101 protein-coding genes, 6 tRNA genes and 3 pseudogenes (1 of these 110 only partly in view) are annotated in these 115,343 nt (G+C 68.8%); 30 read left to right on the top strand and 80 right to left on the bottom strand.

What is annotated here, in order from left to right:
• Positions 1 to 98, top strand: partial view of a Fur family transcriptional regulator gene (locus FQ137_RS13300; RefSeq protein ID WP_149293085.1) — the 3' end only. 367 nt of this gene lie to the left of the window's left edge; only the last 98 of its 465 coding nucleotides appear in the window; the start codon falls outside the window, past its left edge; its stop codon occupies positions 96 to 98.
• Positions 99 to 127: 29 nt separating this feature from the next.
• Here FQ137_RS13300 and FQ137_RS13295 read toward each other — a convergent pair whose 3' ends face one another.
• The 16 genes and pseudogenes from FQ137_RS13295 to FQ137_RS13220 all read right to left on the bottom strand — a co-directional run bounded on the left by FQ137_RS13295 (position 128) and on the right by FQ137_RS13220 (position 17,934).
• Positions 128 to 937: an isoprenyl transferase gene (locus tag FQ137_RS13295; protein ID WP_149293084.1), complete on the bottom strand. Its 810-nt coding sequence runs from the start codon at positions 935 to 937 to the stop codon at positions 128 to 130.
• Complete coding sequence (gene recO / locus FQ137_RS13290) at positions 912 to 1,766, bottom strand: DNA repair protein RecO (protein WP_370452400.1); 855 nt, start codon at positions 1,764 to 1,766, stop codon at positions 912 to 914. The genes FQ137_RS13295 and recO overlap by 26 nt, the downstream gene beginning before the upstream one ends.
• 15 nt (positions 1,767 to 1,781) lie before the next feature.
• Positions 1,782 to 2,690 (bottom strand): GTPase Era, encoded by a 909-nt coding sequence (gene era, locus FQ137_RS13285; RefSeq protein ID WP_149293083.1) that lies wholly within the window; start codon positions 2,688 to 2,690, stop codon positions 1,782 to 1,784.
• Positions 2,687 to 4,003 (bottom strand): hemolysin family protein, encoded by a 1,317-nt coding sequence (locus FQ137_RS13280; protein ID WP_149293082.1) that lies wholly within the window; start codon positions 4,001 to 4,003, stop codon positions 2,687 to 2,689. Before FQ137_RS13280 ends, era begins: the two co-directional genes overlap by 4 nt.
• 3 nt (positions 4,004 to 4,006) lie before the next feature.
• A complete protein-coding gene (ybeY, locus tag FQ137_RS13275; protein WP_149293081.1) occupies positions 4,007 to 4,489 on the bottom strand; it encodes an rRNA maturation RNase YbeY in 483 nt (160 codons plus the stop codon).
• Positions 4,486 to 5,574, bottom strand: a complete 1,089-nt coding sequence (locus FQ137_RS13270) for a PhoH family protein (RefSeq protein ID WP_149293080.1) — start codon at positions 5,572 to 5,574, stop codon at positions 4,486 to 4,488. Before FQ137_RS13270 ends, ybeY begins: the two co-directional genes overlap by 4 nt.
• A complete protein-coding gene (locus FQ137_RS13265; RefSeq protein ID WP_149293079.1) occupies positions 5,571 to 6,368 on the bottom strand; it encodes a 16S rRNA (uracil(1498)-N(3))-methyltransferase in 798 nt (265 codons plus the stop codon). The genes FQ137_RS13270 and FQ137_RS13265 overlap by 4 nt, the downstream gene beginning before the upstream one ends.
• A 7-nt stretch (positions 6,369 to 6,375) precedes the next feature.
• A complete protein-coding gene (gene dnaJ, locus FQ137_RS13260; protein WP_149293078.1) occupies positions 6,376 to 7,533 on the bottom strand; it encodes a molecular chaperone DnaJ in 1,158 nt (385 codons plus the stop codon).
• Positions 7,534 to 7,586: 53 nt separating this feature from the next.
• Positions 7,587 to 8,627 (bottom strand): heat-inducible transcriptional repressor HrcA, encoded by a 1,041-nt coding sequence (gene hrcA / locus FQ137_RS13255; protein WP_149293077.1) that lies wholly within the window; start codon positions 8,625 to 8,627, stop codon positions 7,587 to 7,589.
• 63 nt (positions 8,628 to 8,690) lie between these two features.
• The gene (hemW, locus tag FQ137_RS13250; RefSeq protein WP_149293076.1) at positions 8,691 to 9,908 is read right to left on the bottom strand and encodes a radical SAM family heme chaperone HemW; all 1,218 of its coding nucleotides are present in this window, start codon (positions 9,906 to 9,908) and stop codon (positions 8,691 to 8,693) included.
• A gap of 566 nt (positions 9,909 to 10,474) precedes the next feature.
• A pseudogene (locus FQ137_RS13245) lies at positions 10,475 to 11,863 on the bottom strand (wax ester/triacylglycerol synthase family O-acyltransferase); the annotation flags it as partial.
• Between the two features lie 147 nt (positions 11,864 to 12,010).
• Positions 12,011 to 12,220, bottom strand: a complete 210-nt coding sequence (locus tag FQ137_RS13240; protein ID WP_149293074.1) for a hypothetical protein — start codon at positions 12,218 to 12,220, stop codon at positions 12,011 to 12,013.
• 9 nt (positions 12,221 to 12,229) lie between these two features.
• Complete coding sequence (locus FQ137_RS13235) at positions 12,230 to 14,338, bottom strand: M3 family metallopeptidase (RefSeq protein ID WP_149293073.1); 2,109 nt, start codon at positions 14,336 to 14,338, stop codon at positions 12,230 to 12,232.
• Between the two features lie 79 nt (positions 14,339 to 14,417).
• Entirely contained in the window at positions 14,418 to 15,239 is an 822-nt protein-coding gene (locus tag FQ137_RS13230) for a TSUP family transporter (protein WP_149293072.1), read from the bottom strand.
• A gap of 50 nt (positions 15,240 to 15,289) precedes the next feature.
• Positions 15,290 to 17,149, bottom strand: a complete 1,860-nt coding sequence (gene lepA / locus FQ137_RS13225; protein WP_149293071.1) for a translation elongation factor 4 — start codon at positions 17,147 to 17,149, stop codon at positions 15,290 to 15,292.
• A gap of 59 nt (positions 17,150 to 17,208) precedes the next feature.
• A complete protein-coding gene (locus FQ137_RS13220; RefSeq protein ID WP_149293070.1) occupies positions 17,209 to 17,934 on the bottom strand; it encodes an EthD domain-containing protein in 726 nt (241 codons plus the stop codon).
• A gap of 33 nt (positions 17,935 to 17,967) precedes the next feature.
• Here FQ137_RS13220 and FQ137_RS13215 point away from each other — a divergent pair, with 33 nt between their 5' ends.
• Positions 17,968 to 18,516: a type II toxin-antitoxin system PemK/MazF family toxin gene (locus tag FQ137_RS13215; RefSeq protein WP_149293069.1), complete on the top strand. Its 549-nt coding sequence runs from the start codon at positions 17,968 to 17,970 to the stop codon at positions 18,514 to 18,516.
• A 153-nt stretch (positions 18,517 to 18,669) separates the two neighbouring features.
• Entirely contained in the window at positions 18,670 to 18,930 is a 261-nt protein-coding gene (gene rpsT, locus FQ137_RS13210) for a 30S ribosomal protein S20 (protein ID WP_096905757.1), read from the top strand.
• Positions 18,931 to 19,091: 161 nt separating this feature from the next.
• Here rpsT and holA read toward each other — a convergent pair whose 3' ends face one another.
• The 12 genes from holA to FQ137_RS13150 form a co-directional block, all read right to left on the bottom strand.
• Positions 19,092 to 20,069 (bottom strand): DNA polymerase III subunit delta, encoded by a 978-nt coding sequence (gene holA, locus FQ137_RS13205; RefSeq protein ID WP_149293068.1) that lies wholly within the window; start codon positions 20,067 to 20,069, stop codon positions 19,092 to 19,094.
• 228 nt (positions 20,070 to 20,297) lie between these two features.
• Complete coding sequence (locus FQ137_RS13200) at positions 20,298 to 21,662, bottom strand: ComEC/Rec2 family competence protein (RefSeq protein ID WP_255584328.1); 1,365 nt, start codon at positions 21,660 to 21,662, stop codon at positions 20,298 to 20,300.
• A gap of 59 nt (positions 21,663 to 21,721) precedes the next feature.
• On the bottom strand, positions 21,722 to 22,747 hold the full coding sequence (locus FQ137_RS13195) for a helix-hairpin-helix domain-containing protein (protein ID WP_149293067.1): 1,026 nt from the start codon (positions 22,745 to 22,747) through the stop codon (positions 21,722 to 21,724).
• A gap of 50 nt (positions 22,748 to 22,797) precedes the next feature.
• Positions 22,798 to 23,628, bottom strand: coding sequence for a DegV family protein (locus FQ137_RS13190; RefSeq protein ID WP_149293066.1), 831 nt, complete (start codon positions 23,626 to 23,628; stop codon positions 22,798 to 22,800).
• Entirely contained in the window at positions 23,625 to 24,323 is a 699-nt protein-coding gene (locus FQ137_RS13185; RefSeq protein WP_149293065.1) for a histidine phosphatase family protein, read from the bottom strand. Before FQ137_RS13185 ends, FQ137_RS13190 begins: the two co-directional genes overlap by 4 nt.
• An 8-nt stretch (positions 24,324 to 24,331) precedes the next feature.
• The gene (gene rsfS, locus FQ137_RS13180; RefSeq protein ID WP_149293064.1) at positions 24,332 to 24,775 is read right to left on the bottom strand and encodes a ribosome silencing factor; all 444 of its coding nucleotides are present in this window, start codon (positions 24,773 to 24,775) and stop codon (positions 24,332 to 24,334) included.
• Positions 24,772 to 25,488 carry a nicotinate-nucleotide adenylyltransferase gene (nadD, locus tag FQ137_RS13175; RefSeq protein ID WP_149293063.1) on the bottom strand — a complete coding sequence of 239 codons (717 nt, stop codon included), beginning with the start codon at positions 25,486 to 25,488 and terminating at the stop codon, positions 24,772 to 24,774. The genes rsfS and nadD overlap by 4 nt, the downstream gene beginning before the upstream one ends.
• 65 nt (positions 25,489 to 25,553) lie before the next feature.
• Positions 25,554 to 26,984, bottom strand: coding sequence for a VWA domain-containing protein (locus FQ137_RS13170; protein WP_149293062.1), 1,431 nt, complete (start codon positions 26,982 to 26,984; stop codon positions 25,554 to 25,556).
• Between the two features lie 27 nt (positions 26,985 to 27,011).
• Positions 27,012 to 27,893: a MoxR family ATPase gene (locus FQ137_RS13165; protein ID WP_149293061.1), complete on the bottom strand. Its 882-nt coding sequence runs from the start codon at positions 27,891 to 27,893 to the stop codon at positions 27,012 to 27,014.
• Between the two features lie 66 nt (positions 27,894 to 27,959).
• Entirely contained in the window at positions 27,960 to 29,264 is a 1,305-nt protein-coding gene (locus tag FQ137_RS13160) for a glutamate-5-semialdehyde dehydrogenase (RefSeq protein ID WP_149293060.1), read from the bottom strand.
• 44 nt (positions 29,265 to 29,308) lie between these two features.
• The gene (locus FQ137_RS13155) at positions 29,309 to 29,917 is read right to left on the bottom strand and encodes a class I SAM-dependent methyltransferase (protein WP_149293059.1); all 609 of its coding nucleotides are present in this window, start codon (positions 29,915 to 29,917) and stop codon (positions 29,309 to 29,311) included.
• 80 nt (positions 29,918 to 29,997) lie between these two features.
• Positions 29,998 to 31,020 carry a serine hydrolase gene (locus tag FQ137_RS13150; protein WP_188065030.1) on the bottom strand — a complete coding sequence of 341 codons (1,023 nt, stop codon included), beginning with the start codon at positions 31,018 to 31,020 and terminating at the stop codon, positions 29,998 to 30,000.
• 70 nt (positions 31,021 to 31,090) lie between these two features.
• Here FQ137_RS13150 and FQ137_RS13145 point away from each other — a divergent pair, with 70 nt between their 5' ends.
• The gene (locus FQ137_RS13145) at positions 31,091 to 33,232 is read left to right on the top strand and encodes an ATP-dependent DNA helicase RecQ (RefSeq protein WP_149293057.1); all 2,142 of its coding nucleotides are present in this window, start codon (positions 31,091 to 31,093) and stop codon (positions 33,230 to 33,232) included.
• Positions 33,233 to 33,351: 119 nt separating this feature from the next.
• The gene (locus tag FQ137_RS13140; protein ID WP_149293056.1) at positions 33,352 to 34,572 is read left to right on the top strand and encodes a calcium/sodium antiporter; all 1,221 of its coding nucleotides are present in this window, start codon (positions 33,352 to 33,354) and stop codon (positions 34,570 to 34,572) included.
• Here the strand turns inward: FQ137_RS13140 and FQ137_RS15410 are convergent.
• The 4 genes from FQ137_RS15410 to FQ137_RS13125 are packed head-to-tail and all read right to left on the bottom strand — an operon-like array spanning position 34,546 to position 37,549.
• Positions 34,546 to 34,701: a hypothetical protein gene (locus FQ137_RS15410; RefSeq protein WP_188065028.1), complete on the bottom strand. Its 156-nt coding sequence runs from the start codon at positions 34,699 to 34,701 to the stop codon at positions 34,546 to 34,548. The genes FQ137_RS13140 and FQ137_RS15410 overlap by 27 nt on opposite strands.
• Before the next feature lie 21 nt (positions 34,702 to 34,722).
• Positions 34,723 to 34,914, bottom strand: coding sequence for a hypothetical protein (locus FQ137_RS13135; RefSeq protein ID WP_149293055.1), 192 nt, complete (start codon positions 34,912 to 34,914; stop codon positions 34,723 to 34,725).
• A gap of 38 nt (positions 34,915 to 34,952) precedes the next feature.
• Positions 34,953 to 36,773 (bottom strand): FAD-binding dehydrogenase, encoded by a 1,821-nt coding sequence (locus tag FQ137_RS13130; RefSeq protein ID WP_149293054.1) that lies wholly within the window; start codon positions 36,771 to 36,773, stop codon positions 34,953 to 34,955.
• Between the two features lie 17 nt (positions 36,774 to 36,790).
• Positions 36,791 to 37,549: an AAA family ATPase gene (locus FQ137_RS13125; RefSeq protein WP_149293053.1), complete on the bottom strand. Its 759-nt coding sequence runs from the start codon at positions 37,547 to 37,549 to the stop codon at positions 36,791 to 36,793.
• 37 nt (positions 37,550 to 37,586) lie between these two features.
• Here FQ137_RS13125 and FQ137_RS13120 point away from each other — a divergent pair, with 37 nt between their 5' ends.
• From FQ137_RS13120 to FQ137_RS13110, 3 genes are read left to right on the top strand one after another with little or no spacing between them, the layout of a single operon-like run.
• Positions 37,587 to 38,354, top strand: coding sequence for an MBL fold metallo-hydrolase (locus tag FQ137_RS13120; protein WP_149293052.1), 768 nt, complete (start codon positions 37,587 to 37,589; stop codon positions 38,352 to 38,354).
• Complete coding sequence (locus FQ137_RS13115; RefSeq protein WP_149293302.1) at positions 38,354 to 39,241, top strand: Sir2 family NAD-dependent protein deacetylase; 888 nt, start codon at positions 38,354 to 38,356, stop codon at positions 39,239 to 39,241. The genes FQ137_RS13120 and FQ137_RS13115 overlap by 1 nt, the downstream gene beginning before the upstream one ends.
• 42 nt (positions 39,242 to 39,283) lie before the next feature.
• Entirely contained in the window at positions 39,284 to 39,907 is a 624-nt protein-coding gene (locus FQ137_RS13110) for a carbonic anhydrase (RefSeq protein ID WP_149293051.1), read from the top strand.
• Positions 39,908 to 39,948: 41 nt separating this feature from the next.
• Here the strand turns inward: FQ137_RS13110 and proB are convergent, their stop codons facing one another.
• The 15 genes from proB to FQ137_RS13035 form a co-directional block, all read right to left on the bottom strand.
• Positions 39,949 to 41,064: a glutamate 5-kinase gene (gene proB, locus FQ137_RS13105; RefSeq protein ID WP_149293050.1), complete on the bottom strand. Its 1,116-nt coding sequence runs from the start codon at positions 41,062 to 41,064 to the stop codon at positions 39,949 to 39,951.
• Complete coding sequence (gene obgE / locus FQ137_RS13100) at positions 41,061 to 42,521, bottom strand: GTPase ObgE (protein ID WP_149293049.1); 1,461 nt, start codon at positions 42,519 to 42,521, stop codon at positions 41,061 to 41,063. Before obgE ends, proB begins: the two co-directional genes overlap by 4 nt.
• A gap of 130 nt (positions 42,522 to 42,651) precedes the next feature.
• Positions 42,652 to 42,915, bottom strand: coding sequence for a 50S ribosomal protein L27 (gene rpmA / locus FQ137_RS13095; RefSeq protein ID WP_108846984.1), 264 nt, complete (start codon positions 42,913 to 42,915; stop codon positions 42,652 to 42,654).
• Positions 42,916 to 42,984: 69 nt separating this feature from the next.
• Positions 42,985 to 43,290 carry a 50S ribosomal protein L21 gene (rplU, locus tag FQ137_RS13090; RefSeq protein WP_067719729.1) on the bottom strand — a complete coding sequence of 102 codons (306 nt, stop codon included), beginning with the start codon at positions 43,288 to 43,290 and terminating at the stop codon, positions 42,985 to 42,987.
• Positions 43,291 to 43,532: 242 nt separating this feature from the next.
• Positions 43,533 to 47,069 (bottom strand): Rne/Rng family ribonuclease, encoded by a 3,537-nt coding sequence (locus FQ137_RS13085; protein ID WP_149293048.1) that lies wholly within the window; start codon positions 47,067 to 47,069, stop codon positions 43,533 to 43,535.
• Between the two features lie 328 nt (positions 47,070 to 47,397).
• Positions 47,398 to 47,808 (bottom strand): nucleoside-diphosphate kinase, encoded by a 411-nt coding sequence (gene ndk / locus FQ137_RS13080; RefSeq protein WP_149293047.1) that lies wholly within the window; start codon positions 47,806 to 47,808, stop codon positions 47,398 to 47,400.
• 47 nt (positions 47,809 to 47,855) lie between these two features.
• Positions 47,856 to 48,269: a DUF4233 domain-containing protein gene (locus FQ137_RS13075; protein WP_149293046.1), complete on the bottom strand. Its 414-nt coding sequence runs from the start codon at positions 48,267 to 48,269 to the stop codon at positions 47,856 to 47,858.
• Complete coding sequence (locus FQ137_RS13070; protein WP_188065025.1) at positions 48,266 to 49,864, bottom strand: folylpolyglutamate synthase/dihydrofolate synthase family protein; 1,599 nt, start codon at positions 49,862 to 49,864, stop codon at positions 48,266 to 48,268. The genes FQ137_RS13075 and FQ137_RS13070 overlap by 4 nt, the downstream gene beginning before the upstream one ends.
• Positions 49,861 to 52,572 carry a valine--tRNA ligase gene (locus tag FQ137_RS13065; protein ID WP_149293045.1) on the bottom strand — a complete coding sequence of 904 codons (2,712 nt, stop codon included), beginning with the start codon at positions 52,570 to 52,572 and terminating at the stop codon, positions 49,861 to 49,863. The genes FQ137_RS13070 and FQ137_RS13065 overlap by 4 nt, the downstream gene beginning before the upstream one ends.
• A gap of 63 nt (positions 52,573 to 52,635) precedes the next feature.
• On the bottom strand, positions 52,636 to 53,628 hold the full coding sequence (locus FQ137_RS13060; protein ID WP_149293044.1) for a malate dehydrogenase: 993 nt from the start codon (positions 53,626 to 53,628) through the stop codon (positions 52,636 to 52,638).
• Positions 53,629 to 53,877: 249 nt separating this feature from the next.
• Positions 53,878 to 55,146: an ATP-dependent Clp protease ATP-binding subunit ClpX gene (gene clpX / locus FQ137_RS13055; protein ID WP_149293043.1), complete on the bottom strand. Its 1,269-nt coding sequence runs from the start codon at positions 55,144 to 55,146 to the stop codon at positions 53,878 to 53,880.
• Between the two features lie 147 nt (positions 55,147 to 55,293).
• Positions 55,294 to 55,917: an ATP-dependent Clp protease proteolytic subunit gene (locus tag FQ137_RS13050; RefSeq protein WP_149293042.1), complete on the bottom strand. Its 624-nt coding sequence runs from the start codon at positions 55,915 to 55,917 to the stop codon at positions 55,294 to 55,296.
• 68 nt (positions 55,918 to 55,985) lie between these two features.
• Entirely contained in the window at positions 55,986 to 56,627 is a 642-nt protein-coding gene (locus tag FQ137_RS13045; protein WP_255584313.1) for an ATP-dependent Clp protease proteolytic subunit, read from the bottom strand.
• Between the two features lie 229 nt (positions 56,628 to 56,856).
• The gene (gene tig / locus FQ137_RS13040; protein ID WP_149293041.1) at positions 56,857 to 58,263 is read right to left on the bottom strand and encodes a trigger factor; all 1,407 of its coding nucleotides are present in this window, start codon (positions 58,261 to 58,263) and stop codon (positions 56,857 to 56,859) included.
• A 50-nt stretch (positions 58,264 to 58,313) separates the two neighbouring features.
• A tRNA-Pro gene (locus FQ137_RS13035) sits at positions 58,314 to 58,390 on the bottom strand.
• Positions 58,391 to 58,591: 201 nt separating this feature from the next.
• Between FQ137_RS13035 and FQ137_RS13030 the strand changes: the two genes are divergently transcribed.
• A tRNA-Gly gene (locus tag FQ137_RS13030) sits at positions 58,592 to 58,665 on the top strand.
• A gap of 52 nt (positions 58,666 to 58,717) precedes the next feature.
• Here the strand turns inward: FQ137_RS13030 and FQ137_RS13025 are convergent.
• The 4 genes from FQ137_RS13025 to FQ137_RS13010 all read right to left on the bottom strand — a co-directional run bounded on the left by FQ137_RS13025 (position 58,718) and on the right by FQ137_RS13010 (position 62,048).
• Positions 58,718 to 59,551, bottom strand: coding sequence for an Fpg/Nei family DNA glycosylase (locus tag FQ137_RS13025; protein ID WP_149293040.1), 834 nt, complete (start codon positions 59,549 to 59,551; stop codon positions 58,718 to 58,720).
• A gap of 22 nt (positions 59,552 to 59,573) precedes the next feature.
• Complete coding sequence (locus tag FQ137_RS13020) at positions 59,574 to 60,047, bottom strand: ribose-5-phosphate isomerase (RefSeq protein ID WP_149293039.1); 474 nt, start codon at positions 60,045 to 60,047, stop codon at positions 59,574 to 59,576.
• Between the two features lie 70 nt (positions 60,048 to 60,117).
• Positions 60,118 to 61,386 (bottom strand): L-2-hydroxyglutarate oxidase, encoded by a 1,269-nt coding sequence (gene lhgO, locus FQ137_RS13015; RefSeq protein WP_255584312.1) that lies wholly within the window; start codon positions 61,384 to 61,386, stop codon positions 60,118 to 60,120.
• A 35-nt stretch (positions 61,387 to 61,421) separates the two neighbouring features.
• Positions 61,422 to 62,048, bottom strand: coding sequence for a DsbA family protein (locus FQ137_RS13010; protein WP_149293038.1), 627 nt, complete (start codon positions 62,046 to 62,048; stop codon positions 61,422 to 61,424).
• A 110-nt stretch (positions 62,049 to 62,158) separates the two neighbouring features.
• On the opposite strand from FQ137_RS13010, the gene pepN reads away from it, so the two are divergent.
• Positions 62,159 to 64,762 carry an aminopeptidase N gene (pepN, locus tag FQ137_RS13005; RefSeq protein WP_149293037.1) on the top strand — a complete coding sequence of 868 codons (2,604 nt, stop codon included), beginning with the start codon at positions 62,159 to 62,161 and terminating at the stop codon, positions 64,760 to 64,762.
• 29 nt (positions 64,763 to 64,791) lie between these two features.
• Here the strand turns inward: pepN and FQ137_RS13000 are convergent, their stop codons facing one another.
• Complete coding sequence (locus FQ137_RS13000; RefSeq protein ID WP_149293036.1) at positions 64,792 to 65,403, bottom strand: HNH endonuclease; 612 nt, start codon at positions 65,401 to 65,403, stop codon at positions 64,792 to 64,794.
• Between the two features lie 277 nt (positions 65,404 to 65,680).
• On the opposite strand from FQ137_RS13000, the gene FQ137_RS12995 reads away from it, so the two are divergent.
• Genes FQ137_RS12995 through FQ137_RS12985 form a run of 3 tightly spaced genes read left to right on the top strand, consistent with a single transcriptional unit; the run spans position 65,681 to position 68,430 of the window.
• A complete protein-coding gene (locus tag FQ137_RS12995) occupies positions 65,681 to 66,076 on the top strand; it encodes a globin (RefSeq protein ID WP_149293035.1) in 396 nt (131 codons plus the stop codon).
• A 35-nt stretch (positions 66,077 to 66,111) separates the two neighbouring features.
• Complete coding sequence (locus FQ137_RS12990) at positions 66,112 to 67,674, top strand: glycoside hydrolase family 13 protein (RefSeq protein ID WP_149293034.1); 1,563 nt, start codon at positions 66,112 to 66,114, stop codon at positions 67,672 to 67,674.
• A gap of 12 nt (positions 67,675 to 67,686) precedes the next feature.
• Complete coding sequence (locus FQ137_RS12985; RefSeq protein ID WP_149293033.1) at positions 67,687 to 68,430, top strand: SDR family NAD(P)-dependent oxidoreductase; 744 nt, start codon at positions 67,687 to 67,689, stop codon at positions 68,428 to 68,430.
• Here FQ137_RS12985 and FQ137_RS12980 read toward each other — a convergent pair.
• The 8 genes from FQ137_RS12980 to FQ137_RS12945 form a co-directional block, all read right to left on the bottom strand.
• A complete protein-coding gene (locus tag FQ137_RS12980; RefSeq protein ID WP_149293032.1) occupies positions 68,417 to 69,607 on the bottom strand; it encodes a site-specific DNA-methyltransferase in 1,191 nt (396 codons plus the stop codon). The genes FQ137_RS12985 and FQ137_RS12980 overlap by 14 nt on opposite strands.
• Positions 69,604 to 70,287 carry a hypothetical protein gene (locus FQ137_RS12975; RefSeq protein WP_255584302.1) on the bottom strand — a complete coding sequence of 228 codons (684 nt, stop codon included), beginning with the start codon at positions 70,285 to 70,287 and terminating at the stop codon, positions 69,604 to 69,606. The genes FQ137_RS12980 and FQ137_RS12975 overlap by 4 nt, the downstream gene beginning before the upstream one ends.
• Entirely contained in the window at positions 70,284 to 70,769 is a 486-nt protein-coding gene (locus tag FQ137_RS12970; RefSeq protein WP_149293031.1) for a thioesterase family protein, read from the bottom strand. The genes FQ137_RS12975 and FQ137_RS12970 overlap by 4 nt, the downstream gene beginning before the upstream one ends.
• Positions 70,766 to 71,224, bottom strand: coding sequence for a thioesterase family protein (locus FQ137_RS12965; protein WP_149293030.1), 459 nt, complete (start codon positions 71,222 to 71,224; stop codon positions 70,766 to 70,768). Before FQ137_RS12965 ends, FQ137_RS12970 begins: the two co-directional genes overlap by 4 nt.
• Positions 71,221 to 71,691, bottom strand: coding sequence for a thioesterase family protein (locus tag FQ137_RS12960; protein WP_149293029.1), 471 nt, complete (start codon positions 71,689 to 71,691; stop codon positions 71,221 to 71,223). The genes FQ137_RS12965 and FQ137_RS12960 overlap by 4 nt, the downstream gene beginning before the upstream one ends.
• 6 nt (positions 71,692 to 71,697) lie before the next feature.
• The gene (gene ettA / locus FQ137_RS12955; RefSeq protein ID WP_149293028.1) at positions 71,698 to 73,371 is read right to left on the bottom strand and encodes an energy-dependent translational throttle protein EttA; all 1,674 of its coding nucleotides are present in this window, start codon (positions 73,369 to 73,371) and stop codon (positions 71,698 to 71,700) included.
• 125 nt (positions 73,372 to 73,496) lie between these two features.
• A complete protein-coding gene (locus FQ137_RS12950; protein WP_149293027.1) occupies positions 73,497 to 74,006 on the bottom strand; it encodes a single-stranded DNA-binding protein in 510 nt (169 codons plus the stop codon).
• A gap of 166 nt (positions 74,007 to 74,172) precedes the next feature.
• The gene (locus tag FQ137_RS12945; RefSeq protein WP_149293026.1) at positions 74,173 to 76,203 is read right to left on the bottom strand and encodes a cytochrome c oxidase assembly protein; all 2,031 of its coding nucleotides are present in this window, start codon (positions 76,201 to 76,203) and stop codon (positions 74,173 to 74,175) included.
• 108 nt (positions 76,204 to 76,311) lie between these two features.
• On the opposite strand from FQ137_RS12945, the gene FQ137_RS12940 reads away from it, so the two are divergent.
• Positions 76,312 to 76,384: transfer RNA gene (locus tag FQ137_RS12940), tRNA-Arg, on the top strand.
• Between the two features lie 138 nt (positions 76,385 to 76,522).
• Here the strand turns inward: FQ137_RS12940 and FQ137_RS15450 are convergent.
• Positions 76,523 to 76,645: pseudogene (locus FQ137_RS15450) on the bottom strand (LLM class F420-dependent oxidoreductase); the annotation flags it as partial.
• 149 nt (positions 76,646 to 76,794) lie between these two features.
• Here FQ137_RS15450 and cmrA point away from each other — a divergent pair.
• The gene (cmrA, locus tag FQ137_RS12930) at positions 76,795 to 77,613 is read left to right on the top strand and encodes a mycolate reductase (RefSeq protein WP_149293025.1); all 819 of its coding nucleotides are present in this window, start codon (positions 76,795 to 76,797) and stop codon (positions 77,611 to 77,613) included.
• 13 nt (positions 77,614 to 77,626) lie between these two features.
• On the opposite strand, the gene FQ137_RS12925 is transcribed toward cmrA, so the two are convergent.
• Complete coding sequence (locus FQ137_RS12925; protein ID WP_149293024.1) at positions 77,627 to 79,222, bottom strand: helicase HerA-like domain-containing protein; 1,596 nt, start codon at positions 79,220 to 79,222, stop codon at positions 77,627 to 77,629.
• Between the two features lie 54 nt (positions 79,223 to 79,276).
• On the opposite strand from FQ137_RS12925, the gene orn reads away from it, so the two are divergent.
• Positions 79,277 to 79,933: an oligoribonuclease gene (orn, locus tag FQ137_RS12920; protein WP_255584297.1), complete on the top strand. Its 657-nt coding sequence runs from the start codon at positions 79,277 to 79,279 to the stop codon at positions 79,931 to 79,933.
• Positions 79,934 to 80,006: 73 nt separating this feature from the next.
• Positions 80,007 to 80,079: transfer RNA gene (locus tag FQ137_RS12915), tRNA-His, on the top strand.
• A gap of 450 nt (positions 80,080 to 80,529) precedes the next feature.
• Here the strand turns inward: FQ137_RS12915 and FQ137_RS12910 are convergent.
• Both FQ137_RS12910 and FQ137_RS12905 read right to left on the bottom strand, forming a co-directional pair.
• Positions 80,530 to 80,724 carry a hypothetical protein gene (locus FQ137_RS12910; protein ID WP_149293022.1) on the bottom strand — a complete coding sequence of 65 codons (195 nt, stop codon included), beginning with the start codon at positions 80,722 to 80,724 and terminating at the stop codon, positions 80,530 to 80,532.
• A gap of 9 nt (positions 80,725 to 80,733) precedes the next feature.
• On the bottom strand, positions 80,734 to 81,966 hold the full coding sequence (locus FQ137_RS12905; protein ID WP_188065023.1) for an Ig-like domain-containing protein: 1,233 nt from the start codon (positions 81,964 to 81,966) through the stop codon (positions 80,734 to 80,736).
• A 201-nt stretch (positions 81,967 to 82,167) separates the two neighbouring features.
• On the opposite strand from FQ137_RS12905, the gene FQ137_RS12900 reads away from it, so the two are divergent.
• Positions 82,168 to 82,240 (top strand) — tRNA-Lys (locus FQ137_RS12900).
• A gap of 211 nt (positions 82,241 to 82,451) precedes the next feature.
• On the opposite strand, the gene FQ137_RS12895 is transcribed toward FQ137_RS12900, so the two are convergent.
• Complete coding sequence (locus FQ137_RS12895; protein ID WP_149293021.1) at positions 82,452 to 82,727, bottom strand: DUF3618 domain-containing protein; 276 nt, start codon at positions 82,725 to 82,727, stop codon at positions 82,452 to 82,454.
• 150 nt (positions 82,728 to 82,877) lie between these two features.
• Between FQ137_RS12895 and FQ137_RS12890 the strand changes: the two genes are divergently transcribed.
• Together FQ137_RS12890 and FQ137_RS12885 are read left to right on the top strand one after the other, a co-directional pair.
• On the top strand, positions 82,878 to 83,384 hold the full coding sequence (locus FQ137_RS12890; RefSeq protein WP_149293020.1) for a peroxiredoxin: 507 nt from the start codon (positions 82,878 to 82,880) through the stop codon (positions 83,382 to 83,384).
• Between the two features lie 8 nt (positions 83,385 to 83,392).
• Positions 83,393 to 84,163: a TetR/AcrR family transcriptional regulator gene (locus FQ137_RS12885; RefSeq protein WP_149293019.1), complete on the top strand. Its 771-nt coding sequence runs from the start codon at positions 83,393 to 83,395 to the stop codon at positions 84,161 to 84,163.
• A gap of 73 nt (positions 84,164 to 84,236) precedes the next feature.
• Here the strand turns inward: FQ137_RS12885 and FQ137_RS12880 are convergent, their stop codons facing one another.
• The 3 genes from FQ137_RS12880 to FQ137_RS12870 all read right to left on the bottom strand — a co-directional run bounded on the left by FQ137_RS12880 (position 84,237) and on the right by FQ137_RS12870 (position 95,035).
• The gene (locus FQ137_RS12880; protein WP_149293018.1) at positions 84,237 to 84,734 is read right to left on the bottom strand and encodes a holo-ACP synthase; all 498 of its coding nucleotides are present in this window, start codon (positions 84,732 to 84,734) and stop codon (positions 84,237 to 84,239) included.
• Positions 84,731 to 94,165, bottom strand: coding sequence for a type I polyketide synthase (locus FQ137_RS12875; protein ID WP_149293017.1), 9,435 nt, complete (start codon positions 94,163 to 94,165; stop codon positions 84,731 to 84,733). Before FQ137_RS12875 ends, FQ137_RS12880 begins: the two co-directional genes overlap by 4 nt.
• Before the next feature lie 297 nt (positions 94,166 to 94,462).
• A complete protein-coding gene (locus FQ137_RS12870) occupies positions 94,463 to 95,035 on the bottom strand; it encodes a hypothetical protein (RefSeq protein WP_149293016.1) in 573 nt (190 codons plus the stop codon).
• A 134-nt stretch (positions 95,036 to 95,169) separates the two neighbouring features.
• Between FQ137_RS12870 and FQ137_RS12865 the strand changes: the two genes are divergently transcribed.
• From FQ137_RS12865 to FQ137_RS12840, 6 genes are all read left to right on the top strand, one after another.
• On the top strand, positions 95,170 to 96,801 hold the full coding sequence (locus tag FQ137_RS12865) for a sodium-dependent transporter (protein ID WP_149293015.1): 1,632 nt from the start codon (positions 95,170 to 95,172) through the stop codon (positions 96,799 to 96,801).
• 3 nt (positions 96,802 to 96,804) lie between these two features.
• On the top strand, positions 96,805 to 96,957 hold the full coding sequence (locus tag FQ137_RS12860; protein WP_149293014.1) for a methionine/alanine import family NSS transporter small subunit: 153 nt from the start codon (positions 96,805 to 96,807) through the stop codon (positions 96,955 to 96,957).
• 113 nt (positions 96,958 to 97,070) lie between these two features.
• Positions 97,071 to 97,946 (top strand): maleylpyruvate isomerase family mycothiol-dependent enzyme, encoded by an 876-nt coding sequence (locus tag FQ137_RS12855; RefSeq protein WP_149293013.1) that lies wholly within the window; start codon positions 97,071 to 97,073, stop codon positions 97,944 to 97,946.
• Positions 97,947 to 97,960: 14 nt separating this feature from the next.
• Entirely contained in the window at positions 97,961 to 98,524 is a 564-nt protein-coding gene (locus tag FQ137_RS12850) for a gluconokinase (protein ID WP_149293012.1), read from the top strand.
• Positions 98,505 to 101,006 (top strand): excinuclease ABC subunit UvrA, encoded by a 2,502-nt coding sequence (locus FQ137_RS12845; RefSeq protein WP_149293011.1) that lies wholly within the window; start codon positions 98,505 to 98,507, stop codon positions 101,004 to 101,006. Before FQ137_RS12850 ends, FQ137_RS12845 begins: the two co-directional genes overlap by 20 nt.
• 56 nt (positions 101,007 to 101,062) lie before the next feature.
• Positions 101,063 to 101,434, top strand: coding sequence for a RidA family protein (locus FQ137_RS12840; protein ID WP_149293010.1), 372 nt, complete (start codon positions 101,063 to 101,065; stop codon positions 101,432 to 101,434).
• 115 nt (positions 101,435 to 101,549) lie between these two features.
• On the opposite strand, the pseudogene FQ137_RS15405 reads toward FQ137_RS12840, so the two are convergent.
• Positions 101,550 to 101,720, bottom strand: a pseudogene (locus FQ137_RS15405) (MFS transporter); the annotation flags it as partial.
• Positions 101,721 to 101,767: 47 nt separating this feature from the next.
• A tRNA-Leu gene (locus tag FQ137_RS12830) sits at positions 101,768 to 101,849 on the bottom strand.
• A gap of 59 nt (positions 101,850 to 101,908) precedes the next feature.
• On the opposite strand from FQ137_RS12830, the gene FQ137_RS12825 reads away from it, so the two are divergent.
• Both FQ137_RS12825 and FQ137_RS12820 read left to right on the top strand, forming a co-directional pair.
• Complete coding sequence (locus tag FQ137_RS12825; protein ID WP_149293009.1) at positions 101,909 to 102,457, top strand: hypothetical protein; 549 nt, start codon at positions 101,909 to 101,911, stop codon at positions 102,455 to 102,457.
• Entirely contained in the window at positions 102,454 to 102,828 is a 375-nt protein-coding gene (locus FQ137_RS12820) for a DUF3817 domain-containing protein (protein ID WP_149293008.1), read from the top strand. The genes FQ137_RS12825 and FQ137_RS12820 overlap by 4 nt, the downstream gene beginning before the upstream one ends.
• 92 nt (positions 102,829 to 102,920) lie before the next feature.
• On the opposite strand, the gene FQ137_RS12815 is transcribed toward FQ137_RS12820, so the two are convergent.
• The 7 genes from FQ137_RS12815 to clpS form a co-directional block, all read right to left on the bottom strand.
• The gene (locus tag FQ137_RS12815; RefSeq protein ID WP_149293296.1) at positions 102,921 to 103,541 is read right to left on the bottom strand and encodes a non-canonical purine NTP pyrophosphatase; all 621 of its coding nucleotides are present in this window, start codon (positions 103,539 to 103,541) and stop codon (positions 102,921 to 102,923) included.
• Positions 103,542 to 103,543: 2 nt separating this feature from the next.
• The gene (gene rph, locus FQ137_RS12810) at positions 103,544 to 104,329 is read right to left on the bottom strand and encodes a ribonuclease PH (protein ID WP_149293007.1); all 786 of its coding nucleotides are present in this window, start codon (positions 104,327 to 104,329) and stop codon (positions 103,544 to 103,546) included.
• Between the two features lie 25 nt (positions 104,330 to 104,354).
• Positions 104,355 to 105,134: an MBL fold metallo-hydrolase gene (locus tag FQ137_RS12805; RefSeq protein ID WP_149293006.1), complete on the bottom strand. Its 780-nt coding sequence runs from the start codon at positions 105,132 to 105,134 to the stop codon at positions 104,355 to 104,357.
• Between the two features lie 73 nt (positions 105,135 to 105,207).
• Positions 105,208 to 106,047 (bottom strand): glutamate racemase, encoded by an 840-nt coding sequence (gene murI / locus FQ137_RS12800; protein WP_149293005.1) that lies wholly within the window; start codon positions 106,045 to 106,047, stop codon positions 105,208 to 105,210.
• On the bottom strand, positions 106,044 to 106,727 hold the full coding sequence (locus FQ137_RS12795; protein ID WP_149293004.1) for a rhomboid family intramembrane serine protease: 684 nt from the start codon (positions 106,725 to 106,727) through the stop codon (positions 106,044 to 106,046). Before FQ137_RS12795 ends, murI begins: the two co-directional genes overlap by 4 nt.
• A gap of 10 nt (positions 106,728 to 106,737) precedes the next feature.
• Positions 106,738 to 107,358, bottom strand: coding sequence for a DUF2017 domain-containing protein (locus FQ137_RS12790; protein WP_149293003.1), 621 nt, complete (start codon positions 107,356 to 107,358; stop codon positions 106,738 to 106,740).
• A gap of 4 nt (positions 107,359 to 107,362) precedes the next feature.
• Entirely contained in the window at positions 107,363 to 107,707 is a 345-nt protein-coding gene (gene clpS / locus FQ137_RS12785; protein WP_149293002.1) for an ATP-dependent Clp protease adapter ClpS, read from the bottom strand.
• Between the two features lie 52 nt (positions 107,708 to 107,759).
• On the opposite strand from clpS, the gene FQ137_RS12780 reads away from it, so the two are divergent.
• On the top strand, positions 107,760 to 109,109 hold the full coding sequence (locus FQ137_RS12780) for a nicotinate phosphoribosyltransferase (protein ID WP_149293001.1): 1,350 nt from the start codon (positions 107,760 to 107,762) through the stop codon (positions 109,107 to 109,109).
• A 59-nt stretch (positions 109,110 to 109,168) separates the two neighbouring features.
• Entirely contained in the window at positions 109,169 to 111,277 is a 2,109-nt protein-coding gene (locus FQ137_RS12775; RefSeq protein ID WP_149293000.1) for an ATP-dependent DNA helicase, read from the top strand.
• Between the two features lie 16 nt (positions 111,278 to 111,293).
• Here the strand turns inward: FQ137_RS12775 and FQ137_RS12770 are convergent, their stop codons facing one another.
• The 3 genes from FQ137_RS12770 to ctaD all read right to left on the bottom strand — a co-directional run bounded on the left by FQ137_RS12770 (position 111,294) and on the right by ctaD (position 115,181).
• Positions 111,294 to 111,938, bottom strand: a complete 645-nt coding sequence (locus tag FQ137_RS12770) for an aminoacyl-tRNA hydrolase (protein ID WP_255584287.1) — start codon at positions 111,936 to 111,938, stop codon at positions 111,294 to 111,296.
• Positions 111,939 to 112,057: 119 nt separating this feature from the next.
• The gene (gene serB / locus FQ137_RS12765) at positions 112,058 to 113,287 is read right to left on the bottom strand and encodes a phosphoserine phosphatase SerB (protein WP_149292998.1); all 1,230 of its coding nucleotides are present in this window, start codon (positions 113,285 to 113,287) and stop codon (positions 112,058 to 112,060) included.
• 133 nt (positions 113,288 to 113,420) lie between these two features.
• Positions 113,421 to 115,181 (bottom strand): cytochrome c oxidase subunit I, encoded by a 1,761-nt coding sequence (gene ctaD / locus FQ137_RS12760; protein ID WP_149292997.1) that lies wholly within the window; start codon positions 115,179 to 115,181, stop codon positions 113,421 to 113,423.
• Between the last annotated feature and the right edge of the window lie 162 nt (positions 115,182 to 115,343).

The following is a 115,343-nucleotide window of genomic DNA, read 5'->3' as shown; positions in this document are numbered from 1 at the left end:
TCGAACTGTTCGGGCTGTGCGCAGAGTGCGCGGCGGGCACCGAGGACCGACTGCGGGCCCCGGGTGGCGCCGCGTCCGCTGCTGCCGACTCGGACTGACCGCAAGCCCGTACCCGGCGCGACGGCGGTCAGGAGCTGGTGACGCCTCCGAAGCGCCGGTCGCGCTCCGCGTACTCCAGGCACGCCGCCCACAGGTCCCGGCGGTCGAAGTCCGGGAAGAGCGTGTCCTGGAAGACGAACTCGGCGTAGGCGCTCTGCCACAACATGAAGTTCGACGTGCGCAGCTCCCCGGACGGCCGCAGAAAGAGGTCGACGTCCGGCATGTCCGGCTCGTCGAGGTAGCTGTGAAAGTTGTTCTCCGTAAGGTCGTCGGGCGAGAGCTCGCCGGCGGCCACGCGGTGGGCGAAGGCGCGGGCGGCGTCGACGATCTCGGCCCGTCCCCCATAGTTCACGCACATCGCGAGGGTCATCACCGTGTTGTCGCGCGTGAGTTCCTCCGCCTCCTCCAACTCCGAGATGACCGACCTCCACAGCCGGGGCCGCTGACCCGCCCACCGGACCCGCACGCCCAGCGCGTGCATCTCGTCACGACGCCGGCGCAGGACGTCCCGGTTGAAGCCCATGAGGAAGCGGACCTCTTCGGGGCTGCGCTTCCAGTTCTCGGTGGAGAAGGCGTACGCGGACAAGTAGGGGATGCCCATCTCGATGCAGCCCTCGACGACGTCCATGAGCACGGCTTCGCCACGCTTGTGACCTTCGGTCCGGGGCAGCCCTCGCTCCTGCGCCCAGCGGCCGTTGCCGTCCATGACCAGGGCGACATGGCGGGGGACGAACTCTGCCGGGATGGCCGGCGGGCGAGCTCCCGACGGGTGCGGCGAGGGCGGGCGGACCGTCGTCTGCCGGGCTGGACGTTTACGAAATCTGGGTAGTCCGGGCACGGGACTCCTCTCCTGGATCGACGGGGCCGACCGCGCCGCGGTCGACCAGGGGAAGACTGCGCAGGTCGCGCTCGAGATGCCACTGCAAGTGCTCCGCGGCAATACCGGAGGCCTGCCGCACGACGGCGGGCGAGGACAGGGCGACGGCGTCCCACTCCCCCGCCAGCAGCGCGGACAGGTGCTCGGCGACGCCGGGCGAGAGCATGGCGCAGCCCTGCGGTCGGCAGTGCACGCACACGGTCCCCCCGGACGCGACGTGGAACGCACGGTGCGGTCCCACCACGCCACACCGCACGCAGCAGTCCAGCACGGGCTCCCAGCCAGAGGCGGCCATGGCGCGCAGGAGGAATGCGTCAGCGACCAGGCCCGGCTCGCGGCGGTGTTCTGCCAGTGACCGCAGCGCGTTCACGGCGAGACCGAGGAGCCGCGGGGTGGGTGCGCCCTCCTCGCCGGCGAGACGCTCGGCGGTCTCCAGCACCACGCACCCGGAGGTGTACGCGGGGTAGTCCGCGACCAGTGGACGTGCCAGCGACTCACGGCTGCTGGCCTGACGGACCGTCCCGAGACCGCTGCGGCCCCGGCCCGGGGCGATCTGCACCTCCACCACCGCGAACGGCTCGAGGCTCGCCCCCATCCGCGACCGGGTGCGGCGAACGGCCCGGGCGACTGCGCGGATGAGCCCGTGCTGGTGGGTCAGCAGCGTGACGATCCGGTCGGCTTCACCCAGGTCATAGGTGCGCACGACGAGGCCCGTATCGGTGAAGGGGTGCATCCGGGCCTCCCTGGCGGGGCGGGCGCGCACGCGGATGCGTGTGCGCGGGGTGTCCATTGTCCCACCGGAAGGCTAGAAACCCAGACGTCCCAGCATCTTGGGGTCGCGCTGCCACTCCTTGAGGACCTTGACATGCAGGTCGAGGTATACCTTGGTGCCGAGCAGTTTCTCGATGCCCGCGCGGGCGGTGGTTCCGACCTCGCGCATGCGCGAGCCACCCTTGCCCAGGACAATCGACTTCTGGCTCTGACGTTCCACATACACGGTCGCGTGGACGTCAACCATGTCGGCGCGACCCTCATGCGGCAGGACCTCCTCGATCGTCACGGCGATCGAGTGGGGCAACTCGTCGCGGACGCCCTCCAGGGCGGCCTCGCGGATGAGTTCGGCCATGCGGGACTCGTCGGATTCCTCGGTGATGACGTCATCGGGGTAGAACTGCGGCCCCTCGGGCAGCAGGGTCGCGATGAGGTCGGCCACGACATCGACCTGCTCGCCCGATACGGCCGACACCGGGACCACTTCTGAGTCCGGCCCGAGGAGTTTCGACACCGCCACGAGCTGTTCCATGACCTTCTGCTTGGAGACGGTGTCGATCTTGGTCACCAGCCCCAGCACCGGAGTATCGGGGCAGAGTGAGCGGACCTGGTCGAGGATCCAGCGGTCACCGGGGCCGATGCGTTCCCCGGCGGGGATGCACAGGCCAATGAGGTCGACATCCGAGTAGGTGTCCTCCACCAAAGCGTTGAGCCGCTCGCCGAGCAACGTGCGGGGCCGGTGGAGGCCGGGGGTGTCGACCAGGATGATCTGGGCGTCTGGCCGGTGCACGATTCCGCGGATCGCGTGCCGGGTGGTCTGTGGACGCGAGGAGGTGATGGCGATCTTCTCCCCCACGAGCGCGTTGGTCAGGGTGGACTTACCCGTGTTGGGTCGGCCGACGAAGCTGACGAACCCGCTCCGGAAGCCCTCGGGGGTACTCATCTGTTCTCCTCGTCGTCGTGGGTGTCGTGCTCACTCGTCTCAACTCGGGCCGCCACCACGGTGACAACCTTGACCCGTCCGCGCCGGTCGTGCCCGCCCTCGGCTCGAAGGTCGAGCCCGGTGGACACGACGTGAGCGCCGGGCAGCGGGACGCGCCCGAGCTCCAGCGCGAGGAGTCCACCGAGAGTCTCGACCTCCTCGGTCACGTCGTCGGCGAACTCGAGGTCGAACAACTCGGCCACCTCGTCGAGCCCGAGTCGGGCGGACAGTCGATAGCATCCGTCGCCGAGGTCCTCGACGGGCGGGACCTCGGTGGTGTCGTATTCGTCCACGATCTCGCCGACGATTTCTTCGAGGATGTCCTCGATGGAGACCAGCCCGGCGGTTCCGCCGTATTCGTCGACGAGGATCGCGAGGTGATTGTGGTCGCGCTGCATCTCGCCCAGCAGGTCGTCGATCCGCTTGGCGTCAGGCACGAAGACTGCGGGGCGCATCACGTCGGCCACCGGGGCGGCGCGCCCGTCGGGATCCTCCAGGCGGGCGACGATATCGCGGAGATAGACCACGCCCACCACGTTGTCTGAGTTGTCCCCGTCGACCACCGGGATCCGCGAGTAGCCGGATTTGACGGTGAGCCGCGCGGCCTGGCCGACGGTCTTGTCGGACTCGATCCACACCATCTCGGTGCGCGGGGTCATGACCTCGCGCGCGGTGGTGTCGCCGAGTTCGAACACCGACTGGATCATGCGGGACTCGTCGTCGGCCACGACGCCCCGTTCCCGAGCCATGTCCACGATCTCGAGCAACTCGATCTCGGAGGAGAACGGACCGTTGCGGAAGCCGCCACCGGGGGTGACGGCATTGCCGACGCCGACCAGCAGAGACGCGACCGGTCCCAGGACGAACCCGGTCACGGTCAGCGGGGTCGACGCGCCCAGCGCGAGGGTGTAGGCATGCTGGCGGCCGAGGGTGCGGGGCCCGACGCCAGCCACGATGTAGGCGGCGACGGTGGTCACCACGACTGTGGTGACCACCGCCCAGGCCGTGGAGTCGATGAGGTCGTTGAACACGACGGTGAACAGCACCGCCGCAGCCACCAGGCTCAGCATGTGGAGCAGCACGGTGACGTTGATGTAGCGCGGCCGGGTGGTGAGCATTGTGGACAGCCGCGTGGCGCCGTACCTGTTCTCCTTGGTCATCTCCTCGACGCGGGCCACCGAGACGGTGCTCAAGGCGGCGTCGAGGGCAGCGAACAGTCCGGCGACGGGGATGAGCGACACGGCCGCAACGGCCGTCAGGATGGTCGTGTCCACCTGTCAGGCGTCCGCTCTCGGGGCCTCGTCGCGGTGGTCGTACCACTCGCCAAGCAGTTCGTTCTGAAGGCCGAACATCTCGCGCTCCTCGGCGGGCTCGGCATGGTCGTACCCGAGCAGGTGCAGGCAGCCGTGGACGGTCAGCAGCGCGAGTTCGTGCGCCAGGGGATGTCCGGAGCTGGCGGCCTGGTCGGCGGCGAACGCCGGGCACAGCACGATGTCGCCCAGCATGGCCGGGCCAGGCTCGGGTAGATCGGGCCGACCACCGGGTGTGAGCTCGTCCATGGGAAAGCTCATGACGTCGGTGGGCCCGGGCAAGTTCATCCACGTCACGTGCAGATCGGCCATCGTGTCCTTGTCGACGAGGGTGATCGACAGCTCTGCGGCCGGGTGGACGTCCATCCGGGCGATCACGAACGCGGCCACGTCGATGAGTTCTGCCTCGTCGACCTCCACGCCCGACTCGTTGGCGACCTCAATACTCATCGTCGGCGCTGCTCCCTGTTTCTGTGTGCGGTGGGTCGTTCACCCTGGTCGAGGCGAGCCTCGTGCTTGGCATAAGCGTCGACGATCCGGCCGACAAGGGCGTGCCGGATGACATCCTTGGACGTCAGTTCGGAAAAGTTGATGTCGTCCACCCCGGTGAGGATGTCGCGCACGACCTTCAGGCCCGAGCGCTGGCCACCGGGTAGGTCGATTTGGGTGATGTCACCGGTCACGACGATCTTGGAACCGAAGCCGAGCCGGGTGAGGAACATCTTCATCTGCTCGGGCGTGGTGTTCTGCGCCTCGTCGAGGATGATGAACGAATCGTTGAGGGTCCGCCCGCGCATGTACGCCAGCGGAGCCACCTCGATGACCCCGGCTGCCATGAGCTTGGGGATCGCTTCGGGGTCCATCATGTCGTGCAACGAATCGTAGAGCGGCCGCAGGTACGGGTCGATCTTCTCGTGCAGGGTGCCGGGCAGGTAGCCGAGGCGCTCACCGGCCTCGACCGCCGGCCGGGTGAGGATGATTCGACTGACCTCTTTCGCGCGCAACGCGGCGACCGCCTTGGCCATGGCGAGGTAGGTCTTGCCGGTGCCGGCGGGGCCCAAACCGAACACAATCGTGTGGTCGTCGATCGCATCGACGTAGCGTTTCTGACCGAGGGTCTTGGGCCGGATCATCCCACCGCGGCGGGAAAGGACGTCGGTGCCGAGCACCTCCTCGGGGGTGAGCGGTCCCGAGCCGGCGAGGATCTCCACCGAACGTCGTACCGAAGTGGGGGTGATCTCCACTCCCCTTCGCGCCTGCCGCAGCAGGTCGGAAACGACGCGGGTGGCGCGGTCCACGTCGGGACGATCACCGGAGATGGTAATGGTGCCACCCCGGACGTGCAGGTCGGCTCGGAGGAGGTCCTCGAGCGCCCGCAAATTGGTATCTGCGGCGCCGAGCACCGCCATCGCCAGATCTGGGTCCAACTGCACAGCAGTTCGGGTGGGCGCGTCGCCGGAGTCTCGTGGGTCGCCACCGCTACCTGTGGTCAGGTCGGCGGCTGTGTCGCTGTCTGGGGTGCTTACGTGAATCACTTCCCGTGTCGTGGTGAGGTTGGGTCGAGTGTAGACCCCGCGTCCGACCATCTCGGTGTGAGAACGCCGAGCGCGGCGAGCGCCACGGTGGCGGCGGTCGAGGTGCGGAGCACTTCCGGCCCCAGGACGACGGGCCTGGCGCCGGCCGCAGTGAGGAGGTCGATCTCGGCGTCAGAAACCCCTCCTTCGGGGCCGACGACAACGAGGATCCGCGGCGCCGGCAGGCCCGCGGTCACCGCATCCGCGAAACCGGCCGCGCCATCCTCGTGCAGGATGAGTGCGCAGGCCCCGGCTTCGACCTCGGAGGCGACGAGGGCGGCGAGGGCGGTGGAGTCGACGAGCTCCCCGATCTCCGGCTCCCACGCCCGCCGGGACTGCTTGGCGGCGGCCCGGGCGGCGTTGGCCCACTTGGCCCGGCCCTTGTCGACCTTGGGGCCGGTCCACCGACTCACGCAGCGATCGGCCAGCCACGGCACGATCCGGTCCGCGCCGGCCTCCGTGGCCAGCTCGACGGCCAGTTCGGACCGCTCGGACTTCGGCAGGGCCTGAACTACGGTGACCTCCGGACTCGGGCGCGGCATGTCGACCCGAGAGACGACCTCGGCCTCGACCCTGCCTGGGCTCGTCGTCGTCACCACACAGTCGGCCACCGCTCCACGGCCATCCCCGACTCGGATACCCTCCCCAGCCCTGATCCGCAGCGCGGACCCGGCGTGCCGGCCCTCGGGCCCGTCGAGCACGATCGACGCACCGACACCGGGGACGGTGTCGGTGCGGAACAACGACGGGGTCATGCGGCGGTCAGTGCCCCGCGACGGCGTCGCGGAGGCGGGAGAACAGGCCGCCGCGGCGAGCGGTGTCCTCGTTGACGACCTCGGCCGAGTCGCCGTCGAGGCGACGCAACTGCTCGACCAGGTCGCGGCGCTTGCGGTCGAGCTTCTCCGGGATCACGACCTCCATGTGGACAGTGAGGTCGCCGGCGCCTCCGCCCCGCACGCGGGGCATACCGCGCCCGTTGAGGGTGACGGTGTGTCCGGGCTGGGTACCTACCGGGATCTCGATCGTCAAGGGGTCGCCCACGACCGTCTCGAGTTCGACCTCGCCACCGAGCATGGCGTCGACGACAGGGACGCGGACTGTGCAGTGCAGGTCCTCGCCGTCGCGGACGAAGACGGGGTGGTTACGCTCGTTGACCTCGATATACAGGTCACCGGCAGGACCACCGCCGGGGCCGACCTCACCCTGCCCGGACAGGCGGATCCGCATGCCCCCGCCGACGCCGGCGGGAATCTTTGCCGAGACGGTGCGGCGCTTGCGGACACGGCCCTGCCCGGTGCACTCACCGCACGGGTCAGTGATGATCTCGCCCGTCCCCGCGCAGGTGGGGCACGGACGACTGGTCATGATGTTGCCCAGCAGCGACCGCTGGACGGACTGGATCTCGCCCTGGCCCTGACACATCCCGCAGGTGGTCGGCGGCTTGTCTGTGGCCGAGCCCTTGCCGTGACACTTCTCGCACAGCACGGCGGTGTCGACCTGGATTTCCTTGGTGACACCGGTGGCGCACTCCTCCAACCCCAGGGTCACGCGGATGAGCGCGTCCTGGCCGGGCTGAACGCGGCTGCGGGGACCGCGACCACTGCCGCCTCCCCCGCCGCCGAAGAATGCCTCGAACACGTCGCCGAGACCGCCGCTGCCGAAGCCCCCACCGAAGCCGCCGCCATACCCAGCGCCCGGCGAGGAGTCCAGCGGGTCCCCGCCCATGTCGACGACGCGGCGCTTCTCGGGGTCGGTCAGCACCTCGTAGATCGCAGTGATCTCGCTGAACTTCTCACGCGCCTCGTCCGACGGGTTCACGTCGGGGTGAAGCTCACGGGCGAGCTTGCGGTAGGCGCGCTTGATCTCGGATTCCGAGGCGCCCCTATCGACCCCGAGGGTCCCGTAGTAGTCGCGTGACACGTCTGGCCTTTCGTCGAGAAGAAGATCTGGCTCCTGGAAGGAGCGTACGGACGTCAGCGCCCGGTGAGCAGCTCGCCCACGTAGTGGGCAACAGCGGCAACCGAGGCGATTGTTCCCGGATAGTCCATCCTTGTGGGCCCGAGCACCCCCATCCCGCCGAATGCCTGGCCCTCCGCACCGTATTGGGAGGACACCACGGAGGCGCCGCGGATCTCCGCAGCCTGGGTCTCTTCCCCGATCTGGACGGTGACGCCCCCCGGCCCTCCCCTACCCATGGACTGTGCCGCGGTGAGCAGGCGCAGGATGACGACCTGCTCCTCGAGCGCCTCGAGCACAGACCGCAGTGAGCCGTCGAAGTCGGCGGCGCTGCGGGTGAGGTTGGCGGTTCCGCCCAGAACGATCCGGTCGTCGGGGTGTTCGACAAGCGTGTCGACGAGGACGGTGACGCAGCGTTCGACCGCGTCGCGATACTCGGGTCGGGCTCGCTCCCCCGTAGCAGCAAGGGCATCGGAGGCGTCGGGGAGTCGCTTGTCCGCGACGGCCTCGGACAGCAGGAGGCGCAGCTCCCCGAGGTGGTCGTCGGGCAGCGCCGCAGCCAACTCAACCGTCCGCTGGTCTACGCGGCCGGTATCGGTGATGACGACCAGGAGCAGTCGGGTGGGGCTCAGACTCACCACCTCCAGGTGGCGCACCGTGGAGCGACCCAGGACCGGGTACTGGACGACGGCGACCTGACGGGTGAGCTGGGACAGCAGTCGAGCAGCCCGCCGGAGGACGTCGTCCAGGTCAACGGCACCCTCGAGGAAGGCTTGGATCGCCCTACGCTGCGCGCGGGTCAGCGGGGTGATCTCCTCGATCGAATCGACGAAATGCCGGTACCCCTTTTCCGTGGGGACGCGACCGGAGCTCGTGTGGGGTTGCACGATGAATCCCTCGGCCTCGAGCACGGCCATGTCGTTGCGGATCGTCGCGCTGGACACTCCCAGCGAGTAGCGGTCCACCAGGGCCTTCGAGCCCACCGGCTCGTGGGAGGCGATGTAGTCGGAGACGATCGCGCGCAGGACCTCGGTCCTACGATCGGTCGTACTCGACATATCGTGCTCCTCCCGTTCACGTCATCAGATATTCGATTCTATGCGAGTTCCCGGGCCGGCGGCTCAGACGAGGACGTCGCGGACGACGCCATCCGCCAACAGCCGGCCGGCGTCCGTGAGCGCGTACCCCGGGCCCCGGTGGTCGCCCGCCGCCCGGCGTCGCAGGAGCCCGGCCGATACCTGGGTGTCGGCGCGGGTTCGCTCCTCCGCGGTGAACGCATCGTCGCCGAGCCCCTCCGCCAGGCGAAGTCCGGTCATGATGCGCTCGGTGTGGCGATCGTCGTCTGTGAGGATTTCACCGCCGTCGACGGGAAGCTGGCCCGAGTCGCACGCGGAGGCGTATCGGGCCGGATGACGGATGTTCCACCAACGGGCCCCGGCCACGTGCGAGTGGGCTCCCGGTCCTATGCCCCACCAGTCCCCGCCGCGCCAGTAACCCATGTTGTGGCGGCAATAGGCGGACTCGTCGGTGGCGAAGTTGGACACCTCGTACCAGTGGAACCCGGCCCGGGCGAGGCGCTCGGCCACCTGCTCGTAGCGGTCGGCCAGCACGTCGTCGACTGTCCCCGGCATCTCGCCGCGGCGGATCCGGCGCGCCAACGCTGTGCCGTCCTCCACGATCAGCGAGTACGCGGATACGTGGTCGACCCCGGCAGCGACGACCGCATCAAGCGTCCGCGCCAGATCGTCGTCGGTCTCGCCGGGCGTGCCGTAGATGACGTCGAGGTTCACGTGTTCGAACCCGGCCTGCAGGGCCTCGGCGACCGCCTCCTGCGGGCGACCGGGGGTGTGTGTCCGGTCGAGAATGCGCAGGACGTGCGCTGCGGTCGACTGCATCCCCAGGGAGATACGAGTGAACCCGCCCTCGCGCAGCCGGGCGAAGAACTCTGGCGAGGTGGATTCTGGGTTGCTCTCCGTGGTGACCTCCGCGCCGGGCGTAAGCCCGAACGCGGCGTTGATGCGGTCAAGAAGTCCCACCAGGACGTCCGCTCCGACCAGCGACGGGGTGCCTCCGCCGATGAACACCGTGTCGACTTCAGGTGGTGAGCCCGACGCAGCGAGTGCCTGTGCGGCCCGGTCGATCTCGATCGCTGCAGCCCGCTCCCAGTCGACCGGGGAGGTCGCCGAGCCGAGTTCCCCGGCGGTGTAGGTGTTGAAATCGCAGTAACCGCACCGCGTTGAGCAGAACGGTACGTGGAGGTAGACGCCGAAGGGTGCCTTCGGGTCGCGGACCGGGGGCGCACTCGCCACAGTGGCGGGATCGTCGGGCAGGGTGGTCATACCTGACCGGTCTCGGTGTCCGATGCGGTCTCATCTCCAGTCTGGTTCGGAGTGGGAAGCCTGTCGATCGACGGAGGCGGCGTCGCCGCGATCTCGTCATCGCCACGAACTGTAGCCGTCGTCGCGCTCTACGTCGGCGTCTGGGCGGCGTCGTCGGGGGTACCCGGGTCCGCGGACCCGAGCGGTCGCGCCGCCGACCGGGCGGCAGGGCCGGCCGGTTTGGACCCCGTGGGCTTGGTGGGTCGATTCTGCGCCGGGGCCTTTTCAGCCGCCGGCTTCTGGGCCGGTTCTTTTGTGGCGGGGTGCTTCTCGGCGGGTGTCTTCCTCGCCGCGGGCTTCTTCGCTGGAGCCTTCTTGGCTTGAGCCCTTTTCGCGGGAGCTTTCTCCGCGGCCGGTTCCAGTGTGTCGCGTTCCTTCTCGGCGACCGACCCTCCCGTCGAACCCACCGTCGCCCCCGACCTGGCGAGTTCCCTCGCGGCCTGACGCGTCGACGCGCGCTGCTCCTTACGCTGCTCCGCCAGTTCGGCGGCGGATTTGCGTACGGCGGTGGGCGCCCCGCTCTTCTCCCGCTCTTCCGCCGCGACCACGTACTCCGCGAGGGCGTCCTCGACCGCATGCGCCAGCGGCCACGGGTCCGGCACGAGGTCCTTGCAGCCGATGAACCCGATGTGCAGCTTGCCGTCCAGCGACATCACGGTGCAGTTGAGGCCGGCGCCGTGGAATACCGGGCCCAGGGGCAGCATCTTCTCGATCTTCGCGCCGAGGAAATAGAGCGGGAAATTGGGGCCGGGCACGTTGGAAATGACGAGGTTGTGCACGACCGGGTGGTGCTCGGACAGTCGCAGGCGCGAGTACATGCGCACCGCGGAACCGAACACCGACGGCGCCGCGAACTGCGCCCAGTCGGTGAGCAGGTTGGCGTCCAGTGCGTCGGTGTGGTCCTTTGCGACGGTGTTAGCGTCACGGATCGACTCGAGTCGGGCGACCGGGTCGTCGATATCGGTGGCCAACGACATGAACATGCCGGACACCCGGTTCGTGCCGGGCCGCGAATCTGCAGCGTGCACCGACATCGGGACCATGGCGATCAGTGGCTTGCGCGGCAGCGCGTCCAAGTCGTCGAGGTACTTACGCAACGCGGTCGAGCAGACCGCGAGCACCACGTCATTGACCGTGGTCCCGAACGCGTTCTTGACGCGTTTGATGTCCGCCAGGTCGACGCTGGCGAAGGAGATCGACCGGTGCCCGGTGATCGTGCGATTAAACGGCGTGCGCGGGGCGGTGAACGGCGCGGGCATCGCGAGTCCCTTGCGGGCCCTGTTGATCCACGACGGCAGAACCTTGAAGGTGCCCGGCAGCAGTGAGGCGAGCCGCCATGGAGTGGCCAGCCTCGATAACGCACCGCCGACCGCCAGTTCCAGGGCGCCCGAGCCTCCGGCAGTTTCCTCCAGCAGGTCGGGATCGAGATCCGGATCGTCCGGGGTGAGGGTGCACAGCTGGGACATCATGTTTGCCCCTGTTACGCCGTCGACGGTCGAATGGTGCATCTTGGCGAAGACCGCGACCTGATCGTCCGGCAAACCTTCTATGACATACATCTGCCACAACGGCATCGACCTGTCGATCGGCTGGCTGGCGAGGTGCGAACACAGCTCGGCGAGCTCGCGGTCCCCGCCCGGCGCGGGGATCCCGACACGATGCAGATGATGGTCGATGTCGAAGTCCTCTGCCTCGACCCAGACGGGGTGATCCACGTTGAGCATCGAGTCGTGCAGCTTACGACGGAACGTCGGCATGGCCTTGATCCGGCGCGAGAGCTCGGCCCGCAAAGCATCGTAGGAATAGCCGTCCTTCATAACGGACACGTCAAGGACGATCAACCCGCACACGTGGAGGAGTTGAGCCCTGGTCTCGAAATACAGGAAGCTGGCGTCGAGCCCACTCAATCGCTGCATGTCGAGGAGTGTACGTCCGGCCAGCGCTCCACGGTGGTCGTTGGAAGACGACAGCAGAAAAAGATTAGAGAACCTCTATGAGGACCCATGCGACCACGACGAGCGCGATCAGAAGGGCCAGGGCGAGTGTCACACGCGACCGGGGCATCAGCGGACCTCCTTCCCGGTCTCGATGGTCCGCGGGGTAGTGAGCTTTCGGAACCGGCGGACGAGAATATCCGCAGCCCTCTCGACAACCACCGCAATGAGGATGAACAGCGGGATCCCCATCGCGAGCAGGATGGCCACCTGTAACGGGAACGGCAGCGTCGCGAGCCAGAGCTCGATCTTGTCCCAAAACTGCAAGAACGCCGGCACGTGGGGATCCTACGACCGTCCGGCAGTAGCGGCTCTGTCGCCTCCCACCACCGAGGAGTCGAGCCCGCGACGACGCAGCAGTGCGGCGGGACTCGGCTCGGCCCCCCGCAGACGGCGGTAGGCGTCGAGAAAGTCGATGGCCCCACCTCGGGAGAGCACCTCACTCCGCATTTTCTCGCCCGAGGACCGCTTCAGTCCCCCGCGCTCGACGAACCACTCGGCGGCGTCGGCGTCGAGCACCTCCGCCCAGAAATAGGAGTAGTAGGCGGCGGAGTACCCGCCGGCGAAGATGTGCTGGAAGTAGCGGGACCGGTAGCGCGGTTCGATGCCGGGCACATCGAGACCGGCGTCGGCGAGGACGCGGGCCTCGAAAGCGTCGACGTCGGTGACGGCCTCGGCCTCGGACAGCGACAGCGAGTGCCAGGCCAGGTCCAGCAGAGCTGCCGCAAGGTACTCGACGGTGGCCTGCCCCTCACCGAACCGCTCGGCCTCCCGCATCCGATCGACGAGGTCCTCGGTGATCGGCTCTCCTGTCTCCACGTGCCGGGCGTAGTGCGCGAGCATCTCGGGGCGCCGCGCCCACATCTCGTTGACCTGGGAAGGGAACTCCACGAAGTCGCGGGGCACCGAGGTACCGGAGAACACCGGGTACTCCACGTCCGACAGCAGCCCGTGCAGGGCGTGCCCGAACTCGTGGAACATCGTGGTGGCCTCATCCATCGTGAGCAGCGTGGCCTGCCCCGCCGCGGGGCGGGCCAGATTCATGACGTTGACGACGACGGGCCGCGAATCCAGGAGCCGGGACTGATCGCGGAACGAGCTCATCCACGCCCCACCGCGTTTGGTCGGTCGGGCGTAGTAGTCCAGCAGCAGCAGACCTACGCCGGCATCGCGGTCGTTGCGCACGTCGTCGAACACCTCGATCACCCGGACATCGGGCAGGAACCCGCTAAGGTCCCTCCGCTCCTCGAAGCGCAAGCCGTACAGCTCGGAAGCCGCGTGCATCACCCCGTCGCGCAGCACCCGCTCCAGCTCGAAGTAGGGCCGGACGGTCGCGTCATCTACCTGGAACCGCTCGGCCCGGAGCCGCTCGGACGCCCACGCCCAGTCGGCCGGGTGCAGCTGACGATCGTCGCCGCCGAGCAGGTCCTTGGCTTCGTTGCGGGCGTTGGTGACTGCGGCGTCCACCACGTCGAGTAGCAGTCCGCGTGCTGCCTCGGGCGACCCTGCGGTCTCCACCGCGAGGACGTGCTCGGCATGGCACCCCAGCCCGAGCAGCTGCGCGCGCTCAGCGCGCAGGCGGACGATTTCCAACACGATCGGCGAGTTGTCGTGACCCGGCGTCGCGCCCCGACTGAGCGAGGCCTCCATGACGCGGTGGCGCAGACCGGCATCGTCCAGCCACGCACTGATCGGCTGGACGGTGGGCAGACCCAGTGAGATCAGCCAGCCGTCCCGCCCCGCCTCCGAGGCGGCCGCGGCGAGCGAGGACCGCATGGACTCCGGCAGGCCCGCGAGTTCGGCCTCGTCAGTCACCGGGACGGCCAGCTCCGTGGTCGAGGCCAACAGGTTCTCGCCGAACTCGGTGGTCAGCTCGGCCAGTCGCGTGTCGATCGCGGTGAGCCTGGCCCGGCCGGGGTCATCGAGCGAGGCACCCGAGCGGAGAAGGTCGCGGTGGTGCCGGCGGATGAGCCGGTTCGTCTCCTCGTCGACATCAAGCTCATCTGCCTCGAGCGCGGAGTGGAGAGCGTCGACGCGGCCGAACAGGCGCGGGTCCGTCATCACAGCGGAGCGGTGCGCGGCCAAGAGCGGCGAGACGACCCGATCTACGTCGAGGCGGGCTGGCGTGGCATCCGGGCCGAGTAGGCCATAAAACACCGACAGGACCCGGTCCAGGGCCCGACCCGAGCGCTCGAGGGCGATCACGGTGTTGTCGACCGTCGGCGGCTCCGGGTTGGCGACGATCGCCGCGACCTCCGCCGCGTGGTCGTCGATCGCGGTCCGGATGGCCGGCTCCAGGTCCTCGTCCCGGACCGCCGCGAAGTCCGGCAGACCGTATGGCAGCGGAGACTCGTCGAGCAGCGGGTGACGGGGGGTCTCGGGGCTCGGAACAGTCATGCCCGGAGTCTACGTCCGCAGGCGGGAACGCTCGCGCCTGCAGCCACTGGCCCCTGTGTCACGTCCGCGGGCCCCAGTGTCACAGCCACTGTGCCACGGTGTCCCACGCCAAGCGGACCGCCAGGATGCTGATGACGACGAGGAATACGGTGCGGATGAACTCGTTACCGTGCCGCATCGCCATCCGCGCTCCGATGAACCCCCCGGCCAGGTTGGCCACCGCCATGCACCCGCCGATGATCCACAACACCTCCCCATGCACGCCGAACACCAGGATCGAGGCAATGTTCGTGGTGAGGTTCGCGAGCTTGGCCGCCACCGTGCCCTGCAGGAACCCGAATCCCAGGAAGGCGACGATCGCGATGACGAAGAACGACCCCGTCCCCGGGCCGAGCACCCCGTCGTAGAACCCGATCACCACCCCGATGAGTGCTGACCGCCACGTCCGCGCCCATCCGGTGTGTCGCTCCTCGTGAACCCGCCCCATCGTCGGTTTGGCATACGTGTAGGCGCCGACCACGACCACGGCCACCAGGACGACCGGCGTGAGGAACTCTTTCGGGATGAACCGGGCCACCGAAGACCCGCCCGCGGACCCCACGAAGGCCGCCACCACCAGCGGCAATACCATCGCGACCGGCACGCGGACCTTCCGCAGATAGGTCAGGGTGGCGACAAGGGTCCCGGCGACCGACGACAGCTTGTTGGTGCCGAGCACCTCCGGCGTCGTGGCGTCCGCTGGAAGCGCGATGACCAGCGCCGGGAGCTGGATCAGCCCGCCTCCCCCGACCACGGAGTCGACCCAACCCGCGACGAACGCCGCCACGATGAGCGCCGCAAGCACCCAGACGGAGACCCCCAGGGCGGGAGACGCGGCGGCGACCGCGATAGACGAAGGCATGTCGATCACTGCCTCGCGAAAGTGAACACGACGCTGGCGGCGTTCGCGATTTACTTCTTGTCGGCGCTCGAGTCTGCCGACAACGCCGCTACGAAGGCCTCTTGGGGCACGTCCACCCGGCCGATGGACTTCATGCGCTTCTTGCCCTCCTTCTGCTTCTCGAGCAGCTTGCGCTTACGGCTGATGTCGCCGCCGTAACACTTGGAGAGAACGTCCTTGCGGATTGCGCGGATGTTCTCGCGGGAGATGATCTTGGAACCGATCGCCGCCTGGATCGGCACCTCGTACTGCTGGCGCGGGATGAGCTCCTTGAGTTTGACGGTCATCTTGTTGCCGTAGGCTTGCGCGTAGTCGCGGTGAACGATTGCGCTGAACGCGTCCACGGCCTCGCCCTGCAGCAGGATGTCCACCTTCACCAGGTCCGCAATCTGCTCACCGGCTTCCTCGTAGTCCATCGAGGCATAGCCCTTTGTCCGGGATTTGAGCGAGTCGAAGAAGTCAAAGATGATCTCGCCCATCGGTATGACATAGCGCAGCTCGACGCGGGTCTCGGAGAGGTAGTCCATGCCCTTCATCTCGCCCCGCTTGGACTGGCACAGCTCCATGGTGGTGCCCACGAACTCACTCGGCACGATGATCGTGCACTTGACGATCGGCTCGTAGACCTCGCGGTTCTTACCCTCCGGCCAGTAGGACGGGTTGGTGACCTGATGCTCGGTGCCGTCCTCGGCGATCACCCGGTAGACGACGTTCGGCGCGGTCGAGATGAGGTCGAGGTTGAACTCGCGCTCCAGCCGGTCCCGGGTGATCTCCATGTGCAGCAGGCCCAGGAACCCGCAGCGGAACCCGAAGCCGAGTGCCACCGACGTCTCAGGCTCGTAGTCCAGCGAGGCATCGTTGAGCTGCAGCTTGTCCAGCGCGTCGCGCAGGACCGGGTAATCGGACCCGTCGATCGGGTAGAGCCCCGAGAACACCATCGGGTTGGGTTCCTTGTAACCCGGCAGCGGCTCCATTGCGCCACCGCGGGCGCTGGTGACCGTGTCGCCGACCTTGGACTGGCGCACGTCCTTGACGCCGGTGATGAGGTATCCGACCTCGCCCGGGCCGAGTCCCGCCGTGGATTTGGGTTCCGGCGAGATGATCCCGACCTCGAGCGCCTCATGGGTGCTGCCCGTGGACATCATCTTGACCTTCTCGCGCGGCCTGAGCGAACCGTCCATCACGCGGACATAGGTGACGACACCGCGGTAGGTGTCGTAGACCGAGTCGAAGATCATCGCCCGCGGCGGCGCGTCCGGGTCACCCACAGGTGCCGGGATCGTCTCGCACAGCTTGTCCAGCAACTCTTCGACGCCGACGCCGGTCTTTCCGGAGACGCGGAGCACGTCGGCGGGCTCGCAGCCGATGATGTGGGAGATCTCCTCGGCGAACCGGTCCGGGTCCGCCGCGGGCAGGTCGATCTTGTTGAGCACCGGGATGATCTCGAGGTCGTTCTCCATCGCCAGGTAGAGGTTGGCCAGGGTCTGCGCCTCGATGCCCTGCGCAGCGTCGACAAGCAGGATGGCCCCCTCACACGCCTCGAGCGCGCGGGAAACCTCGTAGGTGAAGTCCACATGGCCCGGGGTGTCGATCATGTGCAGGACGATCTCCTCGCCCTCGTGCGCACCCGAGCGGGGTACCCAGGGCAGGCGGACATTCTGGGCCTTGATGGTGATGCCGCGTTCGCGCTCGATATCCATGCGGTCGAGATATTGGGCGCGCATGAGCCGCTCCTCGACCACACCGGTCAACTGCAGCATGCGGTCGGCGAGCGTCGACTTGCCGTGGTCGATATGGGCGATGATGCAGAAGTTCCTGATCCTGGCCGGATCGGTGAACGTCGTCTCTGCGAAGTTGGGAATCTCGATCACTCCTGGAGGCGGGCCCGGGTGATGCTGGATTGCGGTCCGTCCGGGCGATCACCCCATTGTCACACGCCTGCGCCGCGAATACTCATCACGTACCGGCCCGTGGGGACCGCGTCCACCGTGCCCTCGTCGAGGAAGCGCGCGGTGGAGGCTGTCATAGCCCGGATATTGGCGGACATGCGCTCGTCGTCGCCGCGAGCGTCGAAGAACACCCCCAGGTCCTGTGCGGCCTCGACGGGGAATACTTCCTCGACGATCCCGTCGATCGTCGGCGCGTCCGCGGTCAGCGCGCGGACCACCACGTGCTGGGTGTAGCCGGTGGTGGATTGGGTGTCGATCGCGACCTGCGTGTGCTCCTCGAGCCATATGCGCAGCCATTCCCCGCGTCCGATGCGTTCCGGTCGGCGCAGGAACGCGAGGTTGGCCATCCCCTCGCAGCGGCCGTCCGACCCGGGACCGGGCACGGGGAGCAGTTCGGACGCGGTGACCGACCACGCCGACACGGGCCCCAGGCCACGCAGCGCATCCAGCAGGTCGGCACACGCGGTCGCCGAGGCGGCCGGAACGCGGGCGCGCAAGGCTGCGAGTACCGGTCTGGGTGTGACACGCACATCGATCAGGGCGCCGGCCACCGCCTCGTCACGCACGTTGAGCAGGTACTCGTCGACCCCGAGTGCGGCCAGTGGCCCCTCCGCGACGTCCGCGATCCGCGCCCGCAGGCTCGGAGCACCCCCCGGATCCACTGGGGATTCGTCGCCTGCCCACACCACCGCCATCAGCATGTCCATGGCCGTCATCCTAGGGCGGTTACGCTGATGGGCATGGCTATCGACTGGGCCCGGGTGGGTCGCACGGCTGCCCGGATGGGGCGCAAGTACGGACCGACGGTGGCGCGCGAGGTGCGCCGGCGGCTGGACGACCGCGTGGTCTCCCCCGCGCTGTCCCGGCCGGCCGGGCCCGAGGGGCGGCCCGCCACCACCGGTACCGCACCCACCTCGAGCCGGGCTCGCAGGATCTCCTATGCGCCCGACCTCGATGGTCAGGCCGACCCCGGCGAGATCGTGTGGACCTGGGTCGAGTTCGAGGAGAACGACGGGCGCGGCAAGGACCGCCCAGTCCTGGTGGTGGGTCGGGACGGGGACCACCTACTCGGCCTCCAGCTCTCTTCGCAGGACAAGAGGGACGACGACGAGGGGTGGCTCGGGCTCGGATCGGGGCCGTGGGACTCGGAGGGCCGACCGAGCTGGGTACGCCTCGACCGCGTGCTGGACGTCCCCGAGCAGGGCATCCGTCGCGAGGGCGCGATCTGCCCGCGAGCGAAGTTCGACCAGGTCGCCGGTCGACTCCGTTCGGACTATGGCTGGCGCTGACGTTTTGGCCGGTGGACACCCCCGCTGGTAAAGTGGGTCGTCGGTGTCCACCGGAGCACGTTGTGCACGTGCCCGCGCGGACGAGACGACAAGACATCAGATCGGCGGGATCCCCACGTGGAGCCGTCGACACACGACAAAAAGGTGTGACGAGTGGCCAACATCAAGTCCCAGATCAAGCGGAACCGCACCAACGAGCGCAACCGCCTCCGCAACCAGTCGACCAAGTCGGGTCTGCGCACCGCCATCCGCAGCCTGCGCGAGGCCACCGCGGCAGGCGACAAGGAGAAGGCCGGCGCCCTGCTGGTCGCCACCTCGCGTCAGCTCGACAAGGCCGCCAGCAAGGGTGTCATCCACCCGAACCAGGCCGCCAACAAGAAGTCGGCGCTCACCAAGGCCGTCAACAGCCTCTGAGCACACCGGCGACCCTCCCCACGGAGAGGCAGCGAGCCCCGCGTTACCTGACCTGACGTGACGAGGCTCCGAGGGCCCACCTCACACCACGTGTGTGAGGTGGGCCCTCGTCGTATCCGCGGTGCGGATCGACACCCCGGTGCGTCCGCCCACGAGTCCGGTCAGTTGGACGACGCCAGCGATCCGACCGCGCGAACGGCCCGCTCGAGCGCATAGGACGTGTCCTCCGCCTGTCCCTTGACCTCACCGTTAAGCCGGGCGACCACTTGCAACGCGCTACCCAGGGTCTCGATCGACCAGTGCCGGGTCTGGGCGGTCACCTTTTTGACCTTCCACGGCGGCAGTCCCTGACGGGCCAGATCCGCAGGCGGCACTCCACGCTGGGTCCCGACCAGGGCGACCGAGTTCACCGCGTCCGCCAGCGCGTCGGCGAGAACCACGTGCGGGACCCCGGTGTGCATGGCCCACTCGAGCGCCTCGATCGCTCCGGCCACGTCCCCGACTACCGCCCGTTCCGCGACGGTGAACCCACTGACGCCCACGACTCCCGAGTGGTATCGCCGCACCGCTTCCACGTCCACCTTGCCGCCCGTGTCGGCCACGAGCTGACCGCACGCCGACGAAAGCTGCCGCAGGTCGGTTCCCACCGCTTCCACCAGGGCCTCGCAGGCCTCGGGTGCAACCCGCACGTTCAGCGTCCGAAACTCCGACCGGACGAAGCCGACCACGTCCATGTGCCGGGTGAGCTTCCCGGCCGCGTGTTCCTGGGCCCCCGCCTTTCGCAGGTCCGCCACCAGCGCCTTGGCCCGGCCACCTCCAGTGTGCTGGACGATCAGCACGGTCTCGGGAGGCAGATCGCCGGCAGCGTCGAGTATCGCGGCCTGGGCGTCCTTACCCAGTTCCGCCGCCCCCGTGATCACCACGATGCGAGCCTCACCGAACAGGGACGGCGAGAGCAGTTCGAACAGCTGCGGTGCCGTGACCTCAGGCCCACCCAGCCGCGAGACCACCGGCGGGTCCTGGCCGGCCGGAGTTGAGGCGCGCAGCGTCGACACGACGCCTGCGGTAGCGCGTTCGGTGAGGAACTCGTCCTCACCCAACACCAGGTGCAACACGGACGGTGCAGACTCCGATGTCATCTGCGCTCCTCGTCGTTGTGGTTAACGGTTGTCGTTGTCGACGGTTGTCACGATCGACGGTTGCCATCGTCTCCTGTCATCGTGCCACGCCGCCCCGACAGGTCGTCGGATGCGAGCGGTGGGACTGCTCGGGCGAGGACGCCTACTCTCGGTGGTCCGGGTCCATCCCACCAAGAGACTGCATGCACCCGATTGTGTCGCTCGATCTGGTGCGCGGCCAGGGTGTGCTCACCCGGGCGTGACGGCCGGCGATCCCGGTAGCCCGGCAACGACGCCCGCGACGGTGTCGAGCCACCACAACGCCGGAGAGCAGGCCGCGGCCAGCACGACTGCGCCGCTCTCCCACACCGGGCCCAGCGCAGCCGCCGACGTGCCGAGCACGGTGACCAGCGGCACCGCCGGCGCCACCGCGATATTCGCGGGCAGGGCCCACGGCCCCGAGCCGAGGCCCGAGGCCACGAGCACGGGCAGCGTCGCCACGTGGGCCACGATGCAGACCGCCAGGGCATCGGCGACCGGGCCGGGCATCCACGGTCGTCGGATCCGCTGGGCCACCGGCCTCGCGACCAGCACGAGCGCAGCGGTCGCCGAGACCGACAGCACGAAGCCGGCTCCCGTGGCCGTCGTGGGGTCCAGGAGTGCGATGAGCAGAACCACCGCCGCCAGCGCGGCGAGGGGACGGCCGGTGCGGTGGGCGCCCAACGCAGCCAGGCCTATTGCCCCGGTTCCGGCGGCCCGCAATACAGCTGGTTCCGGACCGACCACGGCGACGAACCCGGCCAGCGCGAGTCCCGCGACCACTATGCGACCGCGGCGCCCCACCCGGACCGCCGCCGCGGCGAGCAGGACCGCCCCTACGACATAGGTGGTGTTAGCGCCCGAGACCGCGGCCAGGTGCGACAGTCCCGCCGCGCGGAACTCTTCGCGGGTTTCGCTGGCTATGCGACCCTCGTCGCCCAGGACGAAAGAGGGAAGCAACCCCACGGCCTCACCCTTGAGTGCCCGGCCTGATACCTGTCGGAGTCGCTCGCGCACCGCCGCCGGAGCCCGACCTGTCCATCCGGGCAGACCGGTCACGCGGGGCGCTGTCAACGCGCGGAGGGCGGGCGGGTCTCCTGCGGATCGCGGCTCCAACACCGCCACTGATGTCTCCACCCGGGTCCCCGGTGGTAGCCCTCTCCAGCCATCCCGGGCAAGCAACACCACGTCGAGTTGGGCCGCCCGCGCGGAGGTTCCCGACCCGGTGACCTCGACCCGGACCGGCACCATCACGCCGCCGCTGCGGATCGGCCGGTCAAAACCGGTCACCAGCAACTGCACACCGGTCCGGCCGCCCGTCAGTTCGGTCAGCGGGTGTGCGGCCAGTGTATGTATCCGTGCCGCTTGCACCCCTGACGCGACCGCGCCCATCGCGCAAGCGACTGCCAGGACGCCCAGGGCGGCCCGGTCGGGCCCGACGCCCGCACCTACTCGTGTGGACCACAGCACGGCGATCCCTGAAGTTGCCGCCAGGACGATGGCGACGGCTGTGGCGATGGTCGGACGCATCGTCCCGGTCGCCGCGGTCGCCGTGAACACCGCGAGCGCGGGCACGACCAACCTAAGATCCCGCACTGCCGGGGCACGATGGTGCGGGACTTCGCCCGGGCCACTCACACCGTGACCAGCGGCCGGAGCCGAGCCAGAGTCGCCGGGCCGATACCGTCGACCTCGACGAGCTGGTCGACGCTGACGAACGACCCGTTGGCGGCTCGCCACGCCAGGATCGACGACGCGGTCACCGGCCCGACACCGGGCAGTGACTCGAGCGCCGCGGCGTCGGCGGTGTTCAGATCGATCACTCCGGTGCCCGTCGCCGGATCCGACGCGCCTCCCGCGTGCGCGCGGGGTGGTGCTCCCGGCTCCGGACCCGCGACGGGACCGGAAGCGGGACCGATGATGTCGCTGCGGGGGCCTCGCGGCCCCTCCGGGCCGGGGGCCGACCCGACGAGAATCTGTTCGCCGTCGGAGACCTTGCGGGCCAGGTTCAACCCGTCCCTATCTCCGCCCTCCAGGACCCCGCCCGCGCTGTCGAGCGCATCGGCGACACGAGCGCCGGGCGCGAGTGTGACCAGTCCGCTACGGCCGACCAGCCCGACGACGGAGACGACTACCGGTTCATCCGCGGCCACCGTTTCTGCCGGTGAGGGCCCCGGGTCCGGGGGTGGAGGCGAGGCACTGGCAATGCCGACCGCCTCCCCCGCCGTAGCCAACGGAAGTTGAGGGACTGGCGGGCCTTCAGGAACTGACGAGAGCAACCGGTGCACGGAGAAAGCGCCGAGCCCCAGCACGAGCACCACCAACGCGATGCCCGCGAGCCGGTCGGGCGCCCACCGGATGCGACCCCACCACGGAGGGTCGGCCCAGGCGGACGCATCCGCGTCCTGCGGCGGGATCCGCTCCGGCCGGTCGCCGTCGGGGTCAAGGTCAGCCCACGGCACCGTCGCCGACTCCGGCCGGCCGGGGTGGTCGCCTCGTGGAGAGCCGTCACCGGTGGTCGGCCCGACGTCTGCCACCTGCCCGTGATCGGACACAGGCGGAGAGAGCGCGCTAGCCAAGTGGCGCAAGGCGGCCGCCCGCTCCGGGTCCCGGTGGGAGTCGACGGGGCCGACGGATCGGTCCCGGGTCTGGGTTCGCATGGCGCGAAGCTAGCCCGGCATGCATCGTCTGTCGGCTCGGAGAGCGGGTGTCAGCCCACTTCCTGTGGAGACGCAGGAGGGATGGGGAATTCAGTGTCGACCAGTTCCGTCACCGAGACACCCACCGTTCCCGGGCCCAGGTGCCAGGCGAGAACTTCGTCAAAGTCGACGATAATGACGCGCTCCGGGAACTGGGTCTCTTTGCGGATCTCGGTGGCCATCTCCTCGGCCCGCTCCCAAGCCTGGTGATGGTGGACCACCACCAGAACGTCGCCGCGGGCCACCTCGTCACGCAGAAGGGTGCGCAGCCGCGCGTGTGCCTTGCTGGTGGTGCGGGCTTTAGCCGCGAGTTCGACCGATCCGGAACGCAGCACGATAACAGGCCGCATGGACAGCGCGCTGCCGAAGAGCGCCGCGAGCGCGCTGATACGCCCGCCCCGGCGCAGGTTCTCGAGCGATTCCAGAGCGGCAAACGTCGAGGCACCCCTGCAGAGGCGCTCGGCCAACTCGTAGGTCGCAGACAGTCCGAGCCCGTTGTTAGCCGCCCACGCGCACTGCGCCACAGCGGCCCCGAAGGCCATGCCTGCTCCGCGGGAATCGGAAACCAGGACACGTCCCCCGAACCGGGTCGCCGCGTCCACCGCCGACTGCCAGGTGCGCGAGAGCTCGCGGGAGAGGTGCACCGACACCACGCCGGAACAGTCGGGATCCGCGAGCAACGCGTCGTAGATACCCGCCAACTCGTCGGGAGTGACGGCGGCCGTGGACACCGCCCTCTCGTCCTCCTCCATGACGTGCAGACCCACCACAGTGATGCCGAACGCGCGAATCCACTCGACGGGCAGATCCGCGCTGGAATCGGTGACCAATCGGATCGTCATGTCGCGTCGACCGGCGGGGTGATACCGGCGTTCCACTGGTCCAGCCGCCAGAGAACGCCGCGGGCAGCCTCCGTGGTAGGGCCGACCCCGGATTCCGGAGCCAGCTCGGGAGGGTCACCCGCACGTACGTGGGCCGACAGTTGCACCCAGCAGGTGTTGCCCAGCCCGTTAAAGACCGGGTACTGCTCCACCGGCAGCTCGAGCAGCGCCGCGGTGAGGGCCGCGATCGCACCGCCGTGGGCGACGATCACAGCAGGGTGCTCGCTCCAGTCGGGGGACGATTCGACCAGTTCGTCCACTACCTCGCGGGTCCGCCGCGCGACGTCCAGGCGGCTCTCCCCCTCCGGCGGTGACCACCGGGGACTGCTGCGCCAGTGGACCCGGGCGTCGGGCCATTTCTCGTCGACCTCGGAGTGGCTCATTCCCTGCCAGGACCCCAGGTGGGTCTCACGCAGTCTGGAGTCGGAGCGAACCTCCAATCCCACCTCGGCGGCCAACGCCCTCGCCGTCTCGTGCGCCCGCTGGAGATCCGAGGACAGGATCGTCCACGGGCGACGGGGCGCCAGCACGCGGCCGACGGCGTGCGCCTGGCGGACCCCCAGCTCACTGAGCTCGGTGTCCAACTGTCCCTGCATCCGCAACGAGGCGTTGTAATGCGTCTGGCCGTGACGCAGGAGAATGAGACGTCGGGTCACCGAGGAGTTCAGAGCTCCTGATCCCGCTGCGGCTCCTCCGGCGCGAGCGAGTCGTCGGTACGGCCGGCACCGTCAACGGGCCGGAGCGCTGTCTTGACGCCCTCGACCTCGACGACGGGGCAGTCCTTCCACAAGCGGTCGAGCGAGTAGTAGTCGCGCTCGTCGACGTGCTGGACATGCACGACCACCTCGTTGTAGTCGAGCAGCGCCCACCGCCCCTCACGGGTGCCCTCGCGACGCAGCGGCTTATGCCCGGCCTCGCGGAGCTTGTCCTCGATCTCGTCGACGACCGAATTCACCTGTCGTTCGTTATCGGCGGAGGCCAGAACGAAACAGTCGGTGATGACGAGTTGTCCGGAGACGTCGATGACGACGACGTCGGTCGCCAGCTTCTCGTCGGCGGCGCGGGCCGCGATCGCGGCAATCTCAAGTGCCTCGGGGCTTGCGGTCACTGGGGGTTCTCCTCGGGGTGGGAATCGGTGGGGACGGTGACCCGGGGTACCGGGGCCGTCGCTGCGGGGGTGCCGTCTAGGCGAGTGGAGCCCTCGGGCCGATAGAGGTTGCGTTTGGCGATGTACTGAACGACCCCGTCCGGCACGAGGTACCAGACCGGGACGTCCTCGGCGGCGCGACGACGGCACTCGGTCGACGAGATGGCCAGAGCGGGGATCTCCAGCAGGTGGACCCGCCCGGCCCGGATCTCGGACAGATGGGTGTCCGACAGTTCGAACCCGGGCCTGGAGACCCCCACGAAGGTGGCAACTTCGAACATTTCCTCCCACCCGCGCCAAGTGACGATCTTCTCCAGCGCGTCGGCTCCGGTGATGAAGTACAGATCGGTGTCCGGGTGCTGACTCAGCAGGTCCTTGAGCGTGTCCAGGGTGTACGTCGGACCGCCGCGGTCGATATCAACACGGCTGACCGAGAATCGTGGGTTGGAGGCCGTGGCGATGACCGTCATGAGATACCGGTCCTCGGCCGGGGAGACCTCCCGGCCGCGCTTCTGCCACGGCTGCCCGGTGGGGACGAACACGACGTCGTCGAGACCGAACCGGTGGGCCACCTCGCTCGCCGCGACGAGGTGGCCGTGGTGGATGGGGTCGAAGGTCCCGCCCATCACTCCGATACGGCGTCGTGCGCCGTCGGGGCTACCCGTCGTGGTCATGGTCGGTGAGTCTATCGGTCGGGGGTGACGGGCAGTCGTCTGCCGCGCCCCGCCGTCCCTATCGCTCACACGGGGAGCAAGCTCGCGACGACGTTCGTGAGCTGTTCGATGTTGCGGCACTCGTGCATGGGAACGTACTGGGAGTACAGCTTGGCCGCCGAGTCGCCCGTCCCCCACTGCCGCTTGGGCTCCGGGTTGAGCCAGTGGGTGTGCCCGACCCGCTCGCTGACGAACTCGAGCGCTTCGACCGACGGGTCCCGGTAATTGTTTCGCCCGTCCCCCAGGATGAGCAGCGACCCCGTCCGGGTCAGGGTGTGCGCAAACTTGTCCGCGAATCCCCTCAGCGCGTGTCCGTAGTCGGAGTGGCCATCATAGGTGACGATCTCGGCCTCACGGACCATCCGGCCCATCGCGGAACCGAGGTCCGATCCGGTCTCGAAGAACGAGGTCACCTCGTCGGTAGTGTCGACGAAGGCGAATACCCGAACGCGGGAGAACTGCTCGCGCAGCGAGTGCACCAGTTGGAGGGTGAAGTGGCTGAACCCGGCCACCGAGCCGGACACGTCGCACAGGACTACCAGCTCCGGCCTGGCCGGCCGTGGCTTACGCAACACCAGCTCCACCGGGACACCGCCGGTGGACATGGACCGGCGCATGGTTTTGCGCATATCGATCGCGCCGTGACGGTGGCGTCGCCGGCGCGCCGCCAGGCGGCTCCCGAGTTGCCTGGCCAGCGGCCCCACTTTTCGGCGCAGTGCCTGCAAGTCCTGGTCGTTCGCGCGCAGGAAGTCGACCTGCTCGGCCGCGGGCCCCACCGCGTACTGGGCGACGCGGTCACGGCCCACGGTTTCGGCGGTGCGGCGGCGGGTCTCGTCTGCGACCTCTCGCAGGAAACCGCGGACCATGTCGGCGGCCGAGTTCGCGGCGGCGGTCTTCTCGGCGTGCCGCTTGGCACCGTCCGGGTCAAAGGGGTCGGCGCCCAGCAACCCGTCCAGGATCCGCTGCATGATCGTATTGGTGTCGAGCGGGCTCAGTGCCTGGTAGGCGGAGTAGCGCGGGCCGTTGACCGAGTCGTACGAGCCGAGCTGCTCGACCAGCAGTTCCGCCAACGCCCGGGCCTTGGCACGCGACTCCTCGGTGTCCTCGAGCAGGAGCGAGGCGATGAGCTCGTTCAGGGCCTCTGGATCCACCTTGCCGTCGTCGTCGGTCGGGATCTCGACTTCGAGCGTCACCGCGTCGCCCGGCGCGTGGGCCCCGACGGCGGACGGGAACCACAGGTCGAAGAGCTGATCGAACACCCCGCGGTGGGTGGCCTTGTGCAGGATCGTCGAGGCCAGCGCCTCGCGCAGCGCGGCGCGGTCGAGAAGGTCGACATGCACCATCGCCGCGGCGGCGTCCACGGTCTCGCTCGGGCCGACGGGGATGCCTTTGCGGCGTAACGCGTCGACGAAGTCGACCAGGTGGCCGGACATCCCGCCCGGGGTCCCCTTGGTCATTCCGCCCACCTCCCGATCGCTCATGGTCTAGTTGAGCCGCAACTCGGCGGCCGCACGCAGTTGGTCTGACTGGTGCTTGAGCACCACGCCGAGCGTCTGCAGGACGACCTCGTCGTCGATCGTGTCCAGTCCGAGTGCCACCAGGGTGCGACCCCAGTCGATGGTCTCCGACACGCTCGGCACCTTCTTGAGCGCCATCGCGCGCAGTACCCCCACCACCCGAACGAGCTGCTCGGCCAGTCGGTCGTCGAGTTCAGGCACCCGGGAGGCGAGAATCTTGCGCTCCAACTCGGGCGTCGGGAAGTCGAGGTGCAGGTACAAGCAGCGCCGCTTGAGCGCCTCGGACAGTTCGCGGGCCGCATTAGAGGTGAGGACCACGAAGGGACGGCGGGTCGCCTCGATAGTTCCGAGTTCGGGGATGGTCACCGCGAAATCGCTGAGCACCTCCAACAGGAGGCCCTCGATCTCGATGTCGGCCTTGTCAACCTCGTCGACCAACAGCACAGTGGGCTCGCTGCGCCGGATCGCGGTGAGCAACGGCCGGGACAGCAGGAACTCCTCGGAGAACACGTCGTCGCGCGTGGAGTCCCAGCCCTCGCCTTGGCCGGCCTGGATCCGCAGGATCTGCTTGGCGTGATTCCACTCGTAGAGCGCACGGGCCTCGTCCACGCCCTCGTAGCACTGGAGGCGGATGAGTTCCGCCTCAGTGGCGGAGGCGACGGCCTTGGCGAGTTCCGTCTTGCCAACGCCTGCCGGGCCCTCGATGAGCAACGGCTTTCCCAGCCGGTCGGCGAGGTAGACCACGGTCGCCGTCGAACGGTCGGCCAGGTACCCCTGTCCGCCGAGCGCATCGATGACGTGGTCGATACTCTCAAAAGCAGGGCGCTGGGCGGTGCGAGCTCGGTCCATCGGGTGGGTCCTTTTCGGTTCGGGTTCGTCGGTGGCGGGTCGGTGATCGGCCCGGGCGCGCGGCGTCTACGGCCGCACGTGCCCCTTGCCATGGGCGATCCACTTGGTGCTGGTCAGCTCCTCGAGCCCCATCGGGCCGCGGGCGTGGAGCTTCTGGGTGGAGATACCGATCTCGGCGCCGAAGCCGAACATCTCGCCATCGGTCCAGGCGGTGGAGGCGTTGACCATCACCGCTGCCGCGTCGACGCGAGCACAGAACTGGTCCGCCACGTCGATGCTTCGGGTGGAGATGGCCTCGGTGTGGCCCGACGACCAGCGGGCGATGTGATCGATCGCCTCGTCCACCCCGTCGACCACCTTGAGCGCGATGTCCAGGCTCAGGTATTCCTCGCCCCAGTCGACGTCGTCGGCCGGCACCAGGCCCTCGCGGTCACCGTGGACGGTGACACCGGCGGACTTCAGCGCCCCTACGACGCGGTCCACGGCCGCGTCGCCGAGAGCGGCGTCGAGCAAAACGGTCTCGGTGGCGTTGCAGACGCTGCACCGCCGGGTCTTGCCATTGAGCAGCAGACTGATCGCTTCATCCAGGTCCGCGTCTCCATGGATGTAGAGATGACAGTTTCCGGTGCCCGTCTCGATGGCCGGGACCTTGGCGTTCTCCACGACGGTCTGAATGAGACCAGCCCCGCCGCGGGGGATGACGACATCGACCAGGCCGCGCGCCTGGATGAGGTGCGTGACCGATGAGCGGTCCTCGGACGGCAGGAGCTGGGCCGCGTCCACGGGCAAGCCGTGCTCGGCGAGGACGCCGCGCACGACCTCGACTAGGGCCTCGTTGGAGTTGCGGGCCGAGCGCGAGCCCCGCAGAAGGGCGGCGTTGCCAGACTTGAACGCCAGACCGAATGCGTCCACTGTGACGTTGGGTCGCCCCTCGTAGATCATCCCGATCACGCCCAGCGGTACTCGCACCTGTCGCAACTGCAAGCCGTTGGGCCGGGTCGTCCCGCGGGTGACAGTCCCGATGGGATCGGCCAGACCGGCCACCTGTCGTAGACCGCCGGCGATGCCTTCGATGCGATCGGCGTTCAGCCGCAACCGGTCGAGCATGGCCTCACTCATCCCAGCCTCGGCCTGCTCGGCGATGTCTCGCGCGTTGGCCTCGAGGATCGTCGCCTCCGCGGCCTCCAGTGCGTCGGCGGCGGCCAGCAGCAGAGCGTTCTTACGGTCCGCCGTGAGCAGAGCGAGCTCGCGCGAGGCTGCCTGGGCGCGACGGGCGGCGTCGTGGACAGCGTCGCGGGTCGGGTCCGCAACGGGCCTGTCGGCGTCCGTCTGGCCGATGAGGTCGGGGGCGTCGAGGTGGCTCATGGTCATAGCTTCCAGCTTACCGATGAGGCCAGTGGCACTACTGGAACGAGTCAGACAACCAGAACCGCGATCATGAAGCCACTGTCGTCTCCGAATGGCAGGAGATCCCACGTCGACCACCGCTGCTGCACCCGCAATCCGGCCCGTTCGGCGTCGCGGTCGAATTCCTCGCGCGTCCAGCCCCGGTCGAGTCCGAAACCCACCACCAGCCGCCCGGCGCGTCCGTCTGTGCCTTCGTCGGCGGTCGCCAGCCGGGCGGCGAGGTTGGTCAGCACGGCGTGGCGGTCGGAGGGGTCCACGAAGGCGAGGACGTTGCCCGCCGACACCGCGAGGTCGTACGGCCCGCGGGCCCAGTCCTCGTCGGCCAGGTCCGCGACTTCCCACGTGGCCCCGGGGCACGACTCGCGCGCCCGCTCGATGAGGTAGGGGTCGAGGTCTACCCCGGTGACTCGGTGGCCTCGCTCGTGCAGGTAGGCGCCCATCCGACCCTGCCCGCAGCCCACGTCGAGTATCCGCGCGCGCCGCGGCGCCATGGCGTCGGCCAGCCGCGCCTCGCCGTCGATGTCCACGCCCTCGGCCACCATGTCGTCCCAACGTCGGGCGTACCGCCGGGAGTGCTCGGGGTCGGCCTCCACGATCTGCTTCCATGTCTGCGCCATGCGGCCCAGTATGGCCTCCGGGGGTGAAGGACGTCGACGACGACGAGAGCCGCAACGGCCGAGCCGGCGGATCACGGTGGTCAGGAGCTGATGCCGCGGATCAGTCGGAAGGTGGGCAGATCAGCTCCCCTGGTCTGATTGACGAGGGTCACCGCGAGGCTCCCGCCGAGCTGGTCGACGACGGCGATCGCCCGGAACCCGCCGGTCCCGCCGTTGTGCCACAGGGTGCCCTCGCCAGCGCGATGCCAGCCGAGCCCCATCCGCCCGGGACCTGACGGCGGCGTCGCCTGGGTGAGTCGGACCGCGTCCTCGAGGGCGGTGGTCGAGGGATCAAGATGCGCAGCGAGGAATCGCGCCATGTCGGATGCCGTGGAGCGCAGTGCTCCCGCGCCCGGGATGCCACGCAGCGGCCACGGCTCGGCGCCGCGGCGCCGGCTGCGGTGCCCCAGGGCCGTCCGGCGCCGCTGATCGTCGGTCATCAGGTCCTCGGTCACGGTGTCGGGCATGCCCAGCGGTCCGCAGATCCGGTCCCTGGCGAGCTCCCCGAAGTCGGCGCCCGTCGCGCTGGTCATCGCGATGCCGAGGAGGCCGAAGCCGAGGTTCGAGTACTTCGGCGTACCCTGCCCCGGGCGTCGACGCGGGCGGACGTCCCGGAGGCCCGACAGGACGACCCGCTCGGTGAGGTCCGCATAGGGATCCGCCCCCGTGCGCAGGTAGGCGAGGTTCTCCCGGAGCCCCAACCGGCCGGGTGATCGCGGTAGCCCGGAAGTGTGGGTCGCGAGTTGCTGCAGTGTGATCGGGTCGCCGCCCCGTCCCGGCAGATCCGTGCCGGCGGGAAGCAGGTCCCGGACAGGGGTGTCGAGCCGCCACTGCCCCCGGACGACACCGTCGGCCAGCAACAGTGCGGTGAACACCTTGGTGATGGAGCCGATCTCGAAGAGCGTGCGGGCGTCCGGAGTCTCATCCCGGCCGGTGTCCCCGCGGGAGGCGGTGTGGACGCGGCCCGGTGGTCCGGCAGCCATCACGACGCCGACCCGCCTGTGCGCCAGTCGGTCCACCGCCCGCTCGACCTGTCCTACGATGTCCTGCTCCCCACCGGTCATGAGGACGAGTAAACCCCCCCGGGCCCTGAGCCGCAGATGCCCTGTCGGAGCAGTGGGGCACGATGGGCCCATGACCTCGCCAGCGGACCGCCCCAGCTCCGACAGCTCGATCGCCGGGGACCGTTCTGCGCTCCGGGCCCGTGCCGACGAGCTGCTGAGCGCTCTCGCCGGACCAGGCGCCGTCCTGCGCGAGGACCAGTGGGTCGCCATCGAGGCACTGGTGGCGGACCGGCGACGCGCCCTCGTGGTCCAGCGCACCGGCTGGGGCAAGTCGGCGGTGTACTTCATCGCCGCCCGGCTGCTCCGCGAGCTGGGGTCCGGTCCCACCGTGATCGTCTCGCCGCTGCTCGCGCTCATGCGAAACCAGGTCGAGGCCGCAGCCCGGGCGGGGGTGCGGGCGGCCACCATCAACTCGGCCAACATGACCGAGTGGGATGAGGTCCGCTCGGCCGTGCGGGCCGGTGAGGTCGACGTACTGCTCGTGAGTCCCGAGCGACTCAACAACCCCGACTTCCGGGACACAGTCCTGCCGGCGCTCGCGGCGGACGCCGGCCTGGTGGTGGTGGATGAGGCCCACTGCGTCTCCGATTGGGGCCACGATTTCCGCCCCGATTACCGGCGTATCCGCACTCTTCTCGCCGACCTCCCCCAGGGCGTGCCTGTCCTGGCCACCACGGCCACGGCCAATGACCGAGTGGTCCGCGATGTCGCGCAGCAACTCGGGGTCGGTGAGTCCGCCACAGAAGACACCCTCGTTCTGCGTGGCGGCCTAGATCGCGAGTCGCTTCGACTGTCGGTGGTAGACATCGATGACTCAGAGAAGCGCGCCGCCTGGCTCGTGGAGAACCTCGACTCCCTCCCGGGCAGCGGCATCATCTACAGCCTCACCGTCGCTGCGGCCGAGGACATGGCAGAACTGCTCACATCAGCCGGGCATCGGGTCAGCTCCTACACCGGACGCACCGACGCCGGTGAACGCGAAGAGCTCGAACGGGCGTTGCTCGGCAACGAGGTCAAAGCGCTGGTCGCCACCTCAGCGTTGGGTATGGGCTTCGACAAGCCGGACCTGGGCTTCGTCGTTCATCTGGGTGCCCCTCCGTCCCCGATCTCCTACTACCAGCAGATCGGCCGTGCCGGGCGTGCCGCCGACCGCGCCGAGGTGGTACTCCTCCCCGGGCCCGAGGACCGCGCCATCTGGAACCACTTCGCCTCGCTGGCGTTCCCGCCCGAAGATGTGGTTCGACGGGTCCTCGACGCCCTCGAACCCGATCGACCGCAGTCCACGCAGGCGCTCGAACCGGCCGTCGACCTCGGCCGCAACCGTCTCGAGATGGTGCTCAAAGTTCTCGACGTGGACGGTGCTGTCCAACGCGTCCGGGGCGGCTGGGTGTCCACCGGTCGACCGTGGCACTACGACGCCGAGCGCTACTCAGGTCTGGCGGAGGCACGGCAATCTGAGCAGCAGGCGATGCTGGAGTACCAGCGCACCGGGTCCTGCCGGATGGAGTTCCTCCGCGAGCAACTCGACGACCCGACCCTCGACCCGACCTCCGGTGGCTGCGGTCGGTGCGACAACTGCACGGGACAGCGCCGCACAACAGACGTCGACTCAGGAGCCCTGACCCGGGCCCGCGAGGCCCTCGAACGGCCCGGCGTGGTCCTGCCACCCCGCCGACAGTGGCCCACCGGCCTGGCCAAGTTGGACATCCCACTCAAGGGCAAGATCGCCGACGGCCCCGCCGAGGGCCGGGCTCTGGCCCGCCTGACCGACCTCGGTCTGGGCCAGAAGCTGCGCGCCCTGCTCGCCGAGCCCGACCAGGACGCCCCGGAATGGCTTATCCGCGCCTGCGTACCCGTCCTACGTGAGTGGGGCTGGAGCGACCGGCCCACCGGCGTCACCGCCCTGGTCACCGGCGATCACCCGCGACTGGTCACCAGCCTCGCCCACGCCCTGGCACAGATGGGTCGCATGGAGCATCTCGGCGAGATCACCCGAGACCCGGCTCTGCCTCCGGTGACGGCCCAGAACTCCGCGTACCGCGTGGCCCAGTTGTGGGGCACGTTCACCGGTCCGTCGGCCCCGTCCGACGGACCGGTCCTCTTGGTCACGGACCTGCTTGGGACGGGCTGGACGGTCACCGAGGCGGCCCGCCACCTGCGTTCCGCCGGTGCTTCCGCAGTCCTGCCCCTGGTCGTGGCCTCAGCCGGTTAGGTCTCCGCACGCGCATCGACAGAACGGACTCCGACACGGAATCATCGACCCATGCGAATTCCTGCGAGTCTCTCCCGGTCGGCCGGGCCGGGGTTCGCCCCTGACCCGTCGAATCCGTCATGAGCGCCCTGACGGTGGTCGCCCTGGCGGTGGGATTCGTCCTGCTCATCGGCGGCGGCGAGGTGTTAGTGCGGGGCGCCGGCGGGCTAGCCGCGGTTCTCGGTATCTCCCCGCTGGTGGTGGGGCTCACCGTCGTCGCCTTCGCCACCTCGGCGCCGGAGTTTGCGGTGAGTGTCGATGCCGGGCTGAGCGGTTACCCGGGATTGGCCGTCGGCAACGTGGTGGGCAGCAACATCGCGAACATCCTGCTCATCCTGGGCCTCACCGCGATCGTCGCCCCGCTGGCGGCGACGTCCCGGATCGTGCGTGTCGACATTCCCATCATGGTGCTGTTCTCGCTAATCATGCTGGTCGTGGCACTCGATGGCACGATCAGCTTCCTCGACGGTCTGCTTTTGTTCGCCGGCCTGTTGACGTACGTGGTGGCGACGATCGTCATCTCGCGCAGGCGGGGTGCAGACCGGGCTGGCGCGGCAGCGGAGGACTCGAACGGTGATGACCCGGTCGATGTCGCCGCGGGTCGTGAAGGCGAGGGCGAAAATCACTCGTCCGGCGTCGGCACGTCATACCCGGTTCTCGTCAGCAGCGCGCTCGTGGTCGTCGGGGTGGTTCTGCTGGTGGTCGGGGCCCGACTACTCGTCACGGCGGCGAGTGATCTCGCGTCGGCATGGGGGATGATTGATCTGGTCATCGGTCTCACGGTGGTGGCTATCGGGACGTCGCTCCCGGAGCTCGCCACGAGCATGGTGGCGGCCATCCGAGGCGAACGTGACCTGGCCATCGGCAACATCGTCGGCAGCAACGTGTTCAACATCGGTGCGGTTCTCGGGATTACATCGCTCTTCACGCCGATCCAGGTCGCCCCTGGGGCCATCCGCTTCGACCTGCCGATCATGCTCGCCGTCTCGCTGGTCCTGCTCCCGATCGTCTTCACCGGTTTGGCGATCAAGCGGTGGGAGGGCCTGCTCTTCACCGGGTTCTACGCCGCGTACGTCGTCTACGTAGTGCTCGAGGCGGCCGACCACGACGCATTGGATCCGTTCAGCGCAGCGATGCTCTGGTTCGTCATCCCCGTCACAGTGTTGTGGTTGATCGTGCTGGCCACGTATGAACTGGGTGTGCTGCGGAGCCGGAGGCAGGTGCGCGAACGGCCCACCGCGGCGGCGGAGGGTCGCGCGGACGGGCAAGGCCCTTCAGAGACGGTCTCCGACCTCGGTTAACCTGCGTCGCGGGGCCCGTTCGCCGACCGCCGCCGAACCCGCCCACACCAGTCGCCACGATCCCTGCACGGCGAAAAACGCCACGCCGTCCAGCGCGATCAGCCCGACGCCGGTGACGGTGGTGATCATCGCAAGCGAGCTAGGCTGATCTCACGGCGTCATCAGTCCCGCGAGCAGCGGGCCGGCCAGATGGCTGGCGAAGGTGGCGTTGGCGATCAGTCCCAGCACCAGCTCCGCGAGACCGAGTTTCTGCCGGATATCGAGCAGGGTGAGGCCGTAGACAGAGCGCGCAATGCCGAACGCGACGCCGACCACCGCCGCGCCAGCGCTTCCGATCCCCACAGCGGTGAGCGTGCGCCCCGCGCGGCCGCCCGTTTCGATCAGACCTCCCGCGCCATCGCCCGGCCCGCCTTCATCCCCGAGAAGATGCAGCCGCCGAGGAACGTGCCCTCAAGAGCGTTGTAGCCGTGGACGCCACCACCACCGAACCCGGCGGCCTCCCCAGCCGCGTACAAACCGGGAAAGAGCTCGCCATCGGGGGTCAGGCACTGCGAATCCAGCGTGGTCTCGATCCCCCCGAGCGTTTTGCGGGTCATCAGGTGGACCTTGACGCCGATGAGCGGCCCCCCGGAGCCCGCAGCCGAACCCTTGCCCGGCCCCGAATGCTTGAGCAACCGGTGCGGCTTGGCCAGGCGCGTGAGCTTGTCGGTGAGCACCCGGCGGGAATTATGGATGGCCTGCACCTGGGCGTCCTTGGCGAACGGATTGTCCATCTGCCCGTCCATGGCCAGGACGAACTCGCGGACCTTCTCCACGTCCAGTTCGGGCTCACCCTCGCGCAAGGTGCTGTTCAACCCGCCGACCAGCTCCTCGATGGTGTCGGCGACCACCCAGTCGACACCCTTCTCGGCGAAGTCCGCGATCGACGGCGGAAGGCCACCGCCGGCCTTGGACGCGAACTTCTTCAGGCTCTTGTCCGTCAGCTCAGGGTTCTGCTCGGAACCGGAGAGGATGAACTCCTTGCCCGCGATAGCCGAATCGAGAATGAACCAGGAGTAGTCGTATCCGGTTGTGCGGATGGCCTCGATGGAGGCGGTCGTGTGGAACCCGGGGAACAGGGGCACCGGCATCCGGTCGCCGTTGGCGTCCAGCCACAGCGTGGACGGGCCCGGAATGATGCGGATCGCGTGCGACGGCCACACCGGCGCGAAGTTGGCCACGCCCTCCGTGTAATGCCACATCCGATCTCGGTTGATGAGGTGGGCTCCCGCCATCTCGGAAATCTCCAGCATCCGGCCGTCCACGTGCTCCGGAACGCCCACGATCAGGTGCTCTGGCGCGGCCCCGAGCCGGTCGGCGGGCCAATACTTGCGCACCAGGTCGGGGTTGCCGCCGATCCCACCCGAGGCTAGGAGTACAGCCTTCGCGCGGAATTCGAACTGGCCGGTCTCTTCCCTGGGTGAAGCCACACCCCGGTCGTAATCGCACGGCGCGAGGGTCACACCACGCACGCCCACGGCGCGGTCGTTCTCCACGATGATCTCGTCCACACGGTGACGCACGGCGAAACGCACCAGCCCGGCGCGGGCGGCGTCCAGGACGGGCTCCTCGAACACCCGCACCACCTCGGGCCCCGTCCCCCAGGTCACGTGGAAACGCGGGACAGAGTTGCCGTGGCCCGCCACGTCGCCGCCGCCGCGCTCGGCCCAGCCGACGGTGGGGATGATCCGCAGGCCCAGGTCGTGGAGGTATCGCCGCTTCTCCCCCGCGGCGAACTCGACGTAGGCACGCGCCCACTGCCGCGGCCAGTGGTCCTCGGGGCGGTCGAACCCGGCGGAGCCGAGCCAGTCCCGCCACGCCAACTCGAGTGAGTCCTTGATGCCGATCCGCCGCTGCTCGGGGGTGTCGACCAGGAAGAGCCCGCCAAGGGACCAGTAGGCCTGACCACCGAGGTTCTTCTCGTTCTCCTGGTCCACCACGAGCACCTTCTTGCCCGCCCGGGACGCCTCGTAGGTGGCGACCAGACCGGAGAGCCCGTGGCCCACGATGATCACGTCAGGGACGAAGCCGGGCTCGGGCGCCGGCAGCGGACCAGTGTTCGACGCCCGCGATGTGGACGGCGGTTGCCACGCCGGGTAGACAGGATGGACGGGCCGGGCCTCCCCGGTGGTGCGATGCGAACGGGACGCAGGACTAGTCATGGGTCCAGTGTGCACCGTCACTCCAGCAGGTGGCGCAGATACCGATCAGGTGCGTCGAGGTAGCGCCGGTAGTGGTCGACCATCCCCAGATCCTCCCAACGACCACGCTGGATGCCGGAGTCGGTGAGCTCATACAGCGCGGCCCCCGGAACCGAGGCGAGGATCGGCGAGTGGGTGGCCATGAGTACCTGTGCGCCGCGCCGGTCAGCCAGTTCGAGCAACAGGGCGACCAGCCTGAGTTGGGCGGCAAAAGACAATCCGGCCTCGGGCTCGTCCAGTACGAACAGTCCACCGTCCGCGAATCTCGACGTGGTGACGATGTCCCAGAACGCTTCGCCGTGACTGCGGGAATGGAAGTCCTGCTCAGGACCCGAGGACTGCAGATAGGTGAACATGCCGTGCATGGTCTCGGCGCGCAGGAAATATCCCCACTTGGACGCGCCCCCGCCGCGGACCAACTGCACCGCGTCGTGAAGCTTCGACTCCGACTCCCAGGTGACGTCGCGGCCGTTGACGGACCCGCCCTCCGCGCCGAGCCCGTACGCCATCGCGACGGCTTCGACGATCGTCGACTTGCCGGTCCCGTTCTCCCCCACCAACACGGTGAGATCGTCGAGCTCGAGCCCGTCGCGTAGCAGCTGCGACACTGCCGGGATCGAGTACGGCCACTCGGCGGCACCGGTAGAGGCGAGATCGTGGCCGACCGTCGCATCGGCGTCTCGTCGCCGCTCGACCCGCACCACCGGCCGCGGATCGAGCACCCCACCAGCAGCCATGCCACGCACCCTACCGACGGCCGGTACCGTTTCTGCCATGCGGATCCACCAGCTCAACTGCGGCACGATGGCGGGCCTGGTCCCCACGCGCATCCTGCTCGTGGAGGCCGCGGACGATCTCGTGCTGGTGGACTCCGGGTTCGGTCTGCGGGACGTCGCCGACCCGGCCGGCCGCCTCGGTGCGATGCGCCACGCGCTGCGTCCGGCGCTGCGCAGCCACGAGACGGCGGTCCGACGCATCGAGGCGCTGGGTCTGGATCCGCGGGACGTGCGGCACATCGTGCTGACCCACATGGATGTCGACCACATCGGTGGTCTCGCCGACTTCCCGGACGCGCAGGTGCACGTCACCGCACAGGCACTGACGTGGGCGGTACGGACGCCGCGATTCCTCGAGCGCCATCGGTACCGGCGACCCCAGTGGTCCCACGGGCCGCACTTCGCCGAGTACGTCTACGGGACCGACCGCTGGGAGAACTTCCGGGTGCACCGCCTGGACCACGTCGCCGAGGGGATGATGCTGGTGGATCTTCCGGGCCACGCAGTGGGACACTCCGGCGTGTTCGTGCCCGGCGACGACGGCGGCAACGACGTCCTTCACGCTGGCGACGCGTTCTACCATCGCGGGCAGATCAGTCCGACGGTTCGTGTTCCGCGACCGATCCCCGCCATGGAACGCGCGATGGCGCTGGAGTCGCGTGCGGTGCCCATGACGCACGCCAGGCTCGCCGGGCTGGCCGAGCGCCGCCGCGACACCCTGGACGTGGTGTGCGCGCACGACCCCTCGGGGCCCGGAGGCTTGTGATGGTCCGGATTCGTGAGACCGCCTGGACGCCTGCCGAGCGAACCCAGCCTGACCCGGACCTGCCCGACCGCGCGGCCGCGCTCGCCGATCTCCTCCGGGGCCGACAGGCCACGATGCTCACCGGTGCGGGGATTTCGACGCCCTCGGGCATCCCCGACTACCGCGGGCCGGACTCGCCTGGGCGCACCCCCATGACCTACCAGCAGTTCGTGGGCGATCCTGCGTTCCGTCGGCACTACTGGGCCCGCAACCACCTCGGCTGGCGACACATGGAGGCCGCCCGCCCCAACACCGCTCACCTCACACTCGCCGACTGGGAGCGGCGCAACGTAGTGACCGGCGTGATCACCCAGAACGTGGACCTGCTTCATCTCAAAGCGGGCAGCCGGACGCTCGTGGACCTGCACGGCACCTACGCCGTGGTCACCTGCCTGGACTGCGGTCATCGTCAGAGCAGGTGGGCGCTGCACGAGGAACTCGAGCACCTCAACCCGGGTTTTCTCGAGCGCGTGGCATCCCGCGGCGCGATCGAGGTGGCCCCGGACGCCGACGCAGTCCTGACCGACACCTCGGACTTCCGTATGGCCGGGTGTCAGGCCTGTTCGGGCGTGCTCAAGCCGGACATCGTCTACTTCGGCGAGAGCGTGCCCGCCGCCCGAGTCCACGCGGCAAACGATCTCGTGGACGCCTCCGATCTCCTCGTCGTCGTCGGCTCCTCCCTCACGGTCCGCTCCGGATACCGGTTCGTACGGCGGGCGGTGACCACCGGAAAGCCCGTCGTGGTGGTCAACCGCGGCCGCACGCGTGCGCACGACGACGCCACCCTCACGATCGACGGCGATTGCGTTGAGGTCCTCACTCTGGTCGAACGGGCCCTGGCGCGGTAAGCCCGGTGGTCGTGCAGGAGGCCACAGGCGCAAGATGGAACCATGCCATCAGATCTCACACCTGCCGCCGCACTCGACCGACTCCTCACCGGTAACAAGCGCTACGTCGACGGCGAGGGGCTCCACATGCATCAGGATCCCGCCCGCCGCGCCGAGCTCACCGGGGAACAACACCCCTTCGGCATGGTGTTCGGCTGCGCCGACTCGCGAGTGCCTGCCGAGGTCGTCTTCGACCAGGGCCTGGGTGACCTGTTCGTCATCCGCAACGCCGGACACATCGTGGACCCGTCCGTCCTGGGCTCGATCGAATTCGGCGTGGACGTGCTGGGGATCCCGTTGACCCTGGTCCTGGGGCACACCTCGTGCGGCGCGGTCGGCGCGACGATCACCGCCATCGATACGCACTCGACCCCGTCCGGGTACCTGCGAGACGTGGTGGAGCGGATCTCGCCGGCCGTCTTCGAGGCTCGCCGCGACCCAGACGCCGGCTATGTCGACATCGTCATCGAGAACGTGCGCCAGACGGTCACCGCGATCCGGGAAAAGTCCACGGCCGTCAACCGCGCGATCGCCGAGGGACGTACCGCGATCGTCGGGGCGATCTACAACCTCGAGGCCGGGACGGTCACCCCGGTGTACACCGAGGGCACGATCACCGCGAACTGACCGCGGCCCGACCGGGCTGATCGGTCAGACCGGGTGGTGGGTCAGACCGGGACGAGATCGTCTGCATGCACCAACGGGCGCCCCTGACCGTTCCCGCCGGTACCGGCCTCCCGGTCGGCCAACCGGGCTCGGACTTCGATGGAGTCGTACTGCGCGATCCCACGGGCCACCACCCGGCCTTCGGCATCATGCATCTCGATGACATCACCGAAGTGGAAGAGCCCGTCCACGCCGGTCACCCCGGCCAACAACAGGGAGCGACGCGAGCCGGTTACCGCGCGGACCGCGCCGTCGTCCAACAGAACTGCGCCATGCGCGTCAGCAGCATGGCGGAGCCAGAAGCGCCGGGCGGTCATCCGCTCGGGCCGGGCCGCGAAGACCGTTCCCACGGCGGGGTCCGCTGCGAGGGCCTGTGGGGCGAGCTCTGCAGCGGTGAGCAGGACCGGGATGCCCGCCTCGGCGGCCAGGCGGGCCGCGGCGAGCTTCGACGCCATGCCGCCCGTCCCCAACGCCCCGCCGGCCCCGGCCACCACACCCTCTAGGTCGCTCTCGCCGCCGACCATCGTGACCGCGGTGGCCCCGCCCTTGCGGGGGTCGGAGTCGTACAGGGCGTCGACGTCCGAGAGCAGAATGAGGGCATCGGCGCTGATGAGGTGAGCGACCAGGGCGGCGAGCCGGTCATTGTCGCCGAACCGGATCTCGTTGGTGGCCACGGTGTCGTTCTCGTTGATCACCGGGACAGCGCGCAGAGTGCGCAGACGATCGAGGGTCCGCTGGGCATTGGCGGCACTGTCCCGGCGTCCGATGTCGGCAGCGGTGAGCAGGACCTGCCCCACCACCCTGTCGTAGCGGGCGAACGAGTCGCCCCAGGCCCGCGCCAGTTCGAGCTGACCGACGCTGGCGGCGGCCTGCTTCGCGGACAGGGTGGCGGGGCGGGTGGACATGCCCAGTGGGGCCATGCCGGCGCCGATCGCACCGGAGGAGACGACAAAGACGTCCGAACCCGCGGTCATCCGCGACTGGCAGACGTCGGCGAGTATGTCGAGCTCGGTCCGCCGAATCCCACCGTGGAAGCTGGTGATGGCTGAGGAGCCGATCTTGACGACCACACGGCGGGCAGCGCCGATACGACGGCGCAGTTCCCGCTCCGCGGTCACTCCAGGATCTCCTCGTCCGGGTCGATCAGCCCGCGACGCACCCGCTTACGGTACTTGCGCTCGGCAGCGCCGACCCGCTCGTCGGACTCGAGCCTGATGTCTGTGCCGCGGCCGGTACGCATGAGATCGACACCGGCCGGCGTCTGGGGCTCCCACTCGAAGGACACGTCGCCGATGGTGACCGTGCACCCCTCCTCGGCCCCGGCCTTGATGAGTGCGTCCTCGACACCGATCCGCGCGAGCCGGTCCGCGAGGAAACCCACGGCCTCGTCGTTCTCGAAGTCGGTCTGGCGGATCCACCGCTCAGGCTTGACACCGGTGACGACGAACGCGCCGCGTTCGGCCGGGTCCGGGCGGACGCGGAACTCCTCCACATCAACGGCCTTGGGGCGGATGACGATACGTTCCGGCGCGGCCGGCGGATTGGCCTTCCGGTGCGCCTTGATCAGTTCATAGAGCCCGTACCGCAGCTCGTCGAGGCCCTTGTGGGCGACCGCGGAGATGGCGTAGACCGGCCACCCCTTGTCCTCGAAGTGCCCGCGCACCATCTCCGCCATGTCAGCGGCGTCGGGAACATCGATCTTGTTCAGCACCACTACACGGGGACGATCGGCGAGATCGTCGATCCCGGCGTCGGTGAGTTCGGACCGGTAGGCGGCGAGCTCCGCTTCCAGGGCGTCCACGTCGGAAATCGGGTCCCGGTCGGGCTCGAGGTTCGCGCAGTCCACCACGTGGGCCAACACTGCGGTGCGCTCGATGTGGCGCAGGAAGTCCAGCCCCAATCCCCGCCCCTCGCTGGCGCCGGGGATGAGGCCGGGCACATCCGCGATGGTGAAGGTGTCATCGCCAACCGAGACCACACCGAGGTTGGGTGCGAGCGTCGTGAAGGGGTAATCGGCGATCTTCGGTTTGGCAGCGGAGAGCACCGAGACGAGGGAGGACTTTCCGGCGGACGGGAAGCCCACCAGTCCGACATCGGCCATGGACTTGAGTTCGAGCGTGAGATCGCGGACCTCACCGGGCTCGCCGAGCAGCGCGAAGCCGGGGGCCTTGCGTGCCCGCGAGGCCAGCGCGGCGTTGCCTAGTCCGCCCTTGCCGCCCTCGGCGGCGACGAAGCGGGTGCCGACTCCGGTGAGGTCAGCCAGCACTTCGCCATCCTCGTCCAGGACGACGGTGCCGGGCGGCACCGCCAGCACGAGGTCGGCACCCTGGGCACCGTTGCGGTGGGCGCCCATGCCGGGCTGGCCCTTGCCCGCCCGGGCGTGGGGCCGGAAGTGGAAGTCCAGAAGGGTGTGCACCTGGGGGTCCACGACGAGCACGACGTCGCCACCGTGGCCCCCGTTACCACCGTCCGGGCCGCCGAGCGGCTTGAACTTCTCACGGTGCACGGACGTGCAGCCGCGGCCGCCGTCCCCCGCCGCCAGGTGGAGGACTACGCGGTCGACGAATCTCGACATGGTGGGGGCTCCTCCTGGGGACGGGCGATGACGGACGGGACGGTGGAAATACTCTCGGGGGCCGGGTGTGGAGTCGTGAAGACCCCGCCCGGCCCCCGAGGGCGAATCATGAAAGTGGTCGGCTGCCGGGTCAGGCCTCGGCGCCGGCCGACACGATGTTCACGGTCTTGCGGCCGCGCTTGGTGCCGAACTCCACCGCACCGGCGGAGAGGGCGAACAGGGTGTCGTCGCCGCCACGGCCGACGTTCACGCCCGGGTGGAACTTGGTGCCACGCTGGCGCACCAGGATCTCACCGGCGTTGACCTCCTGGCCGCCGAAGCGCTTGACGCCGAGGCGCTGCGCATTGGAGTCACGACCGTTACGGGTGCTGGATGCGCCCTTCTTACTTGCCATGTCCGAGTCCCTCCTTCAGGGAGCACGCCCGAGGGCGCTGAGCTGGTGGCCTTGCCGGCCGGAGATGGATTACTTGATACCGGTGATCTTGACGACCGTCAGCTTCTGACGGTGGCCCTGACGCTTGTGGTACCCGGTCTTGTTCTTGAACTTGTGGATCCGGATCTTCGGTCCCTTGGTCTGCTCGACGATCTCGCCGGAGACGGTGACCTTGGCCAGGGCGTCGGCGTCGGAGGTGACGGCCGAGCCGTCGACCACGAGGATCGGGGACAGCGACACGGAGGTTCCGGCCTCGCCCTCGATCTTCTCGACCTTGACGTGGTCCCCTTCGGCGACCTTGTACTGCTTGCCGCCGGTCTTGACGATCGCGTACATCGAGGGCTTCCCCTTGCTTCTCGGGTGTGCGGCCGCCGGGGGCGACCACACCTGGTGTGCGGTGTTCTCTCTTGCTCGTCGACTCGCGTCGGTCGAGGTCCGCGGGCCCCGGAACCGCTTGCGGTCCCGGTGCGCGACTCCTCGCGCCACGACATAGCGCCGCGACGAGCGACCTGTCAAGGTTACGGTCCGGCGGCACAGCAGGTCAAACCGACCGTGCCGCCGGCCCGCGGCCAGGCTCGTCAGTCGCCCGAAGGGGCTGTCGTCGTCCGGGTCGCGCGACGCCTCGCAGGCCGCTTGCGCGGCTCGGCAACCACGGCGGGCGGCACCTCTGGCAGGGCCGCGGCCTCGACCTTCGCCACCGGGTCGGCCTGTGCAACCTTCGGCGCGGTGTCGGTACCGGCGGCGCCGGCCTCGCGGCGGGTGGACCGCCGTCGGGGGCGACGTCCGCCCGTCGACTGAGCCTCGGTCCCCGGCCCGGTATCGGAACCTGCTGCGGCGACCTCCTCCACGGCGGTTTCCGCCTCGGCCGCTACGGCGGCCTCCGACTGCGGCGCCTCAGCCACCTCGGCTATGGCCGTGTCCTCGGCAGCGGTCGCCGGCTCGGGAGCGCTGGTGGTCGCCCGCCTCGACGCCCGGCGGCGCCGCGCCGGGCGTGCGGTCCCCGCACCATCCGACGAATCGGCTTCGGTTGCCGCCGTCTCGGCCTCAGGAGCCGAGGCCGTCGCTGCCACGGGACCGGTCACGACCTCCGGCGCGGCAACAGGCGTCTCGGCGGCCGTGTCAGTACCACCATCGGCGTGGGGACCGTTGTCCTCGTTGGCCTCCGTCTCGGCGTCGGCGTTCTGACGTGCGATCGCCAGTGCGGCCGGGTGTGCGGCCGGCGCCGGACCGTCCTTGCGCGGGGCCTGCTTGGCCGCGGGCACCTCGGACTCCCCCGCCCCCTTGCCGTTGCCGCCGCGACGACGGCCCCGGCGGGCTCCGGGTTCGTCGGCGTTGTGCGACTCCGTGTGGAGCGGGTCGGCGTGCACGATCAGCCCGCGGCCCTGGCAGTGCTCGCACGGGGTGGAGAACGCCTCGACCAGCCCGGTGCCGAGCTTCTTACGGGTCAGCTGCACGAGGCCCAGCGAGGTGACCTCGGAGACCTGGTGGCGGGTGCGGTCGCGCCCGAGCGCCTCGGTGAGACGCCGCAGCACCAGGTCGCGGTTGGACTCCAGGACCATGTCGATGAAGTCGATGATCACCATGCCGCCAACATCGCGCAGCCGCAGCTGGCGGACGATCTCCTCGGCAGCCTCGAGGTTGTTCTTGGTGACGGTCTCCTCGAGGTTGCCACCGGATCCGGTGTACTTGCCGGTGTTGACGTCGATGACTGTCATCGCCTCGGTGCGGTCGATCACAAGGGAACCACCGGAGGGCAGCCACACCTTCCGGTCGAGCGCCTTGGCCAGCTGCTCGTCGACGCGGTGGGTGGCGAACACGTCCACCTCCGGATTGTCATGACGCTCGAGCCGCTCGACCATCTCCGGTGCGACCCGTGAGACATAGTCGTGAACCGTGTTCCACGACGTCTCGCCCTGGATGACGAGCTTGGAGAAGTCCTCGTTGAACAGGTCCCGGACGACCTTGACCAGCAGATCGGGTTCTTCGTACAGGGCCACGGGCGTGCCGGCTCCTGAGCCGGTGCGCTTGTCTGCCGCCTCGGAGATCTCAGACCACTGGCTGGCGAGGCGTTCGACGTCGCGGCCGATCTCGTCGGCGCTGACTCCCTCGGCGGCGGTGCGGATGATCACCCCGGAGCCCTCGGGGACGACCTCCTTGAGGATCGCCTTGAGACGACGACGCTCGGTGTCCGGCAGCTTTCGGGAGATGCCGGTGGAGTGTCCGTCCGGCACGTACACGAGAAAGCGTCCGGCCAGCGAGATCTGCGTGGACAGGCGGGCACCCTTCTGCCCGACCGGGTCCTTGGTGACCTGCACCAGCACCATGTCGCCGGATTTGAGCGCCTGTTCGATGCGCCGCGCTTTGCCCCCGAGCCCGGCGGCTTCCCAGTTGACCTCGCCGGCGTACAGAACGCCGTTGCGGCCGCGCCCGATGTCGACGAACGCCGCCTCCATGCTGGGCAGCACGTTCTGCACGCGACCGAGGTAGACGTTGCCGACCATCGACCGCGCGGACTCGGTGGTGACGAAATGCTCCACGAGCACTTTGTCCTCGAGCACGCCGACCTGGGTCATGAGGCCCTTGCCGTCACCGCGCTGCTTCTCGCGGACCACCATGACACGATCCACGGATTCGCGACGGGCGAGGAATTCGGACTCGGACAGGATCGGCTGGCGACGACGACCTGCCTCGCGCCCGTCGCGGCGTCGCTGACGCTTGGCCTCGAGTCGCGTCGAACCGGTGATGCCCTGCACCTCGTCGGACGAGGTGTCGGAGCCCTGGCCACCGCGCGCGGGGCGGCGGCGCGCCTCTCGCTCGTGGACCTCGGTGTGTGCCGGGTCATCGCTTGTGGTCTGAGGGTCGTCGGAGCCAGAGCCCCCACTGCGACGACGACGACGGCGACGACGCCTCGAACCGGACGGTGCACTGCCCGAATCGTCCGAACCGTCACTATCGGCGTCCTCGGAGTCGGAGCGCCCGTCGGAGTCGTCGTCGGAGTCGCCTGAGTCATCGCGCGCAGTCTTGCGCTCGTCCTCGTTCCGGTCCGAATCGCGGCCCGAATCGCGCGAATCCGAGTCGGCGGCACGGGAACCGACATCGGAGTCCCGGTCGCTGCTCGCGGACGTCTCGTCAGAGGAGTCATCCCGTGGGTCGCTGCCGTCCGCCGCACCGATGTTCTCGCCGTTTTGCTCGTCGCCTGCCTCGCCGCGACCGCGCCCACGTCCGCGACGCCCCCGCCTGCGCCGACGGGTCCCGCCGTCACCGGAGTCGGACTGGTCGGTGGCCCCGCCGTCATCGGCGTCCTGGTCTTGCTGATCCTTCTGGGCCTTAACGTCCTCGGTCACGGACGCTGGTGTGGTCTCCGTCACGGACTCCGTGCGGGTCTGTCCCCGGTCGCGTCGGCTGCGGGACTCGCTCTCGGAGCCGACGTCCGATGACGTCTGCGGCGAGGCCTCGTCGGGTGAGAGGAACAGCGGGGAGAACGTCGGGGTCGCGGTGGACCGGCGGCGCCGGTTACCCGATTCCTCTGCGCCCACCTCGCCGGTGACGATCGCGATCTCCGGCAGCGGTGGGCGGTTCCGCGCGCTCGTCCCGGCGCCTCCGGTCGCCGCGGATTCCTCCGCGGTCCGGGCGCCGGACTTCTCTGCGGCCAGCGACGCGGACTTTTCCCGGTCTGTGGTTTTCTCGGCCGTTCCTTCTGCTGAGGTCTTGCGCGCCGGACTCTTCTTGGCGGGCGACTTCCGCGTGGGGGCCTTCTCCGTCGCCGTCGTCTCGGCGGGCGCCTTGGCGGCCCTCTTGGCGGCGGCCTTTTTCGCAGGAGTCTTCCTGGCGGGAGGCTCGGCGGCGGCGACTTCGGCGGCGGGTGCCTGCGCGTCCGCTGCCTCGGCGGAGGCGGCGACGGGTGCGGTACCAGCGTCCTGACCCCGGGTGGTGAACCAGTTCAGTAGCACCTCGCGGGTCACCCCGGATTGGGCGCTCTTGATCTCCACGCCGATCCCGGCCATGGCGGCCAGGAACTCCTTGCTGGACATGCCCACGGCCCTGGCGGCCGCGTGCGCGCGCATCCTGTCGGGAAGCGCGTTGATGTCATCAATGGTCAGGTTCGGATCCGACACGTGTCTCCTCCGGCCGGACTCCGGGCGCGATCACGTCACCGGCTACCGGTGACCCACGCCGCCGCACGGGGTCGGGCGTTTTCTTGTCTCGGCCCCACCGGGGTGAGGCAACGTCTTGTGGTCCGCAGTTCCGGGACGAACCGGGCCACGGATGGCGGGCGCCCGTTCCGGGGCGGACTGGTGGTCCACTCGCCAGGATGAGCTTCGATCATTCTCCCACACCCGCCACCGAAACGTCGTCGCCCGGCACCGCCAGACGAGAACGCGCCCGTCGGGCCGGGGGCCGACGGGCGCGTGTGCACCCCAATCTTCGCGGACGGGATGGGGCCTATAGGCCGGGGAACCAGAGTGCGATCTCTCTGGCCGCGGACTCTTCGGAGTCCGAACCGTGGACGAGATTGAACTGGGTCTCCAGGCCGAAGTCGCCGCGGATCGAACCGGGTACGGCCTTCTCCACGGGGTCAGTGCCCCCGGCGAGCTGACGCCACGCGGCGATGGCCCGGGGCCCCTCGAGGACACCGGCAACGACGGGGCCGGAGGTGATGAACTCCAGCAGGTCACCATAGAAGGGACGCTCGGCGTGCTCGGCGTAATGCTCTGCCGCGGTCTCCTGAGGCACTGCGCGCATGTCCATGGCGACGATCTTGAGGCCCTTGGCCTCGATACGAGCCAGGATGGTCCCGGTCAGGCCCCGTACGACACCGTCGGGCTTGATGAGGAAGAAGGTTCTCTCGGTCACGAGGGGGATCCTACAAGCCCGGCGTCCACATCGATCGCGCGGCGTCGTCAGTCGTACTGGCTGGGCAGGTAACCTCCGGCCATCCGACGGGACAGGTCCCGGCGCAGGTACAGGATGTAGGCCCAGACCACGGCGAACATCAGGCCGCAGACCCCCATCGACCAGTGCACGGCCCAGCCGGCCACGGCCAGGCCTGCGAGCGTGAGGTTCAGCGGGATCGCCCAGGCCCTGCGTTGGAGCCCACTGGCGACGAGCATCGCGATCGCCAGGAGGCTGACGAACCATACCTTCCACGGTTGGAAGTGGGCGCCGTCGTCGAGCCGGGCGATCACCGTGAGCACCAGGCCGATCACAATCGCCTCGAGCACCAGCGTGCCGGCCATGATTCCCCGCAGCCCCTTCCACGGGTCCACCGAGGGTTCGTGCGCGGCGCCCCGGGGGCCGGGGGTCGGGTCGGTCACTGTGCGTCCTTTCCGAACAGGCTCCGGGCGGCGCCGGCAGTCACTACGGAACCGGTGACGAGCACGCCGACGCCCGAGACGTCGTCGTCTGCGGTCGGATCCGGGACCCCGACCAAGTCGAGGGCAGCGCTGACCGCGTCGGGCAGGTTCTCCACAACGTGCACGCGCTGTGCGGTGAACCGCTCCTCTGCGATGCGGGCGAGCTCGTTGAGGTCCATCGCGCGCGGCGAGGCGGCCCGGGTGACGACGACCTCCTCCACCACTGGTTCGAGTGCGGCGAGGAATGCGTCGGCGTCCTTGCCGTCGAGCATCGCGACCACGGCGACGAGCCGTCTGAAATCGAATTCCGAGGTAACGGCTTCGGCGAGCGCACGTCCCCCGTGGCCGTTGTGGGCGGCGTCCACGAGGACGGTCGGGCTGGAGCTGAGCCGTTCGAGACGTCCCGGGTTGTCCACAGCGGCGAAGCCGGCTCGGATGAGTTCCGGATCCAGGGCCCGGTCCGGACCGGCACCGAAGAAGGCCTCGACGGCCGCGAGTGCTGTCGCCGCATTCTCCGCCTGGTGCTCTCCGAAGAGTGGAAGGAACACCTCCGGATATTCTCCGCCGAGCCCCCGGAGGGTGAGCTGTTGGCCACCGACGGCGACCCGCCGCTCGACCACGTCGAATTCCGAACCCAGGCGAGCCACGACCGCTCCCACCTCCACGGCGCGACGCAACAGAACCTCCATGGCCTCGGGTTCCTGCCGCCCGATCACGGCGATCGGATCCCGCGGAAGCAGGTCGTCGTCCGGCCCCGGCTGGATGATCCCGGCCTTCTCCCCCGCGATCGCCGCGAGGTCCTGGCCCAGGTAATCGGTGTGGTCCAGCCCGATCGGCGTGATGACGGCGACGGCGGGCCGGACCACGTTGGTGGCGTCCCATGTCCCGCCCATCCCCGTCTCCACGACGGCCACCTCGACGGGTGCGTCGGCGAATGCGGCGAACGCCATCGCGGTCAGCACCTCGAAGTAGCTCATGCGCGGGCCACCGGCATCCTCGGACCGCTGGTCTACCAGTTCGAGATAAGGCTGCAGTTCCCGGTAGGTGTCCACGAAGGTGCGTGCGGTGACGGGCTCGCCGTCCAACGCGATGCGTTCGGTGACGCTCTGGAGGTGGGGGCTGGTGTTTCGTCCAGTCCGCTGGTGAAGCGCGCGCAGCAGTGCGTCGACCATCCGGGTGACTGACGTCTTGCCGTTGGTGCCAGCCACGTGGACGACGGGGTACGCGTGCTGTGGATCCCCGAGCACGGAGGTCAGTTCGGCGATGCGGTCCAGGCTCGGCTCGAGCCGGGTCTCCGGCCATCGGGTGGCCAGCTCCTCCTCGACTACCGCCAGATCGGCCGTGTCGGCTTGCCACTCGGGACTGCCGACCTCGGGGATCGGGCGCGGCGGCAGGTGATCGTCGCCCTCGGATTCCTCATCGCCCGGGATCGGGCCTCCGAGCGGGACGCCCGAGACCAGGCCGTCCTCGCCGAGCATCTCGGCGACGTCCTCCTCGGTCGGGGTGTCCCATCCCTCGTCCGGGTCGTGCGGCGGGAGCCACCTGCGGTCGCTCACGCGGGGTCACTCCCCGCGGGCATCGCGTCGAGGCGGGCGGTGATCCGGGCGACCTCGTCCTCGGCGCGGGCGCGGCGGGCGCGGATTTTATCGACAACGTGGTCGGGCGCCTTTCCCAGGAATGCCTCGTTGCCGAGCTTGGCACTGGTGGTCTCGAGTTCCTTGCGCGCGGCAGCGAGGTCCTTCTCCAACCTGCGCCGCTCGGCGGCGAGGTCGATCGTCCCGGAGGTATCGATCTCCACGTCCACCGTCGCCAGCCCGAGTCGGACCTCCAGCGAAGCCGTGGCGGTGAAGTCCTCGGCGGCTGGGGTCAATCGGGCCAGCGCGGACACTTGGTCCAACAGATCCGCAGGCAGGTCCGCGGCGTCCACCCCGGAAATACGCGCTGGCACCCGCTGCCCGGGTTTGAGCCCCTGGTCCGACCGGAAGCGCCGGATCTCAGTGACGAGGATCTGAACGTCGGCCACGCGACGGACCGACACAGCGGCGTCGTCGGCCGGCACCACATCGGTCGGCCACTCGGCGACCACCACCGACTCCCGTCCGGTCAACGCGGTCCACAGCGTCTCGGTGACGAATGGGATGACCGGGTGCAGCATCCGCATCAGCGCGTCCAGCACATGACCGAGCACGAGCCTCGTATTCTCGGCCCGCTCGGAGGCACGGGACGCATCGTCCGAGCCGAACTGGACCTTCGCGAGTTCGAGGTACCAGTCGCACACCTCGTCCCACGCGAAGTGGTACAGCGCCTCGCACGCCTTGGAGAACTCGTAGCGGTCCAGTGCGTCGTCGACACCCACCCGGACCTCCCCGAGACGGTGGAGGATCCACCGGTCCGCGTCGGTGAGTGCGGACGTGGTGGGGAGCGGTCCTACCGTCGCGCCGTTCATCAGAGCAAAGCGGGTGGCGTTGAAGAGCTTGGTGGCAAAATTGCGCGAGGCCTGGGCGGCGTCGTCGCCCACCGACAGGTCCCCGCCCGGGTTGGCACCGCGGGCCAGGGTGAAGCGCAGGGCGTCGGCGCCGAAGCGATCCACCCAGTCCAAGGGGTCGATCCCGTTGCCCTTCGACTTGGACATCTTCTGGCCGTGCTCGTCGCGGACCAGTCCATGGAGGAACACGTCGGTGAACGGCACCGTCCCGGGGGCGGCCTTGTCGCCGGTGAGTGTGCGGCCCACGAACGTACCGAACATCATCATCCGGGCCACCCAGAAGAACAGGATGTCGTACCCGGTGACGAGCACGGAGGTGGGGTAGAACCGTTCGAGGTCGGTGCTGCGCTCCGGCCAGCCCATGGTCGAGAACGGCCACAGTCCGGACGAGAACCAGGTGTCGAGCACGTCGGCGTCCTGGGTGTACCCGGCGGGCGGCTCCTCGTCGGGGCCCACGCAGACCACCTCGCCGTCGGGGCCGTACCAGATCGGGATCCGGTGACCCCACCACAGCTGACGCGAGATGCACCAGTCGTGCATGTCGTCAACCCAGTCGAACCAGCGCGGCTCCTGACTCTTGGGGTGGATGACCGTGTCGCCATTGCGCACGGCGTCCCCCGCCATCGTCGCCAGCTCGTCGACGCGGACCCACCACTGGAGTGACAGGCGCGGCTCGATCGGCTCGCCCGAGCGTTCGGAGTGGCCCACCGAATGCAGGTAGGGGCGCACCTCCTTGACAATGCGCCCCTGCTCGGCAAGGTCCTCTCGGACGGCTTTGCGGGCCTCGAAACGGTCCATCCCGTCGTAGCGGGTCCCTGTACCCGTGATGTGGCCGGTCGAGTCCATGATCGTGGGCATCTCGAGCCCGTGACGCTGGCCTATCGCGAAGTCATTGGGGTCGTGCGCCGGCGTGACCTTCACCGCTCCGGTGCCGAACTCGGGATCGACGTAGTCGTCTGCGACCACGCGCATCGTCCACCCATCGCGGAACGGATGCGGGATTTCGGTCCCCACCAGGTGCGTGTAGCGCTCGTCCTCGGGATGGACGGCGATCGCGGTGTCGCCGAGCATCGTCTCGAGCCGGGTCGTGGCCACCACCAGGTGCGGCTCGGAGTCGTCCATCGACCCGTAGCGGAAACTCACCAGTTCGCCCTCGACGTCGGAGTACTTGACCTCGATGTCGGAGATGGCGGTCTGGAGGGTGGGCGACCAGTTGACCAGCCGCTCCGCGCGGTAGATCAGGCCGTGGTCGTAGAGCTCCTTGAACATGGTCTGCACGGCGCGCGAAAGACCGTCATCGAGGGTGAACCGCTCACGCGACCAGTCGACGCCGTCGCCGAGGCGACGCATCTGCTCGCCGATCGTGCCCCCGGACTCGCGCTTCCACTCCCAGACCTTCTCGACGAACGCGTCACGGCCGATCTCGTGGCGGTCGACCCCCTCGTCGCGGAGTTTGCGGTCCACCAGGGTCTGCGTGGCGATCCCGGCGTGGTCCATGCCGGGAAGCCACAGCACTTCGAAACCCTGCATCCGCTTGCGCCGCGTGAGGACGTCCATCAGGGTGTGGTCGAGCGCGTGGCCCATGTGCAGGCTGCCGGTCACGTTCGGCGGCGGCAGCACCACAGAGTAGCCGGGCTTATCGCTGGACGGGTCGGCCTCGAAGTAGCCGGCATCCACCCAGCGCTGATATAGCTCGGCCTCCACCTCACCTGGATTCCAGGAGGCGGGCAGTGAGTCCGCGCGGTCGGTGTCAGAGGCGGCAGAAGCTGGAGTCGTCACCCGGCCATCCTAGGCCGTGGGCGTCGGGGTCGAGCACACGCCGTCGCCCCGACCCGCCCGAGGTCAGTCGGCCAGGCCCAGTCCGTGAACGGCGTCACGCTCCGAGACCAGCTCCGCCACCGACGCGTCGATGCGGGATCGTTGGAACTCCCCGATCTCCAGGCCTTCGACGACCTCCCATTCCGCGCCGCGGCTTCGACACGGTAGCCCCGTCACCACGCCGGGCGTCGTGCCGTACTGCCCCTCGGACGGCAGCGCGACCGTTGTCCAACTCTCGCCCGGGGTCCCGTGCACCCAATCCCGCATCTGGTCGACCGCCGCACCGGCGGCCGAGGCGGCCGACGAGGACCCGCGGACCGAGATGATCTCGGCTCCCCGGTTGGCGACCCGCGGAATGAACGTGTCGGCCAGCCACGGCTGGTCGAGCCCGTCGGTGACCGGCTCACCCCGCAACGTCAGATAGGACACGTCGGGGAACTGGGTGGCCGAATGGTTACCCCAGACCACCACCCCGTCGAGGTCGGCGACCGGTTCGCCCAGTCGGGTGGCGAGTTGGCTCAGCGCGCGGTTGTGGTCGAGCCGCATCAGCGCGGTGAATCGTCCGGCGGGCACGTCGGGCGCATGCCGGTGGGCGATGTAGGCGTTGGTGTTGGCGGGGTTTCCCACCACCACCACCCGCACGTCGTCGGCAGCGTGGCTGTTGATGGCTCTCCCCTGCTCACGGAAGATCGCCCCGTTGGCGGTGAGCAGGTCGGCGCGCTCCATGCCCTTCCCGCGCGGCTTGGCCCCCACGAGAAACGCCGCGTTGGTGCCCTCGAACGCCGAGTCCACGTCATCGGTGATCTCGATCGACTCGACCAGCGGGAGCGCGCAGTCCTCGATCTCCATGGCCACGCCCTCCGCCGCGACCACGGCCGACGGGATGTCGAGCAGACGCAGGCGGACCGGGGTCTCGGGCCCGAACACCAGCCCGGAGGCGAGACGGAACAGCAACGAGTAGGCGATCTTTCCGGCGGCTCCGGTGACGGTCACGGTGGCCGGGGTGGAAGTGCTCATGTGGTAGGGACCTTCCGGGGACGACGATGGGTCGGTTCCCACAGTAGTGAGAATGCTCGGCTGCCTACGGCTGGCCTCAGGACACCCGCGCCTCTCCGTCCTCACATGAGAGGATTACCCCCCCCCGCGGGGCACTATCGTCACGCGATCCGGCAGGGCCTGTCCACTACACAGGTGAAGTACACACCAATCGTCTGCCGCCCGGAGAAAAGTGAGGGCTGCTCCCGGGTGGCCGGGCCTACTCCGGGGTCAGGCCGAGCGCTCGCGGGGCTCCTCATCGGAGAACGTAACGATTGTCGGAAGGACGTTGTCGCGCACCGTCTCACCGGTGACCACCACGCGGGCGACGTCGTCGCGCCCGGGGATGTCGTACATGACCGGCAGAAGAACCTCTTCCATGATGGCGCGCAGGCCACGGGCACCGGTCCCGCGAAGGATGGCCTGGTCGGCCACCGCCTCGAGTGCGTCGTCGGTGAACTCGAGCTCGACCCCGTCCATCTCGAACAGCCGGACGTACTGCTTGACCAGCGCGTTCTTGGGCTCGGCGAGGATATTCACCAGGGCTTCGCGGTCCAGGCTCGTCACTGTCGCCACAACGGGAAGGCGGCCAATGAACTCCGGTATGAGACCGAACTTCACCAGGTCCTCCGGCATGACCTCGGAGAAGTTCTCCGTGGTATTCAGGTCTGCCTTGCTGGCCACCTCGGACCCGAAGCCCATCCCCTTGCGGCCCACGCGGTCGCCGACGATCTTCTCCAAGCCCTGGAATGCTCCGGCCACGATGAACAACACGTTGGACGTGTCGATCTGGATGAACTCCTGGTGCGGGTGCTTGCGTCCACCCTGCGGCGGCACCGAGGCCTGAGTGCCCTCGAGAATTTTCAGCAGCGCCTGCTGGACGCCCTCACCGGACACGTCGCGGGTGATCGAGGGGTTCTCGGCCTTCCGGGCGATCTTGTCGACCTCGTCGATGTAGATGATGCCCATCTCGGCCCGCTTGGTGTCGTAATCCGCGGCCTGGATGAGTTTGAGGAGGATGTTCTCCACGTCCTCCCCGACGTAACCGGCCTCGGTCAGCGCGGTCGCGTCCGCGATCGCGAACGGGACGTTGAGCATCTTGGCCAGCGTCTGCGCGAGGTAGGTCTTGCCGCAGCCGGTGGGGCCCAGCATGAGGATGTTGGACTTGGCGAGCTCGACGCCGTCACCTCGGCCGAGCGAGGCTCCCACCCGGATTCGCTTGTAGTGGTTATAGACAGCCACGGCCAGCGTGCGCTTCGCGTCGTCCTGCCCCACCACATATTCGTTGAGGAAGGAATGGATCTCCGACGGCTTGGGGAGCTCGTCCAAGCCCGATTGCTGCGAGTCATCGACCTCGGACTCGATGATCTCGTTACATAGTTCGATGCACTCGTCGCAGATGTAGACCCCGGGACCGGCGATCAGCTTCTTGACCTGCTTCTGGCTCTTCCCACAGAAGGAACACTTCAACAGGTCGCCGCTCTCACCTACACGCGCCATGAGTTCTACGTCCTCGCATTCCGGGGGCGCCGATGTCACGCCCCATAGTCGACGGTACGCGGCGGCGACCGTTCAGGCCGACCCCGCGTGATCCGTTCATTGCACCCGACGGCGCGCCGCTCGCCTCCGCGGCGCGCCGCCTCCACCTCAGTTGCCCGTCGAGAGCTTCCGGTAGTCGAACACCGTGTCGATGATGCCGTAGTCCTTCGCCTCCGCGGCCGTGAGGATCTTGTCGCGGTCGGTGTCCTTACGGATCTGGTCGGGCTCGCGCCCGGTGTGTAGGGCCAGTGTGGTCTCCATGAGGCGACGCATCCGCTCGATCTCGGCGGCCTGGATCTCGAGGTCGGAGACCTGGCCCTGGATCCCGCCGGTGGCGGGCTGGTGAATGAGGACGCGGGCGTTGGGCAGCGCGGCCCGCTTGCCCTTGGTGCCCGCCGCAAGGAGCACCGCGGCGGCCGAGGCCGCCTGCCCCAGGCAGACCGTCACAACGTCCGGGCGGACGTACTGCATCGTGTCGTAGATCGCCATGAGCGAGGTGAACGATCCACCCGGCGAGTTGATGTACATGGTGATGTCCCGGTCTGGGTCCTGGCCCTCCAGGACCAGCAGCTGGGCCATGATGTCGTTCGCCGAGGCGTCATCGACCTGGGTACCCAGGAAGATGATCCGCTCTTCGAAGAGCTTGTTGTACGGGTTGGATTCCTTGACGCCGTAGCTGGAGTGCTCGACGAAGGACGGGAGAATGTAGCGCGAGGACGGCAGAGAGGTCATCGGTGACTCCGTGGTCGTGTCTGGGGCTGGGTGGGCTGCGGGAGCGCTCCCGTGGGCGAAGGGCTCGATCACGACGGCGAGGTACCGCCGGTCTGGGAAGCGCGCGAGATCACGTGGTCGACGAACCCGTACTCCTTGGCCTCCTCCGCGGAGAACCAGCGGTCACGGTCGGAGTCCTCAGTGACCTGCTCAAACGTCTGCCCGGTGTGGAAGGCGATGAGCTCGGCCATCTCACGCTTGGTGGCGGCGTACTGCTCGGCCTGGATAGCGATGTCTGCAGCGGAGCCACCGACCCCGGCCGACGGCTGGTGCATCATGATCTTGGCGTGCGGCAGGGCGTAGCGCTTGCCCTTGGTGCCGGCGGTCAACAGGAACTGGCCCATCGATGCTGCCAGGCCCATCCCGTAGGTGGCCACGTCGCACTCCACGAACTGCATCGTGTCGTAGATCGCCATGCCGGCCGTCACGGAGCCACCGGGCGAGTTGATGTACAGCGCGATGTCGCGAGTGGGATCCTCCGCCGCGAGCAGCAGGATCTGCGCGCAGAGCCGGTTGGAGATGTCATCATCCACCTGGGAACCCAGGAAGATGATCCGCTCCTGCAGGAGGCGCTCGTACACGGAGTCGCCGAGGGTGAGTCCGTGCGCCCCCGGCGAGTTGAGGGCGGGCTGTGTCGAACTGGGCTGAGCCGCTGAACCGTTCTGGGCCACGGGAAACCTACCTTCGCTCATCGTCTTCGCCGCTGGCGCGGCGCCCGGCCGACCGGTGGCCGGGGAACCGTTACGTCAAACACTAACCAACACCGACGACGGAACCGTCCCGGCAGGGCGGGTGTTCGCTCTCAGCGTTGGCCCACAAGCACCGTCGTCTGGGACGAGTGCGACAGGGCCGGGACCGCGTGATGCGGTCCCGGCCCTGTCGTGGGTCGGCCAGTCGACGTCAGGCGTCGGCGTCCTTACCCTCCGCTGCCGCCTCGGTGGTGGCGTCGGAATCGGTCACGTCGGCGTCATCGGCGTCATCGGCCTCGCGGGTTCCGAAGAACTCGCTGGTGTCGACGACGTTGCCCTCTGCGTCCTTGACGGTGACCTTCTCGATCACATCGGCCAGCGCCTTGGACCGTCGGACGTCGGAGAACAAGGAGCCGAGCTGGCCGGCCTGCTGGATCTGCTGCACGAACTGGTTGGGGTCCATGCCGTACCGCTGGGCCTGGAACAGGATGTGCTGGGTGAGCTCCTCCTGCGAGACCTCCGTCGAGTTCTGCTCGGCCACGGCGTCCAGGAGGAGCTGGCTGCGGATGGCACGCGCCGCACCCTCGCGGGTCTCGGCCTCGAAGGTCTCGCGGTCGGTGCCCTCCGCGGCCAGCGCCTGATCCAGGATCGACGCGTCGCCACCGAACTGGTCGATGAGCTGGTGCATCTGGGCGTGGGCCTCGGACTCGACGACCGCCTCCGGGGTGGGGACGTCGGTGGCCTCCATCAGAGCGTCGAGGACCTTGTCACGAATCTCGCCCGCCAGGCCGGCCTTGGCCTGCTGCGCTACCTTGTCCGCCAGGTCGGCCTTGAGCTCGTCCAGGGTGTCGAATTCGCTGGCCATCTGGGCGAACTCATCGTCGGCGGCGGGCAGCTCCCGCTCCTTGACTGACTGCACGGTCACGGCGATGACCGCCTCCTTGCCCGCGTGCTCTCCGGCGACGAGCGAGGAGGTGAACTCCTTGGACTCGCCAGCCTTGAGGCCCTCCGCCGCATCATCCAGGCCCTCGACGAGGGTGCCCGAGCCGAGCTCGTAGGACAGCCCCTCGGTGGAGGCTTCGTCGACCGGCTCACCGTCGACTGTCGCCGCCAGGTCGACGGAGAGGAAGTCGCCCTTGGTCGCGCCACGATCGACGCCCTTGAGGGTGCCGAAGCGGGCCCGCAGATTGTCGAGCTCGGTGTCGACCGCCGCCTCGTCGGACTCGGGGGTCTCGACGGTGACCTCGAGGTCTTCGTAGTTCGGCAGGTCGATCTCCGGGCGGACATCGACCTCGGCGGTGAACTCGACGACGTCGTTGTCCTCGAGCTTGGTCACCTCGATCTCCGGCTGGGCCAGCACCACGAGCTCGTGCTCGTCCACGGCCTGGCTGTAGCGCGTGGGGATCATGTCGTTGATGACCTGCTCGAGGACGGCCGGGCGACCGATCCGCGACTCGAGAAGCTTGGCCGGGGCCTTACCCGGGCGGAAGCCCGGGATGCTGACCTGGCCGGCGAGCGACTTGTAGGCCTTGGCGAAATCCGGCTCGAGCTCCGCGAACGGCACCTCCACGGTGATCTTGACCCGGGTCGGGTTGAGCTGCTCGACAGTGCTCTTCACGGTGATGTTCTCCTAGGAAGTCTCTTGGGGTTCGTGTCTATCGGCTCCGCTGGTCGGGATGACAGGATTCGAACCTGCGACCCTCCGCTCCCAAAGCGGATGCGCTACCAAGCTGCGCCACATCCCGGTGGGTCACGCGGCCGACCATCCCGCGATCGTGCACAGGACATCTGCCGGGCCGCCACACCAACTCGCCCAGTGTACGACAGGCCCATCTCCGCGCCGATTCCGACTTCTCGGACCGGGGTTTGGGGGCGTTGCCACGGTCCGGTAGTGTAGTTCTGGCGCGAGTGAGACCCGGGCAGAAACCCCAGGTCAGCTCGCTGATGCGGGTGTAGCTTAATGGTAAAGCCCCTGCCTTCCAAGCAGGCTACGCGGGTTCGATTCCCGTCACCCGCTCCACAGCCCGACGCGGGCACTGTCCATCGGGGCGCCCTCGACCGTGGGCGCCCCGTTAGTCATTTCCGGGCGCCTGACAGGTGGGACACCAGAAGAGTCTGCGCGCCTCCAACGTTTGCATCCGGATGTCGTCCCCGCAGACGCGGCACGCCCATCCGTCTCGTTGATAGACGTAGTTGCGCGGCCTGTCGACGCCCCGCCGTGGGAGGTCCCCGTGGTCATGTGCGGGCCGGATCGTGTGGATCGCCCCGGTCTCGACGCCAACAGCCATGAGGGCCACGAGATCGTTCCAGATCGCAAGGAACTCCCCCTCTCGCACCCGGTCGCCTGGGCGAAAGGGATCGAGCCCCGCCCGGAACAACACCTCGGCGCGGTACACGTTGCCCACGCCGGCCAGGACCTTCTGGTCCATGAGCAGCGCGCCGATCGGGCGGGCGCTGCGCCGGATCCGCGCCCAGGCTCGCTCGGGATCGGAGTCCGTGCCGAGCGGGTCTGGGCCCAGCCGCGCGCGGACCTCCTCGACAGCGATGTCATCGATCACCTCGCACCGGGTAGGCCCGCGCAGGTCGACCACGTGGGTGAGCCCGTCGTCGACCACTTCGCTCACCCGCATCCGTACCTGCCCGACGGGGGCGGGCGGGTCCTGTCCCTCCGGGACCAGGTGGGTGTCAAAAAACCCGTACAACCCCAGATGGATGTGGACCGCCAGTCCGCCCTCGTAGTGGTGGAAGAGATGCTTGCCCGTAGCGGAGGCATGGTCGAAGCCCCGTCCGTCGACGACGACGTGGTCGGCGAACCGCCCCTGGGGGCTGGCCACACGGACGAGCCCGCCTGCGAAGTACTCGGTGTGCAGGCGGGCCAGCCGGTGGAGGGTGTGCCCCTCAGGCATAGACGGACTCGGCCACCGGCGCTCAGGCCCCGGGTACGGGCGGAGCCACCTGGGTACGCTCGTACTCGGCGAGGATGTCGATCCGCCGCTGGTGGCGCTCGGCCCCCGACCACTCCTGGTCGAGGAATGCGTCAACGATTGCCAGCGCCTCCTCGCGGGAGTGCATGCGGCCACCGATTCCGATGAGCTGGGCGTTGTTGTGCTCCCGTGCCAGGCGCGCGGTCTCGGGGCTCCACGCCAGTGCGCAGCGAGCGCCCGGGACCTTGTTGGCCGCGATCTGCTCGCCGTTCCCGGAGCCGCCCAGCACGATGCCGAGGCTTCCCGGGTCAGCCACGACCTTGGCCGCAGCGTCGATGCAGAATGCCGGGTAGTCGTCGTCGGCGTCGTATGTGTGGGCGCCGCAGTCCACCACCTCGTGGCCCGAGGCCGTCAGGTGCTCGGCGATGACGTTCTTGGTCTCGAAGCCGGCGTGGTCCGCCCCCAGGTAGATGCGCATGCGACAGATTCTGCCACGTCGCTCACTCGCGCCGGCGGGCCGTCCGGGGCGCCGTCGGGAGCGGAGCTCCTCAGCACCCGCCGCCGGCGACCTCGTCCAGCCGCATCCGGTCAACGAGCTCGCTGGCCAGCGCGAGAGACGAGGTCGCCGCGGGCGAGGGAGCATTGCGGACGTGGAAGGCCCCCGGCGTCTCGGAGATCACAAAGTCGTCGACGAGAGCGCCGTCGCGGCCCACGGCTTGAGCCCGGACGCCGCTGCTGGAATCGGGGGCGAGCCTCACCGAGGCCACAGCGGGCACATAGGCGGCGCAGGCCGACAGGAATCGACGTCGGCTCGCCGCCATCCTGAGCTCCGCGATACCGGTACGCCAGAACCGCCGGGCCATCTTCCAGGTCCCGGGCCACGTCAACGTCGCCGCGACGTCCCGGGGCCGCACCGTAAAGGGGGCGTATCCCTCACGCGCGGCCACCAGCATGGCGGATGGTCCGAGCGAGACGCTGCCGTCGATGTGCTTGGTCACGTGTACCCCGAGGAAGGGCAGGGCGGGGTCTGGCACCGGGTACACCATCCCGCGCACGACCGGTGCCTGTCCTGGGGCTACGTGGAGGTAGGCCCCGCGGAACGGCAGGATGCGGGGATCGGTCGGGGCGCCAGCCGACGCTGCGAGCCGGTCCGACCACAGCCCAGCGCACAGCACAGCGCGCGACGCCCTCAAGGGGCCGCTGTAGGTCTCGATGACCGTCTGGTCGCCGATCCGACTGACCGCCGCCACCTCGTGTCCGAGGGCGAAGTCGACACCCGCGCTCCGCAGCTCACGTTCCAGTGCGCGGGACACCTCGCCGTAGTCGACGATGCCGGTGTCGGCCGAGTGCAGAGCAGCGATGCCGCGCGCCTCCGGCTCGATCTCGCGGATCTCGTCAGCCGTCACCCGGCGAAGTCCCGTGACCCCGTTGGCGCGGCCACGCGCCTCGAGCTCGTCGAGCCCGGGCAGCTCGCGCTCGTGCAGCGCGACGATCAGTTTGCCGCAGCGCTCGTAGGGGATGCCGTGAGCGTCGCAGTATTCGTACAGCAGTCGCGATCCCTCGACGCACAGGCGGGCTTTCAGTGAGCCGGGCGCGTAATAGATGCCGCTGTGGATCACGCCGGAGTTGTGACCGGTCTGGTGCCGGGCGACCTCCGACTCCTTGTCGATCACCAGGACCGTCAGGTCGGGCCGTCGCCTGCTGATCTCGCGGGCTACGGCGAGCCCGACGATGCCGGCGCCCACCACGGCGACGTCGTACCGCCCGCCACTGTGCATCTGCGGTGATTTCTCGGTCAGCGGCGATTTCTCGGTCATCTGACGATCTCGTCGACCCGGTTCATCCGATCGAGTCAGTCGAACCGCGGGTCCTCGGTGCGGCTGCGCTTGAGCTCGAAGAAGTAGGGGTACTCGGCCAGCAGGGCAGCGCCGTCGAACACCTTGCCGGCGTCCTCACCGCGAGGGATGCGGGTCAGGACGGGGCCGAAGAAGGCGGTGCCATCGACGTGGACAACGGGGGTTCCGACCTCGTCGCCTACCGGGTCCATGCCCCGGTGGTGGGAGGCGCGGAGCTCGTCGTCGTACTCGTCGGTTGCTGCTGCGGCGGCGAGGCCGGCGTCCAGACCAGCCGCCTCGAGCGCCTCGGTGATGACGGTGGGATCCTCGATTCCGCGGCCCTGGTCGTGGATGCGGGTCCCCATCTCGGTATACAGCGGGCCGAGAACCTCCTGGCCGTGGCGCTGAGCCGCGGCGATGGCCACGCGCACCGGGCCCCACCCGAGAGTCATCTTCTCCATGTAGTCCTCGGGCAGGTCCCGGCCCTGGTTGAGAACGGACAGGCTCATGACGTTCCAGTTCAGCTCAATATCGCGGACCTTCTCCACCTCGAGGATCCAGCGGCTGGTGACCCAGGCGTAGGGGCAGAGGGGGTCAAACCAAAAATCGACGGAACGGGTGGTGGACTGGGTGGTTGAGGTCATGGCCCCATTCTTCACCTCCACAACGCCCTCCGCCACTGCGGCGAACACCGGGCCCGCCGGGTGGTAGGACTGGTGCGGTAGCCGAACCCCAGGAACCGAGGTCCTCCCAGATGCGCTCGCTCAACCTCACCCGCGCCGATGCCGCCGCCCGATCGGAACTACTCGCAGTCGAGTCGTACGACGTCGAGATCGATCTCACCGACGGCCGCGGCGGACCGGGGTCCGGCACCTTCCGCTCGCGCACCGTGGTGCGCTTCTCCTGCTCGCGCCCGGCGGCGGAGACCTTCATCGACCTTCGCGCCGCGGTGATCCGGTCGGCGACCCTGAACGGCCGCAAACTGTTCCCGGCCGGCGTGGAAAGACGGTACGACGACGAGGACGGCATCACGCTGTCAGACCTGCAGCAGACCAATGAGCTGATCGTGGACGCCGATCTGGCGTACACGACGACCGGCGAGGGCCTGCACCGCATGGTCGACCCCGTCGACGGGGAGGTCTACCTCTACTCGCAGTTCGAGACGGCGGACGCCAAGCGGGTATTTGCCTGCTTTGATCAGCCTGATCTCAAAGCGCGCTACACCCTGACCGTCACCGCGCCCGAGTCGTGGGTCGTGGTGGCCAACACGTTTGCAGACCAGTCACCCGCCGCCGGCGGTGGCGTTGTGCACCACTTCGCACCGACCGAGATCATGTCGACCTACCTTGTGGCCCTCATCGCCGGGCCGTACCACGTGGTCGAGGACTCCTTCACGGACGAGCACGGCACCATCCCTTTACGTTTGTTGTGCCGAAAGTCGTTGGCAGAATTCCTCGACGCGGACCGGTTGTTCGCTGAGACCAAGGAGGGGTTCGGCTTCTACCATCGCGAGTTCGGGCTGCCGTACGCGTTCGGAAAATACGACCAGATCTTTGTTCCCGAGTTCAACGCCGGGGCCATGGAGAATGCCGGCGCCGTGACGTTCCTCGAGGACTACGTTTTCCGCTCCCGGGTGACCGGCTACCGCTACGAGCGGCGCAACGAGACGATCCTGCACGAGATGGCGCACATGTGGTTCGGCAACCTGGTGACGATGCGGTGGTGGGACGACCTGTGGCTCAACGAGTCGTTCGCAACCTTCGCCTCCGTGCTCGCCCAGGTCGACACCACCCAGTACAGCGACGCGTGGACCACCTTCGCCAACGTCGAAAAATCGTGGGCGTACCGCCAGGACCAGCTGCCCTCCACCCACCCCGTGGCCGCGGATATGACCGACCTCGAGACGGTGGAGGCGAACTTCGACGGCATCACCTACGCCAAGGGCGCCTCCGTACTCAAGCAGCTCGTGGCCTACGTGGGGCGCGAGCCGTTCCTCGCTGGCCTGCGCGCCTACTTCGCCGAGCACGCGTTCGGGAACGCCGAATTCGACGACCTGCTCTCGGCACTTGAGAAGTCCTCGGGCCGAGACCTGTCGGGCTGGGCCGACCAGTGGCTCCGCACGACCGGGATCAACCCGATCTCCGTCGACATCACGACCGGCGGGGAGTCCCGCACGATCGAGGAACTGGCCGTGATCCAGGGGCCCGCTGCGCCGGGCGCCGGAGAGCTGCGCACCCATCGGCTCGGCGTGGGCCTGTACAGCCGCGACGACTCGGGGGCCCTGGTGCGCACCGCTCGCGCCGAACTCGACGTCTCCGGCGAGCGCACGGTCGTCGCCGAGCTGTCCGGACACCCCGTGCCAGACCTGATCCTGCCGAACGACGAAGACCTGACCTATTGCTCGGTCCGGCTCGACGAGCGGTCGCTGTCCACCGTCCTGGATTCGCTCGAGGACATCACGGACCCGTTGGCACGCACGCTGGCCTGGTCCGCGCTGTGGGAGATGACGCGGGAGGCGCGGCTGCCCGCCCGCCGGTTCGTCGAGGTCGTCTCCCGTGCCGCCCCGCGCGAGTCGCACATCGGAGTGGTGCAGCGGGTGCTCACCCAGGCGCAGACCGCGCTGGCCCGCTATGCCGACCCGGACTGGGCCGCCGCCACCGGATGGACAACGTTCTCCGAGGCCATGCTCACCGCGGCGCGGGACGCCGAAGCCGGCTCCGATCACCAGCTGGCTTTCCTCACGGCGCTGTGCGCCTGCCCGATCGGTTTCGATCAGGTACGGGTGCTCGCCACACTCCTCGACGCGGGCGCCGACGAGGCAGGGCTTCCCGGCCTCGTCGTCGACACCGACCTCCGGTGGACCGTGCTCACCGCGCTCGTGTCCGCCGGCGCCGCGGACACTGACCGCATCGACGCTGAACTCGCCTCCGACGACACCGCCGGCGGTGCCCGGCGCGCCGCCACCGCGCGTGCCGCGCGACCCACGGTCGGGGCGAAGGAGGAGGCCGAACAGCTGCTACTGGCTACCGGAGCCGACGCTCCGAGCAACGCAATCGTGCGCGCCACGCTCCTGGGGATCGACCTCCCCGGCCAGGAACACCTGCTCACCGGTCTGTGTGAGCGCTATCTCGACGACGTCACGGCACTGTGGACGGCACGACCAGGAGATCTCGCCCAGACGGTCGCCGAGGGGTTGTTTCCCTCGTGGGCGGTGGACCGGGAGAGCGTGGAGCGCTTCGAGCAGGTGATAGCGGACGAGTCCCAGCCATCGGCGCTTCGACGGATCATCTCCGAGCAGACCGCCGACATGGTCCGCGCGTTGGAGGCCCGCGCCGTCGACACCGCCGAAGCCGGCTGACCCGGGCGGGCGGGCGCCCGGGCGGCAGGTCACGCTGCGTCGAGGTAGAGGTAGTCCTCCCAGTGCGGGCCGATCTCCCGCAGCTGGGAGACCAGCCGCCACGTCGTCCCCCGTGGGGCCGAGAGCGGCACCCGCAGCTCCCACCCCAACTCCGAGAGCAGCTTGTCGGCCTTGCGGTGATTGCACGGCGCGCACGAGGCCACACAGTTCTCCCAGCTGTGCGCTCCCCCGCGACTGCGTGGGATGACGTGGTCCACGGTCGTGGCCTTGGCCGTGCAATAACCGCACCTGTGTCCGTCGCGGTGCATGAGAGCGGCGCGCGTCATCGGGACCTGGGAGCGGTACGGGATCCGCACGTACTCACGCAGCCGGATCACCGAGGGCACGCGAACCGCGGTGTCCACCGAGCGGACCAGAACCTCGACCGGGTGGTCGTGGACCACGTCGGCCTTGCCTCCCAGCAGCATCACCACCGCGCGGCGGGCGGGCAGGGCGGAGAGCGCCTCGTAGCTGGCGTTGAGCAGCAGGACGCGCGGAGCAGACGCGAGCGGGACGTGCCGGTCCGGGACCGGCTCCAGCCTGGAGGGGGATCGTGAACCCGGTTGTCGGTACTCCGTGTTCTCGCGCACTGCAGTTTCCATGGTCGGTCTCCGCTCGTCTGTCCCGAGCCCAGTGCAGCATCCGTGTCCGGGCTCGTCGTGAACCTCGCCTGCCACGATGATGCACCCTCCGCGAACGCTACGCGCGGCTAACGCCTAGCAGATGACCATAAATCCGGCCCGTTCTGCCCGGCGGGCAGCTGACACGGGGTTCTCGATGTGCAGATCCCCGACGTCGCACCGCCAGCACGCTGGGACGCTGCCCCCTCCACCACCTGCCCCGGGGCCCACGGTCCACTGCACAGGCATGATGAAGGACATGACTAGCAGGACTTTCTATGACGAGATCGGTGGAGCGGAGACGTTTCGGAAGATCGTCCACGAGTTCTACCGCCGGGTGGCGGACGACTCCGAATTGCGCGCGATGTACCCCGAGCAGGACCTGGGGCCGGCCGAGGATCGCCTGCGGATGTTCCTCGAGCAGTACTGGGGCGGGCCCACCACCTACTCCGAGCAGCGCGGGCACCCGCGGCTGCGGATGCGGCACAACCCGTACGCGATCGACCGCGCCGCCCACGACGCCTGGCTGACCCACATGCTGGCAGCGGTGGACACAATCGACCGCGAGACCATGGATGACGAGCACCGGGCAGCGCTGGTGGACTACCTCACCCGCGCCGCAGCGATGATGGTCAACACGGCGGAGAACGTGTGAGACCTTCATTCCCCGCGGCGCGCCGGTGGGAGGACATGGTTCTTTACCAGATCTATCCACGATCGTTCGCCGACTCGGACGGTGACGGCGTCGGCGATCTGCAGGGCGTGATCGACCGCCTCGACCACCTGGACTTCCTGGGCGTCGACGGGGTGTGGTTCTCCCCGATCATGCGCTCCCCCGGTGCCGATCACGGATATGACGTGTCCGACCCGCGGGACGTGGATCCACTCTTCGGCGACGTCGACACCCTGCGCGACCTCTTGGAGCGTCTGCACGCCGCCCAGAAGGTTCTCATCATGGACCTGGTGCCCAATCACACCAGCATCGAACACCCCTGGTTCACCGCCGCGGCCGCAGCGGGGCCGCGCAGCCGGGAACGCGCGCGCTATCTCTTCCGCGACGGCCGCGGGGAGGGTGGTTCCGAACCGCCGAACAATTGGCCCTCCGTGTTCGGCGGTCCCGCCTGGACCCGCATCACCGAACCCGACGGCACACCCGGGCAGTGGTACCTCCACCTGTTCGCGCCCGAACAACCGGATCTCGACTGGACGAATCCCGAGGTCGCCGATGATCTCGAGCGGACCCTGCGATTCTGGCTGGACCTGGGAGTCGACGGCTTCCGGATCGACGTGGCCCACGGACTCGCCAAACCCGATGACCTGGCGGATCTGCCCGACGACGTGGAGATCGCCCAGCTCGTCGTCGACCCCCGCGACACACGCTGGGACCGGCCCGGCGTCCACGACATCCACCGACGGATCCGCCGCGTCCTCGACGACTACCCGGGCGCCGCCGCCTTCGGCGAGGTGTGGGTGGGCCCGACCGAGCGATTCGCGCGTTACCTCCGGCCCGACGAGCTGCACTTCGCATTCAACTTCGCGCTCACCGGCGCCCCGTTCGAGGCGCGCGCCCTGCGCGAGGCGATCGATTCCACGCTCGAGGCCGCGCGGGTCTCGGGCGCGGCCCCCACGTGGGCGCTGTCCAACCACGACGTGGTGCGCGAGGTTACCCGCTACGGCAACGGCACCGCCGGTAGCGCCCGCGCACGGGCCATGCTGCTGGTGACACTCGCGCTTCCGGGGATCGCATTCATCTACAACGGCGCCGAACTCGGACTGCCCAGCGACTACTCGATCCCCCACGACCTGCTGACCGACCCCACCTGGGAGCGCACCGGCCACGCCGAGATGGGTCGAGATCACTGCCGCGTTCCCATCCCGTGGGAGGGCGACCGGCCCCCGTACGGGTTCTCGACGACGGACGATACGTGGTTGCCGATGCCCGATGGATGGTCACGGCTTACCGTCGCCGCCCAGCGGGAAGACCCCGTCTCCACGCTGTCGCTGTACCGGGCGGCGATCGAGATCAGGCGGTCATGGCCAGCCGCCGACAGCCAGGCGATCGCCTGGGACAACGACCTGGACGGTGACGGAAATCTTGCGTTTCGGCGAAACGGTAGCGCAATCCTGTGCATGATCAATACATCCCGTCGGCTCGTCCGACTGCCTGACGGCGAGGTCCTTCTCGCCTCGGGCCCGCTCGACGGGAGATGCCTGCCCCCGGACACCGCTGTGTGGCTCCACCACCCCTCCTAGAAGGATGTCGACTTGCGACTGACCGACAAAACCGCGATTGTCACCGGCGGCGCCGGCGGAATCGGCCGCGGCATCACCCGTGCGTTCGTCAAGGAAGGCGCCAACGTCCTCGTGGTGGACATCAACGACGAGGCTGGGGCCGCGCTGGCCGACGAACTCGGCGACAAGGTGCGCTACCTCCACTCGGACATCTCGGTCGAGGCCAACGCGACCAAGATCGTCGCAGCCGCCGTCGAATCATTCGGGCACCTGGACATCTTGGTCAACAATGCCCACGCATCTCGACAGGCACCGCTGCTCGAGACCACCGGCGACATGATGGATCTGTCTTTCAGCACCGGCTTCTACCCCACCTTCTGGTTGATGAAGGCCGCTCACCCGCACCTGTCCGAGCGGGACGGCTCGGTGATCAACTTCGCGTCGGGCGCCGGCATCAACGGCCACCCCACCCAGGCGTCGTACGCGGCCGCGAAGGAGGCGATCCGGGCGATCAGCCGAGTGGCCGCCAACGAGTGGGCCAGCGACGGGATCAACGTCAACGTCATCTCCCCCCTCGCGCTCACCGAGGGCGTGGAGGCGTACATCGACGCGAACCCGGGCATCGAGAAGAAGTTGCTGGCCGGCAACCCGATGCGCCGTTTCGGCGACCCCGAATCCGACATCGGCCGGGTCGCGGTCTTCCTCGCCAGCGCCGACGCGTCCTACATGACCGGGCAGACGATGATGGTCGACGGCGGCGGGATCATGCTCCGCTAGCCCGCAACCTCGGCAGCAGGACCTCGCGGACCGTGTCGGAATTGCGCTCGACCACCACCCACCGCCGGCCCAGTTCGCGGGCCGCGACCGCAGTGGTCCCGGACCCGGCGAACAGGTCCACGATCAGTTCGCCGGGTCCGGACGCCAGTTCCACGATCCGGCGCATCAGCGCCTCCGGCTTGGGGGTGCGGAACCCGTCGACCCCGACCGCCCTCAGTTCGGCCCGCGCGGTATCGGTGGAGCCGACCTCTTGGGACAGCCAGATGGTCTTGAGCTTCTTGATCCGCCCCGCCTCGAACCTGTCCCGTTGGTAGATGTCCACCCGTGGACCCGAACGGCCCCGGACAGTTCGACACACCAGGTCTCCAACACGTTCCCGGGCCCGCTCACGCGACCATCGCCACACCGCCGGGGTGAGATCGCCGAAGACCGGCAGGATCTCTACCAGTCCCGGTTCCGGCTCCACCGACACCACGCCGGTGCCCGGATCGCCGTAGAGCGGGTACGTCATGGTGGGTGTGGTCCGCGGGTTGAAGCGCTTGTTGGTGTTGCGCAGTGGCAACAGCCGGAACATGACACCGTCCTTGTCCCGGTGCGGGAAGTCAGCGGGGTCCACCGCCGAGGCGACCCCGCCCGCGAGGCGCACGTGCCTGGGGTTGCGCGCGTACACCATCAGACGGTCGTGGGATCCCGCGAAGTACCGGTCGAGCTGCCGGCCCTTGGGATTGCTCTCGACCGTGAGGTCGGCGATGAACGCGTCGACGCCGAACACCTCGTCGAGCAGGCAGCGCACGCGGTGGGCCTCGGCGTCGTCGAGGTGCACCCAGATGGTGCCAGTCTCGGCGAGCATGTCGCGGGCCACCACGAGTCGGGTTTCGATGTAGTCGAGCCACTCGTGGCGCGGCATGTTGTCGTGATAGGCGTCGAACCGCCCCCCGCGGTTGTAAGGCGGATCGAGGTAAACGAGCTGGGCGGTGCCGGACGGAGAGAGTCCGTGTGCGGCGAGTTCATCGTGGGCTTCCGCGATTCGTGCGCCGTCGCCGATCAACACCGCCCCGTCGACTCGGTGCGGGTCACCGGTGAAGAGCGCCTCGATCCGGGGGGTTGGCCCATCCGCCCCCGGAATCCCGGCGCGGCCTCGTCCGGGCCACGACACCGAGAAGTCGGGAGAGTTCACCGCAGTGGTTCGAGGGTGAGGGAATCGGTCCGACGGAACACCGTGCCGTAGCGGGCGTCCAGGCGGAGCCAGGCGCCGCGTTCGCTCACCCGGACCGGCTCGCTCTCCGGGGCTCGGCCAGCCTTCTCCGGTACGAACCCGCACATCACCACAGAGAACACCGTCCGCATGTCCACTCCCACGGATTTGGCGGTGTCCGCGCGAACAGTCAGTGCGACCTGGTCGAGCAGTGACGGTGGCAAGCCGGCAGGGCCGGCGTTCTCTCGGGCGGCCTCCCGGCCAGACTGGGTGAGGTCAAGTAGTACCTGGGCCGGCACATCCTCGACGAGGTGGAATCCGTCGGACGGCGGCAGCAGACCCTGCCATGCCGACAGGAGCGGCATACCCGGATCGATCAGCCCATCACCGTCACCGCGCGGCAGGACGTCGAGTTCGGTGAGCAGGTGATCGGCACCGGCCACCACGTCACCTCCGGGGCAGTCGCCGCCGAGTCCACGGACTACCAGCGCCCCGAAGGGGGTCCGGGCCCACACACGCATCCGCCCGTCACCGCCGGAGGTCAGCCGCACCACGGCGGCCTCGTCCAGGCGAAGGAGGCGCCGCAACAGGGTGCGCAGATCGTCGCGGTCGGCGGGGCTGGGGACGCGGATCATTCCGGCGTCCGGTCCCGGTGCTGTCACGCCGGATCCTCGTGCCGGAACTCCAACAGGTAGTCCCGCTCGGCTCGCGTAAACCGACGGGGGCGCTGTGTGGCCAGGTCGAATGCGGCGACGGTCGCCGTGCAGTCGACCGCCGGTGGCGCCGAGTCGGGGGTGGTACGGGTACGGACCTCGTGACGGGCCACGAACATCGCACCGCCGACCTTCTCGCACCACATCCGCACTCGGATCGGGCCGTCAGCGTGCTTGACCTGACCCCGGTACTTCACCGACAGGTCGGTCATCACCGCACCGGCGGTGAGCGTCGTGGTGGGCCTGCCCTCTTCGAAGAGCCACGGAATCCGCGCCTCCTCGATCAGGGTGATCATCCGGGCGTGATTAACATGGTGGTAGAGGTCCTGGTCCGACCATCGCACCGGCATCGCCGCGGTGAATACTCGTCGTCCCGGCTCCCCCGACACGCCCAGAGGACCGCCGGTCTCGTAGACGAGCTGGTCGGTCACCTGGAGGGCCCCTGGTCGGTGATCGCCGCGAGTTGTTGAGCCGCCTCCAACACGTTGCGCACCCCGGTGGGGATCTCCACGGCGGCGGATGTGGACGTGTCATAGGCGACCATGACGACCCGCAGGGTGCAGCAGATCTCGCCCGCCGAGTCGAGGATGGTCTGGCGGATCTGATACGAGGTTGTGCCGACGTGTTCCACCTCGATCTCTACGTCCACCGAGGTGGAATCACGCAGGATGGGCCGCAGGTGGTCGATCTCGGTCCGTCGCACGACCTGCGGAAGGTTGCCCAGCCCGAACGGACCGAACCGGCTGCGGACGAAGAGGATCCGAGCCTCCTGCGCGTACTCGAGATACTTGATGTTATTGACGTGGCCGAGTTGGTCGAAGTCCGCCCACCGCACCTGCAGTGTGCAGCGGAACGTCCCGGCGTCCGCGCCATCCCGTTGCGTCATCCCGCCTCCTCCCGGTCCCCGAGCAGCGCGGTCCGCTCCTCGGGGGTGATCTCCATTGTCGTGATTTCGTCTTCGGCCGTGACGACCAACACCGTGTCGACCACCGCGCACGGTTCGGTACCGGTCGACTCGGAGCCGATGGAGGTCCGCATCGTGAACGAGGTGCGGCCCACCCGCAGAATCTGCACGTCCACCCACACCTCGGACACGCCCATGCCGATCGTGCGGCGGAAGTCGATTTCCATCCACCGCGCGAGCGCTATCGGCACCCGCGAGCCCGGCACACCGAACTTCTCGCGGAACCACATCAACCGGGCGTCCTGCGAGAACTCCTGGAACCGCACGTTGTTGACGTGCATGCCCACGAAGTCGGAAATTCGCAACGGGATCCGGACCCGGTGCACGGCCCCCGCCGAGGTGAGGTCCCCGGTCGGGGTATCAGCGCCCTGTGTGATCGGTGTGGCCATCGTCGGTCAGTCCCTCGTGAGTTTGCGGTGCGTGACCCGGTGCGGGCGGGCCGCGTCGGCGCCGAGACGCTCGACCTTGTTCTTCTCGTAGCCCTCGAAGTTGCCCTCGAACCAGTACCACTGCCCCTCGGCCACGTTGCCCTCCCAGGCGAGGATGTGGGTACAAGTGCGGTCCAGGAACCACCGGTCGTGCGAGATGACGACGGCGCAACCCGGGAAGTCCTCGAGTGCGTTCTCCAGGCTGCCCAGCGTCTCGGTGTCGAGGTCGTTGGTCGGCTCGTCCAGGAGGATCAGGTTGCCGCCAACCTTGAGGGTCAGCGCCAGGTTGAGACGGTTGCGCTCACCACCGGACAGGACGCCAGCCTTCTTCTGCTGGTCCGGCCCCTTGAAGCCGAAGGCGCTGACGTAGGCGCGCGAGGGCATCTCGTTCTGGCCGACCTCGATGTAGTCGTTGCCCTCGGAGACGACCTCCCACACCGATTTCTCCGGGTCGATGTTCGCGCGGTTCTGGTCCACGTAACTGAGCTTGACGGTGTCGCCCACCTTGACAGTGCCGGAATCCGGCTCCTCGAGGCCCACGATGGTCTTGAACAGTGTCGTCTTACCGACACCGTTGGGACCGATCACGCCGACGATGCCGTTTCGCGGAAGGGTGAACGACAGGTCCTTGATGAGGACGCGGCCGTCGAAGCCCTTGTGCAGGTTCTCGACCTCCACCACCACGTTGCCGAGGCGCGGCGGCGTGGGGATCTGGATCTCTTCGAAATCGAGCTTGCGGTGCTTCTCGGCCTCCGCGGCCATCTCCTCGTACTTGGCCAGACGGGCCTTGGACTTACTCTGCCGGGCCTTGGCGCCGGAGCGCACCCACTCGAGCTCGGCCTTGAGACGCTTCTGCAGCTTCTGGTCCTTCTTGCCTTGGACCTCCAGGCGCTCGGCTTTCTTCTCCAGGTAGGTGGAGTAGTTGCCCTCGTAGGGGTGCAACTGGCCGCGGTCGACCTCGCAGATCCACTCCGCAACGTGGTCAAGGAAGTACCGGTCGTGTGTGACTGCCAGGACGGCGCCGGGATAGGCGGCCAGGTGCTGCTCGAGCCACAGCACGGACTCAGCGTCCAGGTGGTTTGTGGGCTCGTCGAGCAGCAGCAGGTCAGGCTTGCTCAACAGAAGCTTGCAGAGCGCCACGCGACGCATCTCGCCGCCGGACAGGTTGGTCACCGGCGAATCGCCCGGCGGGCAGCGCAGGGCATCCATGGCCTGCTCGATCTGCGAGTCGACATCCCAGGCGTCCACGGCGTCGAGCTGCTCCTGCAGCCGACCCATTTCCTCCATGAGCTCGTCGGTGTAGTTGGTCGCCATCTCCTCGGCGACCTCGTTGTACCGGCGCAGCTGCACCATCGTCTCGCCGAGTCCGTCCTCGACGTTCTCCTTGACGGTCTTGTCCGGATCGAGCTCAGGCTCCTGCAGCAGGATGCCGACAGTGGCCTCCGGGTCGAGGAACGCCTCGCCGTTGGAGGGCTGATCGATCCCGGCCATGATCTTGAGGATGGAGGACTTGCCGGCGCCGTTGGGGCCCACGACGCCGATCTTCGCACCGGGGTAGAAGGACATCGTGACGTCATCGAGGATCACCTTGTCCCCGTGCGCCTTACGTACCTTCTTCATCGTGTAGATAAACTCGGCCATTCTACCCTCTCACCTGCGCAAATAGTTCACATCGCCGCGGGTGGGCCGCGGGCACGACCCCCATGTTACGTGTCCGCCCGCGGCCCCGGCGCCCGCGTTGGACGCCGCCCCCACGTCCCGCCGCATCAGGCTCCGGCCGCCCCCACGAACTCGCCCTCATCGCTCGGCTCGGACTCCGCCGCCTGTGAGTCCCGCGACCCGATGTCCATCGCGTCCTCGCCCCCGCCCACGTCCTGCGGACCACCCCCATCGGCGCCCGGCCCCTCGACCGGCGCATCCGTCTTTGCCCGGCGAACCGTGACGTCCATGCGGGACAGGTCCGGCCCCACGGCGCTGACCCGCATCTCCAGGTCACGCATGAGTCGGCCGTCACGCTCGTACTCGTTGGTGAGCAACCGGCCGTGGAGGATCACCCCGTCGCCCTTGCAGATCGCGCCGGACGCCCGTTGTGCCAGCCTGCCCCAGCAGTTGGCGGAGAAATACAGCGTGCCGCCGGTCTTCCACTCCCCCGAGAGGCGATCCTGGTAGCGGCTGTTGCTGGCCACCCGAAAGGTGAAGACCTGGTCGTCGCCCACCCGCCGGGTGGTGGGGTCGGTGATTACCGTTCCGCGGACGGTCGTGTGAGTCTCGTTCATGGGCTAACTCCTGTCACGTTCGGCCGACCGTGCGTCGGCCTCGTGACCCGAGCGTGCCCCAGCTCGTCGTCGTCACCCTTCGCCCTCACCGCCCGTCGTGGCCGCACTGTGGAGAGGTGGCGGGGTGTGGAGAACAGCGTTCAATCGGACGACGAGGAGCGCGGTGTCAGTGTCGACGATCGGCGCGGGACATCTCGCGGAGCATCTCGTTATACGCCTTGAGCTCGGCGTCGTCATCTCGCTCGGCCTGCCGCTCCCCGCGCCGGGCCTCACGCATGTCGCTCTGGTACCACTGCCACGCCAGAGCCAGCATGACGATCACCAGAGGGATCTCCCCCGCCGCCCACGCGACGCCGCCGCCTACCCGCTGGCTCTGCAGCAGGTCCGGGATCCACGGCAAGCCGATCCCCGAATACCATCTCTCGGCCAGGACGCTGGGGTAGTTCATGAGCAGGATGCCGAAGAACGCGTGGAACGGCAGCGAGCCCAACAGCACCATGAGCTTGTACATCGGCGAGAAGTGCCGCGGCGCGGCATCCACGCCGATGATCACCCAGTAGAAGAGGTAACCGCTGATGAGGAAGTGCACGTTCATGAACATGTGGCCCATGTGCTCGGAAGCGAGCGTCTGATAGAACCCGCCGAAGTAAATGAGGTAGAAACCAGCCACGAACTGCACCGACGCCACGACCGGGTGGGTGAGGAAGCGCGAAAGGGGGTTGTTGATGAACTCCACCAGCCACTCGCGGGGCCCCGGCGGGTTGCCCCGACCGGCGGCCGGCAGTGCGCGCAGTGCGAGCGTGAACGGGCCGCCGAGCGCCAGCATCACCGGCACCAGCATCGAGACGAGCATGTGACCCACCATGTGGCTGGCGAAGTCCGCCATCATGTACATCCCCATCCCGGAGCTGGTGGTGAGGAACAGGATCACGCAGCCCGACACCCAGAAGGCGGTGCGGCTGGCCGGCCACGAAATGCCGCGACGGCGCAGCTGCACGAGCCCCCAGACGTACAGGCCCAACAGGATGACCGAAGCAAGGCCCAGCACCATGTCGAACCGCCACGTGCCGAACACGGTGCTGAACGCGAAGGGGCCGGGCAATTCGAAACCGAGCAGCGCCTCCTGACGCGTGGGGACGTACAGCGGTGCGGGCGGCGGCGTGCGGCCGAGCGAGACAGACAGACCCAGCGTGCCCGCCATGACCATCGCTTCCACCAGGATGATCCGCAGCAGGGTCGGCCTGTCGACCGGCGCATTGGCACCCGTCGACTCGATCTTGGCGATCACTCGGCGGCGAATCGCCAGACCGAACAGTGCCAGTAGGCACAGCACCAATGCCTTGGACACCACCAGCAAACCGTAGGTGGAGGTGAAAAGGTCGGCGGGGTGCAGGCGCACGATCGCGTTGATGACGCCCGTGAAGCCAAGCGCGACGATCGCGACCGTCGCGACCACCGAATAGCGGCGCAGGGCCAAGGCGACGCGGGAGCCGCCGCGCCACGTGTGCACGATCAGGGCGACGAGCCCACCGACGTAGAACGCGGCACCGAACAGGTGGATGATCAGCGAGTTGGTGGCGATGTCGTGCGCGGTGCTGCCCGACGCGTGGCCCGTGGCCGCCACCGGGAGGAGCGAGAGCGCGGAGACTGCCAGCCAGATGACCGACCACCGCCAGCTCAGCGTGAGCCGCTGCCCGATGCCGGCTACCAGAGCGATGATCGCGGCCCAGCGCCAGGATGACGCGACGTCAATCTGGTTGATCGCCACCAGCCACTGGTCCGGCGGCAGCGACTCCCAGAACGTACGCCCGGAGACGTCCGAAAGCGTCAGCGGAATGAGTAGGGCCGCGGCAACCGCCCAAGCGATGTTCACCCATGAGGAGAGCTGCTGCATGCGGTAGCCGTCGACGTCGAGGGTCTTGTCCTTCTGCGGAGGAGTGAAGAACGCTGCGAACAGCGCTGCACCCACCGCGATGGCGGCGAGGAGTTCGCCGATGGACCGCAGTACCGGTAGACCCGCCGTGGTGATCGGGCCCGGGTCGGGCACACCGACCAGCTCGAGCGCCAGCTCGGCGGACATGGCCGACAGCGGGATGACCACCCCCGCCGCCACCGCCGCCAAGAGCAAGACCAGGGCAACAATGTTGCGGGTTCCGAACCGACCGGCGGTGGCAAGGGCGGTCTTCGACGACGTCATAACCTCTATCGTAGGAACCCGAGCGTCCCCGGGCAGATTCGCCACTGTCCGACCCACCCCCCGGATCGGCTACCATTCTCCCGGCGACGCCGGACGCGCGCGTCGCAGGCCTCCGTAGCTCAGTGGATAGAGCATCCGGTTTCTACCCGGCTGGTCAGGGGTTCGAATCCTCTCGGGGGCGCCGATCGGCACCGTGTCAGCCCGCGGCCTTCCGCAGCCGTGCCAGCGAAGGTTCGGCCGCCTCCGCGCGGAACTGGTCCAGCGCGAGTCGCCGATCTGGATCAGGGCGGTGTCGGTGTATCCGGCCCCCGTACGGCCGCACCTGCACGGTCGCCGCCTTCTGTGCAACAACCGCCGGGTGGTACCGCAGGACCGGACAGGTGACGTAGGTGCACAGGTCGACTCGATCCTTGACGTGCGCGACGGCCCCGACCACACTCCACACTTTCTCTGACGGGGGCGGCATCGTGCTGCTCCTCTTGCTGCTCAAGCTGGGACTCGGCCGTGCTCCGGCGGGCATCACGCGGGTAAGGTCAGCGCTGCCACACCCGCTATCGGCGGGCGCACCGAGCGGAAGACCCGAGGAGCCCCATGTCCCTGCCCACGCCCACCGCGTCGAACCGAGCAGTCGTCACCGGCGCCTCCTCCGGGATCGGAATGGCCCTGGCCACCGAACTCGCCCGTCGTGGGCATTCGCTGATCGTGGTGGCCCGTCGCGAAGCCGTGCTGCAGGAGCTCAAGTCACGGCTCGAGGGCGAATTCGGGGTGAGCGTGGAGGTCCGCGCGTGCGACCTCGCCGACCCCGCAGCACGGCAGCCGCTGCTGGACGAGCTGGCCGGGCGCGAGATCTCGGTCCTGTGCAACAACGCGGGCATCGCCACCTTCGGTCCGGTCGCCTCCCTAGATCCCGAGTACGAGAAGCACCAGGTGCAGGTCAACGCGGTCGCGTGCCACGATCTCGTGCTCGCGGTGCTGCCGGGGATGGTCGAGCGGCGCTCAGGCGCGATCCTCAACGTGGGCTCGGCGGCCGGAAACATGCCGATCCCCAACAACGCCACCTACGCCGCGTCCAAGGCGTTCCTCAACACGTTTTCCGAGTCTCTGCGCGGCGAACTCAAGGGCTCCGGCGTCAACGTCACGCTGCTGGCGCCGGGCCCGGTGCGTACCGAGGAGATCGTCGAGGAGGAAAAAACCTTCGTCGACCGCCTGGTTCCTGATCGTCTATGGGTGGACACCGAGTACACCGCCCGTGTCTCACTCGACGCGCTGGCCCGCAACAAGATGCGGATCGTTCCCGGGCCGCTGAGCCAGGCGATGTCGGTGGCCGGCAATTACACACCGCGCGGGATCATGGCGCCCATCGTCGGCAAGTTCTACGCCAAGCTCGGCGAGGGACAGTCCCAGGTCTGACCCGCGTCGGGGGTCAGCGACGCCGACGCGAGCGCGTCCCGAAAAGGCTGCGGGTGAGCTCCCGGCCCGCCGCCGACGCCGCCGACCGCATGAAACTGCGCACGGCGGGGTTGCTCAGGGTCTGGGCGACGAATCCCTCATCGTCGTCACGTCGAACGCCGACACCGCCGCTGCCGCCGCGGGCCTGCTGTCGCGACTCCTCGCGCGCCAGATCCGCCTGAAGGGCAGCCTCCTCAGCACCGACTTGAGCCTGCTCGGCGGCGCGCGCCTTCTCCTCCAACTTCTCGAACGCCGACACCGGATCCACCGTCTCGCCGTACTTGGCGTACAACTCGGAGCCGCGGGCCATCTCGGTGATCGCGTCGGTGCCGATGGTGTCCATGAGCGAACGGGGCGGGGCCATGAGCGTCCACGCCACCGGGGTCGGGGCGCCGCGCTCGGACAGCACCGTGACGATCGCCTCACCCGTGCCCAGTGACGTCAGGGCCGACTCAATGTCGTATACCTCCGATTTCGGGTACGTCCGCACTGTCTTCGACAGCGCCGCCTGGTCTTCCGGGGTGAACGCCCGCAGTGCGTGCTGGACGCGCGCGCCGAGCTGCGAAAGCACCTCCGACGGGATGTCGGTGGGCTGCTGCGAGCAGAAGTACACGCCCACCCCCTTGGAGCGGATGAGCTTGACCGTCTGCACCACCTGCTCGAGGAACGCCTTAGACGCGTCCGAGAACAGCAGGTGCGCCTCGTCGAAGATAAACACCAGCTCCGGCGTGTCCACGTCGCCCTTTTCGGGCAGCTCCTGGAACAGCTCCGCCAGGATCCACATGAGGAACGTCGAGAACAGCGCAGGCCTGGCGGCCTCTCCCCCCAACTCGATGGCCGTCACGACGCCACGTCCGTCGACGGTGCGCATGAGGTCCGCCGGATCGAGGGCGGGGTCGCCGAAGAACGTGTCACCCCCCGCCGCCTCGAGGGTGACCAGGGCGCGCAGGATCACTCCGGCCGTCGCCGAGGACACGCCGCCGATGCCCTTGAGGTCGGCCTTGCCCTCGTCGCTGGTGAGGTGCGCGATCACGGCGCGCAGATCCTTGAGGTCGAACAGTTCGAGCCCCTGCTGGTCGGCCCAGTAAAAGATCAGGCCTAGCGTCGACTCCTGGGTGGCGTTGAGGCCCAGCACCTTGGACAGCAGGATGGGCCCGAAGTCGCTGATCGTCGCGCGGACCGGCACGCCGATGCCCCCTGTGCCCAGCGAGAGGAACTCCACGGGGAAACTCTCCGGCGCCCAGTCGACGCCCGCGCGCTCGGCACGGTCGGTGACCTTGGGGCTGTTCTCCCCTGGCGCGGCCAAGCCGGAGAGGTCCCCCTTGATGTCGGCGACGACGACGGGGACACCCGCCGACGACAACTGCTCCACCAACAACTGAACCGTCTTGGTCTTTCCCGTTCCGGTAGCGCCGGCGATGAGGCCGTGCCGGTTGACCATCGACAGGGGAAGAGCCACCCGCGCACTGGGGTCGGGTGTCCCGTCGACCATCACCGCCCCCAGGGTGATCGCCGGCGAGTCGGTGGCGTATCCGGCGGCGATCTCCTGCTGAGCGGTGTTCTGCGTCATGCGCTGCTCTCCTTGGACGACGGGGGTGCCGGTGGACGGCGATATAGTCGAATGATGCCAGATCCGACCACTGTTCCGACGCCCGCGCCGACGCCACACCAGGAGTCCAAGAACGACCGGATTGTCTGGATCGACTGCGAGATGACCGGCCTCGACACTTCGTCCGACGCGCTGGTGGAGATCGCCGCACTGGTGACCGACTCCGAGCTCAACGTTCTCGGTGACGGGATCGACATCGTCATTCACGCCTCCGACGCCGCGCTCGACGCGATGGTCCCGGTCGTGCGCGACATGCACGCCTCGTCCGGCCTGACCGAGGAGATCCGCGAATCGACGATGACGATCGCCGAGGCCGAGAAACTGGTCCTGGCCTACATCCGCGAGTGGGTCCCGGTGTCCGGATCGGCTCCCCTGGCGGGCAACTCGATCGGAACGGACCGCGCGTTCCTCGCCCGCGATATGCCCGAGCTGAACGCCTACCTGCACTACCGGATGATCGACGTCAGCTCCATCAAAGAGCTGTGCCGCCGCTGGTACCCGCGCATCTACTTCGGCCAGCCAGAGAAGGGCATGTCACACCGCGCGCTGGCTGACATCAAGGAGTCGATCCGCGAGCTCGAGTACTACCGCGCCACCGCCTTCGTGCCACACCCCGGCCCGACCAGCGACGACGTCAAGCGGGCCGCCGCGGAACTGCCCGCCATCAACTGAGCCGACCTGCCGATTTCCCGGCGACGGTATCGACGGGGTAAAGTCGTGAGCGCTGTCCGCGAGGGCGGCGGTGGTGGCTGTAGTTCAGCTGGTAGAGCACCAGATTGTGATTCTGGATGTCGCGGGTTCGAGCCCCGTCAGCCACCCCTAGCGCAGGGCCCGGACCTCACGGTCCGGGCCCTGCTTTCATCGCGCGGACAGGCGTTGCCCCGCCGACGGTTACCAGCGGTTGCGCTACTGCTCGGCCCAGTCGACCAATCCGTCGAGCAAGATCTCCGACCCGTCATCGGCGTCAGCGTGGCGTCGAAGCGCCCGCCCAGAGCCTGCACACGAATCCAGGTGGAGCCTCGATCGTCGTCATCGACCTCGATAGCCACGCGTCCTCACCCACGCCCGCCGATGCGGGCACGAATCCGTCACACCCCAGCACTCCCACCGTTTGGTGCGGCCCCACCCGCGATCTGCGTGCGGTGCACGGGTGAACGAGACCAGCCCACGGCGGCCGGGGTGAGCCGGCGGCCGTGGGCCAGGTCGGTGATGTTGCTGACCTCGCGCGCGAGGTCATGAGGTCGCTCGTGCACGACAGCCGATGGCCGTCAGTCCGAGCGGGGACCGTCCGCATCGTCCGAAACATCCGGCGGGCGATTCTTACGGCCTGCCGACTCGATCGCCCAGACCACGACGCCGATCGCCGGCCCCAACGCCACACCCAGGGAGATGTTGCCCAAGACGACCCCGACGGCAACCCCGAGGCCCACACCGATGCCGATCCACAGGCCGAGCCTGGTCATGTCCACGGATCAGGACGCGCCCCGGTCGGCGTTGCCGGCCTTCCAGGTCTCCCACGGGACGTTCCAGTCGCCCAGACCATCCCAGCCCGGCAGCGTGTCGCCTACGGTTCCGGATACCTCGAAGATGTCGCCTCGCTTGGCATTGTCGTAAAACCACTTCGCGTCGCCGGTGGTGACGTTGAGACAACCATGGCTCGTGTTCTGGCTGCCCTGCGCCCACACCGACCACGGCGCGGCGTGGAGGAAGATGCCGCTGTAGGACATCCGGGTCGCGTACTGCACCGGTGTCCGGTAGCCGTCGGCCGAGTCCGCGGGGACTCCGTAGGTTGAGGAGTCCATAATCATCGAGGCGTGCTTCTCCCCGATGACGTAGACCCCGTTGGGGGTCGGGGTACCGGCCTTGCCCATCGAGGTGGGCATGGTTTTGATGACTTCACCGTTGCGCTCGACCACGATCTGCTTGGTGGAATCATCCACCCTCGAGATCACGGCGTCGCCGATCTCGAAGGCACTGTGGGCGTCCTGCTGCCCGTACATCCCGCCGCCGAGGTCCTCGCCGTAGATGTCGACGTTGACGTCGATCTTGGTGCCGGGGGCCCAGTACTCGGCCGGACGCCAGCGGACCTCCTGGTTCGAAACCCAGTAGAACGCGCCTTCGACCTCGGGCTCGGTCTTGATGTGGATGTTGTCCTGAGCCGCGCGACGATCCGCGATCGGCTCGTCAAACATCACCGCGACCGGCTGGCCGATCCCCACCACAGACCCCTCGCCCGTGGTCAGGTACGCCGCCGTCATGATCTCCGGCGTCAGCGTGGTGAAGGTGGCGCTCCTGCGGGTGACCAGGCCGGCCTCGTCAGTTGCGGTCGATTCCAGCGTGTACTGCCGGCCGTACCCGAGGTCCTCGGTGGTCCGCCACTCCGTGAGGTCGGGGTTGAATTCACCCTGGACCTGCACGCCCTCGGGATTGCGCACGACGACCGAGTCGAACCTGCCGCCCTCGGCGCTGACCACCACGGGCTCAGCTGGGTTGGCGTCGGTGGCGCCGTCCGCGACCGACAGGTCGATCACGGCAGACGGGTCCGCGGTCTCCTCCGCGACCTGGCTCCCCTGCGCCCCGCCGTCGCCGATGGTGCAGCCGGTGAGGAGGAGGGCCCCGGTGAACACCACGGCCAGTCCGAGTCGGGCCCTCGACCGGATTCCGGTCGTTCGCCGCCCCGTCCGATCCGTTGTGCTGACGTTCACCAATGGCCCCTTCCGACTTCGCTTCCTCCCGGCCGCGGCCACGACCGAGGGGATGTCCTCCTCAGTATGCCTGGTCACATGCCCGCGCTCCATATCGAATGACCTGGGGCGGTAGCGACTTCAACCCCGGTTCACCCCTCCCGACCAGGCGATTTCGTGATCTGACGCGGCTGCTGTTACTGTTTCTCTCGCACCAAGCAAGCGCCATTAGCTCAATTGGCAGAGCAGCTGACTCTTAATCAGCGGGTTCGGGGTTCGAGTCCCTGATGGCGCACATAAGAGAAGGTCCCGGGTCCACGACCCGGGACCTTTTTGTCGGCCGAGAGTTCCCCGCGTGCCGGGTCGTCCGCTGAGAGCTGGCCGACGAGTCGCCGGATGGCGTCAAGGGAAAAAGAAGAGCGTCCCGCGCACGTCCCAGGTGGTGGGGTGCGCGGAACGCTCTCTGGCGCTGGGCAACAGCTCCGACGGACGAACCTGCGGTCGCCTCAGAGGGCCCGACGGGCCGCCAGGTAGGCCTCGATGCGCTGACGTTCCTTGCGCTTGTTGACCATAGACACGGTTATCCCGCCCACGACCAGCGTTGCGATACCCCCGAGCACCGCAAGGACGCGCGGGTCCTTGAGGGCAGCGGTGGCGCGCTCCTTGCCTTCGGCCGCGAGGTTCTTGGGGTTGACCCGGTCGATGATCTCGTCCAAGGTCGTCGCGAGATCGTCACGCGCCTTGGCGATGTCGCCTTCGATGCTGTCGTAACTCCTGGACACGAGACCTCCGTCGATCGCTCGTCCGCGGGGTATCCCGCGGGTTCTTGACCCCGCCCACGCTACTGCACCCGGAGTGGATCCGCGCCGTGCGCCGAAGCATCGGATAGGTTGAAAGAGTCCGACGCCCCGACTCGACCCCCAGGAGCACCGGTGACCGCACCACGGCTCGAGGTGGGCCAGACGGCCCCCGCCTTCACCCTCCCCGACGCCGACGGGACGCCCACGTCGCTCGAGGGGCTCCTCGCGGAGCACGGGAGGGTCCTGCTGTACGTCTACCCGGCCGCGATGACGCCGGGCTGCACCACGGAGACCGTGGACTTCGAGAACGCGCTGCAGGAATTGGCCAACGCCGGCCTCGGAGTCGTGGGCGTCTCCCCCGACGCCCCAGAGAAGCTCCAGCGGTTCCGCGACAAGCACGGCATCACGTTCCCGCTCCTGTCCGACCCGGACAAGACGATGCTCGCCGCGTGGGGCGCCTACGGCGAGAAGAAGAACTACGGCAAGACCGTGATGGGCGTGATCCGCTCGACCTTCGTCGTAGAGCCCGACGGCACTGTGTCCCTGGCCCGGTACAACGTCCGGGCGAAGGGCCACGTGGCGATGGTCGCCAAGATGCTCGGAATCGAGCTGCCAGAGTCCGAACCCGTGGAGGGCTGACCTCACCCATGACCAACGAATCGCCCGAGGGCGCCCACGAGCAGACACGGGATCCCGGCGATGAGGCCGTCCAGGACGAACCGAACATCCTGGTCCCCCGCCGCCGTCCCATTCAGGAACGCAGCCGGAGGAAGTTCCAGGCACTGCTCTCGTCCGCCCGGGAAGTGCTCGTCGAGGAGGGCTTCGACTCGTTCACCTGCGAGGAGGTCGCCTCGCGTGCGGGGGTACCGATCGGGACGCTCTACCAGTTCTTCGCCAACAAGTATGTGCTCGTCTGCGAGTTGGATCGCCAGGACGCCCACGGCGTGATCGAGGAAGTCGAGCGGTTCGCGCAGAAGATCCCGGCGTTGGACTGGCCGGAGTTGCTCAACGATTTCCTCGACCACCTGGCCGACCTGTGGTTGCGAGATCCCTCCCGGCGAGCGGTCTGGCTGGCCACCCAGGCCACCCCTGCCACCCGCGCCACGGCGGCCGTGAACGAACGCGAGATCGCCCGGATGATCGCCAGCGTCCTTGCCCCGCTCATGCCCGCCACCGAGCGTGAGCGTCGGGCGTTCATGGCCGAGGTGCTCGTGCACGTGTCGTACTCGATGCTCAACTTCTCGGTGAGCGCCAGCCCCGTCACCAACGCCGGCATCAGCGACGGTGGCGTCGTCTCCTCCAGCGCGGGCGTCGGCTCGGCGGGCGGCGAGGACATCCACGACGCCACCGTCACCGAACTCAAGCGGATGCTCACCGCCTACCTGTGGCTGGCGGAAAAGGAAGCCCAGGCGGACTGATCCAGGCAGTCGGGCCCGGCGGGCGGGCATCGGCTCGGGGCGCACCGCATTGCGGCACACTCGTTGGCGACCGCTACCCCGCGGCCGGGCCCTCGAGGATGACGAACGCGATCGCCGACCCACCATCGTGACTCAGTGAGACGTTCCACCGCGCGCCCTCGCCCACGGTCGAGGACACGTACCGGGCCACCTCTCCGCCGAGCCTCACCGTGGGCCGTCCCCAGGCATCACACACCGTCTCGATCTCCGCCCACCGCAGCAGGTCCGGAGGGATAGGTGGCGGCGCACCGTACAGCGCCGCCGACCACGCCTTGACCACTGCCTCCTTAGCCGCCCAGCGGGCAGCGAGGTGACGGGTCAGCGGGTCGTCGAGGCGGGCGGGACCGGCCGCCAGGGACGACGACGTCGCCTCTCCCGGCACGGCCCCGCGGGACTCGGCACGTTCCCGACACTGCCTGCGCTCGGTGGCCGAGAAGGCCCTGGTGAGGCGCGTCCCCGGTTCGGCCAGCGACGCGGCGAAGGCGCCGAGGTCAACGATGTCGACCCCGACGCCTCTCACCCCGGTCGTCACCGCCCGGAGATCTCCGCGGTCCCGGTGTCCGGGTATCCGGCAGCCGCGAGGACGCCGTCGGCGTCGAGACGCGCGGCCGGATCCAGCAGGACCGCGGCCTCACGCTCCTTGACCTCGTCGGCCGACCCTTCGCCCAGTCGACGCGCCTCGGGGCGGGCGTAGAGCGCCTCCCCGCCATGGATGGCGTCGGTCAGACGACGGGCGCCCTCACGCTCGCGCCGCAGGCCGGCCTCGCGGATGCGCTCGGCCTCGTCCTGCCCGTACTCCGCGGCGACCGCCCGGTGGAAGGCCTCCGGGTGGGCGACGGCGATGAGGCCCGAGACGTGTCCGAAGCCCAGCGAGGTGAGCAGACCGGCCTTGAGCGGCAGGTCACCGCCCAGCTGCAGGGTCTCCCGCAGCCACACCAGGTGCCGGTGCCGGTCGAGCACGTCGTCGACGCAGTCCAGCGCCCGGTTCGGCGGCAGGGTGCCCGACCGCAGCATCTGGGTCAGACCGATGAGCTGGAACGCCGCCGCGCCACCCTTGGCGTGCCCGGTGAGCGACTTCTGCGACACCACGAACAGCGGGTTGCCCTCCGACCGACCGATCGCGGCGGCGAGCCGCTCGTGGAGGTCGGACTCGTTGGGGTCGTTGGCCTTGGTCGAGGTGTCGTGCTTGCTCACCACGGCCACGTCGTCGGCGGTCAGGCCGAGCTGGGCGAGCCCGCGGGCCAGCGGCGAGCGGCGCCCACCGCGACCGGCACCCAGCGCACCCAGGCCGGGGGCCGGGATGGAGGTGTGCGCACCGTCCGCGTACGACCCGGCCCAGGCCACGACACCCGTGACCGGCAGGCCCATGCGGGCCGCGACGTCACCGCGCGCCAGCAGGATCGTGCCGCCACCCTGCGACTCGACGAACCCGCCGCGCCGCCGGTCGTTGGCCCGGCTGTAGTGCCGCTCGTCGATCCCCTTGGCCGCCATGGCCGCGGAGTCGGCGGTCGCGGACATATCGGCGAAGCCCTGGATGCCCTCGGTGGACAGGTCGTCGAACCCGCCGGCCACCACGAACTCGGCCTTGCCGGCGCGGATCTTGTCGAAGCCCTCCTCGACGCTCACCGCGGTGGTGGCGCAGGCCGCCACCGGGTGGACCATCGAGCCGTATCCACCGACGTAGGACTGCATGACGTGCGCGGCCACCACATTGGGCAGCGCCTCCTGCAGCGTGTCGTTGGCACGGCTGCGGCCGAGGATGCCGTCGATGTACAGCGAGCGCATGCTGGTCATGCCCCCCATGCCAGTGCCCTGCGTGTTGGCGACGTCGGCCGGGTGGACGTGGGCCAGCAGCTCCGCCGGGGTGAAGCCCGAGGAGATGAAGGCGTCCACGGTGGCAACCAGGTTCCACGCCGCCACCCGGTCGATGCCGGAGACCATGTCGGCGGGGATGCCCCATGCCGTCGGATCGAAGCCGGTGGGGATCTGCCCGCCGACCACCCGGGTGAGCGTCGCGCGGCGCGGCACCCGGATCTCGGTGCCGGCCTTGCGGGTGACCGTCCACTCACCGTCCTCGCTGCGGGTGACGACGGTGTTTTCCGGGTCGTCGGACTGGTAGGCGCGGGCCTGGGCCTCGTCGTCCACCACGAAGGACAGGTCCTCCGGGAGGAACACCGAGGTGAGCTGCGGCGAGGTGCCCGCGAACATCTCCGCGCGCGAGTCGTCGGCGTAGGTGCGCACGCCCACCCGGGCGAGGACCTCGTCGTGGAAACGCTCGGCGATGTCGGCCTCGTCGATCGGGTCACCGGACTCGGTGACGGTCCACCCGGCGCGCGGCGAGTCCTCCCAGGTGATGAGCCCGGTGGACCAGGCCAGCTCGACCACTCCGGCGGCGGTGAGGTCTCCGGTGGTCTCCACCTCGAAGCGGGTGCGGGCGCTGCCGTAGGGGCCGACCTCGCCGGCGCCCACCATCACGACCATGTCCTCGAGCTGCTGGGTGACCTCGCCCCACTCGGGACGTTCGTCGACGGTGACCGTCGGCAGCGAGGGCAGCGCGGCGATCGTGCCCGCGGCGTCCTCTGTCGAGGCCTCGGTGCCGGCGGCCGGGCGGTCCGCCGCGAGGGCGGACATATCCAGGTCGGCGGTGCCGAGTCCGCCGGTGAGGTCGACGGTGACGGGGGCGTCACCGGCCGCGGAACGGAAGTCAGGGGTGCACCAACGCAGCAGCTCGGCGGCCATCTCGGCCGTCGACCAGGTGGACACGCCCGCAGCCTCGACGGCCTCGACGAGCGGGTCGTTGTGGCCCATGAGTCCGGTGCCGCGGACCCAGCCGATGATCGCGTGGACGAACGTCACGCGCTCCGACCAGGACTTCTCCGAGCCCCACTTGGCGATCATGGCGTCGAGCGCGGCCTTGGCCTCGCCGTAGGCGCCGTCGCCGCCGAACATGCCGCGGTTGGGCGAGCCCGGCAGGACCACGTGCAGGCGGGAGTCGACGTCGGTGTCGGCCCCGATCGCGCCGAGCCCGGCGACGAGCTTCTCCACGCCCCACAGCAGGACGCGCATCTCGGTCTCGGCGCGCGGACCGGCGTCGGCCATCGAGCCCTGGACGCGGGGTGCCGCGAACGGGAACAGCAGCGTCGGGGTCAGCGCCGGCTTGAGCACGGTGGTCTGGCCACCGGCCGACTCGGCGTGCTCGGACCCGACCCACTCCACCAGCGCGTCGACGTCCGAGTAGGACGTCAGGTTGGCCGGCAGGACCCACAGCGCCGCGTCACCGCGGGCGTTGCTGCGATACAGGTCCTTGAAGAACGCCAGCTTGGACTGGTCCAGGTTGGAGGTGGTGGCCACCACGGTGGCTCCGCCCGCCAGGAGGCGTCCGGTGACGGCGGCGGCGATGGATCCCTTGCCGGCGCCCGTGACGACGGCGACGTCACCCGCGTACTCGCCTACGAACTGCTCGGCTGCGGCCTCCGAGATCTCCCGGTAGGCGCTCGCGAGGGCGTCGCGGCGGGCATCGGTCGCCCGGGCCGCCCACCAGCGAGCCTGCTCGGCGACGATCTCACCGGCACCGCAGAAGGCGTCCGCCGCGTCGGCGGGTACGTCGGACCGGGTCCACAAGCGGGCCAGGTCCTCGCGGGCCGAGGCCCAGCGGTCGTCCATGAGGACCGCGCGGCCCGCGTCGAAGGCCGGGGCCACCACGCGACGCCAGTCGGCGCCGAGTTCGGCGGCCACGAGGTCCGCCAACTCGGAGTCCGGGTCGGCTTCGGCGAGCAGGTCGACGGCCTCGGGCTCGAGGTGTCCGAGTCGGGTGAGCACGCCGCGTGCGGCGCGGGCCAGGACACCGTCGGCACCGGTGATCTCGTCGGCGAACTCGGTGAGGGCGGCGGAGTCGACGACTCCCCCGCCTCCGGCGCCGGACGATGGCATCGCGACGGACACACCGTGCGCGGCACCTACGGCCGACACGGCAGCGTCGATGAGCGAGTCCAGGCCGGCCACGTCCTTGACGCCTGAGGCGTCCAGGGTGGCCAGGTCACCGCCACGGATCGAAGCACCGTCACGGGTGCCCAGCGCGATCTCGGCGATCACGTGCTGCGCCCAGCCGGGACCGAGCTCCCAGGGGCCGGTCACGCGCTCGGTGATGTAGGCGGCCCGCTTGCCGGTTCGCCCGAGGACCGCGCGCAGCGCCTCGCCGACCGCGTCGGACAGGACTGGACCGAACGGGGCGTACCCGCGAGCCAGTCGCGAAACCTGGTCGGCCAGGGTCGGGAAGTCCGCTTCGGCGGCGCCGTCGATGGCACCCAAGCTCAGCTCGGTGCCCAGGTCCAGCAGCAGCTGGTTGCGGCGCGAGGACACGCCGTCGCACAGGGTCTCGATGGAGTCGCCGGACGCGATCTGCTCGGGACGGACCTTGGTGCGCAGCGCCACCAGAATGCGGGTGGCGGCGGGCGCGCCGAAGTCGAGATCGTCCGGGCGGGGTGCACCGGGTGCGGCTGCGGCCGGGGCCGCAGATTCTGATCGGTCCGCACCGGCCGTGCCGGGGGTGTTGACGGCCGGTGCGGGGTCTGTGGGGGCTGCCTGATCGGCAACCGGGGTGGAGGCGGAGCCGTCGCCGGCGCCTACCTCGTCGTCGTCGACCTCCACGCTGGGCGGCAGGGTGCCGTACAGCGTCGCCGAGTCGCGCTCGATGTTGATCACCTGGGCGCGCGGGCCCCGGTGCGTGGGCAGGTCGAGGGTCTTGGAGGCGAGGTTCGCCACGGTCGGGGCGTTGGCCACACCGACCTCGATGAAGCACTCGATGCCGAGTCCGCCACGCTCTACGGGCGTGAAGAACAGCTCCTGGGTCTCGATCCACCGGACCGGGCTGGCGAACTGCCAGGCCAGCAACTCCACAAGCAGCAGGCGACCGAGTCGCGTGGGGGTGGCGGCCCACTCGTCCCAGTTCGCGAGGACCTCGGCCAGCGATTCGGCCGGCACGAGATCAGCGATCTCCTGAACGAAGTCGCGCTCGAGGCTGAACAGGCGCGGCACGAGGTTCGGCACGTAGCGGCCCACGAGCACCGAGATGTCGATGTCGTGCGGGATCAGCGCGTCGAGGGTGGCCCGGAAGTCCGGGACGCCGCCACGCAGGACGGTGGAGTGGAACGGCACGTCGATGCCGGGCACCAGGATGAAGGCGTTCTTGCCGCCCGAGACCGCGAGCTCGCGCTCCACGGCCTTCTCCAGCGCGGCGCAGCCGGCGACGGTGCCGGCGAGCGCGTACTGCGACCCCGCGAGGTTGTAGTTGACGATCTCGATGAACTCGCCGGACTCGCGGGCGACATCGGCCACCCAGTCGGCGATCTCGTCGTCCGAGATCCCCATCTGGGACGGGCGAATGGCGGCCATGCGGTAATCAGAACGGCCCTGCGCGTCACGCGGCACCAGCTGGTGCATGGTCGACCCGCGCTGGAAGACGATCTCCAGCAGCGGCTCGAGCTCCAGCACGCCGGAGATGGCGGCCAGGGCGTCGTACTCGCCGATCGAGTGACCCGCGAAGTACGCATCGTCGACGAGCAGGCCGTCGGCCTCGAGCTCGGCGCGCTGCGCCACCGCCAGGCAGGCCATGGCGACCTGGGTGAACTGCGTCAGGTAGAGCACGCCGTCGGGATGCCGGTGGACCTCACCGCGGACGGTGACCTCGGTGGGGTTCTCGCGGACGAGCGCCAAGATCGAGAAGCCCAGGGCCTCGCGGGTGTGCTTGTCGGCACGGTCCCAGATCTCGCGGGCCGCCGGGCAGCGGGTGCGGCCCTCCATGCCCATCCCCTTGGCCTGGATGCCCTGGCCGGGGAAGGCGTAGACCGTGCGCGGGGCCTCTGTCAGCGCGGTGGCGGCCATGACGGTGGCGCCGTCGACCGTGCACGTCACCTCGAGGACCTGGCCACCGGCGTGGCGGCCGGTCTGGACGGCGCGGACGGTGATGTGGTCGCCCGGGCGGACCGGGGCGAGCATGCGGGCGGTCCAGCCGGAGATCCGCAGCGCGGGAGTCTTGCCGTCGGAGGCCTGCACCGCGTGCTGTGCGGCGGCCGAGAGCCACATGCCGTGGACGATCACGCCACCCAGCCCGGCCAACTCGGCCGCGGTGTCGGAGACGTGAATCGGATTGTGATCGCCGGAGACCAGCGCGAACGCCGTCATGTCGTGCGGGGCGGTGAGCGTGGTGGACACGCGCTGCTGGCGTGACGTCTCGGCGGGCTCCACGACGGCGCCGGACCGGGTGACCAGTGCGCCGCCCGCCGGGCGGGGATCGCCCACCTCGGCGCGACCGGTGCGGCCGCGGATCGCGAACCGCTCGGACAGGGTGCACAGCGGGGTGCGGGAGCCGTCGGCGGCCTCGGTGGCGACATCAACCGACACCTCGACCACCCGACCGAGGTCGGTGTCTCGGACGCCGCTGGACCGGGCGACGACGACGAGGTCGGTCTCCTGCTCCGGCAGCGCCGCGTGCATGCGGACGCCGTGGTCCAGGTGGACGAGATCGAGCAGTCCCTCGACGACCGTCCCGTTTCCACGCGGGCGGTGCGTCTCGCCGAGCACGGCGAAGACGGCAGGCCACGCGGCGCCCACCAGGGCGTCCGGGACGCCGGCGGACGGCACGAGCGAGGTGGGCAGCGTGCCCGCGGTGACGCCCGTGTGGTCGATGGCCAGGGTCGGCTCGAACGTGAAGGCAGCCGTGGCCACGCCGTCGCGGACCTGCGGCAGCTCGGCGATCGCGGCCCCACCTGCACCGCCGCGTCCCACGCCGGCGGCGGTGGCCAGCAGGGTGCGCATGGCGGCTTCGGCCGCCTCATCCGTGACGATCGGGGCGGCGCCGGTGGCCACGTCGCCGAGGGTCATGGTGATGGTCATCTCGGTCGGGCCGATGGGCACCGTCAGGTCGACGGTCTGTCCGTCGGCAGCCGGGGTGAGGACGGCGCCGGACACCGAGTGGCGGCCGATGCCGTCGGCGTCGATCTCCCAGGCGTGGAGTACGCCGAGGCGGTGGACGGGGCTCACGACGAGGCGGCCGGCCCAGGTGACGTCGGGGCTGTTGAGCACGTCGGCAACGGGCCCGGTGGCGGTGGTCACGGTGCCGCGACGGCGGCTGCTCACGGCCTCGGCGGAGGGCATGTAACCGGACACCCGCTCCACGGTGGCGGCCTCGAAGCGGTCGAGGAGGTCGCCGACCGGCTCGTCGACGCGGTTGATACCGGCGACGGCGGTCGTGCCGGGAATGATGCACACGGCATCGGCGTCGTAGCGCGGGTCGTGGGCCTGCCACAGGGAGTCCGAACGCCACCAGCGGCGCACATCGCCGTCGACGACGGGGACGAACGGTACGGGCTTGCCCGGCATGCGGCAGATGTCGAGGAACTCGACGGCGTCGGCCGGGTGCAGCACGGCGTCGGCAAGCTCGGGGTACCGAGCGGTGAGCGTGGCGATGACCTCGGCCGGACGCTCCATCATCTCTATGCGGGGGAACGCGGAAACGATGCGGCCGGTGTCTGCGGCGTCGAGTCGGGCCTCGGTGCGCTGCACCATGCGGTGGAAGCGCTCGCGGATGGTGGGATCGAGCCACACCGAGCGGGTGCAATCGGCCACGTCACCGCCGAAGTCGGCGCCCAGGTCGAAGTCATCCGTGGTGTGGGTGGTCGAACCGTCGACGGAGACACCGGGGGCGAGCGAGAGTTCGACGAAGCGCCGGAGCCACTGCTCATAGGTCATCGAGTCGAGGTCGCCGAAGTAGGGCTTGGCGGTGCCATTGATGGCGGCGATGATCTCGTCGCGGCGGGCGGCCACAGCCTCGGCGTCACCGGCGACCTCGTCGAGCAAGCGCCCGGTGCGGGCGGCGGTGTTGTCGATCTCGTGGATGTCCGCACCGAGCTGGCTGCGGCCGGAGGCCATCCCGCCCTCCGCCTGGCCCGCTCCCACCCAGGCGTCGACGCCCACGGTGTCGACGAGCATCTGCTTGACCTGGGGGCTGGTGGTGGCCTCGAGGGTGGCCATCGCGGCGGTGCCCACGAGAATGCCGTCCACGGGCATGGCCGGGTAGCCGTGGGCGTTGGCCCACGAGCCGGTGAGGTAGTCGGCCGCACGCTCGGGCGTGCCGATGCCTCCACCGACGCACAGGACCACGTTCGGCCGCTCGCGCAGCATCGCGTAAGTCGACAGCAGGAGGGCGTCGAGGTCCTCCCACGAGTGGTGGCCGCCGGCGCGGCCGCCCTCGACCTGGACGATCACCGGCATGTGCGGTACCTCGGCGGCAATGCGCACGACCTGACGGATCTGGGCAACGGTGCCCGGCTTGAAGCTCACATGCCTCAGGCCGGCCTCGGTCAGCTCCTCGATGAGGGCCACCGACTCGTCGAGCTCGGGGATTCCGGCAGTGACGATCACGCCGTCGAACGGCACGCCGGCGGCGCGGGCGCGCTGGACGAGGCGCTTGCCACCGACCTGGAGCTTCCACAGGTACGGGTCGAGGAACAGTGAGTTGAATTGGGCGCTGCGACCGGGCTCCAGGAGTTCGGTCAGTCGCTGGGTGTTCTCGGCGAAGATCGCCTCGGTGACCTGGCCGCCACCGGCGAGCTCGGCCCAGTGCCCGGCGTTGGCCGCGGCGGCGACGATCGCGGGGTCGACGGTGGTCGGCGTCATGCCGGCCAGCAGGATCGGAGAGCAGCCGGTGAGGCGGGTGAAGGAGGTCTCGACGTGGACGCTGCCGTCGGGCAGGGTGACCAGCTGCGGCTGGAACGCGGTCCACGGACGCTCGATCGGCGGGGTCGCACCCGGGGTGAACAGATTGCGCAGGCCACCACGGGTGGCGGCGGCGACCACGCCCACGCCCTGGCCGCGGATCACGGAGCGGTTGAGGCGGGTCAGCGCCTCCCCCGGGCCCATGTCGAGGATCCACTGGGCGCCGGTGTGCAGCGTCCCGGCCATCTCCTCGACCCAGTCGACCGGCTCGGCGAAGACCTGACGGGCGAGGTGGGTGGCGCGTTCCGCGTCCAGGCCGCAGAGCTCCGCCCAGCGGGTCACCACGTCGACCGCCGGCGCCATCGCCGGGTGATGGAAGCCCACTTCGACGTCCAGGGGATCGAAGACGGGAGCGAAGATCTCGCCACCGGTGAGCTTGGCCTCGCGGCGACGACGCGACTCGGCCTCGAGGTCGGCGCAATGACGACGCAACTCCTCGAGGTCGTCGGGCCGGCCGACCACGACGTGGCGGCGTTGCGCGTTCTTGATGGACACCGTGGGACGAATCGAGGCGTCGACGTCGCCGAAAAGTTCGTCGACCAGCGTGCGCAGGCCCTCGCCGTCTATCCCCGACACACCCACCATGGGGCTCGCGTCGCCCCGACGGAACAGACCGACGCGCCGCCCGACCAGGGTGGCGGCGGCACCGATGAGCTCGGCGACGGCAAGCAGCCGGTCGTCAATCGACCCGAAGGTCTCCACCGACTCCAGGGCGAGGACGCCCTGGGAGTGGCCGACCACGGCCGCGGGGGCAGTGTCGTTGACGTCAAGGCCCTCGGCGGCCAGTGCGCGCAGGGCGCCCATCTGGGTGAGTAGCACGGCCGGTAGGGATACCGCCGCAGCGGAAAGCGAGGCGTCGTCCGGCAGGTCCGCGCCGTCCTCATCCTCACCTGTGGTGGTGTTTGCCCACTCGATGGGGCGGAAGCCATGGGTACGGACCACGGCCATCTCGTCGTGGACGGGCTCGGTCAGCGCGACGGAGGCGTCGACGAGATCCTGGAGCTCGGGGCCGATTCCGGTGCCGTCGATGAGATCGCTCAGTGCGTCGCGCCAGGCGATGCCTTGTCCGCCGAAGGCGAGCGCGTAGGCCGTGCCCTCACGCAGTTCGTCCGCGAGAGCGCGGGCGCCGCTACGGGCGGCGAACCCGGTGTCAAGCGGGCGGGGGGTGAGGTCGCGGTCGTCGATCGTCACGTGTGGAACTCCTTGGGCACTGCGTCAGGGGCATCGCGTCAACCGGCCAGCGGTTTCGGCGCAGCGCACAGATTGCCACACGAACTTGAGGGAGCCCTCAGCTTGAGCGGATACGACCGACCGAAACGTTGGCCGGGCCGCCCACTCCCCAGTGATCCGCGTCACCCTGAGACATGATGCACTCCTCATATCCACAGGTGAGGGGCGCCTCAGGTTTCGAGAACGCGCCGTTACCGGATCGTTATCTCGCTCTCAGGGGTTTTGAGCCTCTTTCCGGCGTGTCGCGGGGCTTCTCCGTCAAGCCCCGCACCGCAACGTCGCCATGTCCTGCGCGTTGAGCCCCTCGGTGGGACACAGGTCGACCGACAGTCGACGCGGACCAGACGACCATTCGACGTGGGCGGTACGTATCTGCTGCCCGATAGCCACGGTCACGAGGCCGCCGATCCCGGGGACCTCGTCCGGCGACATCGCCCCTCCGCCCACTGTCTCGATCGCCACCACCTCGGCGACGGTCGCCTCGCCCGGAGCCGGGATCAGCCGCAACTGAACCCTGTTCCCGTCGTTTGCGCCGAACCACACCGCGAACGTGCCGGTGCCGTTTTGCCGCAGATCGAGGGTGTAACCGTGCGCGAACCACGACCCCGTCTCCCGCACGACGTCCGCCGGGGAAAGGATCGCCGGGGCCATCGACGGACCGGAATCGAGAGCCGCCGGCGCGATGCGTGCCACCGCCGAGGGGGCCGCCCCACCACCGGGCGAGGGGACGGTCGGCGCGGCCGCGACAGACGCCGCACCCACGGTGACCGTCACGAGCGCGGCGGCGAGTATCAGCCGACTCGCCGACGTGACTCCAATTGAGCGCCTCATGGGTTTACCCTAATCCCACGAGCCACGTGATCGTGATACCCGACTTGCGTCGAATTGGTTACCAAACGGCAACCGTCCGGCTAGAAGTAGGGGTCTACACCCTAGTTCTCCGTGGCCCCACTGAGGAGGAACCCATGTCCACACCCGCCGTCACGCGCGGCACGAGGAGACGCGAGTCGTTCTCGGGTCGCTCCGTCTTCGTGTTCGCCGCCATAGGCTCCGCCGTCGGGCTGGGCAACATCTGGCGCTTCCCCTTTGTCGCCTATGACAACGGCGGCGGCGCGTTCCTCATCCCCTATCTCGTCGCGCTCCTCACTGCAGGCATCCCGCTACTGCTGTTCGACTATTCGATCGGTCACCGATTCCGAGGGTCCGCTCCGCTCAGCTTCAGAAGGATGAACCGTTTCGCCGAGCCGATCGGCTGGATCCAGGTCCTCGTCTCCTTCGTGATCGCCGTCTACTACGCCGTCATCCTCGCCTGGGCCGCGAGTTACGCCTGGTTCTCACTGGATGAGCGCTGGGGGTCCACCTATGACGAGACCGCGACGTTCTTCACGGAGGACTTCCTGCGTGCCGGCTCCGGCTTCGCACTCGACTTCGTGCCCATGATCACCGTCATCCTGGTGGTCGTCTGGGTCGTCACCCTCGGCATCCTCATCGCGGGCGTGCAGAAGGGCATCGGCCGTACCGCGCTGGTCTTCATCCCCCTCCTCGTGGTGCTCTTCATCGCCCTCGTGATCCGCTCCCTGTTCCTCGAGGGCGCGATGGACGGGCTCAACAACTTCTTCACGCCGGACTGGGGTGTGTTGACCGATCCGGGTGTCTGGGTCGCCGCCTACGGCCAGATCTTCTTCTCCCTCTCGGTGGGCTTCGGCATCATGCTCACCTATTCCTCCTACCTCAAGCGCAAGTCCAACCTCACCAGCTCGGGGCTCGTGGTGGGCTTCTCCAACTCCGCGTTCGAGGTCCTCGCTGGCATCGGCGTCTTCGCCACGCTCGGCTTCCTCGTCTCCTCCGGGGCTGGCGTCGGCTGGGAGGACGTCGGCGGCGGACCTGGCCTGGCCTTCATCGCGTTCCCCGCACTGGTCTCGCAGATGCCCGGTGGGCCCGTCTGGGGCGTCGTGTTCTTCCTCTGCCTGATCCTGGCCGGACTGACCTCGATGATCTCCATCGTGGAGGTGGTCATCTCCTCGTTCCAGGACAAGGTAGGCGTCTCGCGCCTCACCGCCGTGCTATCCGTGGGCGGCCCTATGGCCGCTGTGTCGATCCTGCTCATGCCCACCGAGACCGGATTGCAGAACCTCGACATCATGGACAAGTTCGCCAACAGCATCGGCATCGTGGGAATCGCGCTGGTCGCGCTCATCGTCGTGATGTACGCGATGCGCCTCGGCCCGACCCTGCGCGACCACCTCAACTCGGTCTCCTCGTTCAAGGTCGGCCCGGTCTGGATCGTCTGCATGGCGGTCATCACCCCGCTGGTACTGGCATACGCGCTGTTCGGCGAGATCCGCAGCCTTATCTCGGAGCCCTACGAGGGGTACGACGCCGCCGTCCTCGGTGTGTGGGGCTGGGGCATGATCGCCGCGATCCTTGTCCTGTCGGTGATCCTGTCGCTGCTGCCGTGGCGCGGTGCCCGCCACCTCGACGGCCCCCCGGAAAGGGACGACGACCCGAGCGACTTTTTCTACGAGGATGAGCTCACCCGGAATTCCGGCGAGAGCTCGGATGCCCTTTCCACCACCGACACCAACCAGGAGGGCTGAGCCGTGGACGCTCCAGCGATCATCATGATGCTGCTGTTCCTGCTCGTGATCTGGGGCGGACTCGCCCTCAGCATCGGGCACTTTCTCCGCCACCCCGACGACACGACGGAGGAGAACGCCGCCCGCGAGGCCCGCACGGACTCACCCCGCGGCTGACCAGACGAACGCTCACCGGCCCCGGCTCCTCCTCGCAGGAGCCGGGGCCGCGATCGTTGAGTCGAACGATCAACTACCGGCCGCGCGGCACGCCACGGCAGTAGCGTGTAGCCATGGACACCACGAGCCCCGATGTCTCCACCGACGCCCCGAACGCAGAGCCCGCCGGGACAGCACCCGTCGAAGTGCGCCACCTCATCCAGCAGTGGAAGCGGCTCGACGAACTCCTCGCCGGGCTGAAGAAGGACGACTGGACGGCGCCTACATCCCTGCCGGGATGGACCGTCCGCGATGTGGTCGCGCACGTCGCGGGTACGGAGCACATGCTGGCGGGCGAATCGGTGCCCGACATCGAGTTACCCGCTTCGGCCCATGAATACGTGCGCAATCCCATCGGGGAACTCAACGAGAAATTCGTTCAGGAGGCGCGACCGCTGGCGATCGAGGACGCCTTCGAGGACTTCCGCGAGGCTGTGGCCGAGCGCACGCGGCAACTCGCCGAGATGACCGCGGCGGACCTCGAGGCCGAGACCGACTCCCCCGTCGGCCGCGTCCCGTACCGCACCTTCATGGGCGTGCGAGTCTTCGATTGCTGGGTCCACGAGGACGACATCAGGCAGGCCATCGGGATGCAACACCACCTCGGCGGGGACACAGGACGATTCGCAGTCGCGGAAATCGTGCGGGCCCTGCCCCGAATCGTCGGGAAGAAGGCCGCCGCGCCGGACGGCTCCCGGGTCCGATTCCGCATCACCGGCGAGACCGACACTGATCTGCCCCTGGCCACCGATGTCGTCGTCGACGGGCGTGCTTCCCTCGCCGACGTCGACGACACAGCGCCGGCCACCGTGGAATTGGTTTTCGACACCCCGACCTTCGTCCGCGCGACGACCGGGCGGATCGTCGCCGAGCCGGGCGACGGTGTCGAGGTCAGCGGTGACGAGGATCTCGGCCGTGCCATCCTCGGATCGCTGACCTTCACCATCTGACGCCGACGTCGCCCATGCCCGCACCACATATCGTCGTGATGGGTGTTTCCGGAGCCGGGAAATCGACCGTCGCGCGTGTGATAGCCGAGCGGACTGGAGCGCCGGTCCTCGACGCCGACGACCTGCACCCACCCACCAATAGACGGAAGCTGAGCGCCGGAGTACCCCTCACCGACGAGGACCGGAGGCCCTGGCTCGCGGCGGTCCGCGACCGGATGCGGGAGCGCGACAGTTCGGCGGCGGGCGGCCCGGGCCTCGTCGTCGCGTGTTCGGCGCTGCGCCACGCCTACCGCGACGTGCTCCGGGACGTGGATCGTCCGGTGTTCTTCGTCGAACTCGGTACGGATCCGGACCTCATCGCCGCCCGGCTCGCCGCGCGCCGCGGGCACTTCGCCTCCCAACGGATCCTGGAGTCACAACTCCGCACCCTGGAACCGCTCGCCGACGACGAGAACGGGATCGTGTGTTCGATCGCGCGGTCCGCTGCCGCGATCTCCGACGAGGTCGTCGCGGCGATCGGCGATTGTGTGACGCCCCACGAGCAGCTAGACAGTGGACGTGACCCCAAACTCCGGTGACCCGTATGTCCGTGTCCGCGGTGCGGCGGAGCACAACCTGCGAAACGTCGACGTCGACGTCCCCCGCGACGCGCTGGTCGCCTTCACAGGTGTCTCCGGGTCAGGTAAGTCCTCGCTCGCCTTCGGCACCATCTACGCCGAAGCGCAGCGCAGGTACTTCGAGTCGGTGGCGCCCTACGCCCGGCGACTGTTGCAGCAGGTGGGGGTACCGCATGTGCAGGAGATCACGGGGCTGCCCCCGGCGGTAGCGCTTCAACAGCAGCGCGGGGCCCCGAGCTCCCGGTCCACGGTGGGCACGCTCACCACTCTGTCGAACCTCATGCGGATGTTGTATTCACGCGCTGGCACCTATCCGCCGGGCGCGCCGCGACTGGAGGCCGAGGCGTTCTCGCCAAATACCACCGCCGGAGCCTGCCCCCGCTGTCAGGGGTTGGGGCGGGAACACGACGTCCGTGAGGACCTGATGGTTCCCGACACGTCGTTGAGTATCCGGGAGGGTGCGATCGCCGCATGGCCGGGCGCCTGGCAGGGCGCCAACCTGCGCAGCATCGTCTCCGGCCTCGGAATCGATGTCGACGCGCCCTGGCACACCCTGTCCGCCCGCGACCGAGAGTGGCTGCTGTTCACCGACGAGCAACCCAAGGTCCTGGTCGAGCCCGAGCCGGGTCGAATCGATCACGGCTACTACGGGTTGTTCCGGAGTGCCCGTACGCACGTCAACCACGTCCTGGCCACATCGAAGAGCCAGATGATGAGGGACAAGGCGATGCGCTTCGTCCGCGCCACGGTCTGCTCGGTCTGCTCCGGGACCGGCCTGAAGGCGGACTCGCTCGCGGTCACCTTCCGCGGCCTGACCATCGCAGAAATCAACTCCCTGCCATTCAGCGAACTGGTCGCAGTCCTCCGCCCAGTCGCCGACCTCACCGAGGCCGGTGCGGCGACCGCGTCCGCCGACTCGGGTGAGGACACTGAGGTCGCCGTGCGGATCTGCACTGACCTCGTCACCCGCTCAGAGGTCATTCTCGACCTGGGCCTGGGCTATCTCTCGCTGGGGCGCAGCTCCACGACGCTGTCCCCGGGGGAGGCGCAGCGCCTGCGGATCGCGACACAGTTGCGTTCGGGACTCTTCGGGGTCGTCTACGTCCTCGACGAACCGTCGGCGGGCTTGCACCCGGCCGATGCCGAACCGCTGCTGGACGTTCTGGACGCACTCACGCGCTCGGGCAACTCGCTTTTCGTCGTCGAGCACGACCTCGACTTCGTCCGCCGCGCCGAGTGGATCGTCGACATCGGGCCCGGCGCCGGCGAGCACGGCGGGCAGGTGCTCTACTCCGGACCGGTGGCCGGGCTCGAGCACGTGGCGGGGTCGATAACCTCAGACCACCTCTTCGGGCGCGCGGAGCCGCTCCAGCGCCACCAGCGCACTCCCCGCGGGTGGCTGCACCTGCGCGGGATCTCCCGACACAACCTCCGGGGCCTGTCGGTCGACATCCCGCTGTGCGTCCTGACGGCCGTGACCGGGGTCTCCGGCTCGGGAAAGTCGACACTGGTCACCCAGGTGCTCGCCGAGGTCGTCCGGCAGCACCTCGGTCACACGCCCGATACGACGGACGACCGGGAGGACGACAGGGAGGACGACGAGGCGGACATCGAGGTCGACGAAACCGACGGCCTGGATTCCTTCGACCGACTCGTCCGCGTCGACCAGCGCCCGATCGGCCGAACGCCCCGCTCGAATCTGGCCACGTACACGGGGCTGTTCGACGCGGTGCGGAAACGGTTCGCCGACACTCTCGAGGCCCGCCGTCGCGGTTACGGGGCGGGACGCTTTTCTTTCAACGTCGCGGACGGGCGATGCGAGACCTGCCAGGGCGAGGGGTTCGTCTCCGTTGAGCTGCTGTTCCTGCCCGGCACCTACGCGCCGTGCCCGACCTGCCATGGCGCCCGCTATAACGCCGCGACTCTCGAGATCACCTATCGCGGCAGGACGATCGCCGACGTCCTCGCGCTCTCTGTGGACGAGGCCGCCGACTTCCTCAACGAGATCCCCGCCGCACAGCGCAGCCTGACCGCGCTCCGCGAGGTGGGTCTGGGGTACCTGCGACTCGGGCAACCGGCCACCGAGCTCAGCGGGGGCGAGGCCCAGCGGATCAAGCTTGCGACCGAGCTGCAGCGGGCCCGCCGGGGCCACACGCTATACCTGCTCGACGAACCCACCGCGGGACTGCACCCGGCAGACATAGCGCTTCTGGTGCGCCAATTGCACCGGCTCGTGGACGCCGGCAACACCGTGGTGCTGGTCGAACACGATCTCAACACGATCGTGAGCGCCGACTGGGTCATCGACCTGGGGCCCGGGGGCGGCGACGACGGCGGGCTGGTCGTGGCCTCGGGCACGCCGGAGGACGTGGCCCGGGCAGAGGACAGCGCCACCGCGCCCTACCTGGCGACGCGGCTTTCCGCGCTCGCCGGGGACAGGTAACCAGTCCCGCGTCGAGGACCGGACAATACGATCTGCCACCAACGAAAGGAAGAACAATGGCATCACATGGCGACTGGAACGAACAGTTCAAGTACTCCGACTTCAGGCGAGCAGGAGATCTGGTGTATTTCTCCGGACAGGTCGGGCTGGACGAGTCCGGCAACTCCCCCACCGACCCGGCGGAGCAGTACCGCCTGGCATTCGAGTCGCTGGCCCGCGTCCTCCACGACGCGGGATGCACGCCCGAGGACCTGGTGGACTTGATGAGCTACCACACCGGCTATCCCCAGCACATGGAAGAGTTCATGGCTGCCAAGGCAGCGTTCCAGGGCGACGGGCGTCCGACCTGGACAGCCGTCGGCGTGGAGAGGCTGGGTATGCCCGAGACATTGGTGGAACTCAAGGCGATCGCCCACAAACCGCGCTAGGTCGTGCGGAGTCGGACGGGCCCCGAACGCGCAACGATCAGGCCGCCACAGCGTCCACCCGTGCCGCTTTCACCCGGTCGCGCTGAACATTGACCGCGACCCCGAGCGCGCAGATCACCACCATGATGACGATGCCTCCGCGCCCCCACAGATCGCCGGCGCGACCGGCCGCGACCAGCACGATGCCGAATGTCAGTGCATAACCGGAGAGCACCCACTGCGCGTCGGACTGGGTGGCGCCCGATCCGGCACAAATATCCGCCTCCGCGGTGGGTACTTCCCCGACCACTGAATTCGACCGCGAGGCGCGCCGACTTCTGCGCGATCGACGAGTGCGCCCGGGGAGACTTGAACTCCCACGTCCGTAGACACTGGAACCTAAATCCAGCGCGTCTGCCAATTCCGCCACGGGCGCATCGCCCGGGGGTGCCGGGCGAGATGAGCCTACCGTGTGTTCAGCGGTACCGTGGAGGCGTGTCCGACACACTGGGTTCTCGCGCGACCGGAGGTGCTACCGCTTCCGGGGAGTCGGTGCCGACCAGGGTCAAGCACCGCCCGGGGTGGATCGCGTTCGTCGTGCTCGGGGCGATCTTCTGCATGGGCATGGGGCTGTGGCAGCTCGCCCGCTACCAGGAGGCCAGTGGCACCGTCCAGAACCTCGGTTACACGTTCATGTGGCCGTTCCTCGCCGGGTTCCTCATTTACGCGTACCTAAAGTACGTGCGCATGGAGGCGGACGAGGGCGACCGGAACTCTGCGGTCGACGGCGGGCCCGGCAAGGACGACTACGACGACGAGCCCGAGCACCCCTCCGCGGGCGCGCCAACCGATGGGATGAGCCGAACCGGCCGGCGCCGCGGTCCGACTGTGACGGAGATCCCCGCCGACCTGCTGCCGACCCGACGCCCCGCCGAGGACGAGGGGGTCCGCGACGAGGGACTGGACGCCTACAACTCATATCTCGCCGAACTCGCCCGGAAGGACCGGGCGAACGGCACTCACCAGGAGAAACCTGCTTCATGACCGCCGCAACCACCCCGCAGACAGACAACCGCAAGCCGGATCCCGGTGGGAAGATTGCGGGCGCGCTCAAGCGCTACCGCGTGCTGGCCTGGATCACCGGTCTGTGGTTGCTCGTGCTCACGATGGAGATGGTCTACAAATACCTGATCTTGGGGAACTCGTCCGACGCACCCGACTGGTTCACCTACATCGGGCAGGCCCACGGCGTGTTCTACATCCTCTACTTGTTCATGACGCTCGACCTCGCGATCAAGGCCCGCTGGCCCGCATCGCGGACCCTGCTCACCGCGCTGGCGGGGACGATCCCGTTCCTCTCGTTCTGGTTCGAGCACATTCGGACCCGCGACGTCCACGCCGAGTACGCGATCTGAGCCACCCGTGAGCTGATGCGGGGCAGGCCTGCCCCGGTGATGACCTAATGGGGGGCATCCTCGCTGCGGGCGGCCCGGACCGGCAGCGAGCTCTAGTCTGCGCGCTCCGCGAGCACCCGCAGCGCCGGCACCAGCGCGCGCAATGCACGTCCGCGGTGGGAGCCCGCATCCTTTTCCTGCGGGCTGAGTTCGGCCGCTGATCGGTCGCCGCCGTCGGGCAGGAACAGCGGGTCGTACCCGAACCCGCCTTCTCCGCGCGGCTCCCGCAGCACGCGGCCCGGCCAGCGACCCTCCTGTACGACCTCATCTGGCACGCCCGGGCCGACCAGTGCGCACGCCGAGACGAACGCCGCCCCGCGGCGTTCCTCGGGCACATCCGCCATCTGGGCGAGCAGGAGCGCGTTGTTGGCCGCGTCGTCGCCATGTCGACCGGCCCACCGCGCCGAAAGAACCCCCGGCATTCCTCCCAGTGCGTCTACCGCGAGGCCCGAATCGTCGGCCAGACAAGGAAGTCCGGTCGCTCGTGCGCCGGCTCGCGCTTTGATCAGCGCGTTGTCAGCGAAGGTCGCGCCGTCCTCGGGCTCCTCAGCGAACGCTGGGACCTCGTCGAGGCCCACCGGTTCGATACCGACGATCCCCTCGGATTCCAGAACCCGTCGCAATTCGGCTAGCTTTTTGGCATTGCGGCTCGCGACCAACAGGCGGACCGGCACGGTCACCGCCCCCGGTTCCGCGCGGCCGGCGGCGAGGGCAACTCGCCCGGATACGGCGCCGCGAGGGCCTCGCGCTGCATCTCGAACAGCCGCTCGCACCCGGCCTGCGCCGAGTCGAGCATCGCATCGAGGGTGTCGCGGCCGAACGCGGCGCCCTCCGCGGTGCCCTGGACCTCGATCAGCTTGCCGCCGTCAGTGCACACGACGTTCATGTCCACCTCGGCCCGCGAATCCTCCTCGTAGGGCAGGTCGCACAGCACGCGGCCGTCAACGACGCCGACGCTCACCGCGGCGACCGCCGCCGTGAGCGGGTTACCGGTGACCGCGCCGCTGGACTGCAGCCACGTGATCGCATCCGCTAACGCCACGTACGCGCCGGTGATCGCGGCGGTCCGCGTCCCACCGTCGGCCTGCAACACATCGCAGTCCAGAGCGATGGTGTTCTCCCCCAGCGCCGACAGGTCGATGCAGGCACGCAGAGAGCGGCCCACCAGGCGACTGATCTCGTGGGTCCGTCCCCCCACCTTGCCGCGGACCGACTCGCGGCCCGAACGCTCATGGGTCGCGGCCGGCAGCATCGCGTACTCCGCCGTCAACCAACCCAGACCCGACCCCTTGCGCCATCGCGGCACCCCCTCGGTGACGCTGGCCGTACACATGACGCGCGTCTGCCCGAAGGTGACGAGTATTGAGCCCGCCGGGTGCGAGGTGAAACCCCGCGTGATGGTCACGTCACGCAGCTCGGCGTCGCCGCGTCCGTCTGCTCTGCTGATGTTCGATGAGGTCACGACCGCCGATCCTAGCTGCCGGACGCTAAACGGTGATCCGCAGATCCGGCTCCGCCAGCAGGACTTCCCCGCTGAACTCCGCGGCCGCCTCGGCGTGCACCGCCGCACGGTCCACCCACGGGGGGATATGGGTCAGCACCAGACGCCCCACCCCGGCGCGACGTGCGGTCAGGCCCGCCTCCGCCCCTGACATGTGAATGCCCGGTGGCCGTCCCTCCTCGTGCGTCCAGGACGCCTCACAGAGCAGGACGTCCGCCCCGTCCGCGAGCTCGACCACGGCGTCGCAATAGGCGGTGTCCCCGCTGTACGCCAGGATCCGGCCGGTACGGGAGGTCAGGCGCATTCCGTACGACTCCGGTGGGTGCTCCACCCGGTCGGCCCGTACGCGCAGGACCACCTCGTCGTCGTCGCCTCTCATCTCCACCTCGGGCGTGGCGTCCCACGTCGCCACGTCAAAGGTGTCGGAGAGATCATCGACCACGCCCGGCTCCTCCGCTGACGCGACGCCGATCCGGTACGCCGTCCCGGACGGTCCGACCAGCGGCACTCGGCCAGCGCCCTTCGCACCCGGGCCGAAGCGCCGCAGTACCAGCAGGCTCGGCACGTCGAGGCAGTGGTCGGCATGGAGATGGGACAGCAGGACCGTCGCGTCCTCGGGGGCCACGTGCCGCTGCAGCGCGCCGAGGACACCCGGACCCATGTCGATCACCACGGGGGCGAGACCGTCGACTTCCAGCAGATACCCGGACGCCGGCGAGGAGGGTCCGCCGATACTTCCCGAGCAGCCGAGGACAGTCAGAAACATGGGCACCATCGTGCCACGCCGCGCCGCGCGTCGTGGTGTTCGTGCCCCTACCCGCGATGCACGTCACGCGCCGTCAGGACGCCTCTGCCCGCCCAACGCTCACCAGGCCAGGCCCGAGGAACCGCGAGGCCACCCGGCGAAAGGCTTCGGGATCGCCGGTGACGAGGTACTCGTGGGTGGCTGGCTCTGCCGGGTTGTGCGGCCGGAGCAGGTCCTCGGCGGTGAGGACCCGCAGGACGTCCTTGGCGGTCTCCTCCGCGCTCGAAACCAGCGTGACGTGGTCTCCGGCCGCCAACTGCACCACCCCGGACAGCAACGGGTAATGGGTACAGCCCAGCACCAGGGTGTCCACGTCGGCGTCGCGGATCGGGGAGAGATACGCCTCCGCCAACCCGAGCACCTGCCGGCCACTCGTGATCCCGCGCTCGACGAAATCCACGAACTTGGGACACGCCACCGACGTCAACTCGACTCCGGCGGCCGCGGCCACCGCATCGTCATACGCCCGCGACGCCACCGTCGCGCGGGTGGCGATGACCCCGATCCGGCCTGACCTGGTGGTGGCCACCGCGCGGCGGGCGGCCGGCTGGATGACCTCCACGACCGGAACCGGGTAGCGCTCGCGGGCATCCCGAAGCATCGCCGCTGACGCCGTATTGCACGCGATCACGAGTGCCTTGACGCCGCGATCGACGAGCTGGTCCGCCACCGCCAGGGCGTGCGCCCGGACCTGTGCCAACGGTAGCGGCCCGTACGGTCCGTTGGCCGTGTCACCGACGTAGATCACCGACTCGTCGGGCAACTGGTCCACGATCGCCCGGGCCACCGTCAGGCCGCCGGCACCCGAGTCGAACACCCCGATGGGGGCCCGCGCATCCGGGCGCGTCGCGCGCGCAGCCTCCGGACGCGTCACCTGAGCGGCCCGGTGGACCACCGCGGCTGACCGGCCGCGAGTTGCTGCTGCGACTGCCGGTCTCGTTTCAGACCGTACGCCGAGGCCACACCGCCGATAGCCCCACCGAGATGGCCCTGCCAGGACACCCCGTCCAACATCGGCGACAGACCCGCAAGCGCCTCGACCCCGTAGTAGAAGCCGATGACCAGACCGATCACCAGGTGCAGGATTCGCCTGGAGAAGAAGCCCCGGACGATGACGTAGAAGATGTAACCGAAGACGATGCCGGACGCCCCTATGTGGACGGTCCCGGCGCCGCCGAGGAGCCAGGACACCACACCCGAGGCCAGCCACGAGATGAGCGTGACGCTGACCAGGGGGCGGATACCGGACAACGCGATGATCGACCCGAGGACGAGCAACGCGATCGAGTTACCGATCAAGTGCGCCCAGTCTCCGTGCAGTAGCGGCTGGAACAGGATGCCGAGCAGCCCGTCCGTCGACAGCGGCCGGACCCCGTTCTCGTCGAGGGTCTGCTGGGGCCCAACCGCCGCGATGAGCACCTGGTCCACCGCCTCGACCACCCACATCACGGCGACGAACGCCCACAGCAGCACCAGGGCCGGCCACCGTCGCGGACCCGTGTCCACCGGTCGGGTGCCGCTTCCCTGCCATGGAGCCCTGCGGTCTCGGGTCACGATGCGCTCCTCACTGCCCGTCCAGGGCCGTGCACAGGGAGTCCTGCATGAAGGTCAACCAGTGGTAGACGTCCAGCTGAGCGGACCGGGGGTCGTCCTCGGGGACGTACTCGGGGATGTCGGTGGCGGGGACGCCGTCGACCGAGCCGGCCTCCAGCAGAACCGCCCCCAGCCCCAGTCGGACATCGTTGAGACATCTCATCCAGGAGTTCGCCTGCTCGAGGGTGAGCGACACGGTCCCGCCGCGCGACGGCAGCGAGCGCAACACCACGCCCGCGCAGTCGAGCTTGGCGTCGATGATCGCCGGCTCGTGGATCATGCGCATTCCCGAGTTGTGGGCCCGTGCGACGGCCGCCCGGTCCGCGTCGGAACCGTCCACGCGGTCGGCGGCCTCCGGTCGGTGGAAGTCCGGCAACAACCGCGCCAGGGGCGCCTCGGCCGGTAGCTGCGAGTGACCGCTGCGCATCCCGGTGAGTTCGGCGAGCTCATCGCGGGGCGCGGAATCCCGGCGCTGTTCCAGCATGTCGACGACATTGGAGACCAAGGCGTGCAGAATCTGCACCTCGTGACTCTCCATAACCGACTTGATGCGCGGCCCTCCGAGGGACGGCTTGCGCTGCCAGGCCTTCACCGTCTCATGCCTCCCGCTGCATCGTGGCCCACAGTCCAGCCTCCTGCAGCTTGCGGACGTCGTTCTCCACTCTGTCGCGACTACCAGATGAGACCACCGCCCGGCCGTCGTTGTGGACTTTGAGCATCAGGTCGTGCGCCTTCTCACGGCTGTAACCGAATACCCGCTGGAACACGTACGTCACATAGCTCATCAGGTTCACCGGATCGTCCCAGACCACGGTGAGCCAGGGGTTGTCCACCCCGCCGTCGAGATCCGCGTCCGCAGACTCCACGGGCGCGGCCGACGGCATCGCCATCACCGGGGCGGTGCTCCGGACGGCCGCAAGCGGTGTCGTCACAGGGTGCATACGACCAGGATACGGATTCCCGCCGGGTCGGCCACGCCGTAGAGTCGGCGACGTGACCTCGCCGACACCCTCACTCGTCACGCCCCCCACGGGGCGGCCCTCCACTGCCCTCCTCACCGACAAATACGAACTCACCATGGTCCAGGCGGCCCTGGCGGACGGCACGGCCGACCGGCCGTGCGTGTTCGAAGTCTTCACGCGACGACTGCCCTCCGGTCGCCGGTACGGGGTGGTCGCCGGCACCGGGCGGCTCCTCGAGCGCGTGGCGGACTTCCGGTTCGACGACGGGGAGATCGAGGCGCTGGCGGGCTCGCTCGACGAGCGGACGACCGAGTGGCTCCGTGACTTCCGCTTCACGGGCGACATCGACGGTTACCGGGAAGGTGAACTGTTTTTCCCGGGTTCGCCCGTCCTGAGTATCCGGGGTGGGTTCGCCGAGTGCGTCGTGCTCGAGACCCTGGTCTTGTCCGTTCTCAACCACGACAGCGCGATCGCCTCGGCCGCCGCGCGGATGACCTCGGCCTCCGGCGGACGTCCCATTATCGAGATGGGCTCCCGTCGCACGCACGAGGAGGCGGCCGTGGCCGCCGCCCGCGCCGCCTATCTGACCGGATTCGCCTCCACCTCCAATGTCGAGGCGACGCGCCGGCACGGGGTGCCCTCCGCCGGAACGTCCGCACACTCGTTCATCCTGCTGCACACCGGACCAGGAGGAACCGACGAAGCCGCCGCGTTCCGCTCACAGGTGCGGACCCTCGGCGTGGACACCACTCTCTTGGTGGATACCTATGACATCACCCAGGGCGTGGCGACGGCGATCGAGGTGGCGGGGCCCGAACTCGGCGGCGTCCGCATCGACTCGGGGGACCTGGGCGTGCTCGCCCGGCAGGTCCGCGACCAGCTGGATTCACTGGGCGCCTACAACACCCGGATCGTGGTTTCCGGCGACCTCGATGAATACTCGATCGCGGCGCTGCGCGCGGAGCCGGTTGACGTATACGGCGTGGGCACCCGCCTCGTGACCGGTTCCGGCGCCCCGACCGCAGGCATGGTCTACAAACTCGTCGAGGTGGATGGGATCCCCGTGGCCAAGCGCTCCGCCCACAAGGAGTCTCTCCCCGGGGCCAAGCGAGCGGTCCGCCTCCATCGACGGTCGGGCACCGCCGTCGAAGAGGTACTGCTGCCCCGGTCCGGAAACGCTCCCGAGGACTTCGGACTCGAGCAGCGCGACCTCATGATCCCGCTGATCCGGGGCGGGCAGACCGCTCCCGCGATCCCGACGCTCGAGCAGTCGCGCACCCACCACGCCGAGGTGATGGTGTCGCTGCCGTGGGAGGGGCTCGCCCTGAGCCAGGGGGACCCGGCGATCCCCGTGCGGGTGATCCCCCCGTCGGCACGCTGAGCGGCCGGGGCTGCTGTCCGGACGGGTCTGCTGTCCGGACGGGCCGCTAGGGTATCGGCGTGACCGACTCGCTTCCCCCAGTCTCCGACCTGCTCGCCACCGCGGTGGAGAGCCTGGGCGGCAGCGAACGGACGGGTCAGGTGACGATGGCCGAGGCCGTCGGCAACGCGTTGTCGACTGGTGAACACCTGGCAGTGCAGGCCGGCACAGGTACCGGAAAATCTCTCGCCTACCTGGTCCCGGCGTTGCGCCACGCCGTAGCCACCGGCAATACCGTCGTGGTCTCCACTGCGACCATCGCACTGCAGAACCAATTGGTCGACCGCGACCTCCCCCGCCTGTCCAAGGCGCTTCGACCGGAACTCGGAGTGAGCCCCTCGCACGCGATCCTCAAGGGTCGCGGAAACTACCTGTGCCTGCACCGGGTGAGCACCGGGCCGGTCGACGAGGCTGATCCCGACGAGATCGAGACCGAGGAACTGTTCGACCTTCCCCTCGGGGGCGAGTCCACGGCCGCGCGCGCCCCGCGCGAGACCTCACCCCGCGACACGGGCCCAAGTTCTAGGCTCGGCCGCGAAATCGCACGACTGCACGAGTGGGCCCAGGAAACGGACACCGGTGACCGCGACGACCTGCCTCGCGGCGTCTCGGACGCGGCGTGGCGACAGGTGTCGGTGACGAGCAGGGAATGCCTGGGACAGGTTTGCCCTGAGTTCACCGAATGCTTCGCCGAACGGGCGCGCCAGGAGGCCGGTCGCGCCGACGTGGTGGTGACCAATCACGCATTGCTCGCGATCGACGCCATGACCGATGTCTCCGTGCTGCCCGAACACGACGCGGTGGTCATCGACGAGGCCCACGAGTTGGCCGACAGAGTCACCGGCGTCACCACAGCCGAACTCACCGGCGCGGCCGTGATCCAGGCCGCTCGCCGGGCCGCGAAACTCGTCGACCAGCAGACGGCGGACCGCATGGTCGCCGCAGGGGAAGGCCTCGCGACACTTCTGGAGATATGCCCGGAGGCTCGATGGGACCTTATGCCCGAAGGCGCCGACCTCGCGCTCGCCGCCGTCCGCCACACCGCCGAGAACTGCCGCAGCGCCGTCCCGGGTCCTAAGCCCGGTGAGGCCGCCGGGGATCCACAGGGCGCATCCGACCGCCAGAAGACCCTTGCGGCCCTGGACGAGATCGCAGACGCCGCGGACCGGATCCTCTCCTCTTTCGAACGGCCGGTCACCGAACGCTTGGAGATCGTGTGGATGAGCGTCGAGGAGCGGCGTGGGCGGATTCTACGGGTCGCTCCCCTGTCCGTCGCCGGGCTGTTGCGCGCCCGACTGTTCGCCGAATCCACGGTGATACTCACCTCCGCCACCCTCACCACGGGAGGGAAGTTCGACGGCCTCGCCGCCACCTGGGGTCTGCCCCCTGCCTCGTCGGCACGCCCCGACACCGCGACTGCCGTGGCACTGGAGCCCCCATCCCAGGACGACGCGAACGCACTGAGGTGGACCGGCCTCGATGCCGGATCGCCGTTCGACTACCGCCGCAACGGCATCCTCTATGTTGCGGCGCACCTGCCCGCGCCCGGCCGGGAGGGCCCGTCCCCCGCGGCCGAAGACGAACTGGTTGATCTGATCACCGCCGCTGGGGGCCGCACACTCGGACTGTTCTCTTCGATGCGGGCGGCGAAGGCTGCGGCCGAACTACTCCGCGAACGGCTCGACACTCCCGTCCTCTGTCAAGGAGAGGACTCGACGGCGAACCTCGTCGCGAAGTTCGCCGACGACGAGGAGACGACGCTCGTCGGCACCCTCTCACTGTGGCAGGGCGTCGACGTCCCCGGGCGGAGCCTGTCACTGGTCGTGATCGACCGGATCCCGTTCCCCCGTCCAGACGACCCGCTGCTCTCGGCGCGCCAGCGTGCGGTGGCGGCCCGCGGTGGAAACGGTTTCCTCGCCGTCGCGGGTAACCATGCCGCTCTCCTGCTCGCCCAGGGCGTGGGGCGACTGCTTCGACGCACTGAGGATCGCGGCGTGGTGGCGGTGCTCGACTCCCGCCTGGTCACCGCGCGCTACGGCGGCTACCTGCGCGCCTCCCTTCCCCCTTTCTGGCAGACCACTGACCGCGACGTCGTGATCGGCGCGCTCGAGCGCCTACGCGACGCCTGAGCGGTCCGCCAACCGGTCAGCGCGCATCGGCCGCGATGACAGTGAGTGACCCCGGCGCCACCTCGGTGTAACCGGCGTCCACCACCGCGGCGACCCCTGGGGCTCGGGCGGCGACAGCGTCAGACAGCATCCGCCACCGAGCAGGATCCGCCACGCGAACGGCAACCGGGAGCCCCTCGTCGAGCCAGCGGTCGAGACGATCCCGCTCCATCGCCGCGATGAGCAGCATGACCCCGTGCCCGACCTGAGCCGCAGCCTTGCCTGTTGACATCTCCAACGCACCGTCGATCCACACCACCGGCGTCCCCGCAGGTGGCGCGGCCGGCTCATCAAGTTCGAGATCGGTGCCGCCGATCTGCAGCTTGCCCAGCCGCGGGTCTACCTCGTCGACCGGACCGGGGACGAACGCCCTTGCCATGGCCCCGTCGACGTGCCCGGTCACTCCAGGGACGTCGAGGGCAGCCGTCCACTGGGCGCCACGGGCTCGGCGGGCGATCTTGCGCATCCGGGCGTCCAACCACGCGGCATATGGCTCGTGCCACTCCCCTCCCGGCGCGACCCGCTCGTCCAGGCACAGCGCGGCGACGGCGCCGGCCACCGCCTCGAGGAGCGGGGTCCGGGGCGGCGGGTTCGCCTTGGGCAGGTGAAGGACGATCGGCATCGACTGGACGGTCGAACGGTCGTCCGGGTTCTCCGCACCGGCCGGACCGGCCCGGAGCCGGGAGTGACACCAGTCGAGGGACGCACCGGACGCCGTACCACCCGCCTCGGGCGCCTCGTTCACGTCAGCGGGACGCGGCGGTACGTGCCGGCGGCGGTGTCCGCGGCCTCGATCTCATCGCGGGTGATCCCCAACACGAACAACACGGTGTCGAGGAACGGTTTGGACAGCGACGCGTCCGCCACTTCGCGAAGCGCGGGCTTGGCGCAGAACGCGATACCTAGGCCAGCGGTGGTCAGCATGTCGATATCGTTCGCGCCGTCGCCCACTGCGACGGTTTGGCTGAGGGAGATACCGAGTTCGTCGGCGAACTCGCGGAGGTAGGCAGCCTTGGCTTCGCGGTCCACCACCTCGCCGACCACCCGGCCGGTCAGTGTGCCGTCCACGATCTCGAGGGTGTTCGCGCGGGCGAAGTCGAGACCAAGTTCCTCGACGAGACCCGAGATCACCTGGATGAATCCTCCGGAGACCACGCCGCAGCGGATGCCCAATCGCTTGAGGGTACGAATGGTCGTACGGGCACCGGGGGTGAGCACGATGTCCGATGCGACCTCGTCTAACACCGTGGCCGGGAGGCCCGCCAACGTCGCCACGCGCTCATGGAGGGATTGCGCGAAGTCGATCTCACCTCGCATGGCCCGCTCGGTGACGGCGCGGACCTCGTCCTCCTTACCGGCGTGTGCGGCGAGCATCTCGATGACCTCCCCCTGGACGAGAGTGGAGTCCACATCGAACACCACGAGTCGCTTGGAGCGGCGACCGAGTCCTGCCCGGTCCACCGAGATGTCGACACCGTGGGAATCAGAGAGAGGAGCGAGGGTCTCGCGCAGTAGCGAGTCGTCGGCCGCGTCCCGGCCCGCGGTGGACACGTGCAGTTCCAGGCCCGTCACCGGGTAATCAGCGATCCCGCTGATCGTGTCGATGTTCGCCCCGATGGAGGCCAGTGAGCTGGCGACCGCGGAGAAAGCGGACGCCGTGACAGGACTGCCGAGTATCACCACTGCGTGTGTGGAGGGCGGCGCCGCCGGGGCGATGTCGTCGAACTGGACCTCTAGTTGCATCCCGAGGTCATGGACCTGCTCGGTGAGTTCGCGGACGACCGTGACGACATCGGCGCTGTCGTCCACCCTGACCATGAGCCCCAGGGACAGGTGTCCGTTGACGACGACCTGCTCCACGTCGACCAGTTCCGCGCGATGCGACGCGAGGACGGACATGACCCCCGCGGTCACGCCCGGGCGGTCGGGCCCGGTGACGGTGAGGAGGGCCGGGGTTCCGGTGGTACTCACATGTACTCCTGACAGGTAATCGGGGAAGGCGATGCTGTGTTTACTCGGGCTGACAAGCGGAAACCCCGCCGGTGGACGAGCCTACCGACGGGGTTCCCGGGACCTGCGCCCGTGGGTGAGTACGGGCGGGCGGTCAACCCTTCTGCGGAGAGGAGCCTCGCTGGGCCATATCCTTGGCCGAATCCGGGTCCTGGGACTTGGCCCGGCCGCCAACGTGCGCTTCCGCCCGCATCCGCTCACTCATGTGCGGGTAGTGCAGCTCGAACGCAGGACGCTCGGAGCGGATCCGCGGCAACGTCACGAAGTTGTGGCGCGGCGGCGGGCACGACGTCGCCCACTCGAGGGAGTTGCCAGCACCCCACGGATCGTCAACGGTGACGATCTCGCCGTAGCGCCAGCTCTTGATGATGTTCCAGATGAACGGCAGCATCGCGATGCCGAGGATGAACGAGCCGACGGTCGAGATCTGGTTGAGGACGGTGAAGTTGTCCGTGTCCAGGTAGTCGGCGTAACGGCGGGGCATGCCCTGGTTACCCAGCCAGTGCTGGACCAGGAACGTGGTGTGGAAGCCAATGAAGATCAGCCAGAAGTGCAGCTTGCCGAGCCGCTCGTCGTACATCCGACCCGTCATCTTGGGGAACCAGAAGTACACGCCGGCGAACGTCGCGAACACGATGGTGCCGAAGAGGGTGTAGTGGAAGTGCGCCACGATGAAGTAGGTATCCGAGATGTGGAAGTCGATCGGACCCGACGCCATCATGACACCGGTCAGCCCACCAAAGAGGAAGGTGACGATGAAGCCGAGGGCGAACATCATCGGCGTCTCGAACGTCATCTTCCCGCGCCACATCGTGCCAATCCAGTTGAAGAACTTCACGCCGGTCGGGACCGCGATGAGGAACGTCATGAAGGAGAAGAACGGCAGCAGCACCGCGCCGGTGACGTACATGTGGTGCGCCCACACAGCCATGGACAGTGCGGCGATGGCCAGCGTCGCGAAGACCAGACCGGCGTAGCCGAACAGCGGCTTGCGTGAGAAGACCGGGAACACCTCGGAGACGATGCCGAAGAACGGCAGCGCGAGGACGTACACCTCAGGGTGCCCAAAGAACCAGAACAGGTGCTGCCACAGGATGGCTCCACCGTTACCCGGATCATAGATCCGACCACCGAAGGTGCGGTCGTAGAACACACCCATTGCCGCCGCGGTGAGCAGCGGGAAGATGAGCAGGATGAGGATCGACGCCACGAGGATGTTCCACGTGAAGATCGGCATCCGGAACATGGTCATGCCCGGTGCACGGAGGCAGATGATCGTGGTGACGAAGTTGACGGCGCCGAGAATGGTGCCGATACCGCCGATGCCCACGCCGAGGATCCACAGATCCGCGCCGACGTTCGGTGAGTGGATCTTGTCGGCCAGCGGCATGTACATCGTCCAGCCGAAGGACGCCGCCCCACCGGGAGTCAGGAAGCCCGACAGCATGATGATGCCGCCGAACGTGAACAGCCAGAAGCCGAAGGCGTTGAGTCGCGGGAACGCCACGTCGGGCGCGCCGATCTGCAGCGGCATGACGTAGTTCGCGAACCCGACGACGATGGGCGTCCCGTACAGCAGCAGCATGACGGTGCCGTGCATCGTGAACAGCTGGTTGAACTGCTCGTTCGACAGGAACTGCATGCCCGGGAAGAAGAGCTCCGCCCGGATGAGCAGCGCCATGAGGCCGCCGATGAAGAAGAAGATGAAGCAGGAGACGATGTACATGATGCCGAGCATCTTGTGGTCAGTCGTCGTGAGCATCTTCCACACGAACGAGCCCGGCCGGGCGTTACCCGTGGGTTCACCCGGCGGGTGGTCTAGTTCGTGGACCGGCTTGGGGGCCACTGCGGTCATAAGGGTCCTCCTGAACGCCTCACCCGACGTCGTGGGTCGAACCACCGACCCCACGTCGAACGCATAGGAATAGTGCGTGACCGCAATCCTAACCTCTGCCTGAGAGCGATGCCCACCCGCCCCGCCCAACTTGTCACCTGTGGTCACCCCCGGTGATCCGGG

The sequence above is a fragment of the Dietzia sp. ANT_WB102 genome (assembly GCF_008369165.1).
Lineage (GTDB): Bacteria > Actinomycetota > Actinomycetes > Mycobacteriales > Mycobacteriaceae > Dietzia.
This window is presented reverse-complemented; position numbering and strand designations above follow the sequence as displayed.

Excerpts from the sequence above, each read along its gene's own strand:
- FQ137_RS13165 (WP_149293061.1), bottom strand. The coding sequence starts at position 27,893 with ATGGACCGAGCTCGCACCGCCCAGCGCCCTGCTTTTGAGAGTATCGAC.
- cmrA (WP_149293025.1), top strand. The coding sequence starts at position 76,795 with ATGTCCCTGCCCACGCCCACCGCGTCGAACCGAGCAGTCGTCACCGGC.
- FQ137_RS13020 (WP_149293039.1), bottom strand. The coding sequence starts at position 60,047 with ATGCGCATCTACCTGGGGGCGGACCACGCCGGCTTCGAGACCAAGAAC.
- FQ137_RS12805 (WP_149293006.1), bottom strand. The coding sequence starts at position 105,134 with ATGTTTCTGACTGTCCTCGGCTGCTCGGGAAGTATCGGCGGACCCTCC.
- FQ137_RS15410 (WP_188065028.1), bottom strand. The coding sequence starts at position 34,701 with ATGATCACCACCGTCACCGGCGTCGGGCTGATCGCGCTGGACGGCGTG.
- pepN (WP_149293037.1), top strand. The coding sequence starts at position 62,159 with ATGCGCTCGCTCAACCTCACCCGCGCCGATGCCGCCGCCCGATCGGAA.
- FQ137_RS13050 (WP_149293042.1), bottom strand. The coding sequence starts at position 55,917 with ATGACCTCTCTGCCGTCCTCGCGCTACATTCTCCCGTCCTTCGTCGAG.
- clpS (WP_149293002.1), bottom strand. The coding sequence starts at position 107,707 with ATGCACCCTGTGACGACACCGCTTGCGGCCGTCCGGAGCACCGCCCCG.
- FQ137_RS13025 (WP_149293040.1), bottom strand. The coding sequence starts at position 59,551 with ATGCCTGAGGGGCACACCCTCCACCGGCTGGCCCGCCTGCACACCGAG.
- FQ137_RS13115 (WP_149293302.1), top strand. The coding sequence starts at position 38,354 with ATGGTCCGGATTCGTGAGACCGCCTGGACGCCTGCCGAGCGAACCCAG.
- rpmA (WP_108846984.1), bottom strand. The coding sequence starts at position 42,915 with ATGGCAAGTAAGAAGGGCGCATCCAGCACCCGTAACGGTCGTGACTCC.
- lhgO (WP_255584312.1), bottom strand. The coding sequence starts at position 61,386 with ATGACCGAGAAATCGCCGCTGACCGAGAAATCACCGCAGATGCACAGT.
- holA (WP_149293068.1), bottom strand. The coding sequence starts at position 20,069 with ATGACATCGGAGTCTGCACCGTCCGTGTTGCACCTGGTGTTGGGTGAG.
- FQ137_RS13160 (WP_149293060.1), bottom strand. The coding sequence starts at position 29,264 with ATGACCATGAGCCACCTCGACGCCCCCGACCTCATCGGCCAGACGGAC.
- clpX (WP_149293043.1), bottom strand. The coding sequence starts at position 55,146 with ATGGCGCGTGTAGGTGAGAGCGGCGACCTGTTGAAGTGTTCCTTCTGT.
- FQ137_RS13215 (WP_149293069.1), top strand. The coding sequence starts at position 17,968 with ATGGCTATCGACTGGGCCCGGGTGGGTCGCACGGCTGCCCGGATGGGG.
- FQ137_RS13120 (WP_149293052.1), top strand. The coding sequence starts at position 37,587 with ATGCGGATCCACCAGCTCAACTGCGGCACGATGGCGGGCCTGGTCCCC.
- FQ137_RS13235 (WP_149293073.1), bottom strand. The coding sequence starts at position 14,338 with ATGACTGTTCCGAGCCCCGAGACCCCCCGTCACCCGCTGCTCGACGAG.
- FQ137_RS13125 (WP_149293053.1), bottom strand. The coding sequence starts at position 37,549 with ATGGCTGCTGGTGGGGTGCTCGATCCGCGGCCGGTGGTGCGGGTCGAG.
- rplU (WP_067719729.1), bottom strand. The coding sequence starts at position 43,290 with ATGTACGCGATCGTCAAGACCGGCGGCAAGCAGTACAAGGTCGCCGAA.
- FQ137_RS12865 (WP_149293015.1), top strand. The coding sequence starts at position 95,170 with ATGTCCACACCCGCCGTCACGCGCGGCACGAGGAGACGCGAGTCGTTC.
- orn (WP_255584297.1), top strand. The coding sequence starts at position 79,277 with ATGCCAGATCCGACCACTGTTCCGACGCCCGCGCCGACGCCACACCAG.
- FQ137_RS12770 (WP_255584287.1), bottom strand. The coding sequence starts at position 111,938 with ATGCCGATCGTCCTTCACCTGCCCAAGGCGAACCCGCCGCCCCGGACC.
- ctaD (WP_149292997.1), bottom strand. The coding sequence starts at position 115,181 with ATGACCGCAGTGGCCCCCAAGCCGGTCCACGAACTAGACCACCCGCCG.
- FQ137_RS12855 (WP_149293013.1), top strand. The coding sequence starts at position 97,071 with ATGGACACCACGAGCCCCGATGTCTCCACCGACGCCCCGAACGCAGAG.
- FQ137_RS13155 (WP_149293059.1), bottom strand. The coding sequence starts at position 29,917 with ATGGCGCAGACATGGAAGCAGATCGTGGAGGCCGACCCCGAGCACTCC.
- FQ137_RS13195 (WP_149293067.1), bottom strand. The coding sequence starts at position 22,747 with ATGCGAACCCAGACCCGGGACCGATCCGTCGGCCCCGTCGACTCCCAC.
- FQ137_RS12870 (WP_149293016.1), bottom strand. The coding sequence starts at position 95,035 with ATGAGGCGCTCAATTGGAGTCACGTCGGCGAGTCGGCTGATACTCGCC.
- FQ137_RS12945 (WP_149293026.1), bottom strand. The coding sequence starts at position 76,203 with ATGACGTCGTCGAAGACCGCCCTTGCCACCGCCGGTCGGTTCGGAACC.
- FQ137_RS13130 (WP_149293054.1), bottom strand. The coding sequence starts at position 36,773 with ATGACTAGTCCTGCGTCCCGTTCGCATCGCACCACCGGGGAGGCCCGG.
- era (WP_149293083.1), bottom strand. The coding sequence starts at position 2,690 with ATGAGTACCCCCGAGGGCTTCCGGAGCGGGTTCGTCAGCTTCGTCGGC.
- FQ137_RS13190 (WP_149293066.1), bottom strand. The coding sequence starts at position 23,628 with ATGACGATCCGATTGGTCACCGATTCCAGCGCGGATCTGCCCGTCGAG.
- FQ137_RS13170 (WP_149293062.1), bottom strand. The coding sequence starts at position 26,984 with ATGACCAAGGGGACCCCGGGCGGGATGTCCGGCCACCTGGTCGACTTC.
- FQ137_RS12840 (WP_149293010.1), top strand. The coding sequence starts at position 101,063 with ATGGCATCACATGGCGACTGGAACGAACAGTTCAAGTACTCCGACTTC.
- FQ137_RS13265 (WP_149293079.1), bottom strand. The coding sequence starts at position 6,368 with ATGACCCCGTCGTTGTTCCGCACCGACACCGTCCCCGGTGTCGGTGCG.
- nadD (WP_149293063.1), bottom strand. The coding sequence starts at position 25,488 with ATGACCACGACGGGTAGCCCCGACGGCGCACGACGCCGTATCGGAGTG.
- FQ137_RS13000 (WP_149293036.1), bottom strand. The coding sequence starts at position 65,403 with ATGGAAACTGCAGTGCGCGAGAACACGGAGTACCGACAACCGGGTTCA.
- ybeY (WP_149293081.1), bottom strand. The coding sequence starts at position 4,489 with ATGAGTATTGAGGTCGCCAACGAGTCGGGCGTGGAGGTCGACGAGGCA.
- recO (WP_370452400.1), bottom strand. The coding sequence starts at position 1,766 with ATGGACACCCCGCGCACACGCATCCGCGTGCGCGCCCGCCCCGCCAGG.
- FQ137_RS12925 (WP_149293024.1), bottom strand. The coding sequence starts at position 79,222 with ATGACGCAGAACACCGCTCAGCAGGAGATCGCCGCCGGATACGCCACC.
- FQ137_RS12820 (WP_149293008.1), top strand. The coding sequence starts at position 102,454 with ATGACCGCCGCAACCACCCCGCAGACAGACAACCGCAAGCCGGATCCC.
- FQ137_RS13150 (WP_188065030.1), bottom strand. The coding sequence starts at position 31,020 with ATGACCGGTGGGGAGCAGGACATCGTAGGACAGGTCGAGCGGGCGGTG.
- FQ137_RS13010 (WP_149293038.1), bottom strand. The coding sequence starts at position 62,048 with ATGACCTCAACCACCCAGTCCACCACCCGTTCCGTCGATTTTTGGTTT.
- obgE (WP_149293049.1), bottom strand. The coding sequence starts at position 42,521 with ATGTCGAGATTCGTCGACCGCGTAGTCCTCCACCTGGCGGCGGGGGAC.
- hemW (WP_149293076.1), bottom strand. The coding sequence starts at position 9,908 with ATGACCACCCTGCCCGACGATCCCGCCACTGTGGCGAGTGCGCCCCCG.
- FQ137_RS13230 (WP_149293072.1), bottom strand. The coding sequence starts at position 15,239 with ATGCCTTCGTCTATCGCGGTCGCCGCCGCGTCTCCCGCCCTGGGGGTC.
- FQ137_RS13060 (WP_149293044.1), bottom strand. The coding sequence starts at position 53,628 with ATGAGCACTTCCACCCCGGCCACCGTGACCGTCACCGGAGCCGCCGGA.
- FQ137_RS13140 (WP_149293056.1), top strand. The coding sequence starts at position 33,352 with ATGAGCGCCCTGACGGTGGTCGCCCTGGCGGTGGGATTCGTCCTGCTC.
- FQ137_RS12960 (WP_149293029.1), bottom strand. The coding sequence starts at position 71,691 with ATGGCCACACCGATCACACAGGGCGCTGATACCCCGACCGGGGACCTC.
- hrcA (WP_149293077.1), bottom strand. The coding sequence starts at position 8,627 with ATGTCGAGTACGACCGATCGTAGGACCGAGGTCCTGCGCGCGATCGTC.
- FQ137_RS13145 (WP_149293057.1), top strand. The coding sequence starts at position 31,091 with ATGACCTCGCCAGCGGACCGCCCCAGCTCCGACAGCTCGATCGCCGGG.
- FQ137_RS12850 (WP_149293012.1), top strand. The coding sequence starts at position 97,961 with ATGCCCGCACCACATATCGTCGTGATGGGTGTTTCCGGAGCCGGGAAA.
- FQ137_RS12995 (WP_149293035.1), top strand. The coding sequence starts at position 65,681 with ATGACTAGCAGGACTTTCTATGACGAGATCGGTGGAGCGGAGACGTTT.
- FQ137_RS12990 (WP_149293034.1), top strand. The coding sequence starts at position 66,112 with ATGGTTCTTTACCAGATCTATCCACGATCGTTCGCCGACTCGGACGGT.
- FQ137_RS12910 (WP_149293022.1), bottom strand. The coding sequence starts at position 80,724 with ATGACCAGGCTCGGCCTGTGGATCGGCATCGGTGTGGGCCTCGGGGTT.
- FQ137_RS12885 (WP_149293019.1), top strand. The coding sequence starts at position 83,393 with ATGACCAACGAATCGCCCGAGGGCGCCCACGAGCAGACACGGGATCCC.
- FQ137_RS13110 (WP_149293051.1), top strand. The coding sequence starts at position 39,284 with ATGCCATCAGATCTCACACCTGCCGCCGCACTCGACCGACTCCTCACC.
- ettA (WP_149293028.1), bottom strand. The coding sequence starts at position 73,371 with ATGGCCGAGTTTATCTACACGATGAAGAAGGTACGTAAGGCGCACGGG.
- FQ137_RS12965 (WP_149293030.1), bottom strand. The coding sequence starts at position 71,224 with ATGACGCAACGGGATGGCGCGGACGCCGGGACGTTCCGCTGCACACTG.
- FQ137_RS12950 (WP_149293027.1), bottom strand. The coding sequence starts at position 74,006 with ATGAACGAGACTCACACGACCGTCCGCGGAACGGTAATCACCGACCCC.
- FQ137_RS13220 (WP_149293070.1), bottom strand. The coding sequence starts at position 17,934 with ATGGACATGCTGATGGCGGTGGTGTGGGCAGGCGACGAATCCCCAGTG.